Source organism: Kitasatospora sp. NPDC088548, assembly GCF_044753005.1.
Taxonomy (GTDB): domain Bacteria; phylum Actinomycetota; class Actinomycetes; order Streptomycetales; family Streptomycetaceae; genus Kitasatospora.
Genome location: NZ_JBIVMI010000029.1, coordinates 1 through 111914, shown reverse-complemented (window position 1 = coordinate 111914; position 111914 = coordinate 1). Strand labels below are relative to the sequence as shown.

Annotated in this window: 104 protein-coding genes (1 of these 104 running past the window's edge); 40 read left to right on the top strand and 64 right to left on the bottom strand. The window is 73.3% G+C overall.

Annotated elements, in window-relative coordinates:
* On the bottom strand, window positions 1–804 hold the 5' portion of the coding sequence (locus ACIP82_RS30440; RefSeq protein ID WP_363609330.1) for a class I SAM-dependent methyltransferase. The gene continues 51 nt to the left of window position 1, outside the view; the window shows 804 of its 855 coding nt (coding positions 1–804); the start codon lies at window positions 802–804; its stop codon lies beyond the left edge, outside the window.
* A 414-nt stretch (window positions 805–1218) separates the two neighbouring features.
* On the opposite strand from ACIP82_RS30440, the gene rpsA reads away from it, so the two are divergent.
* Window positions 1219–2709, top strand: a complete 1491-nt coding sequence (gene rpsA, locus ACIP82_RS30435; RefSeq protein ID WP_329487183.1) for a 30S ribosomal protein S1 — start codon at window positions 1219–1221, stop codon at window positions 2707–2709.
* A gap of 236 nt (window positions 2710–2945) precedes the next feature.
* Window positions 2946–5210, top strand: a complete 2265-nt coding sequence (locus ACIP82_RS30430) for an MMPL family transporter (protein WP_400658073.1) — start codon at window positions 2946–2948, stop codon at window positions 5208–5210.
* 37 nt (window positions 5211–5247) lie between these two features.
* On the opposite strand, the gene ACIP82_RS30425 is transcribed toward ACIP82_RS30430, so the two are convergent.
* Complete coding sequence (locus tag ACIP82_RS30425; RefSeq protein ID WP_400658070.1) at window positions 5248–5697, bottom strand: MarR family winged helix-turn-helix transcriptional regulator; 450 nt, start codon at window positions 5695–5697, stop codon at window positions 5248–5250.
* 62 nt (window positions 5698–5759) lie between these two features.
* Between ACIP82_RS30425 and ACIP82_RS30420 the strand changes: the two genes are divergently transcribed.
* Window positions 5760–6401 (top strand): MBL fold metallo-hydrolase, encoded by a 642-nt coding sequence (locus ACIP82_RS30420; RefSeq protein WP_363609324.1) that lies wholly within the window; start codon window positions 5760–5762, stop codon window positions 6399–6401.
* Window positions 6402–6473: 72 nt separating this feature from the next.
* Window positions 6474–7070 carry a dephospho-CoA kinase gene (coaE, locus tag ACIP82_RS30415; protein WP_363609322.1) on the top strand — a complete coding sequence of 199 codons (597 nt, stop codon included), beginning with the start codon at window positions 6474–6476 and terminating at the stop codon, window positions 7068–7070.
* A gap of 90 nt (window positions 7071–7160) precedes the next feature.
* Here coaE and ACIP82_RS30410 read toward each other — a convergent pair whose 3' ends face one another.
* Window positions 7161–7799 carry an HD domain-containing protein gene (locus ACIP82_RS30410; protein ID WP_400658065.1) on the bottom strand — a complete coding sequence of 213 codons (639 nt, stop codon included), beginning with the start codon at window positions 7797–7799 and terminating at the stop codon, window positions 7161–7163.
* Window positions 7800–7858: 59 nt separating this feature from the next.
* On the bottom strand, window positions 7859–8632 hold the full coding sequence (locus ACIP82_RS30405) for a hypothetical protein (protein WP_400658063.1): 774 nt from the start codon (window positions 8630–8632) through the stop codon (window positions 7859–7861).
* A gap of 76 nt (window positions 8633–8708) precedes the next feature.
* On the opposite strand from ACIP82_RS30405, the gene ACIP82_RS30400 reads away from it, so the two are divergent.
* Together ACIP82_RS30400 and ACIP82_RS30395 are read left to right on the top strand one after the other, a co-directional pair.
* The gene (locus ACIP82_RS30400; RefSeq protein ID WP_400658061.1) at window positions 8709–9599 is read left to right on the top strand and encodes a LysR family transcriptional regulator; all 891 of its coding nucleotides are present in this window, start codon (window positions 8709–8711) and stop codon (window positions 9597–9599) included.
* 234 nt (window positions 9600–9833) lie between these two features.
* Entirely contained in the window at window positions 9834–10133 is a 300-nt protein-coding gene (locus ACIP82_RS30395) for a hypothetical protein (protein WP_400658059.1), read from the top strand.
* A 195-nt stretch (window positions 10134–10328) separates the two neighbouring features.
* Here the strand turns inward: ACIP82_RS30395 and ACIP82_RS30390 are convergent, their stop codons facing one another.
* Window positions 10329–12125, bottom strand: a complete 1797-nt coding sequence (locus tag ACIP82_RS30390; protein WP_400658057.1) for a Scr1 family TA system antitoxin-like transcriptional regulator — start codon at window positions 12123–12125, stop codon at window positions 10329–10331.
* An 846-nt stretch (window positions 12126–12971) separates the two neighbouring features.
* Window positions 12972–13355, bottom strand: a complete 384-nt coding sequence (locus tag ACIP82_RS30385; protein ID WP_363609310.1) for a hypothetical protein — start codon at window positions 13353–13355, stop codon at window positions 12972–12974.
* Window positions 13356–13452: 97 nt separating this feature from the next.
* Between ACIP82_RS30385 and ACIP82_RS30380 the strand changes: the two genes are divergently transcribed.
* Together ACIP82_RS30380 and ACIP82_RS30375 are read left to right on the top strand one after the other, a co-directional pair.
* Window positions 13453–13950, top strand: a complete 498-nt coding sequence (locus ACIP82_RS30380) for a MarR family winged helix-turn-helix transcriptional regulator (RefSeq protein WP_363609308.1) — start codon at window positions 13453–13455, stop codon at window positions 13948–13950.
* A gap of 446 nt (window positions 13951–14396) precedes the next feature.
* Complete coding sequence (locus tag ACIP82_RS30375) at window positions 14397–14747, top strand: hypothetical protein (RefSeq protein WP_400658053.1); 351 nt, start codon at window positions 14397–14399, stop codon at window positions 14745–14747.
* A gap of 168 nt (window positions 14748–14915) precedes the next feature.
* Here ACIP82_RS30375 and ACIP82_RS30370 read toward each other — a convergent pair whose 3' ends face one another.
* The 3 genes from ACIP82_RS30370 to ACIP82_RS30360 form a co-directional block, all read right to left on the bottom strand.
* Complete coding sequence (locus tag ACIP82_RS30370) at window positions 14916–15125, bottom strand: DUF397 domain-containing protein (protein WP_400658051.1); 210 nt, start codon at window positions 15123–15125, stop codon at window positions 14916–14918.
* An 88-nt stretch (window positions 15126–15213) separates the two neighbouring features.
* Window positions 15214–15423, bottom strand: coding sequence for a DUF397 domain-containing protein (locus tag ACIP82_RS30365; RefSeq protein WP_400658048.1), 210 nt, complete (start codon window positions 15421–15423; stop codon window positions 15214–15216).
* Window positions 15420–16274: a helix-turn-helix domain-containing protein gene (locus ACIP82_RS30360; protein WP_400658046.1), complete on the bottom strand. Its 855-nt coding sequence runs from the start codon at window positions 16272–16274 to the stop codon at window positions 15420–15422. The genes ACIP82_RS30365 and ACIP82_RS30360 overlap by 4 nt, the downstream gene beginning before the upstream one ends.
* Window positions 16275–16534: 260 nt before the next feature.
* Between ACIP82_RS30360 and ACIP82_RS30355 the strand changes: the two genes are divergently transcribed.
* The 4 genes from ACIP82_RS30355 (at window position 16535) to fxlM (ending at window position 18976) form a co-directional block, all read left to right on the top strand.
* Entirely contained in the window at window positions 16535–17008 is a 474-nt protein-coding gene (locus tag ACIP82_RS30355; protein WP_400658043.1) for an ATP-binding protein, read from the top strand.
* The gene (locus ACIP82_RS30350) at window positions 17005–17289 is read left to right on the top strand and encodes a hypothetical protein (protein ID WP_363609296.1); all 285 of its coding nucleotides are present in this window, start codon (window positions 17005–17007) and stop codon (window positions 17287–17289) included. Before ACIP82_RS30355 ends, ACIP82_RS30350 begins: the two co-directional genes overlap by 4 nt.
* Window positions 17286–17483, top strand: coding sequence for a hypothetical protein (locus ACIP82_RS30345; RefSeq protein WP_400658041.1), 198 nt, complete (start codon window positions 17286–17288; stop codon window positions 17481–17483). The genes ACIP82_RS30350 and ACIP82_RS30345 overlap by 4 nt, the downstream gene beginning before the upstream one ends.
* Window positions 17484–17770: 287 nt before the next feature.
* Window positions 17771–18976, top strand: coding sequence for a methyltransferase, FxLD system (gene fxlM, locus ACIP82_RS30340; RefSeq protein ID WP_400658038.1), 1206 nt, complete (start codon window positions 17771–17773; stop codon window positions 18974–18976).
* A 261-nt stretch (window positions 18977–19237) separates the two neighbouring features.
* Here the strand turns inward: fxlM and ACIP82_RS30335 are convergent, their stop codons facing one another.
* The gene (locus ACIP82_RS30335) at window positions 19238–19558 is read right to left on the bottom strand and encodes a hypothetical protein (RefSeq protein WP_400658035.1); all 321 of its coding nucleotides are present in this window, start codon (window positions 19556–19558) and stop codon (window positions 19238–19240) included.
* A gap of 331 nt (window positions 19559–19889) precedes the next feature.
* On the opposite strand from ACIP82_RS30335, the gene ACIP82_RS30330 reads away from it, so the two are divergent.
* Window positions 19890–20339, top strand: coding sequence for a MarR family transcriptional regulator (locus ACIP82_RS30330; protein ID WP_363609288.1), 450 nt, complete (start codon window positions 19890–19892; stop codon window positions 20337–20339).
* On the opposite strand, the gene ACIP82_RS30325 is transcribed toward ACIP82_RS30330, so the two are convergent.
* From ACIP82_RS30325 to ACIP82_RS30305, 5 genes are all read right to left on the bottom strand, one after another.
* Window positions 20336–20962, bottom strand: a complete 627-nt coding sequence (locus ACIP82_RS30325) for a cysteine hydrolase (protein WP_363609286.1) — start codon at window positions 20960–20962, stop codon at window positions 20336–20338. The two genes, ACIP82_RS30330 and ACIP82_RS30325, sit on opposite strands and share 4 nt — an antisense overlap.
* Window positions 20963–21019: 57 nt before the next feature.
* Complete coding sequence (locus ACIP82_RS30320) at window positions 21020–22453, bottom strand: MFS transporter (protein ID WP_400658032.1); 1434 nt, start codon at window positions 22451–22453, stop codon at window positions 21020–21022.
* A gap of 162 nt (window positions 22454–22615) precedes the next feature.
* On the bottom strand, window positions 22616–23671 hold the full coding sequence (locus ACIP82_RS30315; RefSeq protein ID WP_400658030.1) for a type III polyketide synthase: 1056 nt from the start codon (window positions 23669–23671) through the stop codon (window positions 22616–22618).
* A gap of 315 nt (window positions 23672–23986) precedes the next feature.
* Complete coding sequence (locus tag ACIP82_RS30310) at window positions 23987–25192, bottom strand: cytochrome P450 (protein ID WP_363609280.1); 1206 nt, start codon at window positions 25190–25192, stop codon at window positions 23987–23989.
* Window positions 25193–25526: 334 nt separating this feature from the next.
* Window positions 25527–25682, bottom strand: coding sequence for a DUF6131 family protein (locus tag ACIP82_RS30305; RefSeq protein WP_400658026.1), 156 nt, complete (start codon window positions 25680–25682; stop codon window positions 25527–25529).
* 194 nt (window positions 25683–25876) lie between these two features.
* Between ACIP82_RS30305 and ACIP82_RS30300 the strand changes: the two genes are divergently transcribed.
* The 6 genes from ACIP82_RS30300 to ACIP82_RS30275 all read left to right on the top strand — a co-directional run bounded on the left by ACIP82_RS30300 (window position 25877) and on the right by ACIP82_RS30275 (window position 31027).
* Window positions 25877–26401, top strand: a complete 525-nt coding sequence (locus ACIP82_RS30300) for a GNAT family protein (protein ID WP_363609276.1) — start codon at window positions 25877–25879, stop codon at window positions 26399–26401.
* 136 nt (window positions 26402–26537) lie between these two features.
* Window positions 26538–27002 carry a hypothetical protein gene (locus ACIP82_RS30295; protein WP_363609274.1) on the top strand — a complete coding sequence of 155 codons (465 nt, stop codon included), beginning with the start codon at window positions 26538–26540 and terminating at the stop codon, window positions 27000–27002.
* Window positions 26989–27894 carry a class F sortase gene (locus ACIP82_RS30290; protein WP_400658023.1) on the top strand — a complete coding sequence of 302 codons (906 nt, stop codon included), beginning with the start codon at window positions 26989–26991 and terminating at the stop codon, window positions 27892–27894. The genes ACIP82_RS30295 and ACIP82_RS30290 overlap by 14 nt, the downstream gene beginning before the upstream one ends.
* Before the next feature lie 141 nt (window positions 27895–28035).
* Complete coding sequence (locus tag ACIP82_RS30285) at window positions 28036–28887, top strand: hypothetical protein (RefSeq protein ID WP_400658021.1); 852 nt, start codon at window positions 28036–28038, stop codon at window positions 28885–28887.
* The gene (locus ACIP82_RS30280) at window positions 28884–29711 is read left to right on the top strand and encodes a response regulator transcription factor (RefSeq protein ID WP_363609269.1); all 828 of its coding nucleotides are present in this window, start codon (window positions 28884–28886) and stop codon (window positions 29709–29711) included. Before ACIP82_RS30285 ends, ACIP82_RS30280 begins: the two co-directional genes overlap by 4 nt.
* Window positions 29708–31027 carry an ATP-binding protein gene (locus ACIP82_RS30275; protein WP_400658019.1) on the top strand — a complete coding sequence of 440 codons (1320 nt, stop codon included), beginning with the start codon at window positions 29708–29710 and terminating at the stop codon, window positions 31025–31027. Before ACIP82_RS30280 ends, ACIP82_RS30275 begins: the two co-directional genes overlap by 4 nt.
* A gap of 23 nt (window positions 31028–31050) precedes the next feature.
* On the opposite strand, the gene ACIP82_RS30270 is transcribed toward ACIP82_RS30275, so the two are convergent.
* The 10 genes from ACIP82_RS30270 to ACIP82_RS30225 form a co-directional block, all read right to left on the bottom strand.
* Window positions 31051–31854: a thioesterase family protein gene (locus tag ACIP82_RS30270; RefSeq protein WP_400658017.1), complete on the bottom strand. Its 804-nt coding sequence runs from the start codon at window positions 31852–31854 to the stop codon at window positions 31051–31053.
* A 150-nt stretch (window positions 31855–32004) separates the two neighbouring features.
* Window positions 32005–32916, bottom strand: coding sequence for a VOC family protein (locus ACIP82_RS30265; RefSeq protein WP_400658015.1), 912 nt, complete (start codon window positions 32914–32916; stop codon window positions 32005–32007).
* 51 nt (window positions 32917–32967) lie between these two features.
* Window positions 32968–34290, bottom strand: coding sequence for a hypothetical protein (locus ACIP82_RS30260; RefSeq protein ID WP_363609262.1), 1323 nt, complete (start codon window positions 34288–34290; stop codon window positions 32968–32970).
* Window positions 34287–35441, bottom strand: coding sequence for an NAD(P)/FAD-dependent oxidoreductase (locus ACIP82_RS30255; RefSeq protein ID WP_400658013.1), 1155 nt, complete (start codon window positions 35439–35441; stop codon window positions 34287–34289). Before ACIP82_RS30255 ends, ACIP82_RS30260 begins: the two co-directional genes overlap by 4 nt.
* Complete coding sequence (locus tag ACIP82_RS30250) at window positions 35438–36775, bottom strand: SidA/IucD/PvdA family monooxygenase (protein WP_400658011.1); 1338 nt, start codon at window positions 36773–36775, stop codon at window positions 35438–35440. The genes ACIP82_RS30255 and ACIP82_RS30250 overlap by 4 nt, the downstream gene beginning before the upstream one ends.
* 3 nt (window positions 36776–36778) lie before the next feature.
* Window positions 36779–37147, bottom strand: a complete 369-nt coding sequence (gene panD, locus ACIP82_RS30245; RefSeq protein ID WP_363609256.1) for an aspartate 1-decarboxylase — start codon at window positions 37145–37147, stop codon at window positions 36779–36781.
* 78 nt (window positions 37148–37225) lie between these two features.
* On the bottom strand, window positions 37226–38800 hold the full coding sequence (locus ACIP82_RS30240) for a class I tRNA ligase family protein (RefSeq protein ID WP_400658007.1): 1575 nt from the start codon (window positions 38798–38800) through the stop codon (window positions 37226–37228).
* On the bottom strand, window positions 38793–39152 hold the full coding sequence (locus tag ACIP82_RS30235; RefSeq protein WP_363609252.1) for a cupin domain-containing protein: 360 nt from the start codon (window positions 39150–39152) through the stop codon (window positions 38793–38795). Before ACIP82_RS30235 ends, ACIP82_RS30240 begins: the two co-directional genes overlap by 8 nt.
* Before the next feature lie 655 nt (window positions 39153–39807).
* The gene (locus tag ACIP82_RS30230; protein WP_400658005.1) at window positions 39808–40278 is read right to left on the bottom strand and encodes a GNAT family N-acetyltransferase; all 471 of its coding nucleotides are present in this window, start codon (window positions 40276–40278) and stop codon (window positions 39808–39810) included.
* Between the two features lie 206 nt (window positions 40279–40484).
* The gene (locus ACIP82_RS30225) at window positions 40485–41759 is read right to left on the bottom strand and encodes an MFS transporter (RefSeq protein WP_400658002.1); all 1275 of its coding nucleotides are present in this window, start codon (window positions 41757–41759) and stop codon (window positions 40485–40487) included.
* 71 nt (window positions 41760–41830) lie between these two features.
* Between ACIP82_RS30225 and ACIP82_RS30220 the strand changes: the two genes are divergently transcribed.
* Complete coding sequence (locus ACIP82_RS30220; RefSeq protein WP_363609246.1) at window positions 41831–42808, top strand: helix-turn-helix domain-containing protein; 978 nt, start codon at window positions 41831–41833, stop codon at window positions 42806–42808.
* A 264-nt stretch (window positions 42809–43072) separates the two neighbouring features.
* Entirely contained in the window at window positions 43073–44467 is a 1395-nt protein-coding gene (locus tag ACIP82_RS30215; RefSeq protein ID WP_400657999.1) for an amino acid permease, read from the top strand.
* 40 nt (window positions 44468–44507) lie between these two features.
* Here ACIP82_RS30215 and soxR read toward each other — a convergent pair whose 3' ends face one another.
* On the bottom strand, window positions 44508–45032 hold the full coding sequence (gene soxR, locus ACIP82_RS30210; RefSeq protein WP_363609243.1) for a redox-sensitive transcriptional activator SoxR: 525 nt from the start codon (window positions 45030–45032) through the stop codon (window positions 44508–44510).
* Between the two features lie 56 nt (window positions 45033–45088).
* Here soxR and ACIP82_RS30205 point away from each other — a divergent pair, with 56 nt between their 5' ends.
* The gene (locus ACIP82_RS30205) at window positions 45089–45802 is read left to right on the top strand and encodes a thiamine pyrophosphate-dependent enzyme (protein WP_400657996.1); all 714 of its coding nucleotides are present in this window, start codon (window positions 45089–45091) and stop codon (window positions 45800–45802) included.
* Between the two features lie 62 nt (window positions 45803–45864).
* Window positions 45865–46758 (top strand): transketolase family protein, encoded by an 894-nt coding sequence (locus ACIP82_RS30200; protein ID WP_400657994.1) that lies wholly within the window; start codon window positions 45865–45867, stop codon window positions 46756–46758.
* 44 nt (window positions 46759–46802) lie between these two features.
* Here the strand turns inward: ACIP82_RS30200 and treZ are convergent, their stop codons facing one another.
* From treZ to glgX, 3 genes are all read right to left on the bottom strand, one after another.
* Window positions 46803–48533 (bottom strand): malto-oligosyltrehalose trehalohydrolase, encoded by a 1731-nt coding sequence (gene treZ / locus ACIP82_RS30195; RefSeq protein ID WP_400657992.1) that lies wholly within the window; start codon window positions 48531–48533, stop codon window positions 46803–46805.
* Window positions 48530–51052, bottom strand: a complete 2523-nt coding sequence (gene treY / locus ACIP82_RS30190; RefSeq protein WP_400657990.1) for a malto-oligosyltrehalose synthase — start codon at window positions 51050–51052, stop codon at window positions 48530–48532. Before treY ends, treZ begins: the two co-directional genes overlap by 4 nt.
* A 69-nt stretch (window positions 51053–51121) precedes the next feature.
* Window positions 51122–53239 carry a glycogen debranching protein GlgX gene (glgX, locus tag ACIP82_RS30185; protein WP_363609233.1) on the bottom strand — a complete coding sequence of 706 codons (2118 nt, stop codon included), beginning with the start codon at window positions 53237–53239 and terminating at the stop codon, window positions 51122–51124.
* 418 nt (window positions 53240–53657) lie between these two features.
* On the opposite strand from glgX, the gene ACIP82_RS30180 reads away from it, so the two are divergent.
* The 3 genes from ACIP82_RS30180 to ACIP82_RS30170 all read left to right on the top strand — a co-directional run bounded on the left by ACIP82_RS30180 (window position 53658) and on the right by ACIP82_RS30170 (window position 56294).
* Window positions 53658–54935 (top strand): SAV2148 family HEPN domain-containing protein, encoded by a 1278-nt coding sequence (locus ACIP82_RS30180; protein WP_400657988.1) that lies wholly within the window; start codon window positions 53658–53660, stop codon window positions 54933–54935.
* A gap of 69 nt (window positions 54936–55004) precedes the next feature.
* Window positions 55005–55487 carry a GNAT family N-acetyltransferase gene (locus tag ACIP82_RS30175; RefSeq protein ID WP_400657986.1) on the top strand — a complete coding sequence of 161 codons (483 nt, stop codon included), beginning with the start codon at window positions 55005–55007 and terminating at the stop codon, window positions 55485–55487.
* A gap of 105 nt (window positions 55488–55592) precedes the next feature.
* Window positions 55593–56294 carry an exonuclease domain-containing protein gene (locus ACIP82_RS30170; protein ID WP_363609227.1) on the top strand — a complete coding sequence of 234 codons (702 nt, stop codon included), beginning with the start codon at window positions 55593–55595 and terminating at the stop codon, window positions 56292–56294.
* Between the two features lie 10 nt (window positions 56295–56304).
* Here ACIP82_RS30170 and ACIP82_RS30165 read toward each other — a convergent pair whose 3' ends face one another.
* The 4 genes from ACIP82_RS30165 to ACIP82_RS30150 all read right to left on the bottom strand — a co-directional run bounded on the left by ACIP82_RS30165 (window position 56305) and on the right by ACIP82_RS30150 (window position 61804).
* Window positions 56305–57048 carry a hypothetical protein gene (locus ACIP82_RS30165; RefSeq protein ID WP_363609225.1) on the bottom strand — a complete coding sequence of 248 codons (744 nt, stop codon included), beginning with the start codon at window positions 57046–57048 and terminating at the stop codon, window positions 56305–56307.
* A gap of 218 nt (window positions 57049–57266) precedes the next feature.
* Entirely contained in the window at window positions 57267–58355 is a 1089-nt protein-coding gene (locus ACIP82_RS30160) for a polysaccharide deacetylase family protein (protein ID WP_400657982.1), read from the bottom strand.
* Between the two features lie 115 nt (window positions 58356–58470).
* Complete coding sequence (locus ACIP82_RS30155; RefSeq protein ID WP_400657980.1) at window positions 58471–59364, bottom strand: phosphotransferase enzyme family protein; 894 nt, start codon at window positions 59362–59364, stop codon at window positions 58471–58473.
* A 133-nt stretch (window positions 59365–59497) separates the two neighbouring features.
* The gene (locus ACIP82_RS30150; RefSeq protein ID WP_400658087.1) at window positions 59498–61804 is read right to left on the bottom strand and encodes an MMPL family transporter; all 2307 of its coding nucleotides are present in this window, start codon (window positions 61802–61804) and stop codon (window positions 59498–59500) included.
* A 476-nt stretch (window positions 61805–62280) separates the two neighbouring features.
* Here ACIP82_RS30150 and ACIP82_RS30145 point away from each other — a divergent pair, with 476 nt between their 5' ends.
* From ACIP82_RS30145 to ACIP82_RS30135, 3 genes are all read left to right on the top strand, one after another.
* Window positions 62281–64461 (top strand): MMPL family transporter, encoded by a 2181-nt coding sequence (locus ACIP82_RS30145; RefSeq protein ID WP_400657978.1) that lies wholly within the window; start codon window positions 62281–62283, stop codon window positions 64459–64461.
* 298 nt (window positions 64462–64759) lie between these two features.
* Window positions 64760–64963, top strand: coding sequence for a cold-shock protein (locus tag ACIP82_RS30140; RefSeq protein WP_363609217.1), 204 nt, complete (start codon window positions 64760–64762; stop codon window positions 64961–64963).
* Window positions 64964–65120: 157 nt separating this feature from the next.
* Complete coding sequence (locus ACIP82_RS30135) at window positions 65121–66785, top strand: DEAD/DEAH box helicase (RefSeq protein WP_363609215.1); 1665 nt, start codon at window positions 65121–65123, stop codon at window positions 66783–66785.
* A gap of 71 nt (window positions 66786–66856) precedes the next feature.
* Here ACIP82_RS30135 and ACIP82_RS30130 read toward each other — a convergent pair whose 3' ends face one another.
* The 14 genes from ACIP82_RS30130 to ACIP82_RS30065 form a co-directional block, all read right to left on the bottom strand.
* Window positions 66857–67066: a DUF397 domain-containing protein gene (locus tag ACIP82_RS30130; protein ID WP_400657976.1), complete on the bottom strand. Its 210-nt coding sequence runs from the start codon at window positions 67064–67066 to the stop codon at window positions 66857–66859.
* Window positions 67048–67335 (bottom strand): helix-turn-helix domain-containing protein, encoded by a 288-nt coding sequence (locus ACIP82_RS30125; protein WP_400657975.1) that lies wholly within the window; start codon window positions 67333–67335, stop codon window positions 67048–67050. The genes ACIP82_RS30130 and ACIP82_RS30125 overlap by 19 nt, the downstream gene beginning before the upstream one ends.
* A 296-nt stretch (window positions 67336–67631) precedes the next feature.
* Window positions 67632–67853, bottom strand: coding sequence for a hypothetical protein (locus ACIP82_RS30120; RefSeq protein ID WP_400657974.1), 222 nt, complete (start codon window positions 67851–67853; stop codon window positions 67632–67634).
* 41 nt (window positions 67854–67894) lie between these two features.
* Window positions 67895–68686, bottom strand: coding sequence for a sirohydrochlorin chelatase (locus ACIP82_RS30115; protein WP_400657972.1), 792 nt, complete (start codon window positions 68684–68686; stop codon window positions 67895–67897).
* An 11-nt stretch (window positions 68687–68697) separates the two neighbouring features.
* Window positions 68698–69600, bottom strand: coding sequence for an ABC transporter permease (locus tag ACIP82_RS30110; RefSeq protein WP_363609205.1), 903 nt, complete (start codon window positions 69598–69600; stop codon window positions 68698–68700).
* Window positions 69587–70417 carry an ABC transporter ATP-binding protein gene (locus ACIP82_RS30105; protein WP_400657969.1) on the bottom strand — a complete coding sequence of 277 codons (831 nt, stop codon included), beginning with the start codon at window positions 70415–70417 and terminating at the stop codon, window positions 69587–69589. The genes ACIP82_RS30110 and ACIP82_RS30105 overlap by 14 nt, the downstream gene beginning before the upstream one ends.
* 193 nt (window positions 70418–70610) lie before the next feature.
* Window positions 70611–71672 carry an aliphatic sulfonate ABC transporter substrate-binding protein gene (locus ACIP82_RS30100; protein ID WP_400657967.1) on the bottom strand — a complete coding sequence of 354 codons (1062 nt, stop codon included), beginning with the start codon at window positions 71670–71672 and terminating at the stop codon, window positions 70611–70613.
* 383 nt (window positions 71673–72055) lie between these two features.
* A complete protein-coding gene (locus tag ACIP82_RS30095) occupies window positions 72056–73372 on the bottom strand; it encodes a sulfate adenylyltransferase subunit 1 (RefSeq protein ID WP_400657966.1) in 1317 nt (438 codons plus the stop codon).
* Between the two features lie 2 nt (window positions 73373–73374).
* The gene (gene cysD / locus ACIP82_RS30090; RefSeq protein ID WP_363609199.1) at window positions 73375–74322 is read right to left on the bottom strand and encodes a sulfate adenylyltransferase subunit CysD; all 948 of its coding nucleotides are present in this window, start codon (window positions 74320–74322) and stop codon (window positions 73375–73377) included.
* Window positions 74319–74942 (bottom strand): adenylyl-sulfate kinase, encoded by a 624-nt coding sequence (gene cysC, locus ACIP82_RS30085; protein WP_400657962.1) that lies wholly within the window; start codon window positions 74940–74942, stop codon window positions 74319–74321. Before cysC ends, cysD begins: the two co-directional genes overlap by 4 nt.
* A 32-nt stretch (window positions 74943–74974) precedes the next feature.
* Complete coding sequence (locus ACIP82_RS30080; protein WP_400657960.1) at window positions 74975–75676, bottom strand: phosphoadenylyl-sulfate reductase; 702 nt, start codon at window positions 75674–75676, stop codon at window positions 74975–74977.
* The gene (locus ACIP82_RS30075; protein WP_363609195.1) at window positions 75657–75836 is read right to left on the bottom strand and encodes a hypothetical protein; all 180 of its coding nucleotides are present in this window, start codon (window positions 75834–75836) and stop codon (window positions 75657–75659) included. Before ACIP82_RS30075 ends, ACIP82_RS30080 begins: the two co-directional genes overlap by 20 nt.
* A gap of 34 nt (window positions 75837–75870) precedes the next feature.
* Complete coding sequence (locus ACIP82_RS30070) at window positions 75871–77595, bottom strand: nitrite/sulfite reductase (RefSeq protein WP_363609193.1); 1725 nt, start codon at window positions 77593–77595, stop codon at window positions 75871–75873.
* 198 nt (window positions 77596–77793) lie between these two features.
* Complete coding sequence (locus ACIP82_RS30065) at window positions 77794–77877, bottom strand: putative leader peptide (RefSeq protein WP_310593185.1); 84 nt, start codon at window positions 77875–77877, stop codon at window positions 77794–77796.
* 189 nt (window positions 77878–78066) lie between these two features.
* On the opposite strand from ACIP82_RS30065, the gene ACIP82_RS30060 reads away from it, so the two are divergent.
* Window positions 78067–79362: a YihY/virulence factor BrkB family protein gene (locus ACIP82_RS30060; RefSeq protein ID WP_363609191.1), complete on the top strand. Its 1296-nt coding sequence runs from the start codon at window positions 78067–78069 to the stop codon at window positions 79360–79362.
* A 13-nt stretch (window positions 79363–79375) separates the two neighbouring features.
* Here ACIP82_RS30060 and ACIP82_RS30055 read toward each other — a convergent pair whose 3' ends face one another.
* A complete protein-coding gene (locus ACIP82_RS30055; RefSeq protein ID WP_400657957.1) occupies window positions 79376–80794 on the bottom strand; it encodes an FtsW/RodA/SpoVE family cell cycle protein in 1419 nt (472 codons plus the stop codon).
* 363 nt (window positions 80795–81157) lie between these two features.
* Between ACIP82_RS30055 and ACIP82_RS30050 the strand changes: the two genes are divergently transcribed.
* On the top strand, window positions 81158–82222 hold the full coding sequence (locus ACIP82_RS30050; protein WP_400657955.1) for a cytochrome c oxidase assembly protein: 1065 nt from the start codon (window positions 81158–81160) through the stop codon (window positions 82220–82222).
* 304 nt (window positions 82223–82526) lie between these two features.
* Window positions 82527–83651: a ribosome small subunit-dependent GTPase A gene (gene rsgA / locus ACIP82_RS30045; protein ID WP_400657953.1), complete on the top strand. Its 1125-nt coding sequence runs from the start codon at window positions 82527–82529 to the stop codon at window positions 83649–83651.
* A gap of 150 nt (window positions 83652–83801) precedes the next feature.
* On the opposite strand, the gene ACIP82_RS30040 is transcribed toward rsgA, so the two are convergent.
* Entirely contained in the window at window positions 83802–84257 is a 456-nt protein-coding gene (locus tag ACIP82_RS30040; RefSeq protein ID WP_400657950.1) for an ASCH domain-containing protein, read from the bottom strand.
* Window positions 84258–84547: 290 nt separating this feature from the next.
* Here ACIP82_RS30040 and ACIP82_RS30035 point away from each other — a divergent pair, with 290 nt between their 5' ends.
* Together ACIP82_RS30035 and ACIP82_RS30030 are read left to right on the top strand one after the other, a co-directional pair.
* The gene (locus ACIP82_RS30035) at window positions 84548–86068 is read left to right on the top strand and encodes a DNA-3-methyladenine glycosylase 2 family protein (protein WP_400657948.1); all 1521 of its coding nucleotides are present in this window, start codon (window positions 84548–84550) and stop codon (window positions 86066–86068) included.
* The gene (locus tag ACIP82_RS30030; RefSeq protein ID WP_363609179.1) at window positions 86065–86619 is read left to right on the top strand and encodes a methylated-DNA--[protein]-cysteine S-methyltransferase; all 555 of its coding nucleotides are present in this window, start codon (window positions 86065–86067) and stop codon (window positions 86617–86619) included. Before ACIP82_RS30035 ends, ACIP82_RS30030 begins: the two co-directional genes overlap by 4 nt.
* Before the next feature lie 125 nt (window positions 86620–86744).
* Here the strand turns inward: ACIP82_RS30030 and ACIP82_RS30025 are convergent, their stop codons facing one another.
* Window positions 86745–87338, bottom strand: coding sequence for a MarR family winged helix-turn-helix transcriptional regulator (locus tag ACIP82_RS30025; RefSeq protein ID WP_363609177.1), 594 nt, complete (start codon window positions 87336–87338; stop codon window positions 86745–86747).
* 100 nt (window positions 87339–87438) lie between these two features.
* Here ACIP82_RS30025 and ACIP82_RS30020 point away from each other — a divergent pair, with 100 nt between their 5' ends.
* Window positions 87439–88944 carry an MFS transporter gene (locus ACIP82_RS30020; protein WP_400657944.1) on the top strand — a complete coding sequence of 502 codons (1506 nt, stop codon included), beginning with the start codon at window positions 87439–87441 and terminating at the stop codon, window positions 88942–88944.
* A gap of 295 nt (window positions 88945–89239) precedes the next feature.
* On the opposite strand, the gene ACIP82_RS30015 is transcribed toward ACIP82_RS30020, so the two are convergent.
* The 3 genes from ACIP82_RS30015 to ACIP82_RS30005 form a co-directional block, all read right to left on the bottom strand.
* Window positions 89240–89938, bottom strand: a complete 699-nt coding sequence (locus ACIP82_RS30015; RefSeq protein ID WP_400657941.1) for a DUF305 domain-containing protein — start codon at window positions 89936–89938, stop codon at window positions 89240–89242.
* Window positions 89935–90600: a DUF3105 domain-containing protein gene (locus ACIP82_RS30010; protein WP_363614887.1), complete on the bottom strand. Its 666-nt coding sequence runs from the start codon at window positions 90598–90600 to the stop codon at window positions 89935–89937. The genes ACIP82_RS30015 and ACIP82_RS30010 overlap by 4 nt, the downstream gene beginning before the upstream one ends.
* A 120-nt stretch (window positions 90601–90720) precedes the next feature.
* Window positions 90721–91233: a hypothetical protein gene (locus ACIP82_RS30005; RefSeq protein ID WP_363614889.1), complete on the bottom strand. Its 513-nt coding sequence runs from the start codon at window positions 91231–91233 to the stop codon at window positions 90721–90723.
* Window positions 91234–91597: 364 nt separating this feature from the next.
* Between ACIP82_RS30005 and ACIP82_RS30000 the strand changes: the two genes are divergently transcribed.
* The gene (locus ACIP82_RS30000) at window positions 91598–93256 is read left to right on the top strand and encodes a hypothetical protein (protein WP_400657937.1); all 1659 of its coding nucleotides are present in this window, start codon (window positions 91598–91600) and stop codon (window positions 93254–93256) included.
* A gap of 13 nt (window positions 93257–93269) precedes the next feature.
* On the opposite strand, the gene ACIP82_RS29995 is transcribed toward ACIP82_RS30000, so the two are convergent.
* The 4 genes from ACIP82_RS29995 to ureA all read right to left on the bottom strand — a co-directional run bounded on the left by ACIP82_RS29995 (window position 93270) and on the right by ureA (window position 97610).
* The gene (locus tag ACIP82_RS29995) at window positions 93270–93920 is read right to left on the bottom strand and encodes a TetR family transcriptional regulator C-terminal domain-containing protein (protein WP_400657935.1); all 651 of its coding nucleotides are present in this window, start codon (window positions 93918–93920) and stop codon (window positions 93270–93272) included.
* A 115-nt stretch (window positions 93921–94035) separates the two neighbouring features.
* Complete coding sequence (locus ACIP82_RS29990) at window positions 94036–95079, bottom strand: agmatine/peptidylarginine deiminase (protein ID WP_400657933.1); 1044 nt, start codon at window positions 95077–95079, stop codon at window positions 94036–94038.
* A gap of 28 nt (window positions 95080–95107) precedes the next feature.
* Window positions 95108–96829, bottom strand: coding sequence for an urease subunit alpha (locus ACIP82_RS29985; protein ID WP_363614897.1), 1722 nt, complete (start codon window positions 96827–96829; stop codon window positions 95108–95110).
* Between the two features lie 70 nt (window positions 96830–96899).
* A complete protein-coding gene (gene ureA / locus ACIP82_RS29980) occupies window positions 96900–97610 on the bottom strand; it encodes an urease subunit gamma (RefSeq protein WP_363614899.1) in 711 nt (236 codons plus the stop codon).
* Window positions 97611–98013: 403 nt separating this feature from the next.
* On the opposite strand from ureA, the gene ACIP82_RS29975 reads away from it, so the two are divergent.
* Window positions 98014–98553, top strand: a complete 540-nt coding sequence (locus ACIP82_RS29975) for an ATP-binding protein (protein ID WP_363614900.1) — start codon at window positions 98014–98016, stop codon at window positions 98551–98553.
* Window positions 98554–98771: 218 nt separating this feature from the next.
* Here the strand turns inward: ACIP82_RS29975 and ACIP82_RS29970 are convergent, their stop codons facing one another.
* A complete protein-coding gene (locus ACIP82_RS29970) occupies window positions 98772–99107 on the bottom strand; it encodes a hypothetical protein (protein ID WP_363614902.1) in 336 nt (111 codons plus the stop codon).
* Between ACIP82_RS29970 and ACIP82_RS29965 the strand changes: the two genes are divergently transcribed.
* Window positions 99097–101136 carry a SpoIIE family protein phosphatase gene (locus tag ACIP82_RS29965; RefSeq protein WP_363614904.1) on the top strand — a complete coding sequence of 680 codons (2040 nt, stop codon included), beginning with the start codon at window positions 99097–99099 and terminating at the stop codon, window positions 101134–101136. The genes ACIP82_RS29970 and ACIP82_RS29965 overlap by 11 nt on opposite strands.
* Window positions 101137–101182: 46 nt before the next feature.
* On the opposite strand, the gene ACIP82_RS29960 is transcribed toward ACIP82_RS29965, so the two are convergent.
* From ACIP82_RS29960 to ACIP82_RS29940, 5 genes are all read right to left on the bottom strand, one after another.
* Window positions 101183–102235 (bottom strand): DUF2637 domain-containing protein, encoded by a 1053-nt coding sequence (locus tag ACIP82_RS29960; RefSeq protein WP_363614906.1) that lies wholly within the window; start codon window positions 102233–102235, stop codon window positions 101183–101185.
* 225 nt (window positions 102236–102460) lie between these two features.
* Window positions 102461–103396, bottom strand: a complete 936-nt coding sequence (locus tag ACIP82_RS29955; RefSeq protein ID WP_363614908.1) for a (2Fe-2S)-binding protein — start codon at window positions 103394–103396, stop codon at window positions 102461–102463.
* A gap of 164 nt (window positions 103397–103560) precedes the next feature.
* Complete coding sequence (locus tag ACIP82_RS29950) at window positions 103561–104403, bottom strand: hypothetical protein (RefSeq protein ID WP_400657928.1); 843 nt, start codon at window positions 104401–104403, stop codon at window positions 103561–103563.
* Between the two features lie 464 nt (window positions 104404–104867).
* A complete protein-coding gene (locus ACIP82_RS29945) occupies window positions 104868–105722 on the bottom strand; it encodes a hypothetical protein (RefSeq protein ID WP_363615142.1) in 855 nt (284 codons plus the stop codon).
* Between the two features lie 188 nt (window positions 105723–105910).
* Window positions 105911–106513 (bottom strand): nucleotidyltransferase family protein, encoded by a 603-nt coding sequence (locus tag ACIP82_RS29940; protein ID WP_363615154.1) that lies wholly within the window; start codon window positions 106511–106513, stop codon window positions 105911–105913.
* A 168-nt stretch (window positions 106514–106681) separates the two neighbouring features.
* Here ACIP82_RS29940 and ACIP82_RS29935 point away from each other — a divergent pair, with 168 nt between their 5' ends.
* Window positions 106682–107452, top strand: coding sequence for an HNH endonuclease family protein (locus tag ACIP82_RS29935; protein ID WP_400657926.1), 771 nt, complete (start codon window positions 106682–106684; stop codon window positions 107450–107452).
* A gap of 121 nt (window positions 107453–107573) precedes the next feature.
* Window positions 107574–109175: an alpha/beta hydrolase gene (locus tag ACIP82_RS29930; protein ID WP_400657924.1), complete on the top strand. Its 1602-nt coding sequence runs from the start codon at window positions 107574–107576 to the stop codon at window positions 109173–109175.
* 103 nt (window positions 109176–109278) lie between these two features.
* Here ACIP82_RS29930 and ACIP82_RS29925 read toward each other — a convergent pair whose 3' ends face one another.
* Window positions 109279–111669, bottom strand: a complete 2391-nt coding sequence (locus tag ACIP82_RS29925) for an ArnT family glycosyltransferase (protein ID WP_400657922.1) — start codon at window positions 111667–111669, stop codon at window positions 109279–109281.
* Window positions 111670–111914 lie beyond the last annotated feature (245 nt).

The window sequence follows — 111914 nt, the reverse complement described above, 5'->3', positions numbered from 1 at the left end:
CAGCGGCGACCAGCCGCCCCACTCCTGCTCGTGCCCCTGCGGCCACTCCGGCTCGACCAGGTCCAGCAGCCGGAAGCCGGCGCCGGTCAGTTCGCGCACCCGGTCCCCGAGCGTGCGGTGGTGCTCGACGTAGGTGGCCCGGCCGTGCTCGTCCTCCTCCACGTAGGGGGTGCGGTCGAAGTAGGAGGCGACGGCGGTCAGCCCCTCGACCCCGGGCTCGTCCGGGAAGGCCCAGCGGATCGGGTGGGTGACCGAGAACACCCAGCGCCCGCCCGGCCGCAGCACCCGGTGCACCTCGCGCATCAGCGCGGCGGTGTCGGCGCTGAACGGCACCGCCCCGTACGCGGAGCAGGCCAGGTCGAACGAGCCGTCCGCGAACGGCAGCACGGCGGCGTCGGCCTGCACCACCGGCACGGGGGAGACGCCGCGCGCGAGGTCGATCCGGCGGGAGTGCTGGAGCTGGCGGAAGGAGATGTCCAGGGCCACCGGGCGGGCGCCCTGTCCGGCCAGCCAGCGCGAGCACTGGGCGGCGCCGGCGCCGAGCTCCAGCACGGCCAGCCCCCGGACGTCCCCGAGCAGCCGGGCGTCGGCCTCGTCCAGGCCCTCCGGGCACCAGACGAACCGGTCGTCGCCGAGGAACTCCCCGTGCTCGTCCTGGTACTCGTCCGCGTTGCGGTCCCACCAGTGCCGGCTGGCCCGGCTGCTCTCGCCGGCCTCGGCCGCGCGCCTTACCGCGTCGTCGCCGTCGTCGTCAAGATCATGCAGGTCGGACTGGGGGGTGGTGGCCACGGTGATAATGCCCATCGCGTAGGGTGTGGTCTGCGGAAGCGCCGCTGCCGCGAACCCGGCCCGAAAGGCCCGGATCCTGGCGGTGGCATCCGGGGAAGGCTTCCTGCGGCCGCCACCCATGAGGTGCGCAATCGGAGGATATGGCCTGATCCATACCGGCCTCCACCGTCTTGGCGCCCTTGGCGTTGACCGTGCCTGGCCGTCCCCGTATGCTACAAGTTGCGCTGCGGGCCTGCGCGCCTCGGACGGAGCAGGTCGCGCTCGCATCTGTCGAAGACCCCACGGTCGCAAGACGGACACCGGTTTTCTCGCTGTGCGGGAACCTCCGGTGCGCCGTGTTCTTGGCTGTCCGGCTTTCGGTGGGAGCGATACGGGCCCTCCGCGTGGCATTACCTACGACTTCATGTCCGTACCGGAGCCCTTTTCCTAATGACGAGCCCCACCGACTCCTCCCTCAGCACCACCCCGCAGGTCGCGGTCAACGACATCGGCGACGCTGAGGCGTTCCTCGCCGCGATCGACGAGACCATCAAGTACTTCAACGATGGCGACATCGTCGAGGGCGTCATCGTGAAGGTCGACCGTGACGAGGTGCTCCTCGACATCGGTTACAAGACCGAGGGCGTCATCCCGTCCCGTGAGCTCTCGATCAAGCACGACGTTGACCCGCACGAGGTCGTCTCCGTCGGTGACAACATCGAGGCCCTGGTTCTCCAGAAGGAGGACAAGGAGGGTCGTCTCATCCTGTCCAAGAAGCGCGCTCAGTACGAGCGTGCCTGGGGCACGATCGAGAAGATCAAGGAAGAGGACGGCATCGTCACCGGTACCGTCATCGAGGTCGTCAAGGGTGGTCTCATCCTCGACATCGGCCTCCGTGGCTTCCTGCCGGCCTCGCTCGTCGAGATGCGCCGTGTCCGCGACCTCCAGCCCTACGTGGGCAAGGAGCTCGAGGCCAAGATCATCGAGCTGGACAAGAACCGCAACAACGTGGTCCTGTCCCGCCGTGCCTGGCTGGAGCAGACCCAGAGCGAGGTCCGCCAGACCTTCCTCACCACCCTGCAGAAGGGCCAGGTGCGCTCCGGCGTCGTTTCCTCGATCGTCAACTTCGGTGCGTTCGTGGACCTCGGCGGCGTCGACGGTCTGGTTCACGTCTCCGAGCTGTCCTGGAAGCACATCGACCACCCGTCCGAGGTTGTCGAGGTCGGCCAGGAGGTCACCGTCGAGGTTCTCGACGTCGACATGGACCGCGAGCGCGTCTCCCTGTCGCTGAAGGCGACCCAGGAGGACCCGTGGCAGCAGTTCGCCCGTACCCACCAGATCGGCCAGGTCGTCCCGGGTAAGGTCACCAAGCTGGTTCCGTTCGGTGCGTTCGTCCGCGTGGACGAGGGCATCGAGGGTCTGGTCCACATCTCCGAGCTGGCCGAGCGCCACGTCGAGATCCCGGAGCAGGTCGTCCAGGTCGGCGACGAGATCTTCGTCAAGGTCATCGACATCGACCTCGAGCGTCGTCGCATCAGCCTCTCGCTGAAGCAGGCCAACGAGGCCCTCGGTGCCAACCCGGCCGAGGTCGAGTTCGACCCGACCCTGTACGGCATGGCCGCTTCGTACGACGACCAGGGCAACTACATCTACCCGGAGGGCTTCGACCCCGAGGCGAACGACTGGCTGCCCGGCTTCGAGAAGCAGCGTGAGGAGTGGGAGCGCCAGTACGCCGAGGCGCAGTCCCGCTTCGAGCAGCACCAGGCCCAGGTCATCAAGAGCCGTGAGGCCGACGCCGAGGCCGCTGCCGAGGGTGGCGACGCTGTTGCCGCCGCCGCCGGTGGCTCGTACTCCTCCAGCAGCGACGAGGGCTCCGGCGCTCTCGCTTCGGACGAGGCCCTGGCCGCCCTGCGCGAGAAGCTGGCGGGTGGCCAGAGCTGAGGCTCTGACCCTGCCGGTCGCTAGCGCATAGCGACACCGCTTGAGCGATGCGCCCCACCCGGATTTCCGGGTGGGGCGCATTGTTTTTCCTCTTCACTTATTTGTCCCTTATGTGAAGGATTTTTGTGATAAGGGGCTCATCTGTTCACTATGTGCCGTTCGGGACCTAGGACCTACCTTGGGATGAGTTGCCCGATCGGGCTGCTCACCGGCCCCGCACGCTAGGCACCCTGTATATGCGCCGTAGCACCGCAGTGACCCCCCTCCCCGCCGCCGCCTCCGCCGCTGTTTCCGCCTCCGCCTCCGCCGACGGCAGGGTCGACGGGCGGCTTGCCGCCCTCGGCCGGTTCTGCTTCCGGCACCGGCGCTGGGTGCTCGGGTTCTGGGCCGTGGTCCTGGTGGTCGGGGTGCTGATCGGCGGCCGGGTCTTCGCGGGTTCGGTGGCCGGCGCCTCCTCGGCCAGCTCCGAGGCGGACCGCGGCGGGGCGGTGGTCGCCGCGGCCGATCCGGTCAGGGGCACCGTCACCGCGGTGGTGGACGGCAGGCCCGTCGACGACCAGGCGGTACGGGACGCCGTCACCCGCGCCACCGCCGAGATCGCCGCGCTGCCCGGGGTCTCCTCGGCCACCGACGCCTACGGCACCGACCCGGCCGTCGCCGCCTTGCGCTCCGCCGACGGGAACGCGAGCCTGATCTCCGTCCGGATGGCCGAGACCAGTACCGACGCCCAGACCGGCGCCGTCACCCAGCGGCTGGCGGACCTCAAGGCCGACGGCGCCCACGTCACCGTCGGCGGGGACCTGGTGCTCCAGGACGAGGTCAAGAAGCAGACCGAGCGGGACACCCGCTTCGGCGAGATCGTCACCCTGCCGCTCACCCTGATCGTCATGGTGCTGGTCTTCGGCGGACTGGCCGCCGCCAGCCTGCCCGTGATCGGCGCGGTGGCCTCGGTGGGGGGCGCACTTCTGGCCATGTTCGGCTTCAGCAAGCTCATGGACATCGACACCAGCGTGCTGCCGATCGCCACCGTCCTCGGCCTGGGCCTGTCGATCGACTACGCGCTGCTCATGGTGAATCGTTTCCGCGAGGAACGCGGCCAGGGCGCCTCCATCGACGCCGCCGTCGAACGGACCGCCGCCACCGCCGGCCGCACCGTCGCCTTCTCCGGGCTGACCGTCGCCGTCGCGCTCTCCGGCCTCTTCATCTTCACCAGCCCGGTGCTCGGGGCGGTCGCCGCCGCCGGGGTGAGCGTGGTGGTGATCGCCGTCGCCGCCGCGCTCACCCTCATCCCCGCCCTGCTCGGCTTCGCCGGCCGCCGGATCAAGGCGCCCGCCGCGCCCGTCCCCGACGAGGGCTTCTTCAGCCGCACCGTCCGGCGGGTGCGCAAGCGCGCGGTGCCCGTCGCACTCGCCTGCACCGCGCTGCTGATGGCCGCCGGGGCACCGTTCCTCCACGCCGAGATGCGCAACTCCGGCGCCGCCGTGCTGCCGGCCGCCTCGGCCGGCCGGCAGGTCGCCGACACCATCGACCAGCGCTTCCCGCAGGTCTCGCCGGCGGCGGTCACCGTGGTGGTCGAGAGCGGCGCGCCCGCCGCCCAGGCGTACGCGGACACCGTGGTCGCCAAGCTCCCCGGCGTCAGCGGGGTCCGGGCGGTGACCCCGGTCACCGACACCCTCTCCACCATCGACGTGCTGGTGCACGGCGACCCCCAGGGCGGACCGGCCAAGCAGGTGGTCGAGGAGCTGCGCGCCGACCGCGGCGGGCTCACCACCTACGTCACCGGCGGCGCCGCCTCCGTGGTCGACTTCCAGCACGAGCTGCTGACCCGCGGCCCCTGGGCGCTCGGCCTGGTCGCGGTCGGGACCCTGATCCTGCTGTTCCTGATGACCGGCTCGGTGGTGATGCCGGTCAAGGCCCTGCTGATGAACCTGCTCTCGCTCGGCGCCTCGCTGGGCGCGCTCACGCTGATCTTCCAGGACGGCTACTTCAGCGGCCTGCTCGGCTTCAGCCCCACCGGCGGGCTGGAGACCTTCATCCCGGTCCTGGTCTTCGCCTTCGCCTTCGGGCTCTCCATGGACTACGAGGTCTTCCTGCTCGCGCGGATCAAGGAGCTGCGTGACAAGGGACACAGCTGCACCCGCGCCGTCGAACTGGGCGTCCAGCGCAGCGGGAAGATCATCACCTCGGCGGCCCTGCTGATGGTGATCGTCTTCGCCGGCTTCGCCGCCGGGGACATGCTGATGGTCAAGCAGATGGGCATCGCGCTCGCCGTCGCCGTGGCCGTCGACGCCACCCTGGTCCGCTGCCTGCTCGTCCCCGCCGCGATGAGCCTCTTCGGTGAGTTCAACTGGTGGGCCCCGGCCCCGCTGCGCCGCCTCCACCGCCGCTTCGGGCTCAGCGAGCACGTCGACCTGCCCGCGATCGAGCCCGCCATCGAGCCCGCCGCGCTCCCGGCGCCGCGGCCGGAGCCGAAGAAGAAGCTGGTCGGCTCGACGCCCTGATCCTGTTGTTCTGACTCGGCTGCCCCGACCCGGCCGCTCAGCGGAGCCGGCGCAGCAGCGTGACGCTGTCGCGGAGGGTCTGCTGCTCGGCGGGGGTGAGGCGGGTCTCGATGGCGTCGGCGATCCAGGCCTCGCGGCGGGCGCGCTGGTCGTGCAGGGCGGCGCGGCCGGCGTCGGTGGCGGTGATCAGGAGCTTGCGGCCGTCGGTGGCGTGCGGCTGCTGGGTGACCAGGCCGGCCTCGATCAGCAGGGCGACCGTCCGGGCCATCGACTGGTGGCGGACCCGCTGGAGGGCGGCCAGTTCGCTGACGGTGCAGGCGCGCTCGTCACGGACCAGCAGACCGAGGACGCCGGCCTGGTTCTGCGGCAGGGTGTCGCCGGGGCGCAGCGCGCGGACCAGGTCGCCGATGGCGGCGCGGAGGTCGGCGGCGAGTTCCAGCGTGTCGGGGCGGGGGACGGGGTCGTCGGTGGGCTGGGGGCTGCTCATAGGAGAAGTCTATCGTCAGGTTGTACAGCAAAACTGCACAGCCTTGCTGTACTGTTTTCGCCATGCGAATCACCAAGTTCGGACATGCCTGCGTACGCCTGGAGCACGGCGGCACCACCGTCGTCGTCGACCCCGGGGTGTTCACCGATCCGGCCGCCCTCGCGGGGGCGGACGCCGTCCTGATCACCCATGAGCACGTGGACCACTTCGAGGAGGCCCGGCTGCGCGCCGCGCTGGAGGCCGACCCGGCGCTGCGGGTGTGGACCAACAGCGCGGTGGCCGCGCAGCTGGACGGTGCGGCGCAGCGGGTGACGGTGGTCGGCGAGGGCGACGCCTTCCAGGTCGGCGGGATCGACGTCTCGGTGCACGGCGAGTGGCACGCGGTGATCCACCCGGACATCCCGCTGGTGAAGAACATCGGCTTCCTCTTCGACGGCCGGCTCTTCCACCCCGGCGACGCGCTCACCGTGCCGCCGCACACCGTGGAGACGCTGCTGCTGCCGATCGCCGCGCCGTGGACCAAGATCTCCGAGCTGATCGACTACGTCCGGGAGGCGGGCCCGCGGCAGGCGCTCCCGATCCATGACGCGGTGCTCAGCCCGGTGGGCCTGGCGCTGCACACCCGGCTGGTGGGGCCCGGCGGCCCGGGGACGGGCGCGGAGCTGCGGACCCTGGGGGAGGGCGAGAGCCTCGATCTGGCCTGACGCCGTTGTGGGCGGGCCGACGTCGCCGTGGGCGGCCTGACGCCGCCTCGCCCGCGCCGGTAGCCTGGCGCCATGCTGAAGATCGGACTGACGGGTGGCATCGGCGCGGGCAAGAGCGAGGTGTCGCGGCTGCTCGCCGCCCATGGCGCGGTGATCGTGGACTCCGATGTGATCGCCCGCGAGGTGGTCGCCCCCGGCACGCCGGGCCTGGCGGCCGTGGTCGGCGAGTTCGGCCCGGAGATCCTGCGGCCGGACGGCTCGCTGGACCGCCCCGCGCTGGGCGCCGTGGTCTTCGCCGACCCGGAGCGGCTCAAGGCGCTGAACGCCATCGTCCACCCGCTGGTCCGGGCCCGCTCCGCCGAACTGGAGGAGGCCGCCGCGCCGGACGCGGTGGTGGTGCACGACGTCCCGCTGCTCGCCGAGAACGGTCTCGCCCCGCTGTACGACCTGGTGATCGTGGTCGACGCCGAGGACGACGTCCGGGTCGACCGGCTGGTCCGCCTGCGGGGCATGGCCGAGGAGGAGGCCCGGGCCCGGATGGCCGCCCAGGCCACCCGGGCCGGCCGGCTCGCCGTCGCGGACGTGGTGATCGACAACAGCGGCCCGCTGGACGCCCTGGCTCCCCGGGTCGCCGAGGTCTGGGACGGGCTGAAGACGCGTCGGGCCTGATCCGGCCGGACTCCTCCGCGGCGGGGACTGCGGACGGACGGTCACGGCACTTTCGCGCCACCCGCGGTGGCGCACTGTCCGCCTCCGCGATCACTCCGGCCAGTCGGAGCGCTCGATCACCTCGACGAAGTCGGTCCGTTTGAAACCGGGGCTGAACCGGGCCAGCACATCGGCCTTGACGTTGCCGAAGGTGGTCTCCGGCTTGGGCGCGATGCCCTCGTGGAAGGCGCGCAGGATGCCGCGCTTGAAGTCCGGCCGGGGGTGGGCGGCGACGACCGCGTCCCGGGCGCCGGCGTCGATGTCGTGGTAGCCGATGCCGAGCACGTCCAGCTCGACACCGGCGGTGGTGAGGGCGATCTCGGGCTCCAGGTACTCCGGGATCCCGGGCGTGGTGTGCAGGGCGATGGCCTCCCAGACGAGGCGGACCCGTCGCTCGTCCACCCCGTGCCCGCGCAGGAAGGCGGCCGCCGCCTCGGCGCCGTCGACCTCGAACCGCCGCCCGGAGGCGCGGTGTTCGGGCCCGAGGCCGAGGTCGTGGAACATCGCGGCGAGGTAGAGCAGTTCGGGGTCGAAGGTGAGGCCGCGCCGCTGCCCCTGGAGGGCGCCGAAGAGGTGGACCCGGCGCGAGTGGTGGTACAGCAGTTCGGTGGTGGCATCGCGGACGAGTTCGGTGGCCTCGGTGGCGAGCTTGCTGTCGGGGATCTTCACCCCGGCGATCTCGGTGGTCATGCGGGTCTCTCCTCGGTTCTTCGGCTCGTTTCGGGTTTCCGGTTTTCCTGCTTTTCCGGTCAGACGCCGACGCCGGTTCCGTGCTCGACGCCGGTTCCGTGCCCGACGGCGGACGCGTGCTCGACGGTGGACGCGTGCTCGACCGCGGCTGCGGCGAGCGCGCGGATCGCGGGGTGGGCGCGGGTGCCGTCCCCGGCGAGTTCGGGCTGGAACAGCGAGGCCAGGAAGAACGGGTGGCCGGGCAGTTCGAGCACCCGCACCTCGCCGGTGCCGTCCACACCGCTGAACCGCAGCCCGCGCCCGCGCAGTCGCGCCAGGTAGTCGGCGTTCAGTCCGTACGCGCAGTGGTACCGCTCCAGGGTGCGGGTGGTTCCGAAGACCCGCTCGGCGAGTGAGCCGGGAGTGATCTCCACCGCGCCCTCGTGCCCGACCAGCGAACAGGTGAGCGGCACGATCAGCAGCTCGTCCCGCTCGGGGTGCGACTCGCCGTGTGCGGCGCCGCCGATCCCGCAGACGTCGCGCGCGTACTCCAGCACCGCGTGCTGGAAGCCCGCACAGGTGCCGAGGAACGGGATGCCGCGCTCCCGGGCGGTCCGGACGGCGGCCAGCGCACCCGCCTCGCTGCGGTACGGGCTGCCGGGGAGCAGCCAGATGGCGTCGAAGCCGTCGAGCGCGGTGGGCGTTCCGGCGTCCTCGGTGGGGATCCAGTAGGCGTCCAGGACGAGCTGGTCGTGCTCGGCGAGCGCGTCGAGCAGGCCGGGGACGCGGGCGTGCGAGCGGACGGCGGGGGAGCGGTCGCCGACCAGGGCGATGCGGGGAGTCAGGTAGGCCATGCGGCTATCCTCACTCCCGGGCCGACATCAGTGCCAACGATGATTCCTTACTCTCTGATCAGAGGATCTGATAGCCGTGGATCCGCACCTGCTGCGCACCTTCGTCACCGTGACCCGTCTCGGCTCGTTCTCCGAGGCGGCCCGGGAGCTGGGCTACACCCAGTCCGCGGTCTCCCAGCAGATCGCCGTGCTGGAGGCCGACCTCGGGGTCGCCCTGCTGAACCGCCGCCCGGTCGGCCCCACCGAGGCGGGCGGGCGGCTGCTGGAGCACGCCGGTCCGCTGCTGGTGCGGCTGGACGCGGCGCGCGCCGATGTCGCACGCCTGGCGGGTGCTCCGAGCGCCCGGCTGGTGCTCGGCACCACCCCGCTCGCGATGGGCGCCGCTCTGGGGAGCGCACTCGCCGAAGTGCGCCGGGTGTACCCGCGGGTGGACCTCGTGGTCCGGGTGCTGTCCCAGGGCGCGCTGCCCGCCCAGGCGGCCACCGGCGAGGTGGACCTCGCCCTGATCGACGGCCTGGCCGCGCCCAGCGACCCCCTGCCGCTCCCGGACGTCGGCCCGCTCGCCACGGTGGCGGTCGCCGAGCAGCCGCTCGCCGTCGCGCTCCCCACCGGCCACCCGCTGGCCGGCCGCCCCGGGCTCGCCCTCGCCGACCTCTCCTCCGCCCGCTGGCTCGACGCCCCGGACCTCGCGCCCGCCGCCGCCCGCCTGCGCGCCGCCACCGGCATCGACGGCTTCCGCCCCGCCACCCGCTACCAGGGCACCGACCTGCGCGGCCTGCTCACCCTGGTCGCCGCCGGCCACGGCCTCGCCGTCCTCCCCGTCTCCGCCCTGGACGCCGCCCCCGGCATCACCGCCGTCCCGGTCCGCAGCCCCCGTCTGGTCCACCGCACGGAACTCGTCCACGGCAGCCTCCCCGAGGGCCCGGCCGCCCTGCTGGCCCGACTGCTGGACGGGGACCGGGTGTGAGCCCCCGCACTGGGTTGTGGGCAAACTGATTGACCGTCAAATATCTTGACCAGCAAAGTCGCTGATCGCTGCGTCGGTGCTCGCCGGGCGCGCGGAAGCAGCCCGGTGGCGGCGGTAGAGTGGGGGTCCTCGGGGCCCCTGTGGGATGCCCGGGTCCTTGCTCGGTCGGACGGTCGAGCCGGTCGCCAGTACCCCGGTCCTGGCGGTCGGCCCGGCCGTTCGCCGGTCGGAGTCATGTACACCGCCGACATAGCAAGGGGGACCACCGTGGCAGATCGCGCGGAACGCGAGGACCAGCAGCCCGAAGGCGAAGAGAGCCGGAAGGCGCCGGACCCCGGGGCCGGGCAGAAGCCGGGTGGACCGAAATCTGCCAGGCCCGCGTGGGTCAGGTGGGGGCGGCGAGCCCTGGGGGTCGGCATCGGCCTCTACAAGGTCCACAAGGCCTGGCGAGCCGTCGAGAGCGTGTTCGGACTCGATGATCCTTCCTCGACCGATGAGCGCTCGCCCGTCGCGGAGTTCTTCGACGAGCTCTGACCCGTCTGCGGGCTGCGGGGCGTTCGGCCGGTCTGCCAGCCGGCCCGGGCGTCGCGGCAGTTCGAAGGTCGACCAACTCCGAGATCACGTAAGCGCCTTGACCGGATGTAAGTGATCTCCCTACCGGAGTCGCCCCTCAGGAGGAGGGGCGACTCCTTTCTCTCCTGCCGTCGGGGCGAACGGCTCGGGCGGTGCTCAGGGCGGCTGGTGGGAGAACCGGTCGCGGGCCTCCGTCAGCGCGGCCAGGCTCTCCTGTCTGGTCCTGGCCTGCATGAGAAGCCGGACGTGGATCTCCCGGTAGAAGTCCGGCCGTGTCGTTCGAGCCGTGAGATCCCGATAGGGGCCCGGTGTCGGATCCGACTCCATGATGTAATCCGCCGAGTCGGGTTGTTCCAGATAGAACATCTCCGCCAGTTCGGCCTCTTGGAACACTAGGTGTGTGAGTGAGGCCAGTGAGGGAGCGACCACACTGTCGAGAGGGATGATCCGGACATTCGTACCCGGTCTGTCGAACGTGTCGATCAGCCGTTGCAGCTGCGAGGCCATCACCTCGGAATTCCCGACCCGACGGTGCAGCACGCTCTCGTCCAGCATGAACACCGACTGTGTGGTGCCTGCCGAGAATCGCCTCTGGCGTTCCATGCGCAACTCGACCAAGCGGTTGGCCCTGGTCCGGCCTGCTTCGCCGAGGCTCTGCGCCAGGACGGCCTTTGCGTAGTCCTCGGTCTGCAGCAGACCGGGCACCGCGCGCGCCTCGTAGGCCCGCAGCTCGGATGCCACGGTCTCCAGTGACATGAGCCGGGTCAGCCAGCCTGGTGTCACGTCGAGATAGTCGTGCCACCAGGCGGGCTGGTTCGCCTGCGCGGTGAGCGATTCCAGCTCCGCGGCCTCCTCGGGAGGGAGCCGGTAGAACGTGGCAAGCCTGTGGACATCGCTCAGCTGCGGGCGGCTCTGGCCGCGTTCCAAACGGCTCAGTTTGGAAGCGGACATACCGGCAGCGTCGGCGGCCGCTTTCAGATCGAGGTTCAGACGGAGTCTGCGCAGGCGTGCGCCCAGGAGCATCGCCGCCACTGTGGGATTCGTGGTCCCGGCTTCCGCTGCCGGCCCGTGAGGAAGGGGTGGAGCGGTCGCGGAGTGGTGGGTCGGCCCTGTTGCCGTGCCGAGGCCTCCCGCCGGAACAGTCGGCTTCTCCTGAAGGTGTTTCAACTCCTCTTCGGCGGTGCTTAGCTGATGCCTGAGCTCGGTTATCCGGGCCTGGAGGGCGTCCACGGTTTCATCGGCGTCGCTCTCGGGCGCGCCGATCGACTCGGCAAGGTCGGCCTCCCACAGTCGCCGAAGGGCCTTCAGGTCATCGGCGCTTGCGTCAAGTGCCCTGGCCATCGCGTCAACTACGCGCCAGGGTGGTGATCCTCTACCCCTCAGGACGCGGCTCAGGGTGGAGGTGCTGATGCCGGTGTCTGCGGCGAGCTTGCGGAGGGGGGGCTGCCCGGCGGCCTCGCGAAGCGCGAGCAGGAGCGCCGTGAGGGTCTCGTGTCGGACAGGGGCTTGCTGCTCCGAAGCGGGGTCGCCGAGTGTGGTGCCGTCCGGGCGGCGATCGCGAAGCGCGGGATCGTGGCAACCGGGGCAGCGGCTCCCCTTCCGGTCGGCGGGCCTTCGCGTGCCGAACCGGCTTCCACAGCCCTCGCAGGTGTCCGACACGGCTGCGATGAGGCCGTGCAGGCCTGATTCGATCCGGAGTTCGAGATTGAGCTCGCGACGACGCTCCGCCCATGCCCGGCGGTCACCGTTCCATGCGGTGACAAGGACTGCCAGCACTTCCCGGGACGGCGTTCTGGTCCCGCTGAGTGCGGCGTAGATCGTCGAGACGGGGATGCCGGTGGCCTGATGAGTCTCGGCCACCGTGAGGTGCGCGGCCTCTCTCAGGGCCCGCAGCTCGCTCGCGAACTCTGCGAGAGGGCCCGAGGTTTCGTTGAGTGAGTGGGGGCGGCCCATGCGCTTCTCCTTGCTCGACAGGCGGGTGCCATCGCCTCTGTTCTCGGATTGTCTCGCTTCGGTGAAACAGTCATCTATGATGTAACGGACGGTTGATGACGAACCCTCAGGCGATATGGCCGGAGGCATGCCTTGCCCCTGATCGGCCCTGGGTGTGGCCTCGGCTGTCTTCGTGGGCCGTGCGCGATGCCTGCCGTGCGGGAGGAGCTGGTGATGAGGAGAACCGAGCAGGAGACGACCTTGTGCACCCCTCCCTGCGAGTCGACTGCCGTCGACGGCGGCGGTCTTTCCCAAGCGTCCAGATGTGCGAGACGCTCAGCGGGACTGCCATCCCACTGAGCGTCACGGCAGCCCGAGAGCGTGCCAACTCGCGGGTCGTCCAAGCGCCTTGACCGGATGCGGACGAACCCACCTACCGGATTCACCCTCCGAGAGCAGAGGGCCGGCCCTCTCCCGAGGGCTTCCGGAGCGGTGATCAAGTCTTACCATCCGCCCTCCTGACCAGCGCCTTTGCGGCGGGGCGGTCAGTAGGGGACGTGATGGGGGACCATTACAACCAGGTTGTGCTTGATGATTCTAGCAAGGCCTCAACTCCCAGCACTGAAGCGGAGTCGATCTACACGGCCGCACGGGTTCGGCCTTCGCGGGTCAAGGGCGGCTGGGTGCTGTTGCAGGGGTGAACCTCCAACTGCCCTGCCCCGCCCCGTCCGTGCTGTTGGAGGGCCGTCGACGGGCCGGAGCGCCGGTGTGCTTCGGTGCTGTCGCGGATGACGTCATCCGCGGGTACCGGGTTGAGTACCCGGTGCGCGCCGGGAGCGGCTGTCAGGGGGTGGTCCTGCCGTGCGCTCAGGCCGTCTCTCCGGCCACTCCGCTGCGGCCGGCCGGGACCCCTTCGACGGTCACCATGGTCTGTGCCCGGACGCCGTCGCCCAGTACCCCGGCGACGGCGTCCGTGATGGCGGTGACCAGCCTGGTGGGCGCGTCCGGGACGTGGGTGAGGTGGTAGGCGGCCTCGCGCATGGCGAGGGTGACCAGCGGGGCGTCGTCGTTGGTGGGGGTGCCGCCGATGCCCCGACGGTGTTGCGGGACGCCGATCAGCTCTACGGCGACCAGGGGGCGGACCTCCTCGCCGTAGACGGAGGTGACGGCGGCGGTCAGGGCGCCGATGAGCTTCGGTTCGACGGTTCCGTCGAGGGTTTCCTCGCGGAGGTGCAGGCTGAGGTGCGGCATGGCGGAGCTCCGTTCGGGTCGGTTCGTACCATGGGTGCGCGTTCGCTTTGCATGTAAAACATCTTTGCTTTCAAAGGTAAGTGGACGGGAGTGCGTGATGTCAACGCCGAAGGCGCGGGAAACCGGGGGCAGTTGGCCCGGCGGCGGTGGGGCCGACGACGCGGTCAGGGCGTTGCTGCTGCTCATGCCCCGGATGGTCGGCCGGGTGAAGAGGATCCCCGTTCCCGAGGCGCTGCGGTCGTTCCCGCTGGCGCCACGACACCTGTCGCTGCTGTCGTACCTGCTGTTCGACGGGCCGATGACCGTCAACGAGCTGGCCGCCCGGCTGGAGGTCGCGCCGACGACGGTGAGCCTGATGGTCAGCGAGCTGAGCCGGATGGGCGTTCTGGAGCGGCGTGAGGACGAGGCCGACCGACGTCGTCGAATCGTCGGCATCGCCCCCGGGCATCGGCCCGCCATCGCCGGCTGGCTGGCCCCGGGGGCGGCCGCCTGGCGGAAGGCGCTGGAGCCGCTGACGCCGGAGCAGCGGCGGATGTTCGTGGAGACACTGCTCGCGTACGAGGCCGCAGTCGCCGAAGGGGGCGACCGCGACTGAGCCCGCGCGACGTTGGCCGGCGGAGCGGTGACCCGGTCGATCGAGGGCCACTTGCTCTGCAAGGGTGGAGAGCGTGGTCGGCCCGAACGTGTCGGCGAGCGCGGCCATGCGTCGGGGCCCGGCTGTTCGGGCCCTGACATTCCCCGCCGGGCAGCCGAACGTTCCTTTTCCCGTTGCAGGGCTGGGTTTTACCAGTTGTCGCGGATTCGCACAGGAGCGCGCCGAAGAGAGTGCGGAGCACTTTCCCGGCTTGCGTGGGAAACGGGTGCTTCCGCCCGTTGCCGCGAAACGGACATCCGCTCTATTTCGGTGTTGACGCCATTTGTCGGTCTCGTCACTCTCGAAGAGTGCCGAGGACGAATCCGCGGGGGGACTGCCGCGGCCGGTCGGGCCTCGTGCTGACCTACCTGTGGAGGGAACTCGTGTCCAAGAGCCGTGCTGTTCTCGTGAGGTTCGGAACCGGGGCCGTGGCCCTGGCCGCCCTGCTGGTGCCGGTCGTCGGCGCCCCCGCCGCCTCGGCGGCCACGCCCGCCGACTCCTGCACCAACAACTGGAGCATCAGCTCGGGCGAGGGCTACGCCAACGGAAAGTGGTGCAACAACAACACCAAGGTCATCGGCACCGTGCACGACACCAAGGCGGACGGCCGCTGTCCCTACGTGCAGGGCAATCTCTCGAACGGGGGCCACGCCGACAGCAACTGGGCGGGCGGCAAGGGGAAGTCCCGCGCGTTCACCCTCTACGCGCCGTCGGGCGCGCACTTCACCTCCCTCTCGATGAGGTACATCAGCTGCTGAGAGCGGGCGCGTTCAGCTCTCCTCGTCCGGACGGCGGCGACCCGGCGCGAGGTGAGGCCTCTTCCACCTCGCCCCACGCCGGGTCGGGCCGATCATCTCACCCCCGGGCGGCCTGGGCATGCAGCAGCCCCGCGCCACCGTGGCGCGGGGCTGCTGAACGGAGGCTGATCAGAGGTGGCCGGGGAAGTCCCCGGCGCGGATGCCGGCGACGAAGGCCTGCCAGCTGTGGGTGGTGAAGGGCAGCACGGGCCCGTCGGGGTCCTTGCTGTCTCGCACTGGCACGGCACCCCGAAGGCTCTCGGCAACCTCGATGCAGTTGCCGCCTTCACTGCCGCTGTAACTGCTCTTGCGCCATGTCAGGTCGGTTGCCACGTTCATGTCCTCCTGCTCCCGCTTGTACTGCCGAGGCCTGTATGGATTTCGTGGGCCCTACGCCGTGGCGCAGGGCCCACGGAGGAGGGGAAGTTCAGGAACGGGCGGCGAATTCGCCGGCGCGGACGCCAGCGACGAACGCCTGCCAGCCGTCGGTGCTGAAGGCCAGCGCGGGTCCGTTGGGGTCCTTGCTGTCTCGCACAGGGACTACTCCGGTGAAACCGTCGGCGATCTCGACGCAGTCGCCTTGGCCGTTGCTGTATGTGCTCTTGCGCCACCGGACGCCCTGGAAGCTCTGCTTCATTCCGTGTACTCCTTTGCGACTTTCCTCAACCATGAGATGGATTTCTCGGGTTGGACCGAAGATGCCATGAGGTGTAGGAACGCGTCCTCGTGGCGCTCAACCTCAGACTGCCGCTCCGTGTAGATACTGCTGGTCGTTGCTTCGGTGTAGGCCACGCTCCCCGGGATGTCGCTGAACGACAGCACGGAGAACGATGCGCCCATGGCCGCATGTGCTCCGGCCGAGAACGGGAGCACTTGGATCGTGATGTTGGGTCGTTCGTCCGCCATGGTCGCGAGATGGTTCAACTGCTCGCTCATGGCGGGAACGCCACCTACTGGTCGCCGTATGACGGCCTCGCCGATGATGGCCCAGAACTGAGGCGGGTCGGGGCGATCGAGGATGTGCTGACGCTCCATGCGGAGTGCAACTCTTCGTTCCACTCCGTCAGCTGACTCGGTCGGATTCATCGCCCTGATGACATGCCGCGCGTACTTCTCGGTCTGAAGCAGTCCCGGGACCAACTCGCATTGATACGTGGCGATCTTCGCCGCGTCCGATTCGAAGCCCACATAGGCGCGGAACCACTCCGGCAGCGCATCACCGTAGGCGTGCCACCAGCCCTGCTGCCGGCTCTGCCGGGTCAGACTGAGGAAGTGCTTCACCTCATCGGGTGAACTCACGCCGTAGTGAGTCAGCAGCTTCGCGGCATCTCGTTCTTGTAGCGGGACTTGGCCGCTCTCGATGCGGCTCAGCTTCGAAGCGGACCAGCCGAGCGCAGCGGCCACATCCTTGGCGTTCAGCTCGCGCGATGCGCGCAACTTGCCAAGCTCGCCGCCGAGCCTACGCCGCAGCACGGTCGGACTGCCCACTCGTCACACTCCCTGGCTGGTTGGTTCCTTGCATAGTCTGCCACCTCCTCCTGGGGCTCAATCCTCTTTCTAGATCAAGCAATTGCCAGATGGAAGCAGTTGCATGCAATCACTGTTCAAGGGCATGCTACACGGAGTAGCCCAACGGTTCGCCTGAGTGATCAAGCGAGCTGCCGGCCGGGCATCCCTTTGCCCCGGCCGGGCTGCTGCTTGGCCTCACCACGCCTTCAACTCCCTGTACTTCGGAAGGTGGCTCCGCCATGCCTCAAACCCCCCACAAGCTCCCCACCCCCACCCCCACCCCTGCCCCCAACCCCTCCGTGAGCAGTAGCTGCTGGCTGCCCCGCAGTCGGCGTTCGCCCGAGGGGGCCCGTCGTCACCTGGAGAAGCTGCTCGCCGGCTTCCCCGGCGGTCAGCGCTTCGCCGAGGACGGGCTGTTGCTGGTCAGCGAGTTGGTGACCAACGCCGTCCTCCACGGCACGCCCGTCGACAACAAGATCTGGCTCGCGCTCGACGTGAACGACCTCCGCCTCCGCATCGAGGTGCACGACGCCCGAGGGGAGCGCGAACCGGTGATTCGCGCTGCAACCGGCGCGGACGACGAGTCGGGGCGCGGCCTGCTGCTGGTCAAGTCCCTCTCCCAGCGCTGGGGATGCTGCCCCCGCTTCCCCATCGGGAAGATCGTCTGGTGCGAGTGCGCTCCGCCGGCCGACCGCGCGGAGGCCGTCGCGTGAGGGACAACCGCCTGGTCACGGCCGAGATCACCGGCATCATGCCGCCGACGATCTACTTCCTCCTCCCCAAGGCGCTCTCCGCGCTCTGGTTCTCCCTCCAGTTCCGCTCTCTCGGCAGGCCCCAGTGGGAGTGGTTCGAGCGCTACCTCACCGGCCCCAGCGCCGAACGCTTCGTCGTCGAGTACCTCAACCACACCGGCCCGCTGTCGCTGCCGGTGGTCCTCCCCGAGAGCGTTCACCACCTGCGCATCCGCTGGACCGCCCCGGAAGGTGACCGATGATCCGCGGCAGACCGTTCCGGCTGCGCCACGCCCCGGGCGACTGGTGGTTCCTCCACTGCTCCCGTGCCCCGGTGGCTCGCCTCCTCCGGGCCGAACGGCGCCGCCTCGAAGCCGAGTTCGCGCAGTGGCTCCCCGAAGCCTCGGCCCGCGTCCGCCAACGCGTCCTGAAAGCCATCGCCGACGACCCCCGCTGACGCGGGAGGCCGCCGAGCCCCGACCAGTTGTGGCCGGCACACTCCCGTGCCGGCCCCCGAGCGCTGACGGCGCACGGCACGGGACGAGGTTCCACCCGGATGCGACCACCCCCGACGCGAACGGGCCCCGATCCCGGGACTGCTTTTCGGCCGAACTCCGAAGGCCACCCCTTCAGGCGTCGCGTATCCGCCCGCAAGGCCTGGCGCCCTGGCTAGCGTCCTCGCTGAGCACCGCGCCGAGCCGGGCTGCCGCAAGCACCAACCTCCCGACAGAAACAGGTAATCGGATGACTGCCATTGATGACTCACCGGCCCGCGATCCCGACGTGCTACGCGCGAGCATGGTCCGTGCACTCCGTGACCAGGACGGGATCAAGTCCGAGCCCGTCGCCGCCGCCTTCGCGGCAGTGCCCCGTCACCGGTTCGCGCCGGACGCGCCCGTGGAGGTCGTCTACGACCTGCACCGCACCGTGCCGGTCAAGAGGGACGAGAACGGCCTGGAGCTCAGCGTCATGTCCGCGGCCCACCTCCAGGCCGTGATGCTGGAGCAGGCCGGCGTCGAACCCGGCATGAAGGTCCTGGAAATCGGCTCCGGCGGCGTCAACGCCGCCTATCTGCAGGAACTCGTCGGCAAGCAGGGCGAGGTCACCACCGTCGACATCGACCGCGATGTCATCGACCGGGCCCGGCGGTGCCTGGACGGCGCCGGATACCCGCAGGTGCGGACGGTCCTGGCCGACGGTGAGAGCGGTGTGCCCGACGGCGCCCCGTACGACCGGATCATGGTGACGGCGGCCGCGTGGGACATCCCCCCGTCGTGGATCCGTGGGCTGACGGCGGCCGGGCGCCTCGTCGTGCCGCTGACACTGTGCGGCACGACCCGCTCGATCGCCTTCGACCGCGACGGCGACGGCCTGGTCAGCCGTTCGTACAGCCTGGCCCGATTCGTGCCCATGCAGGGCGAAGGGGCAGCCGAGGAACGCAAGGCGATGCTGCGGGAGGGCGTGGCCTTGCAGACCGACGACGTACGGGTGCCGCTCAACGCCCAGGCGCTGAACGGCGTACTGGATACGCCCAGGCTGGAACGCTGGTCCGGAGCGGCGTACGACCTGCCCGACGAGCTGGAGCTGTACCTCACGCTCAACCTTTCCAGCCCGGCCCGCCTGCACGCTTCCAACGACGTGGTGGAGTGCGGCGTGGTGGAGGCGTCCGCGCTGTTCGGGGTGCCCGCCCTGGTGAGCGAGGACAGCATCGCCTACCGCACCCGCCGGGAGAACGAGGACACCGGCGGCTTCGAGAGCTGCGTGATCGCCCACGGGCCCGGGGCCGAAGCGCTCGTGGACGAGTACGTAGCGCTGCTGCGGCGTTGGGCCCACGACCACCGCCACCGGGGAGCCGCAACCTTCCGCTACCTGCCGGGCCCCGCGCCCACCCCCCTGCCCCAGAACGCCGTCCTGCGACGCCACGGCATCGTCACGGCGACCTGGCACTGAGACTCCCGGGCCCCGTCTCGGGGCCCGGTCACCCGCCTCCTCCGGTCCGAACGCCGCTGCCTCGAAGCCGAGTTCGCGCAGTGGCTCCCCGAAGCCTCGGCCCGCGTCCGCCAACGCGTCCTGGAGGCCGTCGCCGCCCGCGCCGCCGTCTCCCGCATCGTCGACGGCCGTGGCCACCCTCGACCCCGTCCGCCGGCGGGCCGCCGGATGGACCTACCGGGCCCTCGGGCGGCCCTGACGGCCGAAAGTGCGGGCCCGGTATCACAGGCTGAAGCGCGGGCCGGTCTTGCCGGTGAACGGGAAGAGCGGATAGCCCTCCAGGCACGCGCTGTCCGGCGGGAAGTACGGCCAGTCCATGCCGATCCGGTACACCAGGGTCAGCAGGACGGCGGCGGCGAAGGGCGCGAGCCACCTGGTGGCCCGCCCGCCCGGGAGGGGCCGCCTCCGCAGGGCGAGTTGGAGGAGAAACAGCAGCAGGGTCATGCAGAGCCAGACCGCAGGCATCGTCATCATCTGCAGCCCGATGTTGTTGCTGAAGTTGTTTCCGAGCGGGCAGCCCGCCCACGACCTGACGGTCCACACCGTGCCGACGCACACACCGACGCCCGAGAGGGCGGGAGCCAGCAGGTACCACCCACACCCCGGCGCGGAGGAAGCCGACGCGCCCCGTGCCTGTGACTCCCGCATCCCCTTGCCTCCCCGCCGACAACCACCGCGCCACCGCGCCAGAAGTCGGACCGGCCGACTTCTGGCGCTGCCACCGAGCTCACCTTCAGCCGTGTCGACCGAAGAAACGATCACTTCGGTTCCCGAGATTTCGCCACGGTCGCGTGACCGGTCGAGAGGCCGGCCGGGTGGGCACCCGGGTCGCGGCCCTGCTCAGGCGGCCTGGGCCCTGTCCTATGCTGGCCCGGTGAGTAGCGAACCGGTTCCGCCCGAGGGCACCGCCGTCGAGCTGATGCGGGCCATGACGCGGTTGCGGGCACGGCTGCGCACCGAGGCCCCGATCGACGACCTGCCGTGGAACTGGTCCCACCTGACCACCCTGCACCGGATCGTGCAGAACGGTCCGATGACCGCGAGCGAGCTCGCCCAGGCCGAGCACGTCCGGCGGCAGTCGATGGCGGAGACGCTGGCCGCGCTCCGCGACGGCGGGCTGGTCGCCACCGCCAAGGACCCGAACGACGGGCGCAAGTCCCTGGTCAGCGCGACCCGTGCCGGGCAGGAGCTGTGCGAGCGGATCCCGGCGGCGCGGGAGGCCTGGCTGTCCGGCGCGATCGGCTCCATGCTCCGGGCCGAGGAGCGCAGGACGCTCCAGCGGGCTGCGGAGATCATGAACCGGCTGGCGGACTCCGAACGCTAAACCGGCTCAGCGGCCGTGCTCAGTGCGGCGAGTTCCGCGGTGGCGACGACCTCAGCCTGGCGCGGGAAGACCTTCTCGGTGAGCACCCGGTGCACCTCCGGGTCGGGGTCGGCGGTGGCGTCGGCCAGCACGAAGAGGCGGTAGTCCTCGTCGGCCGCCTGCCGAAGGGTCGACAGCACCACGCCACTGGTGGAGAGCCCGGCGAGCACCAGGGTGTCCACACCCCGCGCGCCCAGCTCGGCGCGCAGATCGGTGTCGCCGGCGAACGCGCTGAACCGGATCTTGCGCACGGCCAGGTCCTGCTCCCGGATCTCCAGGGACGGGTGCACCGCCGTCGTGGAGGTGCCGTCAGTGAGGGATCCGGCCGCGGCGACCTGGGCGAAGGTCTTGTTGCGGGCGGGCACGGCAGCGGCGTCCTCCTCGGTGAGCGCGACGCGTACGAAGACGACCTGCACACCGTGGGTGCGGGCCCAGGCCAGCGCCTCGCCCGCGCGGGCGAGCACACCCTCCGGGTCGGGGACGGCGCCCAGCACGAGGGGCTGGAAGTCCATCAGCAACAGCGCGGTACGGGCCGGGTCCATTGCCGCGGCGGTGTTCGCGGCGGCGGTCATGTCGGTGGTCATCTCGATGAACCTGCTTTCTCTTGGCACGGCGGGATTCGGGCCCTGGTCGGTGCGGAGTCAATCCGCCTGCTGCCGGTCGGCCCGGGCCAGCCGACGGTCGCACACGGTCAGGACGAGGACGAGGACGGCGATCAGTACCAGCACCCACGCGATGTGGTGCAGCCCGCTGTCGTCCACGCCGCGGTGGAAGGCGGTGCCGGTGATCGCGGCCGAGGCGATGGATCCGACGTAGCCGAAGGTGCGGAGCAGTCCGGAGGCGGTGCCGACCGTGGCGGCGGGGGCCTCCTGGTAGAGGACGGTCTGGTTGGCGACCGACCCGGCGCCGGAGGTCAGGCCGAACACCGCGCTCGCGGCGACGACCGCGGCCATCGGGGTGCCGCCGTCCACGAAGAGCACGGCCCCCGCCCCGACGAGCAGCAGCACCGCGCAGGCGATCAGCGGCAACCGCACCCCCGCCCGCCGCGACACCACCCGGGCGGTCAGCGCGGACAGCACGCCCATCGGCAGCAGGACCAGCCCGGCCTGGTAGGCGGACAGTCCGCGGGCGGCCTCCAGCCACTGGGTGAGTCCGTACAGGATCACGTACGTGCCCAGCAGCGTCAGGCCGTTGCGCACATAGGTGCGGGTCAGGGCGCCGTTGGCGGCGAGCAGGCGGACGTCGAGGAACGGGTGGCGGGCGCGCAGCTCCCACCCGGTGAGTGCCGCGGCGAGAAGGAGGGTGGCGGCGAGCGCCGGCCAGTCCGGGCGCGGCAGGGCGGAGAGGAGGACCACCAGGGCGGTGAGCACGCCGCCGAAGCCCACCATGCCGAGCAGGTCGAGGCGGGTGGCCAGGGCGCGCACCGATCCGGTGCGCACGGGAGCGGGGTCCGGCGCGATCCCGGCCAGCGCCAGGACGAGGGCCACCGCCGCGAACGGGATGTTGATCCAGAAGGCGGTCTGCCAGCCGAACGACCCGACCAGTAACCCGCCGATGGCGGGGCCGACGGCGACGGTGGCGGATCCGGTGACCGCCAGGCCGCCGAGCACCCCGCGCGGGGGGCCGTCCTGGCCGGCGCCCTGTGCGTGGCGGCGGATCAGCAGCATCGCGGACGGGTAGCCCGCCGAGGTGCCCGCGCCGATCAGCACCCGGGCGCCGATCAGCGCCGGCAGCGAGTGGGCCAGCGACCCGACGACCCCGGCCGCGAGCACCAGCACGATGCCCGCGAGGAATACCCGGCGGGGCCCGAACACCTCGGCGAGACGCCCGGCGGCGGGCTGGGCCAGCGCACTGGTGAGGTAGAGGCAGGAGATCAGGATCGCGGTGTCCCCGACGGGGATGTGCAGGGCCGCGGCAAGCGGGACCAGCGCCGTCGCGATGATCGAGCTGTTGACCGGATTGAGCGCGGCCCCCAGGTACAGCGGTGCCACGAAGCGCCTGCCGAAGGGATCGCCCACGGCCGGACCGCCCCCGACCGCTCGCTGCGGAACACTGGTGTCACCGGCGACAGACACGACACGACTCCGTCCTCCGGGACCTCCGCGACAGGCGGGCCCACCGTGGAGATCCCGGCGAAAGTAGGCAGGCCACCTGACAAATATTAGCAGGTAGCCTGCCTACTTGTGGAGTGGTGACCCCGTGGAGGACGCCGGGGCCGTGCCTCCGGAGCGGGCGGCCTAGCTGCCGGGGGCCGACCAGGTGCCGAGGGCGATTTCGGCGGTGATGCCGGGGCCGAAGCCGGCGAGCAGGCCGCGGTGGCCTTCGAAGGCGGACTGTTCGTCGAACATGCGGGACAGGGCGTCGAGGACGACGGCGCTGGCGATGTTGCCGTACTCGGTGAGCGTGGCGCGGCTGAAGCGGAACGCCTCGCGCGGCACGTCGAGGAAGCGGCTGAGGTCGTCCAGGATCCGGGGGCCGCCCGCGTGGACGATGTAGAAGTCGAGCTTGCCGACGTTCCAGTGGTGTTCCTCCGCGAGGGCGCGCAGGGCCGGGCTGAGGTCCTCCATCGTGCCCGGTACCCGCTTGTCGAGCAGGAAGTGGAAGCCGGTGGAGCGGACGGCGTAGGAGATCCAGTCCTCGGTATTGGGGATGAGGTAGGAGCCGTTGCGTTCCAGACGGACCCCGTGGCCGCCGGTGCCCTTGACCACGGCGGCGGCGATTCCGTCCCCGAACAGGCCGTTGGACAGGAGTGAGCCCACGCCGATGTCGGTGGGCTGGTAGCACAGCGAGCAGAACTCGCAGGCCACGATCAGCACATTGTCGTCGGGGTGGGCGGTGCAGTAGTCGTGGGCGCGGTTGATCGCCGCACCGCCTGCCGCGCAGCCGAGTTGGGCGATGGGTATCTGGCGGGTCTGCGGGCGGAAGCCCATCTTGTTGATGAGCCAGGCCGTCAGGGCGGGCATCATGAAGCCCGTGCAGGACACATAAATAATCAAGTCGATCTGCGTCGGCTCGAGTTGAGCGGTCTCCAGGGCGCGGGAGACCACGGCGGGCACGCGGGCCTTGGACTGGGCTTCGTAGACGGTGCTGCGCTCGTCGAGTCCGGGGTGGCGCAGGACCGTCTCGATGGGCTGGATCAGGTGCCGCTTCTGTACACCGGTGTGCTCGATCAGGCGCAGGGCCAGGTCGAGTTGGGGGTGGCCGCGGTGGATCCTGCGGGCGAGTTCGAGGGTTTCCTCGTTGGTGATGACGTATTCGGGGACGGCGATCGCCGGTTTGCACAGAACTGCCATGAGATGTCCTCCTGGCGGACGATTGTCCCGGCGCGGCCCTGACCGCTTCCGGTGTCCACCGATGGGCGGAAGCCGCTGCGGAGGTACGCTGCGCGGCCGCGCCTGTGCGTGGTGGACCTCGCGTGAGCCGAGGGGCGGAGGGCCGGCCGTCCGGAGGGCCGCGTTCCCGTCGTACGGGCCGTCTGTGCCGCGGTGGGGCCGGTCCTGGGCACCTTAGTCAATCTACGGGAGACGGCTCGCGGACGCATGCCGGGCGGCATGCGTCCGCGAGTTCGGCGCGCACCCCCGGGCGCGGTGCGCCCGGGGGTGCGGCCGTCACCAGACGACGGGGAGGGCGAGGGGGTACCGCCAGATCGAGGTGGTGTTCCACTGCACCTCGTCGGCGGGCTTCGCCAGCGCGAGGCGGGGGAAGCGCTCCAGGAGCGTTCCGATGGCGACCTCCAGTTCGGCGGTCGCGAGCGGGGCACCGAGGCAGTGGTGGGCGCCCCAGCCGAAGGTCATGTGGGGCGGGCTGGTGCGTTCGAAGTCCAGCTCGTCGGGCCGGTCGAACTTGCGGCCGTCGCGGTTGGCGGTCAGGTAGGAGACGTGCACGATGTCGCCCGCCCGGATGGTCACCCCGCCCAGCTCGACGTCCTCCAGGGCCGTTCGGGGGATGCCGACGCCCTTGCGGAAGGGGATGAAGCGCAGCAGCTCCTGGAGGGCCTGCGGGAGCATCTCGGGCCGCTCGCGCAGCAGGGCGAGCTCGTCGGGCCGGGTGAGGAGGGCGTAGGCGAGGTTGCCGATCTCGTAGGTCGTGGTGTCCTGGCCGGTGATCAGCAGAACCATGGCCATGACGGTCAGTTCCTTGTCGTCCAGGACCATGTCGCCGTCCCGGGCCGTGGCCAGCGCGCTGATCAGGTCCTCGCCGGGGTCGCGGCGCCGCCGCGCGGTCAGTTCGGCGAAGTAGGCGCGCAGGTCGGACTTGGCCCGTACCGCGTCGGGGCGGTTCTGGGCCGTGACGTTCATCATCGTCCGGGCGTGGGCGCGCAGTTGCGGGCTGTCGGCCTCGGGGATCTCCAGGACCTCGCAGATCGTGATCAGCGGCAGCGGGTGGGCGAGGTGCTCCATGAGGTCGGCCGGGTGGCCCTGTTGAGCCATCCGGTCCAGCAGCCCGTCCACCACGTGCTGGGTGCGGGCGCGCATCCGCTCGATGCGTTCGGGCTGGAACGCCTTGGACACCAGGCTTCGCAGCCGGCTGCTGTCCGGCGGGTCCATGACGTTGATCGCCTCGGCCTGGACGATCGGCTCGGGGGTCATCCGGGGGAAGTCCTTGCCGATGACGCCGGCGCGGCTGAAACGCCGGTCGGTGGTCACGGTGCGAACGTCGTCGTAGCCGGTGACCAGCCACGCCTCCCCTTCGCCGTAGGGCAGTCGGATTCGGGAGACTGACTCCTGTGTCTGGAGCTCCCTGAGGGTCGGGTCGAACTCGAGGGCGTCGGCGAAGTCGAAGGGGCACGTGCGCGCGTTGGAGCCGGTGGTCATGCGGATCTCCAGGACATGGTTCGGAGGGCCGGATTATGTGGGGGTGGGGCTGGGGGGTGAACGGGACACGGGTACCCGACCGGCGGCCCGCGTATACCGGATGAGGCCCGCAGCGGCCGGTAATTCATCCGTGCTGATCAGTCGTGGCGGCCGGGCCCGGCGTGTCGCCCGTGTCGGGGTGTCGCGCGTGTCGCGTGGCGCAGGGGCGGGGGCACCCTGGGGCGCCCCCGCCCCGTCCGGGGAGCGGAGCCTTTTCAGAACAGCCGTGTGCCGCAGGCTGTTACTACGCTCACCGACCGTGACCGGTCGCGGTTCCGTGCCCGCGTCGGGTCACTCACCAGTAGTGGTGGCGGCCTCCGACCGCGTGCCCGACGGAACCGAGAATCCACAGGACCAGTCCGATGACGGCCAGGATGATACCGATCGTCCACAGGATGGAGATGTGGGCGACGAAGCCAATGATGAGCAGAATCACTCCGAGAATAATCACGGTGACCTCCAGAGTCGGTAAGGCCCCTCCGCTTAACTCTGCTTCCCGCTGGTCGCACTGGCAAACGAACCAGCGACGATCACTGACCGTGGTCGTGCCGGCCGCTACCCGGTGTCGACCGGGTGCCGGGGTGCCCGGCAGCCGGTGGAGATGAGGCGGGAGCCCTTCCGGCACCCGCCCGTTACAGTGCCGGGATGAGTGATGAACCGGTGATACTCCGCCCTCTCTCCGAGGCCGATCTGGTGACCGTCGAACAACTCCTGCTCGACCCGGAGGCGGTGGGGCCGCTCCAGTGGTTCGGGTGGTCGGACCCGGGCCGAAGCCGGCGGCGGTGGGCGGAGAACGGCCTGTTGGGGGAGGACATTTCAGTGCTCGCGGTGGTCGTCGCGGGGGAGCTGTGCGGCTTCGTCCAGTGGCGCCGGGCGGGGCTCGTGCCCGCGTCCTCGTACTGGGTCATCGGCATCCAGCTGCTCCCGCGGGCCCGCGGCCGGGGGATCGGCACCGAGGCCCAACGCCTCCTGGCGGACTACCTGTTCGCGCATTCGCCGGTGGTCCGGCTGGAGGCGGACACCGAGGTCGTCAACCTCGCCGAGCGGCGCGCGCTGGAGAAGTGCGGCTTCACCGAGGAGGGCGTGCTGCGCAGCCTGGTGTTCCGCGACGGGCAGTGGCGCGACATCGTCCGCTACAGCCTGCTGCGTTCGGACCGTGCCGAGCGCTGACCCCACGGTCGTTACGCAGCCGATGGGTGGCCGTGACACGACCGGCCGGGGACCGCGACACGGCCCTCCTACCGTCGCTGTCAACGCACCGGCCGCACCGGCCGGGCCGCGTCCGCGACGAAGGAAGAGACACCGTATGAGCAGGAGCCGTACCCACCGCTCGCCCGCCCGCCGGGTCCTGGCCGTCTGTGCCCTGACCGGGGCCGCGCTGATGACCGCCGTCACCGGCGGAAACGCATGGGCCGACGGAGCCCCCGCCCCGGCTGCCCCGAGCGTCGCCGGCGTCTCGGCCCCGGCTGCCCCGAGCGCGGCCCCCACCGCCGCACCGGCCGGCGGGACTCCCACCGCCACGCCCACCCGCCCGACCCCCGCCACCCCCGCCGCCGCGCCCGCCGGCGGGACCCCCACCGCCACGCCCACCGCCGGTGGCACCGGGCCCCAGGTCCGGGAGGTGCCCGCGGGTGCCGCCCAGGCCGGTGACGGATCCGGTTCGACCTCCGTCTCCGGCCCGCTGCTGGTCGGCGGCGGCACCGTCGCGGCCCTCGGCGCCGGTGCGCTGGGCTTCGCCCTGCTGCGCCGCGGCTCCGGTGCGCGCGGCTGACACCGGCCCCGGGTCCAACGGGCACCCCGGCGCCGCTCCCCCGCACCTGGCCAGGCAGGGGAGCGGCGCCGGGGTCCCGCCGGAGAGCGGGAGACCCGGCGCCGACGACACGGCCGCATCCGGCGACCGGGGCGCCCGGGCGACCGGCCGCCGCCACGCGCGCGGCAGCGGCCACCGGCGGTCCCGCACCGCCGGACCCGGCCCGAGCGCACTGCGGCGGAGCGCCTTCGGTGCCGCAGGTCTGCTCTGCCTGGTGGTCGGTGCCTCCGTGGCGCTGTCCGGCCAGCGCACCCCGGTGGTGCGCATCGAGCCCTCGGTGCACGGCGGCGCGGACACCCCGGCGAAGGCCACGGGGCCCGCGGCGAACCCGGTGTCCGGGCCCGCCCCGGCCTCCGCTGCCCCGGCCACCGCTCCGCGACCCTTCGCGGCCTCGGTGCCGACCCGCCTGCTGATCCCGGCCGCCGGGGTGGACGCCCCGGTGACCAGCCTCGGCCTGAACGCCGACGGGACGGTCGAGGTGCCGCCGGCCGACCGGGCCGGGGAGACCGGCTGGTACCGCAACGGCCCGACCCCGGGGGAGACCGGCCCCGCCGTCCTCATCGGGCACTACGACACCGTGCACGGCCCGGCGGTCTTCCACGGTCTGCCGAAACTGCGGCCGGGCGAGCTGATCCAGGTGCGGCGCGCGGACGGAAGCACGGTGGACTTCAGGGTCCGCACGCTGCTGCAGGCCGCCAAGGACCGCTTCCCGACCCAGACGGTCTACGGTGACACCCCGACGCCTACGCTCAGGCTCATCACCTGTGGCGGGCGGATCGGCTCGGACGGCCACTGGACCGACAACATCATCGTCCTGGCGGACCTGGCCGGTCCGGACGGCGCGTCCGGCTGAGCCGGCCGGGCGGGTGCCGGTGGTTCCGCCCGGCAACCCGCCCGGGCGGAACCACCGACAGCCGTCCACGCGACCTACTACCGGGGCGGGTACGGAGCGGACCCGGCGCATCGCCGCAGACCAGGAGGATGAGCACCGACCGTGGCACCGTTTACTCCCCGCCGCCGGACCGGCGCCGTGTCGGCGGCCGGACTCGCCGTCCTCATCGCCATCGCCGCCCTCGTGGCCATGGCGGTCGGCCGTGTCACCCCCGGCGGGCTGCAGGACCACGGCGCGTCCCAGCCGGTGACACCGCCGCTGAAGCCCCAGCCGCTCTGGCCCGGCCTGGATGCCTCTCCGTCGCCGGCCTCACCCGCCACCGCCACCGCTCAGCCGACGCCGCGCCCCGTCCCCGACGTGACCGTCCCCGGGAACGACATCACCGCGGTCGACGTCCGCACCGTCCTCGCCAAGGACCCCATGGTGGGCCCGGAGGAGCGGCGCGCCCTCGACTCCTGCCCCGAGTGCAAGGTCCGCAGCCCCGAGTACCGCGACCTCACCGGTGACGGGCGCTCCGAGCTGCTCGTCGCCGTCGCCACCCCCGGGGCGGTGGTACTGCACGTCTACACCCTGGCCGACGACCGGGTCCTGTCCGTCCTCCAGGTCACGGCACGGGAGGGGTTCAGCGCCGAGACCGTCGGCTGCGACCTGTGGCTGTACGAGCTGACCACCGCCTCCGCCCGGACCAGCAGCCACTACCACTGGGACGGGGTCCGGCTCGGCCTGGTGGAGCAGAAGGTCGAGGGCATCGTCCCGGTGCCCGGCGACGGCACCGGACAGACGGGCCCCTCCGCCGGCGTGACCGGACCGGCGGTCAGCCCCGGCATGGGCGTCAGCCGCACCCCCGGGGCGGCCGGCGAGGCCAGCCCCGTCCCTCCCGGACCGGCCCCCGGCACCCCCACGAGCCGTCCAACCGCCCGACCGACCCCGGCGCTCTCGGAAGCGAAGCCATGAACCCCGCAGCCGCACCCACCCACCCGCACATCCTGATCGTCGAGGACGACGAGGTGATCCGGGAGGCCACCCGGATGGCCCTGGAGCGCTACGGCTTCCCGGTCTCCACCGCCGCCGACGGGCTGGAAGGGCTGGAGGCGTTCCACGCCGTCCGCCCCGATCTGCTGCTGCTGGACGTCATGCTGCCGCTCCTCGACGGGGTCGGCCTCTGCCGCCGGATCCGCGAGGAGAGCCAGCTCCCGATCCTGATGATGTCGGCGCGCACCGATCCGGTCGACGTGGTGTCGGGCCTGGAGGCCGGTGCGGACGACTACGTGGTCAAGCCGTTCGAGAGCGCGGTGCTGGTCGCCCGGATCCGGACGGTGCTGCGCCGGGTCCGCGTGGTCCCGGCGGCCGAGACCCCGCCGCCCGCCGCGGACGCCCCGCCGGCCCTCGCGCCGGTTCCCGTGCGGGCCGTTCCGACGGGCCCGACCGCCCCGACCGCCCCGGCCGTGCAGACGGCCCCGACCGTTCCGGCCGCACCGGCGCCGCGGACCGTGCGCAGCTTCGACGGGATGGAGGTGGACACCGAGAGCATGGAGGTACGGGTGCACGGCCGGCTCGTCCCGCTGACCCCGACCGAGCTGCGGCTGCTGCTGGAGTTCACCGCCGCGCCCGGCATCGTGCTGGAGCGCTCCGTCCTGCTGGAGCGGGTCTGGGACTACGACTGGGGCGCCGACACCCGGGTGGTGGACGTCCACGTGCAGCGGCTGCGCGCCAAGATCGGCGCCGGCCGGATCGAGACCGTCCGCGGGTTCGGCTACAAGCTGCGGCGCTCGGCATGACCCTGCGCCGCCAGATCGCCACCGCCGTCGCCGCCATCTCCGTCCTGGTCGCCGTGGCCGTCGGCCTGCTGGTCCACCAGGCGATGATCCGCCAGCACGTCGACCAGGCCCGGGCCTCCGCGCTGACCGCGCTGGACTCGGCGCTGGGCGCCTACGCGCGCGACGGCAAGGTCGCCGGCCTGGACGACCCGGCGCTGCCGCCCCGGCTGCGCGCCCTCGTGGCGGACGGCCGGCGGGGATCGCTGCTGGCCGGCGGTCCGCAGGGCGAGGCGATGTGGGCGGCCGGCCCGGTCCAGGGCGGAGTGGTCTCCGTCCGGGTCGACTTCGAGCCGGACCGGGCGGCGATCGCCGACCTGGACCGGATCATCCTGATCACCGTCGTCGCGTCGGTCTTCACGACGGTGCTGGTCGGGGTGCTGGTCGCGGACCGGATCAGCCGCCGGCTGCGCACCGCGGCGACGGCCGCCCGGGGGATCGCCGCCGGGCGCACGGACACCCGGATCGGAGAGCTGGTCGACGGGCGGGACGAGGTGGCCGACCTCGCGGCGGCCGTCGACCTGATGTCGCGGGCGCTGCACCGCCGACTGGAGGACGAGCAGCAGTTCACCGCGGACGTCGCCCACGAGCTGCGGACCCCGCTGACCGGGCTGGTCACCGCGGCCGAGCTGCTGCCGCCGGGCCGGCCCACCCAGCTCGTCCAGAACCGGGTGCAGGTGCTGCGTTCGCTGGTCGAGGACCTGCTGGAGGTGTCCCGGCTGGACGCGAACGTCGAGACGCCGTACCTGTCGGCCGTGCCGCTGGACCGGGCGGTGCGCCGTACCGTCACGCTCACCGGCCTGGACGTGGAGATCGAGGTGGCGCCGGGCGCCGCCGACACGTCGGTCCGCACCGATCTGCGCCGGCTGGACCGCATCCTGGGCAATCTGCTCGTCAACGCCGACCGGCACGGCGGCGGTCCGGTCCGGCTGGGCGTGGACGGACTGCGGATCACCGTCCGCGACCACGGGCCCGGTTTCCCGGACGACCTGCTGCGGCACGGGCCCAAGCGCTTCCGGACGAGCGTGCGCGAGCGCGGGCGCGGCCACGGCCTGGGCCTGACGATAGCCACCGGCCACGCGCGGGTGATCGGCGCGGCCCTGACGTTCGCCAACCACCCGGACGGCGGCGCGGTGGCCACCCTGGTGCTGCCGCCCACGGTGACACCCGACCGGGCCGACGACCGGGCCGAAGGACCGGCAGGCGACTCGACCGGCGGCCCGGTGCACGGCCCGGGCCAGGACGCCGGGGAGAAGCGGGGCGAGCGGCCGGCCCCCTGACGAGGGCGGCCCGGGCTCCCGCGTCAGCGGTCGGCGACGAGCAGGGTCTGGAGGATCCGGCCGCAGTCGCCGGCCGCGTCGTCGAGGCGGCCGGAGGCCAGCCCGGAGCCGTCCGGGCTGGCGGCCGTGGCGGCGGTCAGATGGAGCCAGGAGCCGACCGGGTCGCGGTGGAGGGCCAGCGTGACATCGGTGTTGATGACGAGCCGGCCCACGTGGTCGAGTTCGAAGGCGACCGCCCAGTTGCTGTCGGCGAGGGTGAGGGCGCGGGTCAGCGGGGTGTCCGGCTCGCCGTCGACGAGGGGGATCCGCTGCCGGGCCCACACCGTGCCGGGGCCGGGGGTGTCGAAGCCGCCGCCGGGCGGGAAGCGCCACTCCATCGCCGAGACGTACCCGCCGAGGTGCGCGCCGGCCATGACGGGCGGCGGCTGCGGGCCCGGAAGCGGCGGTGGGGCCGCCTCCGGGCGGAGCGGCGGGGTCTCCCGAGGGCTCGCCGCGATGCGCCACGCCCGGGCCAGCAGGACGGGCCGACCGCCGGAGGTGAGCTCACCCTCCAGGAGTTCGGCGCGGCCGCCGGAGCGGATGGCGCGGACCTCGACCTGGAGATCGCCGACGGGCACCGGGCGGGGGATCTCCAGCGTGATGCGGGCGATCCGGAAGCCCTCCCGCGCCCCGTGCCGTTCCAGGGCGCGGCCGAGCAGGGCGGACGGGGGGCCCGCGTGCTGCGCCTTCGGACTCCACGGCCCCGCCGTGGCGGCTGTGCTCTCGTAGCGCCCCTGACCCGCCGCCCGGTAGAAGGACCCGGGCAACTCCGCCGAATCCGGCGTCATCCGCCGACTCCCCTCATCGAGATCCACGAGAAGGTATACCGGTCGTCCGGGCCCGGCCGGGAGTGGCCCGGCCGCCATTCTCCCGCGCGGTTTCGGACGGAGGGCGGGTCAGGACCAGGCGGTGCCCCAGCTGTTCCGGGCCGGAGCCGGTCATGCCCGGTACGCGGCGGGCGGACCGGCCCAGATCTCGGCCGACTCCCCGCCGGGGAGCGGCACGACGGGACGGCCGTCCACCCCGGAGCCCGGGCGGATGGCGGCGCCCGCCCGGGCGGCCGCCGCCTCGACCGACGGCGCCAGCAGGGCGAACGGGACCGGCGACGCGTCCTCGTGGGCGGCCTCGTCCGAGCCGACCAGCAGCAGGTTGCCCACGATCGCGAATCCGGTGCCGCCCGCCCGGCCCGGGGCGGGCGGCACGGCACCGGTCGCGGCCGCCGTCCCCGGAGCCGCCGACAGCGTCTCCGGGGCCGTCGCCGACGCCGTCTCCAGCGCCGTCTCGTAGAACCGGACGGCCCCGCCGAGCGAAGCGGCCGGCACGGCCCGCCGGACCAGGAGGCGCACGCCCCCGTCCCCGGGCCCGACTTGGCGAGGTGCGGGCCGTTCCCCGGGCCGGGGCCGGTGCTCGACCAGCTCGGCGAGCGAGCCGTCCGGGTAGCGCACCCGGGCCCGCGCGCCGGGCACGATCGCCTCGCGGGGCTCCAGCACGGTCGTGCCGGTGCGGCCCAGCAGATCGAGCTGGCCGGCCAGCGAGGGCACGATCAGCGAGTACGCCGTCCGCCGCTGGACGGGGGTGAACGGCCGCTCGCTCGCGATCAGCAGAACGGTGCCCACGGCGGCCAGTTCGAGGCCGCCGAAGTCGGGGATCGGCATCCGCAGATCCGCGCGCACCCCGAGCAGCCGCTCGTAGAACGCGATCCGGTCGTCGAGGTCGGCCAGGTCGATCAGCGACCGGGCGAGCAGGCGTGGCCGGTCCAGGACGGACGAGTCGGGGGTGGTCCGGAACCAGCGCTCCGAGAGCCCGGGCGGGCCGGAGAGACCGGACGGTGATGCGGTGCTTCCTGTCATGGTGCTGTGCTCCCTCTTCCGACTGGGCTGTGATTCCCGTTCACCCGGCGGCTACCACCGCTGCGCCCGCAGCCCCCACGCGGCGAACTCGTCGGTGACGAGCCGGCGCAGGGACTCGGTGCCGCCGAAGTGGTCGGGCATCCCGGTGACGGTCACGGTCACCCGCTCGCCCGACCGCACCATGCACAGTGAGGCGCGCAGGGCGGCCTTCTCCGGCACCAGGCCCGGTACGTTCATCGTGCGCAGGGCGACGCTGTCCGCCTGTTCGCCGGCGAAGCGCGCCGCGGCCTCCGGTACGACGCCGAAGTTGGACGCGACGACGTCGGTCTGCTGCGCCCCGGGCGCCTTGAGACGGTCGGCGTACCGGCGGGGCAGCAGGTGCCACAGCGGCTCCGGCACGAGTGTGCCGCTGTGCTCGCCGGACTCCCGCAGGGTGGCCTTGGTGCTCCGGCGGGTCTGCCGCAGGTCCTCGTGCTGGGGTGCGCCCGCCGGGACCTCCAGCGGGACGACGACGAGGGCGTTGGCGCGGGCGTCGCCGTCCGGCCGACGCAGGTTCATCGGGATGCCGACCCTGACCGACGCGCGGTCGGCCAGCGGCACCCTGGCGCGGACCAGGTTGGCGGCGATCTCCACGAACAGGCTGTTCGCGGTGCCGCCGTACGCCGTCGCCCGTTCCTCCCACGACGCGGCGTCGAGGGTGAAGAGCGCGGTGGTGAAGAACCTGGGCTCCGAAGTCGCCTCGCTCCGGGGGGACTTCGCCGGGCCGGCCAGTGCCGACCTGATCCGGTCGAACTCCTGACGATTCGTCAGGACGCGTTCCGCCAGGGCGACCGAACCGGCGACGGCGAGTGCGCCCTGCTCCAGCAGCTCGCCGAGGTCCTCGCCGATCGGGCCGCCCGCCGGGGTGCCCCGGCGGGCGGCCGGGGAATCCCGCCGGTCGAGCGCGGTGAACACCCCGAGCCCGTCGGAGCGGAAGTGCGGCACGGTCAGTGACAGCAGCGTGCCGTTCCCGTACCGGGCGGCCGCGAGGCGCCACAGCGCGGTCGAGTCGGCCGGGAGCGGGGCGCGGACCTGCTCGTCGAGCCAGTCCGTCACCGTGTCGTCGGTCAGCCGCCCCGGGTACTCCCGCAGGGGTTCCCCGTTGTGCGCGCCGACCCACTTCCGCCGGGCCCCGGGCACCAGGGCCGGTACCGGCCGGCGGCTGAGCCTGCCGCGGTCCAGCCGCTCCCACTCCTCGCGCAGCGCGGCCGGGGACAGCTCGACCGGGAACCGCCAGAGGACCTGGACGATCCGGGAGGACCCGAGCTCCCGTTCGGCGCTGTAGAGCATCTCGTCGGTGGAGTTGAGGCGTGCGGTGGCCTCCCGGTGCGTCATGCGATCACCTCGCGGATCCGGGCCGCCGTGTGCCGTCCGACGGCCGGGGCCAGTTTGAAGCCGCCGCCGTTCCACCCGGTGGCGGTGACCAGCCCGTACGGCTCCGGCCAGACGGTCACGGCGCCCTTCCCGCCGGGCCCGAGGACGTCGTAGGCGGTGACCCCGCCGGTGGCGTCCGCGTCGGCCAGCGGCGGCCGGCGGTGCCGGACGACCTCGCGGATGCGCCGCTGTTCGGCGATCGGCACCCCCGCGGTCACGGTCGGCGGGACGTCGCACGCCGACGACGACACACCGGCCAGCACGCCGGTGCCGGAGTTCCAGCGGCGCAGCCAGGCACCCGTCGTCGAGTCGACGACGGTCGGCAGCCCGTACGGCCCGCCGGGGCCTGCGCCGTGGACTGCGCCGGGGCCTGTGCCCGGACCCGCGCCGGGGCGGCCGCGCGGGGTGAAGACGCAGTAGCTCACCGCCCGTGTGCGCAAAGGCAGTTCCACGCCCGCCGTCTGTGCGAGCCCGGTGCTGTGGACCCCGGCGGCGAGCAGGACCGCGCGCGCCGACACGAGCCCGGCCGTGGTGCGGACGCCGGTCACCCGCCCGCGCGAGGTCACCACCTCGGTGGCCCGTGCCGAGCCGAGGAAGGTGACGCCGTCGGCGTCCCCGAGCATCGCCTCGGCGACCTCCCGCGCCGGCAGCCAGCCGGCGCGCGGCTCGTACACCCCGACGAAGTCCTCGGGCACGGTCAGACCGGGGAACGCGGCGGTGATCTCCGGTGCGGAGAGGACCAGCGCGGTGTGCCCGGCGGCCAGGACCTGGTCCGCGCCCGCCAGCGCGCGTTCGGTGCCGTCGGCGTCGAACAGCACCAGGCTGCCGTCCTCGCGCACCGCGGGCCAGCGGCCGCTCGGGCCCCGCCGCAGGTAGCAGGAGAGTCCCTCGGCGGCCCAGGGGTGGCCGTCGGTGCCGGCGGCGGGGTCGAACGCGCGGATCAGCCCGCCGGAGGCGCCGGTCGCCCCGCCCGCGACCCCGTGTTCGTCGATCACGACCACGGACAGCCGGTGCGCGGCGAGGCGTTCGGCGGTTGCCAGGCCGATGATGCCGCCGCCGACGATGACGACGTCGGCGGCGGCATCAACGGTGGTACGGGTGCCCGTGGTCACCGAACGGCCTCGACGGGGAGGCGTTCCGGGCCGGTGGGCTCACCCGGCTTGCCCAGGATGGACTCGGCGATGTCGGTCGACCGGGCGGACAGCACCGCCAGGGCTCCCGCGTCGCCCATGCCGTGGCTCGCCTCGCACAGGCCGTTGAGGTACAGCCGGAGCGGACGCGGCTGGTACGTCTGCCCGGTGACGGGCACCGAGTAGTCGCGTGCCACGTCCAGCAGCCCGTGCTCGTTGACGGCGAGCCGGTCGGCCACCTCTTCCAGCAGGGGGTGGCGCCGTTCGTCGTCCGGGCCCTCGCCGAAGTCGCGGAAGCCCGTCGCCAGGACGACGAGGTCGGCGTCGTAGGCGCTCTCCGTCCCGTAGTTGACGTCCCGCACCGTGAGCCGGTTCGCCGTGCCCTGGGCGTGCGGGGTGACCTGGACCACCTCGGAGTACGGCATGAGCCGGAACCGGTCCGAGCCGGTGATCTCGTACTCGTGCTGCACGCCCGCGAGCCGGTCGATCACGTCCTGGTCGCAGGCCGCGTAGTTGATCGACCTGAGCTCCCGCCGGATGCGGTTCTTGGCCTCGTTCGGAAGCGGGTAGAAGTAGTCGATGAAGTCGGGCAGGAAGACCCGCCGGCTGTACGGGCTGGTGTCCTTCAGCCGGAACCCGATGCCCCGCTGGAGCGACACCACCTGGTGGACCTCGGGCCGGTCGAGGAGGTCGAGCACGATCTCGATCGCGCTCTGGCTCGCACCGACCACCACCACCCGCAGCCCCTTGCCGGTCTGGCGCCGCAGGGAGCTGAGGTACCTGGTGGAGTGGAACACGGTGGGCCCCAGGCTCCGTTGGAACGGGGCCGGGATCCGGGGCGAGCGGCCCGTACCCACGGCGACGGTCTCGCCGAAGTACTGCCGTCCGCCGGCCGTCTCCACCCGGAACACCTCCCGGCCGCCGAGGTCCACCAGGGAGAGCCGGGTCGCCGACTGCCCGTAGTCGACCGACCCGCGGAACGAGTCGGCGACCCACCGGAGGTAGCCGGCGTACTCCCGCCGCAGCGGGAACTTGCTGTTGAGATGCAGGTAGTCGGTCAGCCGGCCCTGGCCGGCGAGGTAGTTGACGAAGGTGTACGGACTGCCCGTGTTGCGCGGCATCACCAGGTCACGGAAGGGGTTGTTCTGGATGTCGGCCCCGGGCAGCAGTTGCTCGCTCTGCCACTGGAAGCCGTCGGCCCGCTCGATGAACCGGGTCGTGCCGCTGTAGCCGAACTCCTCCAGGGTCACCGCCAGCGCGAGGTTGGCGGGCCCGAAGCCGATCCCGAGGACTGAGTGGATCTGCTGGCCTGCCATGGGTCACGCGCCGGCCGGGGCCGTTTCGAGCACCCGGTTCTGGTCGTCCACGTGGACGACGCGGGGCTCGTGCTTCTCCACCTCGTCATCGCTGAGCTGCCCGTACGCGATGATGATGACCTTGTCGCCGGTCGCCACGAGCCGCGCGGCGGCGCCGTTCACGATCACCTCGTTGGCGCCGGGGGCGCCGAGGATGGTGTAGGTCTCGAACCGCGCGCCGTTGTTGATGTTGACGACGTGCACCAGCTCGTGGATGCCGATGTCGGCGGTGTCCAGCAGCTCCGGCGAGATCGTGATCGACCCGATGTAGTTCAGGTTGCTGTCGGTGACGGTGGCACGGTGGATCTTCGAACGCATGAAGGTACGCAGCATGTCGGTATCCCTGTCTGGATTCATTCGGTGGACGGTTCTCACCGGCTCCGGCGGGTGGCTCTCACCGGGCCGGGTGGATCAGCCCGAGAGGCCCCGGAAGTGCCCGGCGGGCGGGGTGCGGACGTCCCGCAGCAGCGGGGCGTCGCCGGGGGCGGCCTCGGCGCCGAACGCCAGGGCCACCTGCCGTGCGAGGTCCGGGGTGACGGGCCACGCGAGCGTGCGCAGGGTCCACAGGAAGAGCAGCGCGCCGGACACGTCGCCCGCGTCGTCGGTCCGGAGGTGCCCGCCGCGCAGGGCCAGCACCTCCAGGTGCAGCGCGAGCGCCTCGGCCGCCTTGCGGATGGAGAACGTCTCCAGGGCGTAGGCGGCCTCGAAGCGCCGCACGGACGCCTCGATGGCGGTCGTCCACCACAGGGAGGGCGGGGCGTCGACGGACCGGCCGGCCAGCTGCTCGCCGAACCTCGCCGTGATCGTGGCGAGCGGTGCGTCGAAGCGGGACTCCAGGGTGGCGGCGGCCACCTGCTCGGTGAACTCGGACTGCTGGAGCTCCGGGCTGGTGAGCGCGAGGACGAACCGCGCCCGGTCCCGGCCGGCCTTCTCCAGGAAGTCCCGCGCCCAGACCACGTCCCCCTTGCTGGTGGAGAACTTCCGGCCCTCCAGGAGGAAGTACTGGTTGGTGAGCGTGCGGGTCACCGGCAGTTCGACCGGCAGCCCGTGCCTGACCGCGAGGAGCTTGAGGGCCGGATAGACGAACGCGTTGTAGAACCCGTTGTCGATCCCGATGAACTGCACGAACTCGTCGCAGCCGGCCTGCCGTCCGGCCCGGACCCGCTGCGGCCAGTACAGGTGGCCGACGTAGATCTCCGGCCAGGCGTTGATGGCCTGCGGCTGCGCGCCCGGGCCGTCCCAGTCCACCGGGATGCCCCAGGTGCTCGGGTAGGTGACCGGGATGTAGGGCAGCCGGCCGGCGAGCGTCCGGGTGACGACGTTCTGCAGATCGGGCCTCAGCGGCACGTCGGAGGTCCGGTACCAGTTGCTGATCAGCGACCGGTAGCGCTCCAGGTCGAGGACCCAGATGGAGACCGGCTTCCTCGGCAGCGCCGTGGCCGTGTCGCCCGGCAGCAGCGAGCCGGGCAGGTTGTACAGGCCGCACGCCTCGCAGACGCCCGCCCTGGCGTGCGCCAGGCAGACCGGGCAACGGCCCGTCACGAACGCCTCGGCCAGGTACTGCCCGGTTTCGGCGTCGTACGGCAGCTCGACCTCGCGCCGGTCGAACGCGCCGTGCCGCCACAGGTGGGTGAAGAAGTCCCGGACGAAGCGGTTGTAGTCCTCGTCGGGCCGTTCGAAGAGGTCGACGTCGACCCCGGCGAGGTCCAGCGACACCCGGACGCTGTCGAGCGCCTCCTGGATCAGCGCCTCGGGGGTCACCCCGAGCCGCTGCGCGGTCGTGACCACGTAGGTCTGGTTGTCGTCGGTGCTGCACGCGTACACCACGTCGTTGCCCAGGATCTTCTGCGACCGCGCGCACACGTCGCTGCCCAGCACGGGGCCCGCCAGGTGGCCCAGGTGCAGGTCGCCGTTGGGGGTCGGCGGCGAGAACGAGACGTTGACCTGGCGCGGGGCGCGTACGGCCGCGCTGTCCGGCTCAGGCATGCGCCGACTCCTCGGCCGGGGCCGGCTGGAGCCAGTAGATGCTGACGAAGGTCAGCGGGTCGCGGTCGCTGGTGTTGGTGACGATGTGCTGGTTGTCGTGCGGGATGTAGATGACATCGCCCTCGGCGACCACCCGCTCCTCGTCACCGACCCGCACGACACCCTCGCCGCCGGTGAAGATGAACGTCTCGTCGGTGGCGTGGGCGTGCTGCTGGCTCGATTCCTGCGGCCGGATGGACACCAGGGAGCTGTTCCACGGCGGAACGACGACACCCTGCCAGGGGTAGATGCGCCGCAGGTCGCAGTTGTTCTCCCGGGTCTGGCCGTCCTTGACCGCACTGCGTACGTACATTCTGATTCCTTTCATGGTGGGACCGGCGGGGCGGGCTCCGCCGACGACAGGCCTCTGCTGCGTCGGCGGGCAGGCCGCAGGAAATCGCCGCAGGGTGCCAGGAATGGCGCCCGGGTGAATGCCGCCAAAATTCCAGGGAATTGCCTGGGTGGTGGCCGGATCGACCGCGCCGGATTGTTCGGCGGGATCGAGGAGAAGCTGGACATGGCTGTCACCCGTGTCCGGAGTATGGTCCTCCGGCCCGGGTGGGCTGCCGATCGGTGCGCTTGGCGGCTGGTCAGCCAGCGTCAACGGGCCTGACAGTTGGCCAATTTATATACCCCCTGGTGTCACAGCTCAGGAGCTGGTAAATGACATCTGGTGGCGCCGGATCGCTGTTGCCGTACCGGATGCACCGGTCCGCCGATGTTCTGCCCCGGGAGTGCCCGGGGACATAGACGATCCTCCATGAAAGATTGGTATGGGTCAACCCTGGATTTGCGCGGGCGGGCATTACGGGGTCTACCAGCGAAGATATCGGTGATCTTCCAAAATGTGTTTCGGAGGGGGGCATTCCGAATTCTGTGTACGCTCGAAAAGCGGCGACCGCGCCGGCTCCGGCCCTGGGCGGGCCGGGTCCGGCGCGGTCGGTCCGCGCGCGCGGCGGGGCGTGCCGCTACGCCTGGCCGGCCGGCGGCATGTCGTACGTCACCCACATGGTGCGCTTCGCCACCCGGTCGTACTTGGAGCGCGCCCGGTGGTTGTCGTCGGCCGTGATCCAGCGGACCACGCTCCAGCCGCGCTCGGCCGCGATCCGGCCCAGCCGGTCGAACAGCGCGTCCGCGGCGCCGCCGCCCCGGGCCGCGGGCGCGACGAACAGGTCGTCCAGGTAGCCGCCCACCGTCCCGGAGAGCGGCCGGGCGAAGGGCCGGTAGTGGGCCAGGCCGACCGGCGTGCCGTCCGCGTCGCGGGCCAGCAGGCCGTTCAGCTCGTGCGCCGGGTCGTGGAGCCACGACCAGACCGTCTTGAGCCGCTCCTCGGGCATGTCGACCCGGTAGAACTCGGCGTAGCCCAGGTAGAGCTCGCGCCAGGAGGCGAAGTCGGCCTCGGCGGGTGGGGTGACGGTCCAGGAGGCGGGGGTGGTCATCGGGTGGCTCCTTCGGTGGTCGGTGCGCGTCGGGGCGTGCTCTCGGACGCTACGGGGCGTCAGGCCGGGCGCGCGCTCACCGTCCCGTAGCCCGGGGCGAATTGACTGCTCCACCGTGTCCGGTTGACAGCGCTGACGGGTCATCAGGAGGGAGTCGTGCGGTCGTCGCGTGGTCCTCGTGCGGTCGCGGGCCGGCCATCGTGCGGTCACGGGGCGGTCGGGGCGCCGGAGTCGGAGTCGGCCCGGCGGCCGCGCGTGGCCCCGGCCGCCGTCCACGCCAGCGTCAGGACGGCGAGCGCGGCCACGGCGAGCAGCAGCACGCTCGGCGACACCGAGTGCTGGAGCGCGGACAGCACGAACGGGACGGCGAAGCCCAGGTAGGAGAGCGCCTGGTAGACGGCGGTGAGCCGGGCCAGGTCCTCGGTACGGGCCAGGCGCTGCACCTCCAGCAGCCCGCACACCTGGCAGCAGCCGTAGCCCGCGCCGAGCACCAGGGTCGCCACGACGACGAGCGCCGGCTGGGTCGTCTGCGCGGCCGCCGAGGAGATCAGCAGACCGGCCACGACGATCGCCATCGCCATGACGAGCAGGCGGGGCCTGCGGGCGTCGTCCATCCTGCGGGCCAGCGGCTGGACCAGGATGCCGGCCAGCCCGGTCAGCATGGTGACCACGGCGCCGAACACCAGCGCGTTGCCGCCCATGCGCTCCCTGACCAGCGCGGGCAGATAGGCCAGCGCGATCGAGGCGGAGCCGAACACCCAGGGCGCCAGGGGCGCCACCACGGTACGGAACCGGCGTTCGCGCACCGCCGGCACCCGCAGCCGGCGCAACAGGCTGCCCCCCTGCTGCCCGGTCACCGTCTCCGGGGCGCCCAGGACCAGCGGGACGGCGACGGCCGTCAGGACGAGGTGCGGCAGATACGCCACCACGGTGGGGGACGGCGCCCACTGGGCCAGCAGCCCGGCGACCAGGGGGCCCGCGGCGAAGCCCGTGGTCATCGCCACGGTCGCCCGCCGGGGGCCGGGGTTGGCCTCGCGGGGGGAGCCGCCCAGCGAGAGTTCCTTGATCCAGGCGGTACCGGAACTGAAGGCCGCGCCGCTGGCGATGCCGGAGATCACCCGCCCGGCGAACAGCCAGCCGAGCCCCGTTCCGCCGGCGATCAGTGCCACGGTGGCGAGCAGGGAGGTGATCAGCGCCGGAAGCATCAGCCTGCGGCGGCCGTACCGGTCCGAGACCGGGCCGCCGAGCAGCAGGCCGGGGATCAGCCCGATGGCGTACATGCCGAAGGTGGCCTGGACCGTGGCGGCCGAGAGGCCCAGTTTGGCCTGATAGAGCAGGAGTAACGGCGCGAACTGATTGGCCCCCCAGCCCACCGCCGCCACGGCCACCCCGGCCCGCAGCCACGCCCGGTCGTCGCCGACGGCCGGGCGGTCGAGCGGACGCGCCGAGGTGTCGGCGGACGTCATCACGTGCTTGGTCATGTCCTCCATGCTGGCGACCGGTTCCGCCGAGCACGAGCGTCCGGAACGCCATCATGCGTACAGTTAAGGACATGGCTTCTGTTGCGCTGGCCGTCATCGACGGAATGCCGCTGTTCGAGCTCGCGGCTCCCTGCACGATCTTCGGCATCGACCGCCCCGACCTCGTCGACCCCTGGTACGAGTTCACCGTCTGTGCCCCGCCCGGCGTGCGGGTCGGGGGCTGGCTCCAGGCCGTCACGCCGCACGGGCTCGACGAGCTCGTCGCGGCGGACACGGTCATCGTCCCGGCCTGCTCCGACGTCACCGAGCCGCCGCCCGCCGACCTGGTCGAGGCCGTGCGCGCCGCGCACGAGGCCGGGGCCAGGGTCGCCTCCATCTGCACCGGGGCGTTCGTCCTGGCCGCCGCCGGCCTGCTCGACGGCCGCCGGGCCACCACCCACTGGATGCACACCGGGCTGCTGGCCGAGCGCTACCCCCGCGTCCAGGTCGACCCCGGGGTCCTCTACGTCGACGAGGGGAGCGTCCTGACCTCGGCCGGGAAGGCCGCCGGGATAGACCTGTGCCTGCACCTGGTCCGCACCGACCACGGCAGCGCCGTCGCCAACGCGCTGGCCCGCCGGCTCGTCGTGCCGCCGCACCGGTCGGGCGGCCAGGCCCAGTTCATCGCCGCGCCGGTGCCGGCCGACGACGGCCCCGCCCTCGCGGACCTGCTGGCCTGGGCGCTGGAGCATCTGGACCAGCCGCTGACCGTCACCGACCTCGCCCGCCGCGTCCACATGAGCACGCGCAACCTCGGCCGGCACTTCACCGCCGCCACCGGGACGACGCCGCTGCAGTGGCTGCTGACCCAGCGGATGCACCGCGCCCAGGAGCTGCTGGAGAGCACCGACGAGAGCGTCGACCAGGTGGCCGCCCGGGTCGGGATGGGCAGCGCGGCCACCCTGCGCCGCCACTTCAACCGCGTGGTCGGTGTCCCGCCGGACACCTACCGCCGCACCTTCCGCCCGGCCTCGGCTCCGGCTCCGGTCAGGCCGGCCGGACGGCGGTGACCGGACGGCGGTGATCGCACGCCGGTGATCGCACGCCGGTGATCGGGGGGCGTTTCGCCCGATTCCGCCCGGTTCCGGACGTGGTGGCCGCTGACGGGGTCGCAGGACGAGTGCCGGTGCGGAGCCGGTACGGCCGCCGTTTTTGCGGTGGGGTGCCGGGCGGACGGGAGCAAATCGTTCCGTTTGGGTACGAAGTGCCGCCTGGGCGACCATGGCACCTGCTCCACAGAGCGCGAGCAGGACCACGAAAGGCGCACCACCCTGATGCAAGCCAGCCCGGCCGCCCTCCGGCGGACACCCGATTCGAGTGCGCCGGTCACGACCGGGGCGGGCGGGGGCGCGGTGCCCACCCCGTCCCCGCGCCGGGGCGGGCGCTTCGGCCTGGTGGCCGCCACCGCGCTGGTCATGGGGAACATCATCGGGGGCGGCATCTTCATGCTCCCCGCCGCCGTCGCGCCCTACGGGACGGTCAGCCTGGTCGCCCTGGGGGTGGTGACGGCGGGGGCCGTCGCGCTGGCGCTGGTCTTCGGGCGGCTCGCCCGGCGCGATCCGCGGACCGGTGGCCCGTACGTCTACGCCCGCGCCGCCTTCGGGGACTTCGCCGGGTTCCTCGCGGCGTGGTCGTACTGGATCACCACCGTGGTCAGCAACGCGGCGCTCGCCGTGGCCGCCGTCGGCTACCTCGACGTGCTGCTGCCCATCCAGCACTCCACCGGGCTGACGCTCGCCGCCGCGCTGGCCGTCCAGTGGCTGCCCGCGCTCGCCAACCTGGCGGGCACCCGCTACGTGGGTGTCGTCCAGGTGGTCTCCACCGTGCTGAAGCTCGTCCCGCTGGCGCTGGTCGCGATCGGTGGGCTGGGCTTCTTCGAGCCGGCCAACCTCGGCCCCTTCGACGCCTCCGGCAAGGGCGTGGTCGGCGGGGTGACGGCCGCTGCGGCGATCCTGCTCTTCAGCTACCTGGGCGTGGAGTCCGCCGCGATGAGCGCCGGCGAGGTCCGCGACCCGGAGCGCAACGTCGGCCGGGCCAGCGTGCTCGGGACACTGGGCGCGGCGGTGGTCTACCTGCTCGGGACGCTCGCGGTCTTCGGCACGGTCGCGCACGACCGGCTCGTCCACTCCACCGCGCCCTTCTCCGACGCCGTCGACGTCATGTTCGGCGGCTCGTGGGGCGGCACGGTCATCGCGGTCGCCGCGCTGGTGTCGATGGTCGGCGCGCTCAACGGCTGGACCCTGCTGTCGGCCCAGGCACCGTACGCGGCCGCGCGGGACGGGCTCTTCCCGGCCGCCTTCGCCACGAAGCGCCGCGGCGTCCCGGTCTTCGGCGTCCTGATCAGCGTCACCCTGGCCTCGCTGCTGACCGTCCTCAACTTCACCGCCGGATCCCGGGGTGCGTTCAACACCCTGGTGCTGATCACCACCTTCACCGCCGCCGTGCCGTACCTGCTGTCCGCCGCCGCGCAGTTGTACTGGCTGGTGGCCGGCGAGCGGGACCGGGTGACCCCTGGCCGGCTGGCCAGGGACGCGGCCCTCGGTCTCGGCGCCTTCGCCTTCTCCCTGTGGCTGGTCGCCGGCGCCGGCTACACGGCGGTCTACCAGGGCGTGCTCTTCCTCTTCGCCGGGATCCTGGTCTACGCCTGGATGGCGGCCCGCAAGGCCTGACGACGGCGCGGCCCGTGGGGGCCTCCGCGGGGGTGGGGGCTCAGGGCGCGTCCGGGGCGCCGCAGGAGTGGGCCTCGGCCGGGGCGGGTTCGGGGCCGGTGTCCGGGTCGCGGGTGAGGAGGTAGCGGGCGCCGGGGCCGGTGGCGGCGGCGCGGTCGGCGGCGTTGTAGAGGGTGCAGCGGGAGAGCGAGAGGCAGCCGCAGCCGATGCAGCCGGTGAGCTTGGCCTTGAGGCGCTGGAGTTCGGCGATCTGGTCGTCGATGCGGCTCTGCCAGGACCGGGCGACGCCGTCCCACTCGGCGGGGGTGGGCGCGCGGAGTTCGGGGAGCCGGTCGAGGGCGACCTTGGCCTCGTCGAGGGAGAGGCCGACGCGCTGGGCGGCCCGGACGAAGGCGACCCGGCGCAGCGTGGCGCGGGTGTAGCGGCGCTGGCCGCCGGTGGTGCGGGTGGCGTGGATCAGGCCGAGCTTCTCGTAGTAGCGCAGGGCGGAGGCGGCGAGGCCGCTGCGCTCGGCGAGCCGGCCGATGGTGAGCAGGTCGTGCCGGCTCGGTCCGGTGGCGGTCATGGCGCCCACTGTAACCGCTTGACTTCAAGCTGGCTTTAAGTTGCAGCATCGTGCGCATGAGCGCTGAAACGGCTGAAGCCGCCTTCGAAGACCTCCCGGGCCTGATGGCCCTGATGACCGGCGACGAGAAGCACGGCCCCGCCGCCACCTCCACCCTGGACGCCCTCTGGGTGCTCTACGACCGCGTGCTGCGGGTCACCCCCGCCACCGCCGAGGTGCAGGACCGTGACCGCTTCCTGCTCTCCAAGGGTCATGGCCCGATGGCCTACTACGCCGTGCTGGCCGCCAAGGGCTTCATCGAGCCGCGTCTGCTGTCCGGCTTCGGCGCCTACGACTCGCCGCTCGGCCACCACCCGGACCGCACGCTGATCCCGGGCGTCGAGATCGGCTCCGGCTCGCTCGGGCACGGGCTGCCGCTGGCCGTCGGCACCGCCCTCGGTCTGCGTGCCCAGGGGCTCACCGACCCGGCCGTCTGGGTGCTGGTCGGGGACGCCGAGTTCGACGAGGGCTCCAACCACGAGGCGGTGGCCTTCGCCGGCGCGTACGGGCTGGACCGGCTGCACACCGTGGTGATCGACAACTCCTCGGCCACGCACGGCTGGCAGGGCGGCATCGCGGCCCGGTTCGCCGCCGAGGGCTGGTCGGCCGAGACCGTGGACGGCCGCGACCACGAGGCGCTGTACGCGGCGTTCACCGCCGGGCACCCGGGACGGCCGCGGGTCGTGGTGGCCCGCGTCGAGCCCAAGGAGGACGGCTCCACGCGGGGGTAGCGGCCCCGCCCACCCCTGAACGCCCAGCCCGGCCCGACCCGCCCAGTGAGAGGGAACCTCCCGTGGACACCATGCGCGAACGCTTCTTCGACGTCACCACCCGCCTGCTCGACGACGACCCCCGGCTGGCCGTCGTGCTCGCCGACATCAGCGCCGCCGGCTTCGCCACGGCCGCCGGGCGCCACCCCGACCGGGTGATCAACGTGGGCATCCGCGAGCAGCTGCTGATCGGCGCCGCCGGCGGCCTGGCGCTCGCCGGGATGCGGCCGATCGCCCACACCTTCGCCGGCTTCCTGGTCGAACGCCCCTTTGAGCAGGTCAAGTTGGACCTCGTGCACCAGGGCGTCGGCGCGGTGCTGGTGAGCGCCGCCGGCTCGTACGACTGGCCGGCCGGTGGCCGCACCCACATGTCGCCCGGCGACGTCGCCCTGCTGGACACCCTGCCGGACTGGACCGTCCATGTGCCCGGACACCCCGACGAGGCCGAGCGGTTGCTGCGCCACGCCGTCGCCGACGGCGACCGCAATGTGTACGTCCGGCTCTCCGCGCACCAGAACGCGGCGGCGGTCCCGGTCGGGGCGGGCCGCTTCAGCACCGTCCGCCGGGGCTCGGCGGGCGTGGTGGTCGCGGTCGGGCCGATGCTGGACGCCGCGCTGGCGGCCACCGAGGGCCTGGACGTCACGGTGCTGTACGCGGCGACGGTGCGGCCGTTCGACGCGGCCGGGCTGCGCGCGGCCGCCGCCGGGCGGGCGGACGTGGTGCTGGTCGAGCCCTACCTGGCCGGGACCTCCGCCAACGAGGCGCACGCCGCGCTGAACGACCGGCCGCACCGGGTGCTGGGCCTCGGGGTGCCGCGCGAGGAGCACCGGCACTACGGCTCGATCCCCGAGCACCTGGCCGCCTACGGCCTGGACGCCGCCTCCCTGCGGGAGCGGATCGGCACCTTCCTCTGGTGAGCCGGTTTCCCCGGTGAGCCGGTTCCTTCGGTCGGCCGGACGGCTCAGGTCCGGACGACCGCGACCGACCCGGCGGCCAGCCGTGCCACCGTGCCGTCGAGCCCGCACCCGCCGAACGACGCCACCGTCTCCCGCCCGGCGGCGCCCAGCGGCACCTCGGCGGCCCCGGGGCCCAGGTTGACCGCCACCCGGTACGGCCCCCGGTGCACCACCAGCCAGCGGGCGGCCTCGTCGTACTCCACCCGGACGGCGGCGAGGTCCGGGTCGGACAGCTCCGGCCGGGCGCGCCGCAGCCGGATCAGCGTGCGGTACCAGGCGAGCAGCCCGGCGTGCGGGGCGCGCCGGGGTTCGGTCCAGTCGAGGACGGAGCGCAGTACGGTGGCCGGCTCCTGCGGGTCCGGCACCTCCCCGGCCTGCCAGCCGTGCTCGGTGAACTCCCGCCGCCGGCCCTGCCGGACGGCCTCCGCGAGGTCCGGGTCGGTGTGGTCGGTGAAGTACTGCCAGGGGGTGGTCGCGCCCCACTCCTCGCCCATGAACAGCATCGGGGTGAACGGCGAGGTGAGCACCAGCGCGGCCCCGGCGGCGAGCGGTCCGGGGCCGAGGCCGGCCGAGATCCGGTCGCCGAGCGCCCGGTTGCCGACCTGGTCGTGGGTCTGCAGGTAGCCGAGCAGCCGGTGTCCGCCGGCCGACGGGAACGGGCGGCCGTGGCCGCGGCCGCGGAACGAGGACCGGCCGCCGTCGTGGAAGAAGCCGCGGGTGAGCGTTTTGGCGACGGCGGCCAGCGGCGCGCGCGCGAAGTCGCCGTAGTAGCCCTGGGATTCACCGGTGAGCGCGGTGTGCAGGGCGTGGTGGAAGTCGTCGCTCCACTGGGCGGTGAGGCCCTGGCCGCCGGCCTCGCGCGGGGCCGTGGTGCGGGGGGAGTTGAGGTCGGACTCGGCGACGAGGAACAGCGGGCGGTTGGTGGCGACGGCCAACCGGTCGACCGCGCCGGAGAGTTGTTCCAGGAAGTGGACGGCGCGGTCGTCGGCGAGGGCGTGCACCGCGTCCAGCCGCAGGCCGTCGATCCGGTAGTCGCGCAGCCAGGCCAGCGCGCTGCCGATCAGATAGTCGCGCACCTCGTCCGAGCCGGGGGCGTCCAGGTTGACCGCCGAGCCCCACGGGGTGTGGTGCCGGTCGGTGAAGTACGGGCCGAAGCGGGGAAGGTGGTTGCCGGACGGGCCGAGGTGGTTGTGCACCACGTCCAGGACGACGCCGAGGCCCTTGCGGTGGGCGGCGTCCACGAAGCGCTTCAGCCCCTCCGGGCCGCCGTAGGGCTCGTGCACGGCCCAGAGCGAGACCCCGTCGTAGCCCCAGCCGTGCCGGCCGGGGAACGGGCAGACCGGCATCAGTTCGACGAAGTCGACGCCCAACTCGACCAGGTGGTCCAGGCGTTCGGCGGCGGCCTGGAAGGTGCCGGCGGCGGTGAAGGTACCGATGTGCAGCTCGTACAGGACGGCGCCGGGCAGCGGACGGCCGCGCCAGCCGGTCCGCGACCAGCTGAACGCGGCGTGGTCCACCGGGCGGCTGGGCCCGTCCGGCCCGTACGGCTGCCGGGGCGAGCGCGGGTCGGGCAGCGGCGGGCCGCCGTCCAGGCGGAACGCGTAGTCCCCGGTGGGTGCCCCGCCGTGCCACCAGCCGGGCCGGGCGCCGTCCCGGGCCAGCGCGTGCCGCTCGCCGCCGACCTCCACCTCGACCCGTTCGGCGGCCGCCGGGGCCCACACCTCGTACGTCCTCACCCGCGGCCCCTCCGGGTCAGCAGCGCCACCGGGCAGGCGGCCAGCAGCTCGGCCACCGGCACCGCGCCCCCTGGGTAAGCCCGCCCGGTCAGCTCGTCCGTCCACACCGCGTCCGCCCCCGGTCCGCCGCTCCCGGTCCGGCCCGGCGGCAGCTCCAGCGCCGTGTCCCGCCAGCCGCCCGCCCGTTCGAGGCCGTACGGCAGCCGGGTGACCGCCGTGACCACGTCGTCCCCGCGCGCGAAGGCGAGCAGATGGCCGGCGGCGCGGCCGGTGGCGGTCAGCGGCCGGTAGGCGCCGAGCGGCCGCTCGCGCCGCAGGTGGAGCGCGGCCGCGGTGAGGTGCAGTTTCTCCCGCGCGAGGTCCCCGGTCCTGGCCGTGGCGGAGTCGGTGAGCCGGACGGCGAGCGCGCCGAGGTCCACCACGCCCCGGTTGTCCGGGTCCACCAGCGTGTACAGCGGCTCCTCGCCGCCCTGGTAGAGGTCCGGCACCCCGGGCACGGTCAGGTGCAGCAGCGCGGCGGAGAGGGTGTTGGCCCGGGCGTACGGCGCGAGCGTGTGCCCGTACCCCTCGATCCGGGGGAGCAGCCCGGGGTTGCCGTAGACGGCGCGGGCGCGGTCGGCGAGGGCCCGCTCGAAGCGGGCGTCGGGGGCCGTCCAGGAGGTGCGCAGCTTGGCCTCGCGGGCGGCCTTGAGCAGGGCGGTGACCAGCCGGTCCCGGTCGATCGGCCAGGCGGCGACCAGGGTCTGCCAGAGCGTCCAGTCGCTGTCCGGGTCACCGCCGGGGCCCGCGGCCGCGGACCAGGCGGCGGCCTCGGCGGCCCAGCGGTCCGGCTGCTCGGCGAGGACGGCGAGCCGGGCCCGGGCGTCGGCGCTGCGTTTGGTGTCGTGGGTGGAGAGCGCCGTCATGGTGTGCGGCCAGTGCGCCTCGATGTACCGGCACCAGTCGTGGAAGGCGCCGGGCGGGAGCCCGGGCCGGGCCGGTTCGCCGCCGACCTCGTTGAGGCTCAGCAGGGCGTTCCACCGGTAGAAGGCGGTGTCCTCGACGCCCTTGGCGGCGACGGCGGCGGCGGTCTGCCCGAAGCGGGCGCAGAACTCCTCCTTGGCCGGCCCGCCGCCGAGCCGCCCCAGCGCCAGGTCCGCGACCAGGGCGTCCGTGGCGTCCCCGGCCCCGTCCGCCGCCCCGGCCCCGTCCAGCGCGGCCCGCAACTGCCTGGCGGAGGCCTCCGGCACCGGCTCGCCGGGCCGCGCGTACGGGCGGTACGCGGGGTAGCCGGTGAGCACCCGCCGGAGCGCGGCCCGCAGCCGCCAGGGCGCGTGGTCGGCGTACGCGGGCTCGTCGGCGCCGATCCGGAGGGCGATCCGGACCAGCCGCTCAAGCTCGGCCGCCAGCTCGCCGTTCGGGCCGGTCATGTCGGACCGGCCGCGCCGGGCGGCGGCGACGGCCGGGTGCGGGTCGGCGCACGGCTCGCCGCCGCCGGGCACACCGCTGACGAAGGCCTCGTACGCCCCCGCCAGCCGGCAGGCGCCCGCGTGGTCGGTGAGCACGCCGTCGATCCGGCGCAGCGCGTCGTACCCGGTGGTGCCGGCGCACGGCCAGTCCGCGGGGAGCCGTTCGTCGCCGGTGAGGATCTTCTCGACCACGGTGTACGCCCCGCCGGTGGCCTCGGCGAAGCGGTTCAGATAGCCGCGCGGGTCGGCGAGGCCGTCCGGGTGGTCGATCCGGAAGCCGTCCAGGACGCCGTCGGCGTGCAGCCGCAGCAGCAGGCCGTGCGTCGCCTCGAACACCTCGGGCACCTCGACCCGGACGGCGATCAGCTCGTTGACGGTGAAGAACCGCCGGTAGTTCAGCTCGGTGCGGGCGAGGCGCCACCAGGCGAGCCGGTACCACTGCCGGGCGAGCAGCTGGTCGAGCGGGAGGCCGGCGGTGCCGGGCCGGAGCGGGAAGGCGTGGTCGTGGTAGCGCAGCACCTCGCCGTCGACGGTGAACTCGTCGAGGACGGTGCCGAGCCGGCCGCCGAGCAGCGGCAGCAGGACCCGGCCGCGGCCGGGGTCGTCGGCCGGCCCCGGCTGGGCCGCCCAGTCGATGTCGAACCAGCGGGCGTACGGCGAGTCGGGGCCGTCCCGCAGGACGTGCCAGAGCGGCTGGTTGAGCCGTTCGGGGACGGGGACGGCCATGTGGTTGGGCACCACGTCGGCGATCAGCCGCAGGCCGTGCCGGTGGGCCTCGGCGGCCAGCGCGCGCAGGGCGGCCTCGCCGCCGAGCTGCTCGCTGATCCGGCCGTGGTCGACGGTGTCGTAGCCGTGGGTGGAGCCGGGGGCGGCCGTCAGCAGGGGGGAGAGGTGCAGGTGCGAGACGCCGAGGGCGGCGAGGTAGGGCACGGCGGCGGTGGCGTCCCGGAGGGTGAAGCCGGGCTGGAGCTGGAGCCGGTAGCTGGCGGTGGGGGCGGCGGGCCCCGGGGCGGCCGCGGTGGACGGTACGGCGGCCGGGCGTGGCTGCGCGGGCTCGGCGGCGTAGGTCATGTGTCCATGACTACCCGGGCGAGCCCGCCGTCAAGACCCGTTGCTGATCCGAACAGGTGAACCACCTGCTCAGGCGGGCCGTTGCAGCACCATCAGCGAGCGGTCGGTGAGCCAGAGCACGTCCCCGGCCTTGACCCGGGCACCGGCGCCGGGGGCGGGCAGCCGGGGCTGGGCGGTGTCGACCACGACCTGCCACTCCTGCCCGTGGTCGGCCGGGACGGTGAACTCCAGCGGCTCGAAATGGGCGTTGAACATCAGCAGGAAGGAGTCGTCCACGATCCGCCCGCCGCGCCGGTCCGGCTCGGAGATGGCGTAGCCGTTGAGGAAGACGGTGAGCGACTTGGCGTAGTTGGCGCCCCAGTTGCGCTTGGTCATCTCCTCCCCGCTGGGGGTGAACCAGGCGATGTCGGTGAGGTCGTCGTGCGTTCCGGAGACCGGGCGGCCGTGGAAGAAGCGGCGGCGGCGGAAGACGGGGTGGTCGCGGCGGAGCCAGATCATGCCCTGGGTGAACTCCAGCAGCCGGGCCTCCGGGCCGTCGCCCTGTGGCCAGTGCATCCAGGACAGCTCGTTGTCCTGGCAGTAGGCGTTGTTGTTGCCCTGCTGGGTGCGGCCGAGTTCGTCGCCGTGCGAGAGCATCGGCACGCCCTGGGAGAGCATCAGGGTGGCGATCAGGTTCCGCTGCTGGCGGGCGCGCAGCTCCTCGACGGCGGGGTCGGTGCAGGGGCCCTCGGCGCCGCAGTTCCAGGAGCGGTTGAAGGATTCGCCGTCCCGGTTGTCCTCGCCGTTGGCCTCGTTGTGCTTCTCGTTGTAGGAGACCAGGTCGCGCAGGGTGAAGCCGTCGTGGCAGGTGACGAAGTTGATGGAGGCGATCGGGCGGCGGCCGTCGTCCTGGTAGAGGTCGGAGGAGCCGGTGAGCCGGGAGCCGAACTCGGCGAGCGTGGCGTTCTCGCCGCGCCACAGGTCGCGGACGGTGTCCCGGTACATGCCGTTCCACTCCGTCCACAGCGGGGGGAAGTTGCCGACCTGGTAGCCGCCCTCGCCGAGGTCCCAGGGCTCGGCGATCAGCTTGGCCTGGGAGACCACCGGGTCCTGCTGGACCAGGTCGAAGAAGGAGGAGAGCCGGTCCACCTCGTGGAACTGCCGGGCCAGGGTGGCGGCGAGGTCGAAGCGGAAGCCGTCCACGTGCATCTCGGTGACCCAGTAGCGCAGCGAGTCCATGATCAGCTGGAGCACGTGCGGGCTGCGCATCAGCAGGCTGTTGCCGGTGCCGGTGGTGTCCTCGTAGAACCGCTGGTCCCGGGCGAGCCGGTAGTAGGAGACGTTGTCCAGGCCGCGCAGCGAGAGGGTGGGGCCGAGGTGGTTGCCCTCGGCGGTGTGGTTGTAGACGACGTCCAGGATCACCTCGATGCCGGCCGCGTGCAGGGCCTTCACCATCGACTTGAACTCCTGCACCTGCTGGCCGCGGTCCCCGGTGGAGGAGTAGGAGGAGTGCGGGGCGAAGAAGCCGATGGTGTTGTACCCCCAGTAGTTGGCCAGGCCCAGGTCGCGCAGCCGGTGGTCGCGGACGAACTGGTGCACCGGCATCAGCTCGATCGCGGTGACGCCGAGCTTGGCCAGGTGCTCGATCACGGCCGGGTGGGCCAGGCCCGCGTACGTCCCCCGGATCTCCTCGGGGATGCCCGGGTGGAGCTTGGTCAGCCCCTTCACATGGGCCTCGTAGACCACCGTGCGGTGGTAGTCGGTGCGCGGCGGGCGGTCGGTGCCCCAGTCGAAGTACGGGTTGATCACCACGGAGTGCATGGTGTGCGGGGCGGAGTCCAGGTCGTTGCGGCGCTCCGGCGCGCCGAAGTGGTAGCCGTAGACGGCCTCGTCCCAGCCGATGTGCCCGCTCATGGCCTTGGCGTACGGGTCCAGCAGCAGCTTGGCGCTGTTGTGCCGCTGGCCGAGGCCCGGGTTGTGCGGGCCGTGGACGCGGAATCCGTAGCGCTGGCCGGGCTGGACGCCCGGGAGGTAGGCGTGCCGGACGAAGGCGTCGGTCTCCCGCAGCTCCACGGCCGTCTCCGAGCCGTTCGCGTCGAGCAGGCAGAGCTCGATCCGGTCGGCGCTCTCCGAGAACACCGCGAAGTTGGTGCCGGCCCCGTCGAAGGTGGCACCGAGGGGGTAGGGCGCCCCTGGCCAGACCTGCATGAGTCCTCAACTCCCCTGTAGTCAACGGAAACTGACGTGCAGTCCGATCGTGCTCCGGGCTCGGTTGCTCTCTTCCCGGCCGGGCGGCCGGGCATGTGCGGCGGTCGCGTGCCGCGCTGGACGGCACAGTCCGCATACTCCCCGACGCTTCGCCCGGCGGCGGGACCATTTGCCCTGTGTTCGCCCGAACGGGTGTCCGGCGGGTGATCGGCGGGTGCCCCCGGGGCCGCCGGGGCGCGGCTGGGCGTGGCGGGGCGGGCCCGTCGGTCAACCGGCTGCGGGCCGCTCGCGGCGGGCAGTACTCTTGATCGTCCGGCCGCTTCGTGTCCGTGGCGATCCATCAGAAGAAACGATCAGCAGAGCCTTCCGGCAGAACCGGCGGAAGCGGGGCTCCAGCAGGAACCAGGTGAGGTGGCGCATGGTGTTCCCCGCCGGCGGCCGTGGCGGTGGGCCCGGTGGCCCCGACCGTGGCAGCACCCGCAGCGAGGCGCCGACCGTCGTCATGCGCCCCGCCCTGACCGGCCGCGCCGTCGTCCCGGCCCAGGGCGGCCCGGTCGAGATCCCCGCCCTGGCCTGGTCCGGCGCCGAGTGGGAGGACGCCTACCAGCGGGTCCGGCTCGCCGGGCGCGCGTACGTCTGGCTCAACCTGGTCGAACAGCGGCTGCGCTCGCTCGTCGACGAGGTGCTCCACCCCATCTACGCCCCCGCCCACGGCGAGGACTGGGTGACGGCCGCGGCCGGACCGGCCGGCGAGGAGTGGGCCCACCGGGCCGGCGCGGTCCGCGAGGTCAGCCGCCGCAAGGGCTATCTGCTCGACCCGGCCGACGACGACCCGCTGGTCTTCCTCACCCTGCCCCAGCTGCGCGAACTGATGGTCCAGCACTGGCCCTGCTTCGAGCCGTACCTCGCCGACCGGCGGGAGATCGAGCTGGCCCTGGACGAACTGGAGGTCGCCCGGCACGTGGTCTCCCGCAACCGCGTCCTCACCCAGACCGTCCTCGCCCAGACCGAACGCGCCGCCGCCCGGCTGCTCGCGGTGCTCGACGGCGGCGCCGGCGGCGTCCCGGCCGACGTGGTCGAGTCCCTGGTGGCCGGCCGCTACGCGGACGTGGTCGCGGTGCACGCCGACCGGGTCCGGCTCCAGCGCGACCTGCCGGTGGAGGACCTGCTGGACGGCGCCCGGCGGCTGGACGCGCTCGGCATCGGCCTCGGCATGCTCTGCCAGAACTACACCGGCAAGCGCCTGGTGCGCCTGGCCACCGACGGCTGCCGGGTCCGGCTGCTCTTCCTCAACCCGGCCAGCAGCGCGGTCCGCCGCCGCGAGCGCGAGCTGGGCCTCGGCCGCGGCGAGCTGGCCCGCTCGATCGAGATGAACATCATGCACGTCCGCCGGGTCCGGGCCCGGCTGCGCGACCAGGGCGGCTTCGAGATCCGGGTCTTCGACGAGACCCCGCGGTTCACCGCCTACCTGGTCGAGGGTCCGCGCCCGGCCGGCCAGAGCGGCGGCGGCCGCCGCCAGACCCGCGACCTCGGCGTCGTCCAGCCCTACCTGCGGCGGGCCCGGGGCATGGAGTCGCCCGCCCTGGTGCTGCGCGGCGGCGCCGGCCAGCAGCCGGGCGGCACCGAGGCCGGGCTGCTGGAGGTCTACCGCGAGGAGTTCGAGGGCGTCTGGGCGGACTCCCGGCCGGTGTCCTGACACCCGTTCGCCGGGGCGGCCGGACGGCTGGGGTGCTACGGCCATGAGGCGGGCTGGGAGACTACGGCCATGAACAGCCCCGCCGACGCCCCCGCCTGGACCCTGCGCACCGCCGAGGCCGCCGACGTCGAACCCGTCGCCGAACTCCGCGCCGTGGTGATGCGCCCCGACCTCGAACGGCTCGGCCGCTACGACGAGGACCGGGTCCGCCGGCGCCTGCGGGACTCCTTCTCCACCCGCTACACCTCGATCGTCCTGGTGGACGGCGAGTTCGCGGGCTGCGTCACCGTCCGCCCCGCCGAGCAGGGCGGCCGGCTGCTGGAGCACTTCTACCTCGCCCCGCACCACCAGGGCCGCGGCCTCGGCTCCGCCGTCCTGCGCACCGTCCTGGCCGCCGCCGACGCCGCGGGCGAGCCCGTCCGGCTCGACGTGCTCCGGGGCAGCGCCGCCCGCCGCCTCTACGAACGCCACGGCTTCGCCCTGGAGTCCGAGGACCCGGTCGACGTCCGCCTGGTCCGCCCGGCCGGGTCGCGCGAGGCGGCCGCCGCGTAGCAGGGGGCCGCTGGGCCGGGCCCGCCCGCCCCAGCGGCGGCATTGTCGGTGGGGCGGGCGATGATAGGGGCTGCTTCGACCAACCGGACGGAAGGACACACCCCTATGAGCTGGTGGCAGCAGCCACTGGTCGGCTTCGACCTGGAGACCACGGGTACGGACCCGGCCGCGTCCCGCATCGTCACGGCCGCCCTCGTGGACACCGTCGGAGCCCGCCGGCTGAGCGCCACCGGCTGGCTGCTCGACCCCGGTGTCCCGATCCCCGCCGAGGCCGAGGCGATCCACGGCATCGGCGACGACCTGGCCCGGAGCAAGGGCCGCCCGGCCAAGGAAGCGGTGGACGAGATAGCCGCGGCGCTGTGCGAACGGCTCGCCGCCGGCCGCCCGGTGGTCGCCTTCAACGCGCCCTTCGACCTCTCGCTGCTCGACGCCGAACTGCGTCGCCACGGCCTGGCGCCGCTCGCCGAGCGGCTCGGCGGCCCGGTCGCGCCGGTGCTGGACGCGCTGGTCATCGACCGGGCCGTGGACAAGTACCGCAAGGGCTCCCGCACCCTCCAGCGGGTCTGCGAGGTGTACGGCGTGGAGCTGACCGACGCGCACGAGGCCGGCAGCGACGCGCTGGCCGCCGTCCGGGTCGCCGTCGCCCTCGCCGAGCGCTACCCCGGCCAGGTCGGCGACGTCCCGCTGGCCGAGCTGCACGACCTCCAGATCGGCTGGCACCACGACTGGGCGGAGGGCCTCCAGGCCTGGCTGCGCCGCGCCAAGGACCCGCAGGCCGTCATCGACCCCCGCTGGCCGCTGCGCTGAGCCCCTCGGCTCAGCTGTACGCGATCTTCTCCACCTCGTACAGCTGGGCGGCGCCGATCCGGTCCTCGCCCAGGGAGAGCAGCCAGGGCAGCAACTCGGCCGTGGCGTCCAGCTCGTCGTAGAAGCCGAGCCGGAGCCCGGAGAGCTGCCCGTAGGACAGCCAGCCGGCCATGGCGTCGGAGAGGTGGCGCTCCGCCGCCTCGGTGCGGGTCGCGGCCCAGATGCCGAGCCACGGTGCCAGGGAGCCGGTACTGACGGCGATCGTCTCCAGCACGCCGGTGACGGGGGCGACGCCGGGGTGCCGGTGCAGGGTCGCCCGCCACCAGGCCGACCAGACCGCGTCCAGCGCCTCCCGCTCGGGGCCCGGCCAGTCGCGCCAGCCGGCTTCGAGCAGCCGGGAGGCGATCAGGCCGTGGTCGACGTGCAGCCGGCCGGTGGCCAGCGCCCGGACGATTCGGGGCGTCATTTTTCGGTACAGGCCCGGACCGTCGTCCCAGTGGCCGATCGATTTGGCGGAGACGGACGGGATCAGCTCCTCGGGCACCAGCCGGGCGGGCCCGGCGAGCGCCGCGAGCCCGGCGTCGGGGTAGCAGTAGGCGCAGCCGCCCACGTCGAACGGCTGGTCGGAGAACGGTGCGAAGGCGGCGTCCAGCGCGTCGAGCGCGGTGCGGAGCCGCTGGTCGGGGTCGGTCACGATCACCTGCGGGGGGACCTCGTCCGGCGTGCCGGAGAAGAGATCGACGCTATCACGCACGCTCAGCCGGGTCGTGCCCGAGGGCCCGGGCCTTGGAGAGGGTGAACTCGGCGGCGTCCAGGGCGCCTTCGCGGTGCGGGGCGGACAGCCGCTCCAGCTCGTCGACCAGCCGCGGGTCGCCATCGCGGTCGGGGGCGGCGTCGGCGGGGCCGGGCGTGGGGAAGGTGACCCGGGCGGTGCCCGGGTGCAGCGGGTCCAGGTGTCGGAGATAGGGGAGTTCAGCTCGCCGGGAAGTCGAAGCGGTAGCCCTGGGCGATCAGCCAGGGGATCAACTGCCGCAGCGCGGCCACGGTTTGGCTGCGGTCGCCGCCGCCGTCGTGCAGCAGGATCACGCCGCCGGGCTTCAGCTGGCTCCGCACGGTGGAGACGATCGAGGCGACGCCAGGGCGGGACCAGTCGCGCGGGTCCACGGACCAGCCGAGCGGCCGCATGCCCAGGTCGGCGGAGATGCGCTCGTTGTCGGCGTTGAACCCGCCGCCGGGGGCGCGGAACCAGCCGACCCCGGTGCCCGGCCCGCCGGCCCGGACGATCATGTCCTTGGCGGCGGAGATCTCGTACACGGCCTTGTCGTGCGGGAGCGCGGCGAACGGCTGCGGGTGGTGCACGGTGTGGTCGCAGAGCCGGTGGCCGGCCGCCAGGACGCGCCTGACCATCGCGGGGTCGGCCGCGGCCTGCCGGCCGATCTGGCAGAACGTCGCCTTGACGCCGTACTGCGCGAGCAGGTCCAGGACCTGGCCGGTGGCGGGGCCCGGGCCGTCGTCGAAGGTGAGCGCCACGGTCCGTCCGCCGGAGGCGGTGGAGCGGACGACCGCGGCGGATCCACCGCTCGCGGGCGGAGCGGGCTGCGCGGGCGGGGTCTGGGCCCCGGTGGCCGGCGGGGCGGCCGGCGTTGTCGGGGGCTGCGAGGGCGTCCGGACCGGCGGCTTCGACGCGGTCGGCGGTGTGGCGGCGCCCGTCGCGGGCCTGGGCGCGGACGGCTTCGGGGTGCCGGTCGGCCGGCCGGGCGGGGTGGGGGCGGAGTCCGGGGAGACCGGCACGCCGTCCGAGCCCGGCGCCGGGACGACGGACGGACCGCCGGGCGGCCCACCGGACGGTGCGCCGGGCACCGACGGCGCGCCGGTGCCCGGCTGCGGCTGGAGCGCCCCGTTGGCCGTGCCGCAGGCCGCCAGGGCCAGCGAGGCGGCCACCGCGAGGCAGCCCGTGATCAGCGGGCGACGGCGCCGGACCGACGGACACGACGGACGCGGCGGCCTCGGCGGGACGGAGGGGCTCGACGACGGTCGTGGCGGGGTGGCGTGCTCAGGCATGGCGGCGGCTCCTGAGATGGTGAGGCGGCGCGATCCCTCGGTCAGGGCAGGGCGACTCTCCGGTGGGACGCCGGTGCCAGGCCTCCCGGTTGCGTCCCCGTCCGTCCCCGTCCGGTCAGAACGGGTACCAGCGCACGTCCGTCGCCCCCTCGCGCAGCGAGTCCACCCGGCGGCGGAACTCGGCGAGCGCGGCCGGATTGCCCGGCGCCTGCTGCGCCACCCAGGAGGCGCTGGCCGTCTCGCGGGCCCCGCGCAGCACCGCGAAGCCGGGCCACTCGCGGACGTCCCAGCCGTACCCCTCGGTGAACGCCCGGTAGTCCTCACCCGGTACGCCGTACCGGTCGTGGCTGAGCGCGAGCACCACCAGGTCGTGCTCGCGCAGGTCGCGCGAGACGTTCTCCAGGTCGAGCAGGACCGGGCCGTCCGGGCCGACGTGGACGTTGCGCGGCAGTGCGTCGCCGTGGATCAGCCCCGGCGTCAGATGCGGGGTCAGGTCCGGCAGGGCGGCGGTGAAGGCGTCCCGGCGGTGGCGCAGGAAGGCGACGTCGACGGGGTCGACGTGCCCCTCGGCCGAGGCCAGCCAGCGTTCGACCGGGGCCAGCAGGTCGCGCCGGGCCAGCGGGAAGGGCGGCAGCGGCAGCCGGTGCAGGGCGCGCAGCAGCGGGGCGAGGTCGGCGGGGCGGGCGGGCCGCTCGGCGGGCGCGAGCCGGTGCCAGAAGGTGACGGGGTGCCCGTGGGCGAGCTGCGGCTCGGGCTCGACGGCGTCGTACGGGCGGACCACCGGGATGCCCTGCCCGGCCAGCCAGTCGGCGACGGCCAGCTCGTGGTGGGCCCGGTCGTAGAGCTCGGGGCCGCGGCCGACCTTGGCGACCACGGCCGGGTCGCCGAGGTCGAAGACGGCGTTCTCGCCGAGCGCCAGCAGCCGGGCGTTGCCCGGGCCGGGCAGGCCGGCGGACTCGCAGGCGTGGGCGAGCAGCAGCCGGGCGCGGCCCTCGTCGAAGGGGATCATGGACGCGGCTCCGTTCCTCGGGGTGGCCGAGCGGCTCGGCCGGGGGTGGGGGACGGTGATCATCATGACGCACGAGGGCCGGGCCCCGCGTGACGCGGGGCCCGGCCGTGGAGCGGAGGAGCCGGTGGTGGTGTCAGACCTCGATCCGGCGGTGCCGCGCCCCCTCCGCCGGGGCGCCGGCGGGGGCGGGGACGGTGCCCTGCGAAACCTGGCCGGCATCGACCGGCGGGAAGCTCTCGCCGTGCGAGAGCTCGGGCAGCCAGCGCAGCCAGGACGGCAGGTACCAGTTGCGCTCGCCGAGCAGGGTCATCACCGAGGGCAGCAGCACCGCGCGGATCACGGTCGCGTCGATCAGCACCGCGACCGCCAGGCCGACGCCCATCTGCTTCATCGCCTGCATGGAGAGGGTGCCGAAGACCCCGAACACCGCCACCATGATCACCGCGGCGCTGGTGACCACCCCGGCCGTGGAACGGATGCCGTGCGCGATGGCCGTCCGGGTCGGCAGGCCGCGGTCGCGGCCCTCCTTGATCCGGGAGACCACGAAGACGTGGTAGTCCATCGAGAGGCCGAAGAGGATCACGAAGAGGAAGAGCGGCACCCAGGACTCGACCGCGCCGACCCCGGCGGTGCCCAGCAGCGAGGCGCCCACCCCGTGCTGGAAGACCAGCGTCAGCACCCCGTACGCGGCGCCGACCGAGAGCAGGTTGAGCACCACGGCGGTGGCGGCGACGGCCAGCGAGCGGAACGAGGTCAGCATCAGCAGGAAGGCGAAGAGCACCACGAAGCCGAAGACCAGCGGCATCGAGCCGGTCATCTTCGCGTTGAAGTCGTAGGAGCCGGCGGTGCGGCCGGTGACCGGGGCCTCGGTGCCGGGCACCTTGAGCACGGTGGCGGGCACGATCTCGCCGCGCAACGTCTTCAGCGCGTCGTTGCTGGCGGTGTCGTTGCCGCTGCCCTGCAGCGGGATGTCGACGGTGGCGATGTTCTTCTCGGGGTGCACGGCGACCTCGATCGGGCCGTGCATCCGGCCGCTGGCCAGGGCCCTGGTCCTGAGGTCGGCGATCGCGGCGGTCATCGCCGGGGAGGTGATGTCGGTGGCCTTGATCACCACGGTGGCGGGGGCGGGGCTGCCGGGGAAGGCGGCCTCGATCTTCTCCGAGGTGGTGACCAGTTCGTTGCCCTTGGGCAGCTGCTGCTGGAAGGTGAGGTTGGCGGTGTGCATGGTCAGCATCGGCGCGGCGAGGCCGACCAGGAGCGCCCCGGCGAGCACGGTGGCGGCCAGCGGGTGGCGCAGCACGGGGGTGAGGACGGCGTTCCAGACCCGGCCGCCGGTCGCGGCGGCGTCCGGGCGGCGCAGCCGGGCCAGCAGCGGGACGCGGCCCTTCTCGACCTTGTCGCCGAGCATCGACAGCAGCGCGGGCAGGACGGTCAGCGAGCCCAGCACGGCGGTGATCACGACCACGATGGTGGCGTAGGACATGGCCTGGAACTCGGCGATGCCGGTGAGGAACATGCCGGCCATGGCGACCACGACGGTGACACCGGAGACCAGGACGGCCCGGCCGCTGGTGGCGGCGGCGATCTTCAGCGCGGTCTCCAGGTCGCGCCCGGCGGCCCGCTCCTCGCGCTCGCGGCGCAGGTAGAAGAGGCAGTAGTCGACGCCGACCGCGAGGCCGACCAGCAGCATCACCGAGCTGGCGTTGTCGCTGGTGTGCAGGAAGCCGCTGCTCAGCGCGACCAGCCCGCCGGCCGCGACGAAGGCGGTGATGGCCAGCACCACCGGCAGCACGGCGGCGACCAGCGCGCCGAAGGCGATCAGCAGGATGCCGAGCGCGAGCGGCACGGCGGTCCACTCGGCGCGGGCGAAGTCGTCGGAGAACTGGTCCTGGATCCACTTGTTGGAGCTGGCGTCGCCCAGCTCGACCACGGTCAGGTCCGGGTGCTGCTTCTGCACCTGGGCGACGGCGTCCATGATGGCCGGGACGTTCTCGACGGCCTCCTTGCGCTCGCCCTTGACGGTGAACTGGACGAGCGCCGAGTGCCCGTCCGCGGAGACCGCCTTGGTGTCGTACGGGGATTGGACACCTTCGGCCTTGCCGGTGCCGTTGACGGCGCTCACCACCTGGTCGACGGCGGTTCGGAAGGTCGGGGCGTCGGCGGTCAGCGCGGTGCTCTGGACGAGGACGGTCTCACTGGCGGGGGGCTTGAGGCCTGCCTCGTCGAGGATCTTGGCGGCGCGGGCGACCTGGCCCGGCATCGACTCGGAGTCGGCGACCTTCTCGCTGCCGTGCAGGCCGCCGAGGAAGGTGGCGAGGACGACGAAGAGCAGCCAGCCGAAGACGGCTGTCTTTCTGTTCCGGGCGCTCCAGGCGCCCATCGAGGCAGCCATGCCGAGCTTGGTCTTCACGGGATTTCCCCCAGGGAGAGCGGCGGTCATCGCCGGGTGAGCGGCGGTGGCCACCCCGGCGGGATCAGGTCGCGGGCGGTGCGCCCGGCGTCGCAATCGACAGTAGGGAAAAGGCCGTTGACCAGGTATCCGGCTGGCGGGGGAGTTCTTCCTGGGGGTTTCCTCGGGGGAGGGGTGGGGTTATCCCTACCCCCCTACCCTGATGTCTCCTCCCTCGGGGTGGGGGAGGGAAGTCCACCCTGAGGGGGAGCGGTCTCCACCCCGAGTACGAGGTACGGGGGCCGTCCGGCGGGTGAAGATGGTCGGGGCTCGCCGTTCGGCGACCCTGAGGGGGTCGGCCACGGGGGCTGCTTGCCGGGCGGCAAGCAAGTTCTCGTAGGATGATGTCCTCTGAACACTTACCTGCCGACCGGCAAGGGGGCTCCGCGTTCCCCGCCGGTCCTGCCGTCGCCCGACGTCCCGTCCCTCAGGGCTGCGGTGAGTCATGCCCAGGAGGCATCACGAGCATGTTCCACCGAATAGGACAATTCGTCGTCCGCTACGCCTGGTGGGTGATCGCGGCGTGGATGGTCGCGGCCATCGCGATCATCGGGACGGCGCCCAAGCTGACCGCCAACACGGACGAGTCGGCGTTCCTGCCCAAGCACTACGAGTCCATCCAGGCCATGCAGGTCCAGGAGAAGGCCTTCCCGTCCGCCGTCTCGCCGTCCGCGCTGCTGCTCTTCGAGCGTACCGACGGCGGCAAGCTGGACGAAGCGGACAAGGCCACCATGGCCAAGGTCGTGCAGGGCCTGACCGACAAGAACATCCCGCTGGTCCAGAAGGTCCTCCCGGTCAGTGACGAGTCCGTCTCCAAGGACGGCAAGTACGCCATGTCGATGGTCGCCATCGACAAGTCGAAGATGCAGACCGACGAGTACAGCGACGCCGCCAAGAAGCTGCGCGAGGAGGGGACTTCGCTCGCTTCCGGCAGCGCCCTGAAGTTCCAGGTCGGCGGCCCGGCCGCGAGCGCCCTGGACCAGAAGGACTCCGGCAAGACGGCGGAGATGCTGATCGGCGTCGGCACCATCGTGATCATCCTGCTCACGCTGGGGATCATCTTCCGCAGCCCGATCATCGCGCTGCTGCCGGTCATCTCGGTGGCCATCTACTCGATGGTCGCCAACGGGCTGATCGCCGACGCCAGCAAGCTGTTCGGCCTCAAGGCCGACAACTCGATGTCCGCGATCCTGATCGTGGTGCTGTACGGCGTCGGTACCGACTATTTCCTGTTCCTGATGTTCCGCTACCGCGAACGGCTGCGGGCCGGGGACACCCGCAAGGAGGCCGTGGCCAACGCCGTCGGCCGGGTCGGCGAGGCGATCGCCTCCGCGGCCGGCGCCGTCGTGGTCGCCTTCGCGGTGCTCGTCCTCTCCAGCCTCGGCATGTTCAAGGCGCTCGGCCCCTCGCTGGCCATCGCCGTGGCGGTCACCGCGGTCGCCTCGGTCACCCTGGTGCCGGCGATCCTCTGCCTGATCCCGGAGCGGGTGCTGTTCTGGCCGTCCAAGGCCTGGCAGCGCGAGCCCTCCAGCGCCCGCTTCGCCGCGATCGGCCGCGGCGTCAGCCGCCGCCCGGCCATGGCCGCCCTGGTCTCCGGTCTGGTGATGGTCGGCCTGGCGCTCGCCGCCCTCGGCTACAAGGGCACCTTCGACCTGGCCGGCAGCTCCATGCCGAAGACCAAGGAGTCGATGGTCGTCCAGGACACGATGATCAAGGCGTACTCGGCCGGCGCCGCCGACCCCGCCCACGTCTACGTCTCCAGCCAGAACGGCACCAAGCTCGACGCCGCCGGCCTCCAGGGCTACGTGGCGGAGCTCGGCAAGGTCGACGGCGTCAGCGGCGCCGTCCTGGCCGACCCGGCGCGCAACATCAGCGCGGACGGCCTCACCGCCGACATCACCGTGGTGCTGAAGGACGAGTCGGCCAGCAACGCGGCCATCGACACCATCGGCGCGGTCCGTGATGTCGCTCACGACAAGGCCCCGGCCGGCACCAAGGCGTACGTCGCCGGCACCAGCTCCGTGTACAAGGACATCAACACGGCGATGGTGCACGACTACACGCTGGTCTTCCCGGTCGCCGCCCTGCTGATCATGATCATCCTCGGCCTGCTGCTGCGCAGCGTGGTCGCCCCCTGGTACCTGATGGCCTCGGTCGGCCTCGGCTTCGGCGCCACCCTCGGCGCCACCAAGCTGGTCTTCCAGGACATGAAGGGCGAGGCGGGACTGATGTTCATGCTGCCGATCTTCATCTACCTGTTCGTGGTGGCGATCGGCACCGACTACAACATCCTGATGATCGCCCGCCTGCGGGAGGAGGCCCGGGAGGGCCGCAGCCCGCGCGAGGCGGCCGGTCAGGCGATCCGCCACGGTGGTCCGACGGTGGCCGCGGCCGGGTTCATCCTGGCGGCGACCTTCGCCACCATGCTGCTCGCGGGCAACACCATGCTCAGCGAGATGGGCTTCTCGATCGCCATCGGCATCATCGTCTCGGCCTTCGTGATGTCGATGTTCTTCACCCCGGCGCTCACCGCGCTGCTCGGCCACCGCGCCTGGTGGCCCGGCCACGGCGACACCGTCGGCCACGGTTCCGGCCCGGCGCCGCTCGCCGGCGCGCACGACGTACCGGAACCGGCCGGACGGCACTGACCGTTCGTAGTCGGCCAGGGGCGGGCGGTACTCTCTTCGGGGGGTGCCGCCTGCCCCCTTTCCCCGGCCGGCAAACGTGACGTGCTGGGCAAAAAAGCCCCGGTCACTCGGGGTGTCGTCGTGCTACAGTCGAACCAGTTGCAGTTTTGGTTCCCATGAACGTGTGTGTGCGCCTGCTGGTTCCAACCAACAGGCGCATTTGTTTTGTCCGGTGTTTCAGTCTCCGGATGGGGATCGCGGCTACTTTGGGGCCCGCGAGGTGCGGGTTCCGATGCCCCAGTTTTTAGAGGAGACGGTTATGGCTACCGGCACCGTGAAGTGGTTCAACAGCGAAAAGGGCTTCGGCTTCATCGAGCAGGACGGTGGCGGCGCCGACGTGTTCGCCCACTACTCGAACATCGAGGCGCAGGGCTTCCGTGAGCTCGTCGAGGGCCAGAAGGTCGAGTTCGACGTCACGCAGGGCCAGAAGGGCCCGCAGGCCGAGCACATCCGCGTCATCTGAGTCCAGCCACAGAGCTGACTCGCGATCTCGCGCAGCGAGGGCCCGTACCGCACGGTGCGGGCCCTCGCCCATGCCGCCGAACGGCCGGGGCGGCACCTGACTCCCGACGGCCGAACCGCCCCGATCCCGGGGTGCCAGACGACCGGACGGAGACTCCGTGACCACCCCTGCCCGCTCGCCCCGCGAGGGCGACCGCAACCGTAAGCCCCGCAGCCGCAACACCGGCGCGGGCGCACCGCGCAGCGCCGGCACCCGTGGTGGCGCCCCCCGCAACGGCGCACCCCGCAAGAGTGCCCCGCGCGCCGCCGAGCCCGCCGACTTCACCGTGGTCGAGGGCACCCCGCCCCGCCCGCCGGTGGCGAGCTTCGCCGAGCTGGAGCTGCCCAAGGGCATCCTGAGCGCGCTCACCCGTGAGGGTGTCATCGAGCCGTTCCCGATCCAGGCCGCCACCCTGCCGGACTCCATGGCCGGCCGCGACGTGCTCGGCCGCGGCCGCACCGGCTCCGGCAAGACCCTCGCCTTCGGCCTGCCGCTGCTCGCCCGCACGGCCGGCCGTCGCGCCGACGCCCGGTACCCGCTGGCGCTCGTCCTGGTACCCACCCGCGAGCTGGCCCAGCAGGTGACCGACGCGCTCACCCCCTACGCCACCGCGGTCAACCTGCGGATCGCCACCGTCGTCGGCGGCATGTCGATCACCCGGCAGGCCAACGCCGTGCGCCGCGGCGCCGAGGTCCTGGTCGCCACCCCGGGCCGGCTGGACGACCTGATCAACCGCGGCGACGTCCGGCTGGACCACGTCGCCATCACGGTCCTCGACGAGGCCGACCAGATGGCCGACATGGGCTTCCTGCCGCAGGTCACCAAGCTGCTGGAGCAGGTCGCCGAGGGCGGGCAGCGGATGCTGTTCTCCGCCACCCTGGACCGCAACGTGGACCGCCTGGTGCGGCGCTTCCTGACCGACCCGGTGACCCACTCGGTCGACCCGTCGGCCGGCGCGGTGACCACCATGGACCACCACGTGCTCCAGCTGGACGCGTCCGACAAGGCGTCCGCCACCGCGCACATCGCCTCCCGCGAGGGGCGCCTGATCATGTTCGTGCACACCAAGCACGGCGCCGACCGCCTCGCCAAGCAGCTGCTGGCCAACGGCGTGAAGGCGGCCGCCCTGCACGGCGGCAAGTCCCAGCCGCAGCGAAACCGGGTGCTCGACCAGTTCCGCGACGGCCACGTCACCGCGCTGATCGCCACCAACGTCGCCGCCCGCGGCATCCACATCGACGGCCTCGACCTGGTCGTCAACGTCGATCCGCCGATCGACCACAAGGACTACCTGCACCGCGGCGGCCGCACCGCCCGGGCCGGCGAGTCCGGCACGGTCGTCACCCTGGTCCTGCCCGAGCAGCGCCGCGAGGTCAGCCGGCTGATGACGGTGGCCGGCATCCGCCCGACCACCACCAAGATCCGCCCCGGCGACGCCGAGCTCAGCCGCATCACCGGCGCCCGCACCCCCAGCGGCGTGCCGGTCACGGTGGCCGTCCCGGTCGTCACCCAGCCGGCCGCCGCCGCGGACGGGAAGGCCGGCGCCCCGCGCCGGCGCCCCGCCAAGCGCTCCGGCCTGCCGACCGACGTCGACATGAACGGCAACCCCCGCCGCCCCCGCCCCAAGCAGCGCATGGGCGCGGCCGGCGGCGGCCAGGGCGGCGGCGGCTCCCGCCAGGCGGCCGGCTTCATCGGCCGCTCCTCCGGCCGCGCCAAGCCCGGCTCCGGCACCAAGTCCGGCTCCAACTACGGCACCGGCCGCCAGCGCCGCAAGTCGGACTGACGCCACCTGACCAACGGCCCGGCACCCCTGACGAGGGGTGCCGGGCCGTTCTGCACTCCTGTGGGCAACGGTCAGACCGTGCCGAACTCGCGATCCTGGACGGCCGCCACGAAGGACTGCCAGGCGTCGGCCGGGAAGATCAGAGCGGGGCCGGCCGGGTCCTTGGAGTCGCGGACGGGCATGAGGCCGGCGAACCCCGGCGCGACCTCGACGCATGCGCCGCCGTTGCTGCTGTAGCTGGACTTGATCCAGTGTGCGCGGGTCAGGTCAGTGCTGGACATGGGGATGGTTCCTCCCGGACGGCGCGGATCATGGCAAGGGAATCGGCCCTCGACAGTGCTAGCAGGGCCGTGTGCTTGTGCTGGAACCACATCAGCACCGGCGTGCCGCCTGTGTTCAGTACTTCGTCGACCTTGCGCGCGAACTGCTCGCTGGGCGCCTCGCGGGATGCAAGTTCGGTGTAGGAGACGTACGAGGGGTCGTAACCGACCTTCCTGGCCAACTCTGCCTGCGTCAGCCCCGCAGCCTCGCGTGACCTGCGAAGTTGCACGCCGAAAGGCGCCCAGTGGCTTGATGACGGATCAAGTTGTTCGATTCACCATGGTTCACCAACCTGGGAAGGCGTCAGTCTCCTGTCAGGAGATGAGGCCGATCGTACGCCAGCAAGGTCCGTCGTGGGTACGGATTGTGAGAGTTCATGAGCACAGAGCTACCTGTGGCGGTTGGAACATGGTGATGGATCGCAGGATTCCCAAGATGGGGTCGTTGTCTCCAGCCGGAAGATCAGCCTCCGGGGCCTCGGGTCTCGGCCGGTTCGGCCGTTCGCGCGAGGGTGTCGCTCGTGGTCTAGGCCCCGCGCAGTTCCGTCCGGATGATCCGCTTGGCCTCGGCGGCGAGGTTGAGGTTGGCGCTGACGCCTGTCCCGGTGAAGCTCAGCCGGGGGCGTGGCGGGGTCTCGCCCTCACCCGTCGGGCGGAGTGTGTGACGGCGGATCTCCTCGGCCTGCCCGGCATTCAGTCGCCCGATGAGGTCGGGGAGTTCGGGTTGGCGGTCGTGGGCGACACTCATGTCACGAGGCTACCGACCCCGTACCCGTCGCTGCGGGTGGCTCAGGCGGTGCGGGCCGGGGCGGCGAGGGTGGCCGGGCGGGCGGCGTCGTAGCGGGTCAGGAGGAGGCGGGCGACCTCGGGGGCGGGGCCCAGGACGCCGGCCAGGAGGTCGGCGCCGGCGTCCTCGGCGGCGGTCGCGATGCGGTCCGGGAGGAGGCCGGGGGCGAGCAGGTACGGCGCGACGGCGACCTGCCGGGCGCCCGCGGCGCGCAGGGCGGCGACGGCGTCGGGGACGCGGGGCCCGGCGGCGGAGGCGTAGGCGACCTCGGCGGCGGCCCAGCCGCGGGTGCGGCGCCACTCGGCGGCCACCGCCCGGGTGGCGGCGTCGGCGGCCGGGTCGGAGGAGCCCGCGGCGGCGAGGACGACACCGGTGCGGGCCCGGACGGCGGCGGAGGAGACGTCCAGCCCAGCCTCGGCGAGGCGGCGGTCCAGGGCGGCGAGCAGCAGCGGCGAGGGGCCGAGCACGTCCGCCACGGGCAGGGCGGCGCCGGCCGCGCGCAGGGCGGCGGGGATGTCGTGCTTGGCGTGGAAGGCGCGGTTGAGCAGCAGCGGCACGGCCACGGCGGCGGTGAGGCGGGCGACCACCTGCGGGATGCGCGGCGCGCAGTGGTCCAGGTAGGCGGTGGCCACCTCCAGACCGGGCCGCAGGGCGCGGACCTGCCCGACCAGCGCGGCCACCGTCGCGGCGTGCCGGGGGTCGCGGCTGCCGTGGGCGATCAGCAGCAGGGCGGGGCCGCCCGCCGCCACCGGTGCGGTGGCGGCGGACAGCCGGCCTTCGTTCCTGCGGAGCATGCGGAGCGGCCTTACTTGACGGCGGCCAGCAGGCCGCGGTTGCGCAGCACCCGGCGCTCGATCGGGGTGAACACCAGCAGCTCGATGGCGATCCCGACGAACAGGATGAGGATGATACCGAGCAGCACCCCGGCCATGTCGGAGAACTCCCGCTGGTTCTCCAGGTACCGGCCCAGGCCCAGGCCCAGGTCGGGGGAGGAGGCGACGAGTTCGGCCGCCATCAGGGAGCGCCAGGAGAACGCCCAGCCCTGCTTGAGGCCGGCCAGGTAGCCGGGCAGCGCGGCCGGCAGCAGGATGTGCCTGGCCCCGGCCAGGCCGGTGGCGCCGATGGTCCGTCCGGCCCGCAGGAACAGCGGCGGCACCTGGTCGATGCCGGACACCAGCCCGTTGGCGATGGACGGGACGGCGCCGAGCAGGATCACCGCGTACATCATCGAGTCGTTGATGCCGAGCCAGATGACGGCGGCCGGCACCCAGGCGACCGACGGCAGCGACTGCAGACCGGAGAGCACCGGCCCGAGGGCGGCCCGCACCGGCTTGACCCGGGCGACCACCAGGCCGATCGGGGTGCCGATGACGACGGCGACCACGAAGCCGGACAGGCCGCGCCAGACGCTGGTCCAGATGATCGAGAACAGCGTGCCTTCCGTCCAGAGGTCCCCTGCGGCCCCCAGGACGTCGGCCGGGCTGGGCAGCTTGTACGAGGGGGTGAGGTGCAGGCTGTAGGCGCCCTGCCAGAGGGCGAGCACCAGCACCACGCCGAGCAGCGGCGGCAGCGCCTTCTGCCGGAGCACCTCGCCGAGCGAACTGCGCTGCGCGGTGACGGAGTCCAGCGCGTCCAGGCCGGCCCCGACGTCGGCCGAGTCGGTGGGCGCGGCCTTGTCCAGGACCGGGGTGGTGTCAGTGCTGGCCATGGCGACGGATCTCCCCACGCAGTTCTTCGGTGATCTCGATGGACAGGTCGGCGACGCCGGCGGACTCGATCCGGCGCGGCTGTGGCAGGTCGATCCGCCACTCACGGGCGACCCGGCCGGGACGGGAGGAGAGCAGCACCACGCGCTGGGCGAGCCGGACGGCCTCCCGCACGTTGTGGGTGACGAACAGGACGGAGAGCTGCCGCTCGGCCCAGATCCGGGTGATCTCGTCGTGCAGGACGTCCCGGGTGATGGCGTCGAGCGCGGCGAACGGTTCGTCCATCAGCAGCACCGAGCCGCCCTGGGCGAGCGCGCGGGCCATCGCCACGCGCTGGCGCATGCCGCCGGAGAGCTCGTGCACGCGCTTGCCGTACGAGCCGCCGAGGCGGACGAGTTCGAGCAGCCGCTCGGCCTCGGCCTTGCGCTCGTGGCGGGCCACGCCGTTGAGCCGCAGGGCCAGTTCGATGTTCTTGCCGGCCGTGAGCCAGGGGAACAGCGCGTGCTCCTGGAACATCAGCGCGGGGCGACCCCCGGCCACCTCGATCGAGCCCGCGGTGGGCTTGTCGAGTCCGGCGACCAGGTTGAGCAGGGTGGACTTGCCGCAGCCCGAGGCTCCGAGCAGCGTGACGAACTCTCCCGGCGCGACATCGAGCGTGATGTCGTCCAGGACGGGGGTCTCCGAGCCTGCGCGGCCGAAGGACTTGTGCACGTGCGAGATCCGGACGGCGGGCGAGCCGCCGCGGGCGTCGACGCCGGTGGCGTCTTCCGAGGTGGTCAGTGCCGGGGACATCCGGGCACCTCCTGCATGAGTGGTCATGGGCCCCTCCTGCCGTTGGCGGGCAGGGAGGGAGAGGCTGGCGACGCGGGGCCGGGGTCCGGCCCCGCCCGTCCCGTGCTTGCGGGCATCGATTGGGCATCGACCGGGCGGGCGGGGTCCGGACCGCGGAGCTTGGAGCGCGGCGGCGCGCCACGGGTGTGACGCGGCCGGGCCGCGGGTGGGGCGGGCCGCGCTACTTGGTGCCGAGTCCGGCGTCCGCCACGGCGCTCTGGCCCTGGGCCGCGAGCACCTTGTTGAGCAGGGTGAGGTCGTAGATGCCGTTCAGGTTCGGCTTCTTGAGCAGGCCCGCGGTGACGGCGTGGTCGGCCTCGGCCTGGAGGGTGTTGGCCAGCGGGTCGTCCAGGAAGTCGATGTCCTGCCAGGCCGGGTCGAGGATGGCCGCGTCCAGCGCGCTGCCGGCCTCCTTCTTGATGGCCTCGTTGGCGTCGGCCTTGGCCTTGTCCGGGTTGGCCTTGATGAAGGCGTTGGTGTTCACCGAGCCGCGCAGCACGGCCTCGACCACGTCCGGGTGCTCCTTGAGGAACTTCTGCGAGACGATGATGTTGGTGATCACGAACTTCTTGTCCGGCCAGATGTCCTTCTCGTTGAGCAGGACCTTCGCGCCGAGGGTGACCAGCTTGGACGCGGTGGGCTCGGGCGCCCAGGCGCCGTCGATCGAGCCCTGCTTGTAGGCGTCCGGGGTGACCTTGTTGTCCGAGCGGACCACCGAGACGTCACCGGCGCCGGTCTTGGCGTCCACCTTGTAGCCCTTGCCGGCCAGGTAGTTGAGCAGCGCCACGTCCTGGGTGTTGCCCGCCTGCGGGGTGGCGATCTTCTTGCCCTTGAGGTCGTCCAGGGAGGAGATCTTGTCGGGGTTGACCACCAGCTTGACGCCGCCGGAGGCCGAACCGCCGATGATCTTCAGCGACTCGCCGTTGGACTGGGTGTAGCCGTTGATCGCGGGGGAGGGGCCGATCCAGCCGATGTCGATGGAGCCGGCGTTGAGCGCCTCGATCTCGGACGGGCCGGCGTTGAAGACCTGGGTCTTGATCTGGGTGGCGCCCAGCTCCTTCTGGAAGATGCCCTCCTGGAGCCCGACCAGCGGGGTGCCGTGGGTCAGGTTGGCGAAGTAGCCGATCTTGACCGTGTCGGCGGAGAGCTTCGCACCGGAGGCGGAACCGGCGGCGGGGGCCGCGGAGCCGGACTTCTTGTCCTCGCTCTTCGAACCGTAGCCGCAGGCCGAGAGCAGGGCCACGGCGGTGAGGCCGGCTATGGCGGCCGCGGCGGAGCGTCTGATCCGACCGGCGGCCGGGCGTGCGGGCCTATGGGGAAGGGGGCTGTGCGGGAGTGCCTGGTTCGGTGCCATGGGCGGAGTCCTGTTCACGGACGGACCGTCAGGAGGCGGTCTCGGGGCGGAAATCGGGCAGTGGTGCTTGCGGCATCGGGATGCCGGGCAAGCCGGGCCCTCGTCGCTGTACCGGCTGTGGGGCGGGACAGCGGCGGCGGGGCCCGGTGACAGGGCTGCCAGTCAGCCCTGTCGGCCCGCACATCGCGTCAGGCCGCCCTGGCCACTGCCGAGGACGCCGCTGCCGATGCGGCCGCCTTCCTTGTCCATGCCCGAGAACGCCTCGCTGGGCATCAGACCCAGTCCTCCTCGTTGGATGCGTCGGGTGCGTCGGTGCGTACGGTGTCGAACGCCTCGCCCGCCATGCCGGCGGTGAGGGTGGTGCCGTCGGCCGGGTCGATCAGCAGGAACGAGCCGGTCCGGCGGTTGTCGGAGTAGGCGTCGAGGGCCAGCGGCTCGGCGGTGCGGAGCACCACGTGGCCGAGGTCGTTGACGTTCAGCCCCTCGGCGCCGGAGCGCCGTTCGAGCGTGTCGATGTCGATGCGGTAGGTGATGTCCTTGACCAGCGCCCGGACGGTGCGGGTGGTGTGCTTGAGCAGCACCTTGTCGCCGGCGCGCAGCGGGCGCTCGCTGAGGTGGCTGACGGTGGCCTCGATGTCCTTGGTGGGCACCGGGGCCGGGCCGGCCGCGATCAGGTCGCCGCGCGAGATGTCGATGTCGTCGGCGAGCCGGACGGTGACCGACTGGGGGGCCCAGGCGACGTCGGTCTCGGTGCCGAGCGCGTCGATGCCCGCGACGGTGGTGGTGTGGCCCGAGGGCAGCACCGTCACCGCGTCGCCGACCCGCAGCACACCGGAGGCCAACTGCCCGGCGTAGCCGCGGTAGTCGGGGTGCTCCTCGGTCTGCGGGCGGATCACGTACTGGACCGGGAATCGGACCGGTTCGGCGCTCGGGTCGCTGCCGACGGGCACCGTCTCCAGGTGCTCCAGCAGGGTCGGGCCGCCGTACCAGTCCATGTGGGCGGACGGCTCGACCACGTTGTCCCCGGTGAGCGCGGAGATCGGGACGGCGACCACGTCCTTGACGCCCAGCGAGGCGGCGTAGACGGTGAACTCCTCGGCGATGCGGGCGAAGACGGGCTCCGCGTAGTCGACGAGGTCCATCTTGTTGACGGCCAGCACGACGTGCGGCACCCGCAGCAGCGCCGCGACGGCGGCGTGCCGGCGGGTCTGCTCGACCACGCCGTTGCGGGCGTCGACCAGCACGACCGCGAGTTCGGCGGTGGAGGCTCCGGTCACCATGTTCCGGGTGTACTGCACGTGCCCGGGGGTGTCGGCGAGGATGAACCGCCGCCGGGGGGTGGCGAAGTAGCGGTAGGCGACGTCGATGGTGATGCCCTGCTCGCGCTCGGCGCGCAGGCCGTCGGTGAGCAGCGCGAGGTCGGGCGCGTCCTGGCCGCGGCTCAGGGAGGCGCGCTCGACGGCCTCCAGCTGGTCGGCCAGCACGGACTTGGAGTCGTGCAGCAGTCGGCCGACCAGGGTGGACTTGCCGTCGTCGACCGATCCCGCGGTGGCGAAGCGCAGCAGGGCGGTGGCGGTTGCGGTGGTCATGGTTAGAAGTACCCCTCGCGCTTGCGGTCTTCCATCGCTGCCTCGGAGAGCTTGTCGTCGGCGCGGGTGGCGCCGCGTTCGGTGAGGCGGCTGGCGGCAATCTCGGCGATGACGTCGGCGATGGTGACGGCGTCGGAGTCGACGGCTCCGGTGCAGGACATGTCGCCGACGGTGCGGTAGCGGATCAGGCGCCGCTCGACGGGTTCGTGGTCCTTGGGGCCGCCCCAGTCGCCGGCGGTGAGCCACATGCCGGAACGGGAGAAGACGTCGCGCTCGTGGGCGTAGTAGATCTCGGGGAGTTCGATGTTCTCGCGCTCGATGTACTGCCAGACGTCCAGCTCGGTCCAGTTGGAGAGCGGGAAGACGCGGACGTGCTCGCCGGGCGCGTGGCGGCCGTTGTAGAGCGACCAGAGCTCGGGGCGCTGGCGGCGCGGGTCCCAGGCGCCGAACTCGTCGCGCAGGGAGAAGACGCGCTCCTTGGCGCGGGCCTTCTCCTCGTCGCGGCGGCCGCCGCCGAAGACGGCGTCGAACTTGTGGGACTCGATGGCGTCGAGCAGCGGGACGGTCTGGAGCGGGTTGCGGGTGCCGTCGGGGCGCTCGCGCAGACGGCCGTCGTCGATGAAGTCCTGGACGTGGGCGACGTGCAGGCGCAGGGAGTGCCGGGCCGCGACGCGGTCGCGGTAGGCGATCACCTCGGGGAAGTTGTGGCCGGTGTCGACGTGCAGCAGCGAGAACGGGATCGCGGCCGGCCGGAACGCCTTCAGCGCCAGGTGCAGCATGACGATGGAGTCCTTGCCGCCCGAGAAGAGGATCACCGGGCGCTCGAACTCCCCCGCGACCTCGCGGAAGATGTGCACCGACTCCGCTTCCAGCGCGTCCAGGTGGGACAGCGCGAAGGGGTTCTTCGAACCGTCGTCGGTGTGGACCGGGCTGTCGGTCGCGGTGGTCATGCGAGGCCCCTCTCGGTCAGGAAGGCGTGCAGCTCGGCGGCGGAGTCGGCCACCTCGCGGCCCTGGGTCTGGAGGCGCAACTCCGGGTTCTCCGGGGCCTCGTACGGGTCGTCGACACCGGTCAGGCCGGAGATCTCGCCGGCCGCCTGCTTCGCGTACAGCCCCTTGACATCGCGCTCGGCGCAGAGTTCCACCGGGGTGGCGACGTGGATCTCCAGGAACTCGGTGCCGGCCGCGGCGTGCCGCTCGCGGACGGCGGTGCGGGAGTCCGCGTACGGGGCGATGACCGGGGCGAGCACCTTGACGCCGTGGGCGGCGAGCTTCTCGGCCACGAAGCCGATCCGGGTGACGTTGGTGTGGCGGTCCTCGCGGGTGAAACCGAGGCCCTTGGAGAGGAACTCGCGGATCTCGTCGCCGTCCAGGACCTCGACCCGGTGGCCCTCGGCGCGCAGCCGCTCGGCCAGGGCGAAGGCGAGCGTGGTCTTGCCGGCGCTCGGCAGCCCGGTCAGCCACACGGTGGCGCCGCGCTCGCGGGGGGCGGCCGCGCGGGCCGTCCCTGCGGCTCCGTCGGCGGCCGGGCCCGCGGCGGAGCCGCTGATGGACACAGGGGCTGTCGTCACGGTGAAGTCTCCATAGGGGTGTTGACGGTGGATCAGAGGTGAATGCCGCACTCGGTCTTGCCGGATCCCGACCAGCGGCCGGCCCGGGCGTCCTCGCCCTCGGCGGGCTTGCGGGTGCAGGACAGCGGCGCGCAGCCGACGGACGTGTAGCCCTCCCACAGCAGCGGGTTGAGCAGGACGCCGTTGGCGTTGACGTAGGCGTCCACGTCCTCCTGCGTCCAGCGGGCGATCGGGGCGAGCTTGACCTTGCGGCGCTTGGCGTCCCAGGCGACCACGGGGGTGTTCGCCCGGCTGGGCGACTCGTCGCGGCGCAGCCCGGTGGCCCAGGCGTCGTAGCCGCCGAGGCCGCGGTTGAGCGGCTCGACCTTCCGCAGCGCGCAGCACAGGTCGGGGTCGCGGTCGTGCAGGGCGGGCCCGTACCGGGCGTCCTGCTCGGCCACGGTCTGCAGCGGCTTGAGGGTGATGACGTTGACCGGCATCACCGCCGCCACCGCGTCCCGGGTGCCGATGGTCTCCGGGAAGTGGTAGCCGGTGTCGAGGAACACCACGTCCACGCCGGGGAGGACCGAGGAGGCGAGGTGGGCCACGACCGCGTCCTCCATGGAGGAGGTGACGCAGAACCGCTTGCCGAAGGTGTCGGCGGCCCAGGCCAGGATCTCCTGCGGGGTCGCCTCCTCCAGCTCGCGGGCGGCCCGGACGGTGAGCGCCTCGTGGTCAGGCGTCGTGCCGGTCATGCGGCCCACCCCCGTTGGTCGTCGACAGCAGGCCGAGGAACTTCAGCTGGAAGGCCCGGCGGCAGGCGTGGCACTCCCAGGCGCCGTGCCCGGCCTCGGAGGGCCGCAGGTCCTCGTCGCCGCAGTACGGGCAGAAGAACGGTGCCGCTCGCTCACTCATGCGCCCACCTCGCCGGCTCGTCCGCTTCGCTCGTTCACGAGAGCTGCTCCTCGCCGGCCCGGGCCGCCCACTGGGCGAAGCGCTCGCCCTCGGCGCGGTCGGCCTGGTAGCGGGTCAGAACGCGCTCGACGTAGTCGGGCAGGCCGTCCTTGGTGACCTTGAGCCCGCGGACCTTGCGGCCGAAGCCGGCCTCCAGGCCCAGCGCGCCGCCCAGGTGCACCTGGTAGCCCTCGACCTGCTCGCCGTTCTCGTCGGTGACCAGCTGGCCCTTGAGGCCGATGTCGGCGACCTGGATGCGGGCGCAGGCGTTGGGGCAGCCGTTGATGTTGATGGTCAGCGGCTCCTCGAAGTCCGGCAGGCGCTTCTCCAGCTCGTCGATGAGCGTGCGGCCGCGCTCCTTGGTCTCGACGATGGCGAGCTTGCAGTACTCGATGCCGGTGCAGGCCATGGTGCCGCGGCGGAACGGCGACGGGGTGACCCGCAGGTCCAGCGCCTCCAGACCGGCCACCAGCGACTCGACCCGGTCCTCGGCGATGTCGAGGACGATCATCTTCTGCTCGGCGGTGGTGCGCAGCCGGTCGCTGCCGTGCTCGGCGGCGAGGTCGGCGATCCGGCCGAGCAGTCGGCCGTCGACCCGGCCGACGCGCGGCGCGAAGCCGACGTAGTAGCGGCCGTCCTGCTGCCGGTGCACGCCGACGTGGTCGCGCCAGCGGCCGCTGGGTTCGCTCGGCGCCGGGCCGTCGACGAGCCGGTACTTGAGGTACTCGTCCTCCAGGACCTGGCGGAACTTCTCCACGCCCCAGTCGGCGACCAGGAACTTCAGCCGGGCGCGGTTGCGCAGCCGGCGGTAGCCGTAGTCGCGGAAGATGCCGATGACGCCGCCGTAGACGTCCGCGACCTCGTCCAGCGGGACCCAGGCGCCCAGGCGTACGCCGAGCTTGGGGTTGGTGGAGAGCCCGCCGCCGACCCAGAGGTCGAAGCCGGGGCCGTGCTCGGGGTGGACGACGCCGACGAAGGCGACGTCGTTGATCTCGTGCGCGACGTCCAGCAGCGGGGAGCCGGAGACGGCGGACTTGAACTTGCGCGGCAGGTTGGAGAAGTCCGGGTTGCCGATGAAACGGCGCTGGATCTCCTCGATGGCGGAGGTGCCGTCGATGATCTCGTTCTCGGCGATGCCGGCCACCGGGGAGCCGAGGATGACGCGCGGGGTGTCGCCGCAGGCCTCGGTGGTGGAGAGGCCGACGGCCTCCAGCTTCTGCCAGATCGCGGGGACGTCCTCGATCCTGATCCAGTGGTACTGGATGTTCTGCCGGTCGGTCAGGTCGGCGGTGTTGCGGCCGTACTGCTCGGAGACCTCGGCGATCGCCTTCAGCTGGGCGACGGTGAGCCGGCCGCCGTCGATGCGGACGCGGAGCATGAAGTACTCGGCGTCGAGCTCGTGCGGGTCCAGGATCGCGGTCTTGCCGCCGTCGATGCCCTCCTTGCGCTGGGTGTAGAGACCCCACCAGCGCATCCGGCCGCGCAGATCGGCGGGGTCGATCGAGTCGAAGCCGCGCTTCGCGTAGATCGTCTCAATACGTGTCCGTACGTTGAGACCGTCGTCGTCCTTTTTGAACTGTTCGTTGGCGTTCAGCGGCGTGAAGTGGCCCATGCCCCACTGGCCCTCGCCGCGGTGGCGGGTCACCTTGCGAGCCGCCGCGGGGCGGCGCGCGCCGGCGCTGTCGGCCGTGGGCTCGGCGGTCTCGGGAGTGGTGGCCATGGTGAAGTCCTTCGGAGGCAGGTGGCTCTGACGCCGGGTGGGTCGCTGGGCGTGCTCGGCCGTGCGCTGCTGCTGTGACCTGCGGGTTTCTCAGGACCGGGGGAGCAGTGGCCGTGGCCGGGCGGGCGCCTGCGCATCCGCTTCGGCGGGGATGGCGAGAGGTGGCGCCGGGGGCGGTGGGTGGCGGCGGGGTAAGGCTCAGGTCACCGGACAGATGGCGCTGGACACGCGAAGGAGATCGACGTGGAGTCGACCAACTAGGGTGGTTCCGGCGCTAGGCATGGACAAGAGATTCGCACGGAGCACGACTCGCGGTCCACTAACGTCCGTATAATGGACGTAAAGGTTTCGTATGCCGAGATGCCGGAGCGTTCCCGCCGCTCGTCGGATTCCGCCCCCGGCACGGGCCCTCGCGCCGGTACCGCGACACGGAGATCAACGGACCGGTTCCGGCCCGATACCGTTAGCCCTGTGCAACCAGCAGGCGAAACGACGAGACCGAACCCCGAGCGGCCCTCCCGTCGTCGGGGCAAGGGCTCCCGGCGAGGGGTCAGGAAGCAGGCCACCTGGCGCAGTACGGCCTGGGGGCTGGTCAAGGACACCACCAACACCTGTGTCGAGTACCGGGTCACCGGCCTGGCGGCCGAGGCGGCGTTCTTCACCCTGCTCTCGATCCCGCCCCTGCTGCTCTGCCTCGCCGGCACCCTCGGCTACCTGGACGAGTTCCTCGGCGCGGGCACCATCGACAGGCTGAAGCAGGACATCGTCAAGGCGGCCGGGACGGTCCTGTCGGACTCGTCGATCAAGCAGGTCGTGGTCCCCCTGCTGAACGACGTCTTCGACCACACCAGGCCAGACCTGATCTCGATCGGCTTCCTGCTCTCGCTCTGGTCCGGCTCCCGGGCGCTGTACATCTTCATCGACACCATCACCGTGATGTACGGGCTCGACGGCAAGCGCGGCATCGTCAAGACCCGGCTGATGTCGCTCGGCCTCTATCTCGGCGCCCTGGTCATAGGCTCCCTGGTGCTGCCGCTGCTGCTGGCCGGCCCGGGGCTGGTGCTGAACGCCGTCCCCGACATCGCGACACTGGTCAACGCCGCCTACTGGCCGTTCGCCATCCTGCTGCTGATCGTCTTCCTCACCACGCTCTACCACCTCGCCGTGCCGGTCTCCACGCCCTGGCGGGAGGACATCCCTGGTGCGCTGGTGGCCCTGGTCGTCCTGGTGTTCTGCAGCGTGGCCCTGCGCCTCTACCTGGTCAGCTCGGTCGAGGGCCCGTCGGTGTACGGCTCGCTGGCCGCGCCGGTGGCCGTGCTGCTGTGGATCTTCGTGGTCGCGCTCGCGGTGCTCATCGGCGCCGCCATGAACGCCGCCATAGACCGGCGCTGGCCCACCCTGGAGACCGCCGACGCCCGCGCCGAGAACGAGCGCGCCAACGAGGAGGCCGCCGCCGCGGTGGTCCGCGAGGTCGCCGCCCGCCGCGCCGTCGAGCGGGCCCGCCGGGCCCGTGAACTCGGCCTCGCCGAGGGCGCCGAGGAGGAGTACTACGAGGACGAGGGCGACGACGTCGACGTGCCCTCCGAGTACCCCGAGCGCTGGGCCGACGTGCTGGCCGCCGACAACGTCCGCGGCCGGATCACCGCGCGCGGCGGACCGCACCACCGGCCCACCCCGCCCCCGCCGGACAGCGACCGGCCCACCGCGCCGCCGCCCGACCGCACCCTGCCCAGCTATCCGCCCCGGCCGCCGTGGGAGCAGCGGTAGCGCGGTCGGGCCGTTAGACCGCCGGCACCGCCGCCGTCACCAGGTTCGACACCGGTGGCGGCTCCAGGGCGGTCCGGCCGGCCGAGTCGCTCAGCTTGACCAGCAGGGCGATCATCAGCCAGTTCGCCACCATCGACGAGCCGCCGGCCGCCAGGAACGGCAGCGCCTTGCCGGTCAGCGGGATCAGCCCGCTGACCCCGCCCACCACCACGAACACCTGGAGCGCCAGCGCCGCGGACAGCCCGGTCGCCAGCAGCTTGCCGAACGGGTCGGAGAGCCCGACCGCCGTCCGCAGCCCGCGCTGCACCAGCAGCCCGTAGACCAGCAGCACCGCCGTCACCCCGGTCAGGCCCAGCTCCTCGCCGATGGTGGTGAAGATGAAGTCGCTGCGTCCGGCGAAGCCGATCAGCCAGGGCCGGCCCTCGCCGAGCCCCGTCCCGGTCAGATGTCCGGTGGCCAGGCTGAACAGCGCCTCGGCGGGCTGGTCGGAGACCAGCGCCTTGTCGTGGACCGGCAGGTAGATGTCCAGCGGGTGCAGCCAGGCCTCCACCCGGCCGTGCACATGCGGCTCCAGGGTGCCGACCACGGCCGCGCCCCCGACGGCCATCAGCAGGCCGAGCACCATCCAGCTGGTGCGCTCGGTCGCCACGTACAGCATCACCACGAAGACACCGAAGAAGATCAGCGAGGTGCCGAGGTCGCGCTCGAAGACCAGCACCAGCAGGCTGGCCACCCAGATCGCCAGCACCGGCCCGGCGTGCCGGCCGCGCGGCAGGGTCAGTCCCCAGACCTTGCGGCCGGCCAGCGCCAGCGCGTCCCGGGAGGCCATCAGATAGCCGGCGAAGAAGACGGTGATGGCGACCTTGACGAACTCGTCCGGCTCGAACGAGAGCCCGGCCACCCGGATCCAGCGCTTGGCCCCGAAGCTGTCGCCCGGGAAGAACGCGGGAGCGGCCAGCAGGACCAGCGCGCCCGCCATGATCAGGTAGACGTAGCGCTGGAAGAACCGGTGGTGCCGGATCGTCACGATCAGCGCGACGGCCGCCACCACCGCGATCACCACCCAGGTCAGCTGGGACGGCGCGGTCGGCAGCTTCTGGTAGTCGCCCTTGGCCGCGTGCACGGCCGCGTACGACTTGTCGAGCCGGTCGAGCAGCAGCAGCCCGAGCCCGTTCAGCAGCACCGCGAGCGGCAGGATCAGCGGGTCCGCGTACGGGGCGAACCGGCGGACCGCCAGATGGGCGGCCAGGACCAGCAGACCCAGGCCGCCGCCGTGCACCAGCAGGCCGGGCGGCAGCTTCCCGGTCATCGCCAGGTCGGCGTCGACGTGTCCGGCGAGACAGACCACCACCGCGAGGGCCAGCAGGCCGAGCTCGATGTTGCGGTGGCGCGCGGCCAGCCGGCGGCCCTCGCCGCGTGCACTGCTTCGCACCCTGTTGTCCCCTTGTCCACCCCCGTGGCCGGAATGCCGCGGTGCATCCTCCCAGACGAAGGCGGTGGCCGGGCGGTTGCGGTTTTCGGGGCCGGCCCCGGTGGGCCGGTCCTGCGGGCCCGGTTCCGGGCCGTAGCCCTGGGTCATCGGTTGGGAGCCGGGTGGCCGTGGGTGGCCGTGGGCCTGCGCCGGGATTCGCCCGTCCGGGGGACCCTGGCGGTGGTGATCCACTCGGGATCGGCCATCATGGCCGGGCGCCGTCGCCCGCCCGGGTGACGGCCGCGGGTTGACGGCCGCGGGTTGACGGCCGTGCGCTGACGGCGGGCGGTGACGGCGGCGCGGTCGCGGTGGAGCGAGGACGGGGTGAACGGACGGATGGACGGCTCGGTACAGGCGATCGGCTACCACGGACCGCCGCCCTGGCAGTGGGCCGACCTGGTGACCTCGTGGACGGCCGAGCCGCTGGTGCTCACCCTCGCGGTGCTGCTCGGCGGCTGGTACCTGTACGCGGTGCGGACCGTCACGCGTGCGGGTGCGGGTGCGGGTGCGGGTGCGGGTGCCGGCGCCGGTACGGGCGCGGTGTCGGGTGAGGGCTGGCAGCCGACCCGGGCCGCGGCCTTCCTCGGCGGGCTGCTGCTCTGGGTCTGGGCCACCTGTTCCGGCCTCGGGGTGTACGAGCGGGTGCTGTTCACCGACCGGGCCGTGCAGGTGGTGCTGCTGCTGATGCTGGTCCCGCTGCTGCTGGCGCTGGGGGCACCGGTCTCGCTGCTGGTGCGCTCCTCGCCCCCGGCCCGCCGGGAGCGGATCCTGCGGGCGCTGCGCGGCCGCCCGTCCAAGGTGCTGATGTTCCCGGCCGTGTCGACCGCGCTGCTGATGGCCCCGCCGTGGCTGCTCTACTTCACCCCCTGGTACCAGGAGTCGCTGGCCAGCGGGCTGGGAAACGCCGCCCTGCACCTCGTGCTGGTCGCGCTCGGCCTGGCGTACTTCTGGCCGCGACTGCAGATCGACCCGGTCGGGCACGAGTACCCGCACCTGGTCGGGCTGTTCATCACCTTCGCCGAGGTGATCTTCGACGCGGCGCTCGGCCTGGTGCTGATCTACGGCGGCCATCTGGTCGCCGGGCACTACTACGAGGCGCTCGGCCGGCCGTGGGGGCCGAGCCCGGCACAGGACCAGACCTGGGGCGGCAACGTGCTCTGGGTGCTCGGGGACCTGGTCGGGCTGCCGTTCCTGGTCGCGCTGGTCCGCCGCATGATCGTGCAGGGGCGGGAGGAGAACGCCGCGGTGGACGCGGCGCTGGACGCCCGCTTCGAGGCGGCGGCCGCCGAGGCGAAGGCGGCGGGCGGGCCGGCCGAGGAGGAGCAGGGCATGCGGCCCTGGTGGCTGGACGACCCCGGCCTGCGGCACCGTTTCGGCGGTCCGTCGTAGGGCTTGTCCGGGCGGCCGCGCCGGTGCGGCGGCCGTCGAAAACCGCAGGTCAAAAATCGGTTGGCGGCCTCGGAGGCGTTGGCTACGGTGTGACCAGTCCGATTCGGGGCCGTTGTCGCGGCCCAAGGAGAGAAACAGGAGGTGAGCCTCGTGGCTGTCACTGCCGTCACGGCTGCCCTGGGCAGCGCTCGCATAGACCACCTCCCCCTCCCGGCCGCCGGCTGACGCACCCGAGACGCCCGACTCCTCGTCTCACGCAGCCGCAGCCCGCCGGGATCACGTTCCTCCCGAAGGGCCCACTGCGTTGTTCAACGCTGCCTCCGAATCCGTCACCTTCTCCGACTTCTCCGACTCCTCCGGCACCCCGCTGTCCGGCTACGGCTGGACGTCCGCGCTCGACGAGCTCTTCGCGCCGCTCGCCGAGGCCGGGCTGACCCCTGCCCGGATCGTCCGGGTCGACCGCGGCCAGTGCGACGCCGTGCTGACCGATCCCGGGACGGGTGAGCTGCGCACCGTCCGGGCCGACACCCGGCCGGTCGGCGACGCCGACATGATCAACTGCCCCTGCACCGGCGACTGGGCGGCGGTGGACCTGGCGGCCGCGCCGATGCCCACCGTCGCCGCGCTGCTGCCGCGCTCCACCGCGATCATCCGCAAGGTCGCCGGCAAGCGGTCCGACGGCCAGGTGCTGGCCGCCAACGTGGACACCGTCCTGATCGCCGCCTCGCTCGCCGCCGAACCGGACCTCGGCCGGATCGAGCGCTTCCTCGCCCTGGCCTGGGAGTCCGGCGCCGAGCCGCTGGTCGTGCTCACCAAGGCCGACCTGGTCGACGACGCCGATTTCATCCGCGCCGACGTCGAGGGCATCGCGCCCGGTGTGACGGTGCTGACCGTCAGCGCCGGGACCGGCGAGGGGGTGGACGTGCTGCGCGCCTGCACGCCCGGCACCACCGCGCTGATCGGCCAGTCCGGCGTGGGCAAGTCCACCTTGACCAATGTGCTGGCCGGCGCCGAGGTGATGGCCGTCCAGCAGGCCCGCGCGGCCGACCAGAAGGGCCGTCACACCACGACCACCCGCGAGCTGATCCCGCTGCCCGGCGGCGGGGTACTGATCGACACGCCCGGCCTGCGTGAGGTCGGCCTCTATGGCGGCGAGGGGGTGGCGATGGCCTTCGCCGACATCGCGGAGCTGGCCGAGGAGTGCCGCTTCCACGACTGCGGCCACCACACCGAGCCCGGCTGCGCGGTGCGGGCCGCGCTGGAGGACGGCACCCTGCCGCAGCGCCGGATGGACAGCTATCTCAAGCTCCAGCGCGAGAACGAGTGGATCGCCTCCCGCTCGGACGCCCGGCTGGCCTCCGCCCGGCTGAAGAAGTGGAAGGCCATCTCCAAGTCGGTGCGGGCCGCGGGAGGTCCCGTGAAGAGGTGAGGCCGGCCGGGCAGCCGTTCGCGATCACCCGGCCCCCTGCGGCGGGGTGCCGGGCGGCCAGGCGCCACCAGCAGGGGCGGGTCGGCCCGTCGGCGGCCTGCCCGGCCCCCTGCGGCGCAGGCCCACCCGGGCCTGCGCCTGCGGCACGGGTCAGCGCAGGTCGGCCACCACGCGGAAGCGCTCCAGCACGACGGGCGTGGTGTCGTCCACGGCGAAGTCCGGGTCGTCCAGGGCGGCCCGCAGTTCGGGGCTGTGCCAGAAGCGCTCGTGGCCGGCCCGCCAGTCGGCGACCGTGGTGTAGCCCTCGCCCTCGTCCACGGCGTGCCGCAGACCGACCCCGGCCAGCGCGACGACCCGGACGTCGGTGAGCTCGATCACGGCCACCGGCCGCCCGTCCGAATCGATCACCGCCCCGTGCGCGCCCGCCTGCCGCAGCGGCTCGCCCTCGTGCTCGTACTCGGCGAGCAGCCCGGTGGTGCTGGTCTTGGCGCCGCTCAGGATCGCCGCGACCAACCGGTCGCGCAGCGGCCCGGGGAAGGCGAACTTCTCCACGTCCAGGGCGGCCACCCTGGGTTCGTCCGGACCGGTGTACGGCTGCGCGTTCATGGGGGCTCCTGTCGGGCGTCGGCCATCGGCCATCGGGCACTGGGCACTGGGGCCGGGCACCGTTCGGGCCGGGCGGGGCCTGGCCGGGCCGGGGTTGAAGGGCCCCGTCAGGGTAGTCGCGGGCCGGCCCGCACGGCTCGTGGTTTTCCGCCCCGCCCGTACCCTGCCCGCGGCCCGTCCGTACCCTGCCCGCGGCCCGTCTGCAGCCGGTCCGCAGCCGGTCCGGGTCCGCGACGCCCATGTCCGATTCCCGCCAGTCGAGGGGCCTCCGGTGCCGCAGACTGGAGAGCGTGATCGACGACGACATCCGGTACCGAGCCGTGGACAGCCGGGACGCCCGCTTCGACGGCGTCTTCTTCACGGCCGTCACCTCGACCGGCATCTACTGCCGACCGAGCTGCCCCGCCGTGACCCCCAAACGCGCCAACTGCACCTTCTACCCCAGCGCCGCCGCCGCCCAGGGCGCCGGCTTCCGCGCCTGCCGCCGCTGCCGCCCCGACTCGGTGCCCGGCTCGCCGGAGTGGAACCACCGGGCCGACCTGGTCGGCCGCGCGATGCGGCTGATCGGCGACGGCATCGTGGACCGGGAAGGCGTCGCCGGCCTCGCCCAGCGCCTCGGCTACAGCTCCCGCCAGCTCCAGCGCCAGCTCAGCGCCGAACTCGGCGCCGGGCCGATCGCCCTGGCCCGCGCCCGCCGGGCCCAGACCGCCCGGCTGCTGCTCCAGACCACCGAGCTGCCCGTCACCGAGATCGCCTTCGCGGCCGGCTTCGCCTCGGTGCGGCAGTTCAACGACACCGTCCGCGAGGTCTACGACCGCACGCCCAGCGGGCTGCGCGCCGAGGTGACCGCCGGGCGGCGCACCGCGACCCCGGCCGGCGGCCTGACCCTGCGCCTCGCCTACCGCGGGGCGATCGACAGCGACCACCTGATCGACTTCCTCGCCCTGCGTGCCGTCCCCGGCGTGGAGGAGGTCGTCCCCGGCGCCCGGCCCGGCGTCCGCACCTATCGCCGCACTCTCGCGCTCCCGTACGGCCACGGCATCGCCGAGGTGGACGGCCTCGCGGCCGACCACCCGCGCACCCGCGGCTGGCTGGACTGCCGGCTCTTCCTCGCCGACCTCCGTGACCTGCCGACCGCCGTGCAGCGCCTGCGGATCCTGTTCGACCTGGACGCCGACCCGGACGCGGTGGACGAGCAGCTCGGCACCGACCCGGTGCTCGGCGCGCTGGTCCGGGCCCGCCCCGGCCTGCGCTCGCCCGGCCATGTGGACCCGCACGAGCTGGCCGTCCGCGCCGTGCTCGGCCAGCAGATCACCGTCGGCGCGGCCCGCACCCTGGCCGGCCGGCTCGCCGGGAAGTACGGCACCGAGCTGCCCGAACCCGACGGCGGACTGCGGCTGCTCTTCCCGACCGCCGGCGCCCTGGCGGTGGCCGACCCCGAGGACTTCGCGATGCCCGCCGCCCGCCGCCGGGCGCTCACCGGCCTCTGCGCGGCCCTCGCCGAGGGCGCCGTCCGGCTCGACGGCGGCGTGGACCGCGCGGAGGCGGCGGCCCAGCTGCTCGCCCTGCCCGGCATCGGCCCGTGGACCGTCGGCTATCTGCGGATGCGGGCCCTCGCCGACCCCGACGTCTTCCTGCCGAGTGACGTCGGCATCCGCCACGGCCTCACCCGGCTCGGCGCCCCCGGCGACCCGAAGTCCGCCGCCCGCGCCGCCGAGGCCTGGGCACCCTGGCGCTCGTACGCCGTGCACCGGCTCTGGGCGGGCGCCGCGAGCGACATCAGCACTGGAACGGAGAACACCCGCGCATGAGCACCACCGTCTTCACCACCATGGACAGCCCGTTCGGGCCCCTGCTGCTGAGCGGGGTCCGGCCGGAGGACGGCGGACCGGCCGCGTTGGCCACCGTCACCGCCCCCGGGCAGAAGTACGCGCTCGCCGAACCCGCCGACGACTGGGTCCACGACCCGGACGCCCTCGCCCGGGCCGTCGAACAGCTCACCGCCTACTTCGCCGGCGAGCGCACCACCTTCGACCTGCCGCTCGCCCCCGTCGGCACCGAGTTCCGCCGCCGGATCTGGGACGCCCTCGACGACATCCCCTACGGCGAGACGGTCACCTACGGCCAGCTCGCCGAGGCGGCGGGCCTCTCACCCCGGGCCGTGCGCGCCGTCGGCGGCGCGGTCGGCGCCAACCCGCTGCTCGTCGTCCGCCCCTGCCACCGCGTCATCGGCGCCAACGGCACCCTCACCGGCTTCGCCGCCGGGGTGGAGAACAAGCGCTGGCTGCTCCAGCTGGAGAGCGGCGCGCCGGGCAACGGTCAGCCCGGCAACGGTGAGCCGGAGCACGGGGTGCTGTTCTGACGGTACGACCGGGCCGCCGACGTGCCGCCTCGTCTCCGGGGTGTTGACCCGGTGCGGCAGCCGCAGGATCGCCGTCCGTCCAGGGCTCGATCCGTAGCCGTGGTGCGGCGCCGGGCGACAGCGGATTATTCGGGCGGGGCGCCGGCGCCGGGCTCGGCGAGGGCGCGGGCGAGGTGTTCGAGCGCCGGGAGTGCCTGCATGACGGCCTCCCGGTCGGCGGGGGAGAGGGTGCCGAGGGCGGTGGCGATGCGGCGTTCGTGGGCGCGCTGCCAGTCGTCCAGCTGTCGCTGACCGGCCTCGGTGAGGGCGATCCGGGCGGTGCGGCGGTCGCCGGGATCGGCCTGGCGGTCCACGAACCCGGCCTCCAGCAGCTTGCCGACCAGGCCGCTGACGGTGTTCGGGGCGAGCCGCTGGCGGGCGGCCAGTTCGCCGACCCGCAGGGGTGCGGCGGCGAGCGTCTGGAGGAGTTCGACCTGCGCCATCGGCAGGGACTCCCACGGGTAGTCGGTCCGGATGCTGCTGCGCAGTGCGCGGCGCAGCCGGGTGACCACGTCGGTGAGCCGCCGGGCGCGCTCGTTCGCCGGGCCGCCGCCGGGGTCCGTGGGGTCTGCCGGGTCTGTGGGGCCGCCGGGGTCCGCCGGGTCCAGGACGTCCGGACAGGTCCCGCCCTCGGTCCGGGGTCCGGCGGCGGGATCGGGAACGGGCGGTGACGACGGCATGGCGGACAGCGTAGCGCCTGGTGGCGGCCTTCCCGGCGTTCTGATCGCATACCGAACAGCTCGTAGAAAGAACATATCTGTATCCGATATATTTCGCTGTATGAACGCCACCGCCCTTGCGAGCCGGCTGCTCACCGAGCGGCCCCGGCCGCGTGGTGTCGCCGGCTGGCGGCACGCCCACTGGCTGGCCGTCGCCACCGTCTGCCTGGGCGCGTTCCTGGGACAGCTGACCGCCAGCGTCACCGCGCTGGTCTTTCCGGAGCTCGGACGGCACTTCGGAGCCGGCTTCGCCGCCGTCGAGTGGGTCGCGCTGGCCTATCTGCTGGTGCTGGTGGCCCTGTTGGCGCCGATCGGCTGGCTCTCCGACCTGGTCGGCCGCAAGACCGTGTACCTCGGCGGCTTCGGTGTCTTCGCCCTGGCCTCGCTCGGTGCCGGGTTCGCCGGCGGTCTCTGGATCCTGGTGGCCTGCCGGGCCGTCCAGGCGGTCGGCGGCGCGATGATGCAGGCCAACAGCGTCGCCCTGGTGGCACGCGGTGTCCCCGAGCGGGCGATGCGGCGTGCGCTGGGCATCCAGGCCGCCGCCCAGGGGCTCGGCCTGGCGCTCGGCCCGAGCCTCGGCGGGCTGCTGGTGGAGCACGCCTCCTGGCGGTGGGTGTTCTGGATCAACGTGCCGATCGGCCTGCTCGGCATCCTGGCCGGCTGGTACCTGCTGCCGCGCACCCACCCCGACCGCGCCGCTCCGGTCGGTACCGCGCGGATCGGCACCGCTTGGCCCGGCGGCGCCGCGGGCGTGACCTCGGGCGGCCCGTTCGACCTGCCCGGGCTGCTGCTGCTCACCGGCGCGTCCACCGCGCTGCTGCTCGCCCTCTCCGCCGCCTCCGGCCTGCCGCTGCCCGGCTGGGCGGTGGCCGTGCTGCTGCTCGCCGCCGTGCTGCTCGCCCTCGGGCTGGTCCGGCAGGAGCGGCGGGCCGCCCGGCCGATCCTCGCACCCGGGCTGGTCAACACCCCGGGTGTGCGGTCCGGCCTGCTGGTCGCGCTGATCGGGTACCTGCTGCTGTTCTGTCCGCTGGTGCTGGGCCCGGTACTGCTCACCGGGTCGGGTGTGCCGGTGGGCCGGGCGGGCCTGGTGATCACCCTGCTGCCGGCCGCGTTCGTGGTGGCCGCGACCGTCGGCGGCGGTCTGCTGCCCCGGGGCTGGTCGGACGTCACCCGCTGCCGCTTCGGCGCGTCCGCCGCGGGTGCCGGGCTGCTGCTGTTCGCGCTGGTTCCGGCCACCGGCACGGCGGCGGCCGCGCCGCTGCTGGTCACCGGGTACGGGCTGGGCCTGCTGCTGCCCGCCAACAACGCCCTGGTGATGCGGGCGATACCGGCGGGGTGCTCGGCGGTCGGCGGCGGCATGGTCAACATGGCGCGCAGCCTGGGTACGGCGCTCGGCACCGCCCTGCCCGTGCTCGGTGTCCACCTGGCGGGCACGGCGTCCGGCGGTCGGACGGTGCTGATCGGGCTCGCCGTCGTCGCGGCCCTCGCGGTCGCCCTGACCCGCCCGGCCCGGCGCCCCGCCCCGGCCGGTCGCCCGGTCGCCCGCTCCCGGTCGGACACCTTGTAGCCCTCCGCCCCATCGGCGCCACGCGCGGAACCGCAGGATCCACCGGCTGCCCGTTCCGCCGCCGCACGCTGCCCGGACGCACCTGGCCGTGGGGTTCAGGGGCCAACGCCGTCGTCCACCACAACGGGATGACGCGTTCCACCGATCTGGGCGGCCTGCCACTCGAACCGCGCCACCAGCCCCCGCACTGCCTGGTCACCGTCCGCCGGGCCTGACCCGCGCGCTGCGGCGAACGGCCGGGGTGCGGTGGACGGGGAGACCGTCCGCCGCACCCCGGCCGGGTGGGGCGAGCCGTTCAGGAGGCCGGGACGCCGGGGGCGGCGTCGCGCTCCTTGAGCATGTCGGTGATCAGCTGGATCTCCGAGGTCTGCCCGACCACCATGGACTGGGCGAGCCGCTTCTCGGTGTCGTTCTTCGCCAGGTCCACATAGCCCTGGGCCATCTCGACCCCGCCCTTGTGGTGTTCCAGCATCAGCTGCAGGTAGAACACCTCGGCGTCGCGCCCGCTGAGCGTGCGCAGCTTCGCCAGCTGGGTGTTGGTGGCCATGCCCGGCATCAGCGAGCCGTCGTGCGCCTGGTAGCCGTGGTCCATCGCCATCCACACCATCGGCTTGGCCGGTGAGTGCTGGGAGAGCCCCCACTGGTCGAGCCAGCCCATCATCATCCCGCGCTGGTTGGCCTGGGTGTTGATGATGTCGAAGGCCAGGGTGCGGACGGGCTCGTCGGCCGTCCGGTCCCGGACGATGAACGACAGGTCCACGGCCTGCTGGTGGTGGGTCGCCATGTCGCGGGCGAACCCGGCCTCGGGCGAGTCGGTCGCCGGCGCGGTCAGGGAGGACGAGCCGGAGGCCGACGTCCCGCTCGCCACCAGGGCGGGCACGCCGAGTGCCAGCGCCAGGGCGGCGGCCAGCGCGGCCGGCCACCAGAGCCTCCGGCGGCTCGCCGCCGGGGCCCCGTCGTCCTCGGCCGGGGCCTCGGACGCCTCGGCGGTCACATCGCCCCCATGGTGCAGGAGGCGCCGGGCTCCTGGGTCTGCTGGCCCTGGACGTACTTGGTGAAGAACTCGTTCACCCGGGGGTCGCTGGCGCTCTCCACGATCAGCTGGGTGCTCCAGGCGCTGAGGGTGATGGTGCCCTTCTCGTCCGGGTACGGGCTCATCAGCGAGTACGGGGTGGTCTTCACCTTGTCGGAGAGCGTCTTGAGGTCCTCCGGCGTGGCCTTGCCGTTGTACGTCACCCAGACCGCGCCGTGCTCCAGCGAGTGGACGGCGCGCTCGTTCTCGACCGGCTGGTCGTAGACGTGGCCCATGCAGTCCAGCCAGATCGCGTTGTGGTCGCCGCCGACCGGCGGGGTCTGCGGGTAGGTGACCTTGTCCTTGACGTGGTTGCGGCTGAGGTCGCCGAAGGTCTGCACGCCGTCGATCGGCGCGGCGGCGGCGGCCTGCTTGGCCTTCTTGTCCTGGTTGGCGTCCACCACGACCCAGGTGCCGGTGGCGATCGCGCCGACCACCAGGACACCGGCGACCACCGACGCGACGATCTTGTTCCTGCGGTCGCGGCGCTCCTCGACGGCGCGCAGCTCGGCGATCCGGGCGCGGCGGTCGAGGCCGGCCTGCTTGCCGGTCGGCTTGTTGGACTGCTTGGAGGCGGAACCCATGGGTTGTCCTTGTCCCCGCCGCGCGCTGTGGGCACGGCGGTCTGAAGAGAGAGCGGAAGGGCGGACCCGCCGGTCACCGCCCTCGGCGAAAGCCGCGGGGGACCAGGCGGTGGGCTCCGCTCAGGACCGGTGTACCTGGAGTTCGTGCAGGTCGGGCGCCGGGTGCGGGCCGACCAGAAGCCCGGCGCGGGGCAGCCGGGGCAGCGTCTCGGCCGCCTCCGTCCGGGGCGCCACCGCGGGCTGCGGCTGCGGCGGCGGGTTGGGCAGCTGGGCTTCCTGGGCGCAGTACGGGTGGCTGGAGCAGCCGTTGTTGCGCTGCGGCAGCTCGCCGTCGGCCGAGCACCAGGTCCAGTGGCGGTGGCCCCCGGCGTCCGGACGGTCGGCGGTCCGGTGGGCGGGGCCGGTGTGCGGGGCGGCGGACTGCCGGTCGGGCCCGCCCGCGCGGGCCTGGCGTACGCCGGGCGCCCCCGTCGCCCCGGCGGCCGGACCGACGAGGGTGGTGGTCAGGGCGGTCGTGGCCGCGGCGGCCACCTGCGAAGAGGCGTGGCGGTGGCCCGTGACCGCCTGGGCCTGCCCCGCGCACGGCAGTGAGGTGAGCAGCCCGACCAGCAGCAGGATCCACAGCGCACCCACCGGGTGGCCCGTGAGTGCGGCCCTCCCCGGTCGGGGTGATCTGGGGGCCGACGCGGTCATGCGCACATTTAATCAGCCGAACGGGTGAACCGATGCCCCTGCTCCGGGGCCATTTTCGGCGGCCGACGGACCGGAACGTCCCGGAAACGCCCTGCTCGGGACGGTTCCGGTAAGCACGAATGGAACGGCGGCGGAACCGGGGGCGAACCCGGGGACCGACCCGGTGGCCGGGATCATCCGATCAGTGCGTGTCCGTGTCCGGTTGTCGCCGAAACCCGGACAGCGTCGTTGCACTTGGGGAGAATGACGTCGAGTCCGGCCCCGCCGGGGGCGGCGCGACCACGGACCGACCAGGAGCCGCCAGATGAGCAATCAGGGTGCACCCGCGAAGCAGCAGCAGCGGTCGGAGGACGGCTGGTGGGATGCGGTCTACCAAGGCCCGGCGGGCACCCTTCCCGACACCCCGGACGCCGTGTCGGGGGAGGGCAGTGTCGACGACTGGTTCGAGACGGCGGCCGGGTTGATCGGCCGGCAGCGGACGGGCGAGCCGGCGGTTCCGGCGGCGGACGCCGCGGTGGCGGAGGTGCCGGCAGCGCCGGAGCCGGCCGAGCCCCCGGCGGCCGAGGAGCCGGCCGAGGAGCCGGCCGAAGCGGCGCCGCTGTCGGAGGTGGCGCCGACGGGGGACGAGGGGCCGGCGCGGGACAGCATCGACGACTGGTTCGACACCGCGGCCGGGGTGATCGGCCAGCAGCCCGCTGCGGAGGAGACCCACAGGTTCCCGGCCCCGTCCTGGGCGGCCGACGCGCGGGCCGAGGAGCCGGCGGACGCTCCGGTACCGGCGGCGGAGCCCGAGGCCGTACCCGAGCCCGAGCCTGTTCTCCAGAAGCCGGAGCCGGTGCCGGTTGCCCAGAAGCCGGAGCCCGAGCCCGCGTCGGAGCCCGCCCCGGTCCTGACGAAGCCCGAACCCGAACCCGCCCCGGCCGTCCGGCCACCCGCCCCCGAGGCGGCTGCCCCCGCTCCCGCGCTCTCCGCGCCCCGCCCCACCCCCCGCTCGCCGCGCCCCGGCGCCGGGCCCGTCGTGCCGCACGTCGGTGAGCGCCCGCCCACGTACGGGCCGGAGCCGACCGCCGTCCCGGAGACGGCCCCCGGCACGCTGGCCGCCGTCGTGCCGGACACCGCGCTGGAGGGCGCCCAGTACGCCTCCGCCACGCTGCGCGCCGTCTCCGTCCGGGGCGACTCCGCCCGCCACCGGGGCGAGCCGCGCCGCGACACCCTGCTGGTCACCAGGTTCGGCGACGGCCCCGACGGACTGCTGCTCGCGGCCGTCGGCAGCTTCGACCGCTCCGCCACCGAGTCCGCGACCGCCCCGGGCGCCGAGCCCGGGACCGGCACCGCCACCGACGCCGCCCCGGAGGCCGTCGCCACGGCTACCGCCGAGGCCTGCCGCCAGCTCGCCGCCGCGATCGGCCGCAGCCGGTCCGGGCTTGCCGCCGACCTCCGGGACGGCGCCCGCGACCGGCTCCGGTACGGACTCCAGCGGCTGGCCACCAGCGCCGCCGCCCCGCTGCGCGCGCTCGCGCCCCGGGCGGAGGGCGACGACGCGCCGTCCCCCGCCTCGCTGCACTGTCTGCTGCTCTCGCTCGACCCGGCGGCCACCTACCGGGCGGCGTTCGGGGTCGGTCCCGGCGGGCTGTTCCTGCTGCGCTCGGGCCACTGGATCGACGCCTACGCGGCCCGTCTGCTGCACCACCCGGACGGCCAGCCGCCGCTGCCCGACGCCCCGGTGCCGGAGCCGCGCCCGTTCCGCTTCCGGATGGTCCCGGCCACCCCGGGTGACATCCTGCTGCTCTGCAGCCCGGGCCTGGCGCGTCCGATCGCCGACGAACCGGCCGTCGCCCACTTCCTCGCCGCCCACTGGGCCCACCCCCACCCGCCGGGCACCGTGGACTTCCTCCGCCAGGTGCAGGTCCGCGCCAAGGGGTACGCCGACGACCGCACGGCGGCCGCGATCTGGACGGAGTGAGCGGGGCGAGCGGTCAGTTGGCCGCCCCCAGCAGGGCCCGGCAGGCCGAATCCGCCAGGTGCAGCGCCTTGGTGCGGCGCGCGCCGGGCAGCCCGAGGGCGAGCGGGACGGCGAGACCGTCCAGCAGGGCGCGGATCTGGAAGGCGCGCTCAACGGCCGGGCCGGGCCCGAAGTGGCCTGCGGCGGTGCCGTTCTCGATCAGGACGACCAGGTCCGCCTGCCACGGGGCCTCGATCTCCAGCTGCCCCTGCCGGAGTTCCTCGCTGGCGGGGGAGCGGCCCCACACCTCCACCCAGAGGATCCAGCGCGGGTCGCCCGGCCCCTCGGGCAGGTAGAGCCGGACGTACTCGCCGAGCCGCGCCCAGACGTCCGGTCCGGCGCCGGGCCGGATGCCGTCGGTCAGGGCGCCGTCGGTCGGGACGCCGTCGGTCAGGGCGGCGTGGCGGCGGGTGCCGAGCTGCTCCTCGCTCCAGCGCAGGGTCTCCAGCAGCAGCTGGTCCTTGCTGCCGAAGTAGTAGAGGAGGTGTCCGGCGCTCATCTGGAGCTGTCTGCCCAGGCCCGCCATGGTGAGTCTGGCGAGCCCGTGCTCGGCGATCGCCGCCCGCGCGGTGGCGAAGACCTCCTCGCGGGGGCGCGCCGGCCGGCGCGGGCGGGGCTCCGTCATCTGCTCGTCTCCTCTGTGCCGTGCCGTGCCTGCGTCGTGCCTGTGTTGTGGGGGCATGCCGTGCGGGCCCTGTCCGGCAGGATCGGCCGGACAGGGCCCAGTCGGGGCAGTCGGGTCAGACGGCCTTCGGCTGCTGCTGCGTGATGCAGTGGATGCCGCCGCCGTTGGCGAAGATCTCGCGGGCGTCGACCAGTTCGACCGTGCGGCCGGGATAGGCCCGGCCCAGGACGGCGGCGGCCTCCTGGTCACGGGGGTCGTCGAAGCCGCAGAGGATCACGGCGCCGTTGGCCACGTAGTGGTTGATGTAGGAGTAGTCGACCGGCTCGCCCTCCTCGTCCAGCAGGACGGTGGGGGCGGGCAGTTCGACGACCTCCAGCGGCCGGCCCTGGGCGTCGGTGGCGGCGCGCAGGACCGCCACCAGCTCCTGGCAGACCTCGTGGTCGGGGTGGGACGGGTCCGGCTGGACGTGCGCGACCACGACGCCGGGGCGGACGAAGGAAGCGACGATGTCGATGTGGCCCCGGGTGCCGAACTCGTCGTAGTCGCGGGTGAGTCCGCGCGGCAGCCAGATCGCCTTGGTGGTGCCGAGGAAGGCGTGCAGCTCGGCCTCGACCTCCTCCTTGGTCCAGTCGGCGTTGCGGCCCTCGCCGAGCTGGACGGTCTCGGTGACGAGCACGGTGCCCTCGCCGTCGACGTGGATGCCGCCGCCCTCGTTGATCAGCCGGGAGGCGAACCGCTGAACACCCGTCAGTTCGCCGATGTGCTCGGCGATGTGCTGGTCGTTGTCCCAGCGGGCCCAGGACTGCGCGCCCCAGCCGTTGAAGATCCAGTCGGTGGCGGCGACCGAGCCCCTGTCGTCGATCAGGAAGGACGGGCCGATGTCGCGCATCCAGGCGTCGTCCAGCGGGCGCTCGACGATCTCGACCTCGGGGGCGACGTACTTGCGCGCCTCCTCGGTCTCACCGGTGTTGACGACCAGGGTCACCGGCTCGTACCGGACGATGGTGTTGGCCACCCGGGCCCAGGCCTCGCGGCCGGCGTGCAGGTGCTCCGGGCTGTCGAAGGTCGGGTTGGCGGTCGGGAACGCCATCCAGGTGCGGTCGTGCGGGTGCCACTCGGCGGGCATCCGGTAGCCGAGCGAGGCGGGGGTCGGGGTCATCGTCAAGTCCTAAGGCGGGTGAGGGCGTTCAGAGGAAGTACAGGCGGCTGAGCGAGACGCTGTCGGCGGGCTCGGAGCGCAGCGGGGAGCCGTCGAGGGAGACCAGCCCGGTCTCGGTGACCTGGACGTCGCCGATCCGGGCGTTGCGCACCATGTCGCGCGGGCCGATGCCACGGGTGTTCCGGACGCCGACCCGGCGCCGCCGGGTGGGCATGCCGTCGGCCGGGCGGTCCAGGTACGCGCCGTCGGCGGCGGCCTGGGCGACGAAGGCGACGGAGAGGTCGGCGGCGGTCGCGCCGTGGGCGCCGAACTGGGGGCCGAGGACGAGGGGTTCGCAGCGGTCGGTGGAGGCGTTGGGGTCGCCGACCACGCCGTAGGCGGGGAAGCCGGCCTTCAGGACGAGCTGCGGCTTGGCACCGAAGTGGTCGGGGCGCCAGAGCACGATGTCGGCGAGCTTGCCGATCTCGATGGAGCCGACCTCGTGGGCCAGGCCGTGGGCGATCGCCGGGTTGATGGTGAGCTTCGCGATGTAGCGGAGCACGCGCTCGTTGTCGTCGCCGCCGTCGGTGGTGCCGTAGGAGCCGGTGCCGTCGAGCGGGCCGAGCTCGGCCTTCATCTTGCCGGCCATGGCGAAGGTGCGGCGGACGGTCTCGCCGGCGCGGCCCATGCCCTGGGCGTCGGAGGAGGTGATGCCGATGACGCCGAGGTCGTGGAGGACGTCCTCGGCGCCCATCGTGCCGGCGCGGATCCGGTCGCGGGCCATCGCGGCGTCACCGGGGAGGTCGACCTTGAGGTCGTGGGCGGAGACGATCATGCCGAAGTGCTCGCCGAGGGCGTCACGGCCGAACGGCAGGGTGGGGTTGGTGGAGGAGCCGATGACGTTCTCCACACCGGCCATCTTCAGCACGTTGGGGACGTGTCCGCCGCCGCAGCCCTCGATGTGGAAGGCGTGGATGGTCCGGCCCTCCAGCACCTTCAGCGTGTCCTCGACGGAGAGGCACTCGTTGAGGCCGTCGGTGTGCAGGGCGACCTGGACGTCGTACTCCTCGGCGACCCGCAGCGCGGTGTCCAGCGCGCGGGTGTGGGCGCCCATGTCCTCGTGGACCTTGAAGCCGGAGGCACCGCCCTCGGCCAGCGCCTCGACCAGCGGCGCCGCGTCGGAGGACGAGCCCCGGCCCAGGAAGCCGATGTTGACCGGCCAGGCGTCGAAGGCGTTGAACGCGTGCCGCAGCGCCCAGGGCGAGTTGACGCCGACGCCCCAGACCGGGCCGAACTCCTGGCCGATGATCGTGGTCACGCCGGAGGCCAGCGAGGCCTCCATGATCCGCGGCGAGAGCAGGTGGACATGGGTGTCGACGGCGCCGGCGGTGGCGATCAGGCCCTCGCCGGAGACGATCGTGGTCCCGGTGCCGACGACGACGTCGACGCCGTCCAGGGTGTCGGGGTTGCCGGCCCGGCCGATGGAGGCGATCCGGCCGTCGATCAGGCCGATGGAGGTCTTGCGGATGCCCTGGACGGCGTCGATGACCAGGACGTTGCTGATCACGACGTCGCAGGTGTCGCGGACGGCGGCGGCCTTGAGGTGCAGGCCGTCGCGGGCGGTCTTGCCGAAGCCGGCCAGGAACTCCTCACCCGGCGCCTGCGAGTCCGACTCCACCCGGACGATCAGTCCGGAGTCCCCGAGCCGGACCCGGTCCCCGGCCCGCGGGCCGTGCACCGAGATGTAGTCGTGGGGGGTGATGGCACTCATGCTCCGGCCTCGCTTCGCTCGTCGGCCCGCGTCCCCGCGGCGGCCGTGTCCATCTGTCGGCTCCGTCCGCTCACGACTGCACCTCGGCGTCGTCGAAGCCGGTCAGGTAGCCGGTGGCGCGCGCCTTCGCCAGGGCGGCCTCCTTCGCGCCGGGCGCGTCCAGCGGGCCGTCGACCAGGCCGGCGAAGCCGATCGCGACCCGCTCGCCGGCGATCGGGACGAGGCCGACCTCCACGGTGGCACCCGGGTCGAAGCGGACCGAGGAGCCGGCCGGTACCGCCAGATGGGTGCCGTAGGCGGCGGCGCGGTCGAAGGCCAGGCGCGGGTTGGACTCGAAGAAGTGGAAGTGCGAGGTGACCGAGATCGGCACCGCGGAGGTGTTGTGGACGGGCAGCAGCACCGTCTCCTCGACCGGGTCGTAGCCCGCGCCGTCACCGAGCAGCGTGCCGCCGGGGGCCTCGTGGTCGAGCGATCCCGCGCCCTTGAACGGGTCGTTGACCACGGCCAGCCGGGTGCCGTCCTCGAAGACCGCCTCGACCTGGACCACGGTGACCACGTCCGCCACACCGGGCAGCACGTCCTCGGCGCCGAGCACGGAGCGCCCGGCCTCGATCGCCTCGGCGAGGCGCCGGCCGTCCCGGGCGGCCTCGCAGACGGTGTCCGCGATCAGGGCGTGCGCCTCCGGGATGTTGAGGCGTACGCCCCGGGCGCGGCGGGCGCGGGCCAGCTCGGCTGCTGTGAAGATCAGCAGCCGGTCCCGCTCGGTGGGGGTCAGTCGCACGGTTCCTCGCTCGCGGTCGCCGGGGGAATGACGTTAGAACGGCGTTCAAACATCTCGGGTCATTGAACCCGGACCCGGCCGCCCTGTCCAGCGTTGCCCGTCCCCGGACGTTCGGCTCGCCGGGCACCGCCATCGGGTCCGCGGCGGGCCGGGGGCGGCGTACGCGGGCGCGGCGGGCCGCGGCCCGGCTTCGAAAATGGCTTGTACGCATCGCAAACCTGTCCGGCCCGGGCAGTTGGATCACGCCGGCCACCCCGTGCCCCTTTCACCCCAGGTGATCGGACGCACACTGTTGAAAGCGCCGCAGGCTGGGCATGAGGATGAGTGGTCAGAACGAGGGGGCCACCCGGTCGGCAGGGGATCCGGCAGCGGGAGCCCGGATTGAGGGCGGGGGCATGTGTTGATGGACGGTCAGTCGCGATTCCCGCGGCAGCGGACGAGTTCGGGGGACGCATTTCGGCCGAGGCCCCAGGGGGGCGGGCCCGGGGCGTCCGGCCTGCCGGGCACCACCGGGCGGGCGGGCCCGGCACTGCCGAGTGCTCCGGCACCCGGCTGCGCGCTGCACCGCCGGCTGCATCTGACGCTGGAGGCGGCCGACCTGGTCGCGGTCGGGGCGGTGCGCAGCCGGCTGAGGTCCGCGCTGCGGATCTGGGGGGTGCCCGAGCTGGCCGACACGGCCGAGCTGCTCTCCTCCGAGCTGGTCACCAACGCGCTCCTGCACACCGGCCAGGGCGCGGCGTTCGACGCGGCGCTCGGCGCCGACCTGCGGCTGCGGATCGAGGTCCAGGACGGCACCACCCGGCTGCCCCGCCGCCGCGACCCGGAGGGCGAGTACGCCACCTCGGGGCGCGGGCTGCTGCTGGTCGAGGCGCTGGCCGACTCCTGGGGGGTGCAGCTGCGCGGGGACGGCAAGGTCACCTGGTTCGAGCTGGCCTCGCCCTGACCGAGGCGGGCCCGGACGGGCGGGCGCCCCGGCGGCCGTGCCCGGCCCGGACCGGTGGGCCGGGGCCGGCCTTGGAAGATCAGGTCGTTCGCCGCCGAACGGCGCCCGTGACGGAAGGCCGGGCGGAAGATTTCCGGCCCGTTGCCATTGCCGCTCGGCCGAACATTGGACAGGATGGTGGGAATGTGTGCCCGCGTGCGGGAAGCAGCGGGGAGCCATCACCTCGACTGACCACCGTCCGTCGGCACCGTCCGATCCAGCACCACCCACCACACCGCCATGCGGCCCGCCCGGACGGTCGGCGCGGTCCACCACGGCAGCGGCAGGAGCAGCATGCCCACTGAGCCCGAGTCACCGGGGCCGGCGCTTCCTCCCGGCTCGTCCACGGCCGGGTCGGGGCGGGCGAGACCACCCGCCCAGGCGGCGCGCAGGCACGCGCTGCGGACGGCACCGGGGCTGGCGGCCGGGCGGCTGGCGCCGATGCTCTCCGGCGGCCTGCCGATCTCCTCCGGGGACTCCACGCCGGACTGGCTGGAGCCCGCGATGGCCGCCAACGGCATCGGCTCCTTCGACTGGGACATCCGCCGCGACGTCCTGGAGGGCGACCAGCGGGCCTGCGCCATCATCGGCCTGGACGCCGCGGACAAGAGCCGCTTCGACCGCACCTCCGCCTCCTTCCTGGCCCTGCTGCACCCCGAGGACGCCCCCGTGGTGCGCCGCCGGGTCGAGCGCGCGGTGGCCGAGCTGGGCCAGTGCGGCGCCTACTACCGCACGGTCGGGCCGAGCGGGGCGATGAAGGCGGTGCGCTTCCGCGGCCGGGTGCTCGCGGACGCCTTCGGCCGCGCCTCACGGATGGTCGGCTTCGTCTGGGACGCCACCGTCGAGCTGCACAAGCGCGACCGCGCCGACCGGCTGGCCCTGCTGCGCGAGGAGCGCTCACGGTTCATCAAGGAGGCCGCCCGCGCGCTCTCCGAGGCCGTCACCGTCCGCGACGTCGCCCGGGTCTTCACCGAGCTGCCGCTGCCCGGCCTGCCGCCGGACGGCCTGGTGCTGGCCGCCTTCGAGGCGGGCCGGGTCCGGGTGCTCGGCGCCTCCGGCTACCGGCCGGGGGAGATCTCCGGTTACGACCGCTCGGTGCTGCCCGTCGCCCACCCGGCGGCCGAGGCGCTGCGCAACCGCGCGCCGGTCTTCGTCACCGGCCGCGAGGAGTACCGCGAGCGCTACCCGGAGGTGTGGGAGTCGACCAGCCGGAGCGGCCGCGGCTCCTGGGCGTTCCTGCCGCTGGTGGCCAGCGGCCGGGCGATCGGCGTCTGCCTGGTCAGCTTCGACGACGACCGCCAGCTGGACGCCGACGAGCGCACCCTGCTCTCCACCCTGGGCGGCCTGGTCGCCCAGTCGCTGGCCCGGGCCCGGCTGCACGACGCCGAGCACGAGCTGGCGGCCGGCCTGCAACGGGTGATGCTGCCGCGCAGCGTGCCGTCGGTGCCCGGCGTCACCACCGCCGTCCGCTATCTGGCCGCCGGTTCGGGGCTCCAGATCGGCGGCGACTGGTACGACGTGGTCCCGCTGCCCGGCGGGCACGTCGGCCTGGTGATCGGCGACGTCCAGGGGCACGACGTGCACGCCGCCGGGATCATGGGCCAGCTGCGGATCGCCCTGCGGGCGTACGCCGCGGAGGGCCACCCGCCGGCCGCCGTGATGGCCCGCGCCTCGCGCTTCCTCGCCGACCTGGACACCGACCACTTCGCCACCTGCACCTACGCCGAGGTGAACGTCGACTACGGCGTGGTCTACGCCGTCCGGGCCGGCCACCTCGACCCGGTGGTCCGCCGGGCCGACGGCACCGCCGCCGTCCAGCCGGTCGCGGGCGGTCTGCCGCTGGGCATCGCCTCGGACGAGGAGTACCGCGTCACCCGGTTCAGCCTGGACCCGGGCGAGACGGTGTTGCTCTGCACCGACGGCCTGGTCGAGGCGCGCGGCATGGATCTCGACGACGGCATCGCCCGGCTCACCCGGGCGCTCGCCGGCCCGGTCGCGGCCGGGGAGGAGAGCGCCCGTGACCCGTTGGAGGACCTCGCGGACCGGATCGCCTCCCAGGCCGCCGACTCCAGCGAGCGCGAGGACGACATAGCGCTGCTGCTCCTGCGCTGGGACGGCCCGGCGGGCGGCCTGGCCGCCCAGCAGCTCCGCCGCCGGATCGGGCAGGCCGACCTCGCCCGGATCTCCGAGGTGCGGGCCGAACTGTGCGACGCGCTGCGCCGCTGGGGTGTGGCCGAGCTGGTCGACACGGCCGAGCTGCTGGCGTCCGAGCTGGTCACCAACGCCATCCGGCACACCGACCGGGATGCGATGTTCACCGCCCGGCTCTACCGCGAGCCGACGGCCGACGGCGGCCGGGCCCGGCTCCGGGTCGAGGTGGAGGACGAGTCGGACCTCTGGCCGACCCGCCGGACACCGGGGGAGCAGGCGTCCTCCGGCCGCGGGCTGATGCTGGTCGAGGCGCTGGCGGACGGCTGGGGCGTGGAGCCGCGGGGCACCGGCAAGCGGATGTGGTTCGAGCTCACCGCGACGCCCGCGGCCTGAGGCCGGGGCCGGAGCCGGGGCCTGTCGGACAGGCCCCGGGCCGACCTCAGCCGAACTGCTGCTCCAGGTCCTTCAGCTTGCGCTCCAGCGAGTCCAGCCGGGGCAGTGCCACGGTGTCCTCCTCCACGGTGAGGTCGATGGTGCGCCGGTCAGGTCGGGCCGGCAGGCCCGGCTTGACCACGGTGCCCTCGGCGGCGGGCGCCGCGGCCGGCCCCGGTGGCTCGACGGCGGTCCGGTCGGTCGAGGGGCCGGCGGCTATGGCGGACTCCGAGCCGGACTCCAGCTGCCGGGCCGGTCCGCCGCGCTGGCGCCAGACGCTGTTGGTGCGGTTGATGGCCCTGATCTCGGCCCGCTCGCGGCGGCCGGCCAGCTTGCGGCGCTCGCGCTCGGCGCTCTTCTCCCGTTTGTCCTCGCGGACCTCGTCGACCGCCTCGTCCAGGCTCCGGACGCCCTCCAGCAGCATCAGCGACCAGGCAGCGTAGGTCTCGCGCGGGGCGCGCAGCCAGCGGACGATGCGGATCTGCGGCAGCGGGCGCGGGACGAGACCCTGCTCGCGCAGGGCGGCCCGGCGGGTCTGCTTGAGCGCGCGGTCGAACAGGACGGCCGCCGAGAGCGACATCCCCGCGAAGAACTGCGGGGCGCCGGCGTGGCCGAAGCCGCGCGGGGCGTGCACCCAGTTGAACCAGGCGGAGGCGCCGGCGAACAGCCAGACCAGCAGGCGCGAGCCGAGCGCGGCGTCACCGTGGCTGGCCTCGCGGACGGCGAGCACCGAGCAGAACATCGCCGCGCCGTCCAGGCCGAACGGCACCAGGTACTCCCAGCCCCCGGAGAGGTTGAGGTTCTGGATCCCGAAGCCGACCAGTCCGTGGAAGGAGAGCGCGGCGGCGACGGCGGCGCAGCAGAACAGCAGGGTGTACGAGGCGGCGCCGTAGAGCGATTCCTTGCGCCGGCGCCGTTCCTCGGACCGCTCCCAGGAATCCGGGCCGCTGGAGGTGGTGGGGCCGCCCCGGTTCCGGGCCAGGGCCACCAGGAGGGCGGTGACCAGCAGCACCGCGACGGCGGTGATGGCCCAACCGAGCGGTATGTCGGACATTTTCATCGCCTGGACCAGCCTCGCTTTCCTGCGTCGCTTTCCGCCGCCGTGACGGTGGGGACCATCATGACGGATAAGCGGCCGGAGAATGACTGACTCGCCCTCAATGCGCTGGTGAGGGGGATTTCTGGGGCAAATTCAATATCATTGTCGCATTAATTTGGGGTGGTTATTTCCCGGAATTCCGGGCTTGGCGCACTCTGCCCCGATGCGTATTCGGTCATCCTTGCGTCAACCCCGTGCCACCCGGGGGCAGCCGCCGCACATGGCCTCGGGCCGGACGGTGTAGACGAGGCAGCAGCTCGCCCGGGTCCGGTCGGCGGTCCGGGCGTCCTGGGTGTCCTGGGCATTCGGGGCGTCAGGGCCGGGGCGCGCTCCGGAGGTGAAGCCCGCGCCGGGCGTGAAGGGCGCGGGGGCGCCGGTACCCGAGCGTCCCGCGCCCGGTGCGCACGCCGGGAGCTCCGGCGTGAGCAGCGCGGAGAGTTCGGCGCGGGCCCGCTCCTCCTCGCCGAGCAGCCGGCCGACGTACCAGAGGCCCTCCACCACCGCGTCCGTCGCCATCGCCCAGAGCGTGCGCGGGCCGCGCCGTACCTGCGGGCGGAAGGCGGCGAGCACCGGCGTCAGGAGGTCGGCCAGGGCCGCCCGGAGCCCGGCGGCCAGCGCGGGCCCGTCGGGTACCGTCCGGGCGCCGCGCAGGCCGGCGGCGGGGTCGTCGGGCAGGCAGAGGAAGGCCTCCGGGCGGACCGTCAGCTCGCCGGTGCCACGGCGCACCGAGACGTCCCCGGGGGTGAGCAGCGGCACCCGGCGCTCCAGGAACCACGGCAGGGTGGCGAGCACCGAAACCGGCCAGACGAAGCGGTGCAGACCGAAGCCGGCCGCCACGTCCGGGCGCAGCGGGCGGCCGTACCGGGCCAGGCCCTGCCGGGCGTCATGGGCGATCAGCTCGCGCAGCGCCTCCGGGCGGGCGAGCAGATCGGCGCCGGAGACCCAGCCGTCGCCGCTGCGCGGCGGGGCGCAGTACACCCGCAGGGCGGGGAGCAGTCCGGTGAGCCGGCCGTAGCTCGCGGCGCAGGGGGCGGGGGCGCCCGGGATGAGGGTGACGGCGTGCGCGGGGGTGGTGCGGGGGGCGTGCGGCGCGGGGCCGGGCCGGGTGCTGCTCGCGGTCATGGGGCGGGCCCTATCGGGTCGACCGGAGACCGCCCGGGACCGCCCGGCCCGCCCCGGACGGTGCGGACTCCGGCCGGGCCCGGCCGGGCGGGGCCTGGCGGAGCCCGGGAACGGCGAGGCGAGCCGGCCGGGGCACTGCTCACCCCGGCCAGGTTAGGCTCACCTTAGCTGATGGTTCCCCGGGCCTCCCGCCCGACGCGTCCGTCCGGGGGCGTGACCAGTGGGCGCACCGCGCTCAGCTGGCGCGCGAGCCACACCGGTACGCCCCCGAGCGCCTGGACCAGCCGGGCCGCCTCGGCCCGCAGCCGGACGGCCTCGTCCGGCTCGACGACCTCGGCCAGCGCGGCCAGCGCGGGCGCGACACCCACCGTGAAGCCGAGCTGTTCGCGCAGCCGCAGTGAGGCGTCGAACCCCTCCCGGGCCCGGTCGTGGTCCCCGGTGGCCAGCGCCAGCGCGGCCAGGTGCCGCCAGGTGTAGGAGCGCAGCAGCTCGTCCCCCCGCTCGCCCGCGCCCTCGTGCGCCCGGCGGTAGGCGATCCAGGCCGCCGTCGGGTCGCGCAGCAGGTTCTCGGCGACCAGCCCCCGGCGGAAGTCCAGCAGCGGCCGCCCGGGGGCGTCCGGCGGCAGCAGCGCGGAGGTGCGGCCGAGCGCCGCCTGCGCCTCGTCCAGCCGGTCCCGCGGGCCGAGCACGCTGGCCACGTACGCCAGGAAGCCGCGGGCGCAGGAGGCCGCCGCGCGCTGTTCGGTGGTGGCCACCACGGCCTCGGCCAGCCGCAGTGCCTGCTCCGCCTGGGGCCAGTGGGCCGCGGTGAACAGGCATTGTTCGATGAGGAGTTCGGCCCGGCCGAGCGCTGCCCCGGGGTCGCGCTCGGCGGCCGGGCGTAACAGCTCCGCGGCCTCCTGCCAGCACGCCCGGGACCGCAGCCGCCACACGGTGTCCCCCGGCTCCTGGGGCGCTGTCGGCCCCCGTCCGTCCTGGCCGCTCGGGCCCGATCCGTGCTCCGACAACGCCACCTCCTTGTGCGCGCCATCCAGCAGGACACAGGCCTCCCCCCGAGGCCCGCGTTGTGGCGGCAATTCAACACGGGGGTGAGCTTGTGCACCAGATCACGAGCGCAGGTTGTTGCGGTCGGCTTGTTGTGGCCGGTTCGTCGGGGCCGACGGCGGTGGGGCCCGGGCCCGCCCCGGGGCCCCCCCCCGGGGGGGGCCCGCGGGGGGGGCGGGGGGGGGGGGGGGGCGCCGGGGGGGGGGGGGGGGCGGCCGGGGGGGGGCGCCGGGGGGGCGGGGGGGCGGGGGGGGGGTGGTGGGGGGGGGGGGGGGGGGGGGGGCGGGGGGGGGGGGGCGGGCCCCCCCGCCCCCCCCCCCGGCCGGTGGGTCACCGGCGGGGCGGACGGTCCGGCCGGTGGGCCGCCGGTGTGGCAGGGCGTCCGGCCGGTGAGTTCACCGGTGCGGCAGGGCGTCCGGCCGCCGGGTCAGGAGGTCCAGCCGGTCTCCATCAGGGCCTCGGCGGCGCCGTTGGCGGGCTGCGGCACCCCGGCCAGGTCCAGGCTGAACAGGGCGACCAGCAGCTGTTCGCCGCGGACGGTGGCCTGGTGGGAGTAGCCGGCCAGGGTGAACATCGCGGCGGCCATCTCCTCGGCGTGCAGGGTCTGCAGCCAGAGGCACTCCACCGACTTCACGTCGGCCGGCTCGGTCCAGGTGTCCACCTGGGCGACCATCCGGCTGCCGAGCAGGGTGACCCCGTCGCGCTCCTGGGCTTCCGTCAGCTCCAGGTCGTCGAAGCCCAGCCACTCCAGATAGCGGGCGGCGGTGAACACCGCGTCCTGCGAGGTGCGCACCGGGTGCGGGCGGAACGGCGCGCGCCGCCGCCAGGGCGTGGCCGCGGTGCCGGACCCGGCCGGCGGGGTCGGGACCGGGGCGCCCAGCGGGTGGGCCGGCTGCGGGCGGGTGCCCTGCGGGCCGGTGCTGCCGAGCGGCCCCGCGGTCGCACTGCCGCCCAGCCGGGTGGTGCGGTCCACCGGCAGCCGGACGGTGGCGCCGCAGTTGCAGGTGAACTCGGGCTGGGGCCACTGGTCGGAGCGGCCGCAGTGCGGGCAGCGCATGTTCAGCCAGGAGTCCTCCCAGGAGCGGAACCGCACCTGGACCGGCACGCCGCCGCGCAGCAGCGGCACCTTCAGCGAGGCGCCGCAGGGGCAGGGCAGCGACGGCGGCTCGTACAGGTGCTCGCGGCGGCAGGCGGGGCAGCGGATCGCCCGGGCGCCACCGCCCGCCCCCGGCCCGTGCTGCGCGGGGTCGCGCCCGGTGAAGTCGTCGGGCAGTCCGGACATCGAGGGCACCGTCCGTTCGAGTCGGGAGGAAGGACGTGTCCCATGCTCCCCGAAACGCGGGGGCCGTGGCGCGGAATGGGGCAATCCTCAGGGACAGATCAGGGGTGTGCGGCCGATCTCTCCCCGGTGAGGAGGAGCCGCTCTCACCTCGGCGGGGGAGCGGGCGCCCCGGCCCAGGCCGGAGGCGGTCACCCGGCGGCCCAGCGGGCGAGGTCGGCCCGGGTGTCGAGGTCGTCCGGGACGGCGATATCGGCGCATTCGACCAGCGCGACTTCGTCGGCGTGCGCCCCCAGTAGTGCGCGTGCTCCGGTGTCGCCGGTCGCGCCCGCCGCCGCCTCGGCGAAGTACCGGGCGCCGATCAGCACCGGGTGCCCGCGCCGCCCGCCGTACGCCGCCGCGGCCAGGTCCGCGCCCGCCCGGTGGGCCGTCAGCAGCCGGGCCACCGCGGCCGGGGTGACCCCGGGGGTGTCCACCAGCATCACCAGCGCGGCCGAGGCCTCCGGTGCCAGCGCGGCCAGCCCGGCGCGCAGTGACGAACCCATGCCGTCCGCCCAGTCCGGGTTGTCCGCCAGTCGGCAGCCCGGCAGATGGGCGGTGGCCCGCACCCGCTCCCGGGCCGCGCCCAGCACCACCGCCACCTCCGTGCAGCCGCCGGCCCGGACCACCGCCACCGCGTGCTCCACCAGCGGCCGGCCCCGGTACCGGACCAGGGCCTTGGGCCGACCGCCCAGCCGCCGTCCGCCCCCCGCGGCCAGGACCAGTGCGGCCACGGGTCGTTCACTGTTCCGCATGTGCCCAGCCTGCCCGTCCGCGGCGCCGCCGCGCAGCCGGTCCCCGGCCCGGTACCGGAATGTGAGCTTCGACATGCTCGAACGCTTCGCGTTGCGCCGCCTTGACGGGGTGTCGGGCGGCTGGTCTGCTGGGTCGCCGTCAGCCGCCCACCACCTCGGGAGTCATCCGTGCCCGCCCGCCGTACCGCCCTCTCCGCCACCGCCGTGTTCCTGATATCCACCCTGGCGCTGGCCGGCTGCTCCGGCGCCAAGAAGTCGTCCACCGACGGTGCCGCGTCCTCCGGGGCGCCGGCCGCCGCCGGGGACCTGGGCACCAGCCCGCTGCAGAACCCCGACGGCACCAAGCCCGGCCTGGCGCCGCTGACCTCGCCCGAGGACCAGAAGGCCGGCCGGGACATCATCGGCAAGGTCGCCACCGCCGCCAACGGCTCCAAGGACGGCTACGACCGCAACGAGTTCGGCCCCGCCTGGACGGACAACGTGGACGGCGTCCCGTTCGGCCACAACAGCTGCGACACCCGCAACGACCTGCTCGCCCGCGACGGCAAGTCGCTGGAGCGCAAGGACGGTTCGAACTGCGTGGTCACCGCGATGACCATCTACGACCCGTACACCGGCAAGACCGTCCAGTGGACCAAGCAGCAGGCCACGAAGATCCAGATCGACCACGTGATGCCGCTCTCCTACGACTGGCAGATGGGCGCGTCCAAGTGGGACAAGGCCAAGCGCGTGCAGATCGCCAACGACCCGCTCAACCTCATCCCGGCCGACGGCTCGCAGAACGCCTCCAAGGGTGACTCCGGTCCGGCCTCCTGGCTGCCGGCCAACACCGCGATCCGCTGCTCCTACGCGGTGCGCTTCGCCCAGGTCTCGCTGAAGTACCAACTCCCGGTCACCGAGGCGGACAAGAAGGCCATGCTGCAGCAGTGCGGCGGTTGACGAAACGTTTCATCAGCCTTTGTCCTTATGTGCGGAGGCTTTGATGGGGGCGTGGTGGCGGCGCGGCGATAACGATATGACTCATGTGATGACCGGGTGATATTCGTGTGCGGTGCACTCGATGATCATCCGGTTCTCCCGGCGCGCGCTGCCCGCCGCCGTCGCCGCCGCCCTCCTGGCCGGCTGCACCGGCTCCGGCGGGACGGACACGGCCTCCACCGCGTCCGCCACCGCACCGAGCCCCGCCACGACGCCCACCCCGACCGCGACGCCCACCCCGACGCCCACGCCCACCGGCGCGGCGGACCCGGCGCTCAAGGCGTTCTACGGCCAGCAGCTCAACTGGGCGCCCTGCGCCGACGATCCGGCGACCAAGAAGGTCGACGAGTCGGCGGTGCAGTGCGCGACCCTCAAGGTCCCGCTCGACTACGCCCACCCGGCGGGCGACGCGATCGACGTCGCGCTCTCCCGGATTCCCTCCGCCAGGCCGGACCAGCGGGTCGGCTCCCTGCTGGTCAACCCCGGCGGGCCCGGCGGCTCCGGCGTCCGCATGGTCCAGACCGGGCAGACGGACTACGACGGGCCGCTGCACGACCACTTCGACGTGGTCGGCTTCGACCCGCGCGGCGTCGGACGCACCAGCCCCGTCAACTGCCTGGACGACAAGGCCCGCGACGGGTGGCTCACCACCGACGAACCCGGCGACGCCCACGGCAAGACCCTCGCCGACGCCTGCCAGGCCAAGTACGGCAAGGCGCTGCCCTTCCTCGGCACCCGCGACACCGTCCGGGACATGGACGTCCTGCGCGGGGCCCTCGGTGACGAGAAGCTCAACTACCTCGGCCTCTCCTACGGCACCTACCTCGGCAGCATCTACGCCGAGGAGTTCCCGGACCGTACCGGCCGACTGGTCCTGGACGGTGCCACGGACCGGTCCGTGCCGCTGATCCAGCACAACATCGACCAACAGGCCGGGTTCGAGCGGGCGTTCCAGGAATTCGCCGCCGACTGCGTCAAGCAGAAGGGCTGCCCCCTCGGCAAGGACCCGGACAAGGCCGCGCAGAAGCTCGCCGGCTTCCTCGACGGGCTCAAGGACCACCCGCTCACCGCCACCAACGGGCGCACCGTCACCGCCAACGCCGCCTGGACCGGTGTGATCGACAACCTCTACGGGGGCGAGAAGGCCCGCGCCGACCTGCGCGCCATCCTGACCCTGGCCATGGAGCACGACAAGGGCGACTACCTGCTCACCCTTGCCGACGACTACAACAAGCGCGACGAACAGGGCCACTACGGCGTCTCCGCCGACGCCTACACCGCCATCCACTGCGCGGACGCCGCCATGGCGCCCACGGACGCGGAGCTCCAGGCGGCCCTCGCCGAGCTCGCCGCCAAGGCCCCGCTGATCAGCAAGCACAACCCGCTGTCGGCCCTGTTCGACCCGGACTGCCGCACCTGGCCGTTCCGTTCGGCCGAGAAGCCGCACACCGTCAAGGCCGATGGCAGCGCGCCGATCCTGGTGGTCGGCTCCACCGGCGACCCGACCACGCCGTACGCGTGGTCGGAGAAGCTGGCCGCCGGGCTCGCCCACGGCGTGCTGCTCACCCGCGAGGGCGACGGGCACACCGCGTACGGGAGGAGCGCGTGCATCCGCACCGCGGTCCACACCTTCCTGGTGGACGGCACCGTGCCGGCCGCCGGGACGCGCTGCCCGACGGACTGATGCGCCGGGCTGATGTGAGGGACTGACGTGCCGGGCCCGTCGGCCCCGCACGAGAAGGGGGCGCACCGCTGCCGCGCGGTGCGCCCCCTTCGTCATGGGGTGGTCAGGACGTCGGCGCCGTCAGGTCGTAGAGCGTGGAGCCGCCCACGGTCTTCGCGGTGAAGTGGCTCTCCACCCAGCTCTCGATCTGCGCGGTCTGCGTCTCCCGCGCCTCGCCGCCGGCGCCGCCGGGCGTCCGGCGCGAGCCTCCGCCGCCGATGAACCAGTGCACCTTGCCCTCCTGCACGTACTGCTGGAAGGCGCTCAGACTGAGCGACGGGTCGGTGCTGTTGAAACCGCCGAGGGCCATCACCGGGACGCCGGAGGCGAGTTGGTAGCTGGCGGCGTTCTGCGAGCCGCTGGTCGCGGCGGCCCAGGTGTAGCGGTCGGCGTCCTGCCTGAGCGCTTCGGCGGCCTCGCTGCCGACCTTGGCGCCGTTGAGCAGCCCGCCCATGCCGCCCGGGCCGCCCTGGCCGGTGGTGCCGTTGCCCCGGCCGCCGGCGGTACCGCGCTCGTTCCGGCCGTCGGTGCCGTCGCCGGTGCCCGCGCCCGGCCAGGCGCCGCCGAAGCCGCCGCCCGGAGCGCCCTGGCCGCCCTGCGGGGGCGTGAACGTCCCGCCGTTGGCCACGAAGGCAGGCCCGCCGGGCCCGCCGTGCCTGCCGCCACCCGGTCCGAAGGAGCCCTTCACCGACGGGCCCGCCGTCACGATCGAGCCGGTGTGCGGGGTGCCGACGGTGTCCACCGCGTACGCGGCCGGCCCGCCGAACGCCGCCGCCAGGCCCACCAGTCCCGCCACCGTGGCAAGTCGCCCGCCGAGTCGTCCGCCGACCCCCGAAGCGCCGGGCACACCCGCCGACCGTGCCGCCAGGCGTGCCGCCGGCGGACCGGCCAGTAGCAGCCCCACCGCCGCGACCAGCCCGCCGACCAGCACCGCCCAGCGCAGCCACGGAAGGAACTCCGCGCTTCGCCCGAGCAGGACGTACGCCCAGACCGCCGTCACCGCCAGGGTGCCGGCCAGCACCGCCGCGTACGGCAGCCGGTGCCGGGCCCGCCAGAGCCCGTCCGCGCCCATGCCGACCAGGGCGGCCACCGCGGGCGCGAGCGCCACCGTGTAGTACTGGTGGAAGATGCCGGACATGAAGCTGAAGGTCAGCGCGGTGCAGAGGAGCCAGCCGCCCCAGACCAGGAAGGCCGCGCGGGCGGTGTCGGTACGGGCGTAGCGGCGGGTCGCCCAGAGCCCGAGGAGCAGCAGGATCAGCGCGGCCGGCAGCAGCCAGGCGATCTGCCCGCCGACGTCGCCGTCGAACAGCCGGGTGATGCCGGTCTCGCCCCAGCCACCGCCACGCGTGCTGCCGGCCACCGCGCCGGGCATTCCGCCGGGCATCGCGCCGGGGACCTCTGTCATCCCGGTCGGGAACCGGCCGCCGCCCACGCTGCCGGTCTCGTTGCCGTTGAGGCGGCCGAAGCCGTTGTAGCCGAAGGTGAGGGAGAGGAAGCTGTCGTCCTGCGAGCCGCCGATGTACGGCCGGGCCGAGGCCGGCACCAGTTCGACCACCGCGACCCACCAGCCGCCCGCGACCACCATCGCCAGCCCGGCGGCCAGCAGTTGGCGCGCCCGTCGCCAGAGCCCGGTCGGCGCCACCACCAGGTAGACCACCGCGAAGGCGGGGAGCACCAGGAAGGCCTGGAGGGTCTTGGTGAGGAAGCCCAGCCCGAACATCACCCCGGTGAACACCAGCCACCGGGTGCCCGCCGTCTCGGTGGCCCGCACCAGCCCGTACGCGGCCAGCGTGAGCAGCAGGACCAGCAGCGCGTCCGGGTTGTTGAAGCGGAACATCAGCGCCGCCACCGGGGTCAGCGCCAGCGCGGCGCCGGCCAGCAGGCCGCCGAGCGGGGAGAAGCGGCGGCGCACCGCCGCGTAGAGGGTGCCCACGGTGGCGACCGCCATCAGCGCCTGCGGGGCGAGGACGGACCAGGAGGAGAGCCCGAAGACCCGGGCGGACAGCGCCATCGGCCAGAGCGACAGCGGGGGCTTGTCGACGGTGATGAAGTTGCCGGCGTCCGAGGAACCGTAGAAGAAGGCCTTCCAGCTCTGGCTGCCGGCCTGGACGGCGGCCGAGTAGAAGGCGTTGGCCCAACCGGAGGCGCTCAGCCCCCAGAGGTAGAGGACCGCGGTCGCGGCCAGCAGCGCCAGCAGGGCGGGCCGCACCCAGCGCGGGTCGTCCGCCCGCCCGCGCCAGGCGCGGGCGGGGAGGGTGCGCAGCCGGCCGCTCCAGGACGCCGGGCCCCTGAGGCCGGTGGGCGGCAGCGGGAACTCCGGGAAGAGCGGGCCGGCCGCGGGGGTCCGGGCGGGCCCGGCGGCGTCCGGTGCCGGCTGCGGCACCTCCGGCGGCGGGTGGCTCGCGGCCTCGGGCCACGGTTCGCCGGCCGGAGGGGAGAAGCTGGTCGTGGTCATGGACGATACGGTCGGCCGCGCGGCTGAGAGAACCGTGAGACGACGCTATGAGCCGTCTGTGATCCTGCCTTCCGGCCGCCGGATCCCGGCACCGTGCGGCCGTCCCGGTGGCGGGCTCCGGTGGCCGCCAGGAGGCCGCCGCCCTAGGCGCAATGCCGGTGACTTAATTCGTGTCTCGCTTGGTGATCGTGACGGTGGCTGGTTGGGGTGGTGGCCAGTTGCGGTGTTGGGCGCGTTTGAGGGGC

What these genes read in the sequence shown, in the direction of transcription:
- ACIP82_RS30380 (WP_363609308.1), top strand. Translation starts at nt 13,453, where the DNA reads ATGTCAACGCCGAAGGCGCGGGAAACCGGGGGCAGTTGGCCCGGCGGC.
- ACIP82_RS29930 (WP_400657924.1), top strand. Translation starts at nt 107,574, where the DNA reads ATGATCATCCGGTTCTCCCGGCGCGCGCTGCCCGCCGCCGTCGCCGCC.
- soxR (WP_363609243.1), bottom strand. Translation starts at nt 45,032, where the DNA reads ATGACCGCCACCGGACCGAGCCGGCACGACCTGCTCACCATCGGCCGG.
- ACIP82_RS30420 (WP_363609324.1), top strand. Translation starts at nt 5,760, where the DNA reads ATGCGAATCACCAAGTTCGGACATGCCTGCGTACGCCTGGAGCACGGC.
- ACIP82_RS29995 (WP_400657935.1), bottom strand. Translation starts at nt 93,920, where the DNA reads ATGACGGAGCCCCGCCCGCGCCGGCCGGCGCGCCCCCGCGAGGAGGTC.
- ACIP82_RS30020 (WP_400657944.1), top strand. Translation starts at nt 87,439, where the DNA reads ATGAACGCCACCGCCCTTGCGAGCCGGCTGCTCACCGAGCGGCCCCGG.
- ACIP82_RS30180 (WP_400657988.1), top strand. Translation starts at nt 53,658, where the DNA reads ATGGTGTTCCCCGCCGGCGGCCGTGGCGGTGGGCCCGGTGGCCCCGAC.
- ACIP82_RS30425 (WP_400658070.1), bottom strand. Translation starts at nt 5,697, where the DNA reads ATGAGCAGCCCCCAGCCCACCGACGACCCCGTCCCCCGCCCCGACACG.
- ACIP82_RS30345 (WP_400658041.1), top strand. Translation starts at nt 17,286, where the DNA reads ATGATCCGCGGCAGACCGTTCCGGCTGCGCCACGCCCCGGGCGACTGG.
- ACIP82_RS30310 (WP_363609280.1), bottom strand. Translation starts at nt 25,192, where the DNA reads ATGACCACCGGCTCCAACGCGCGCACGTGCCCCTTCGACTTCGCCGAC.
- ACIP82_RS30205 (WP_400657996.1), top strand. Translation starts at nt 45,089, where the DNA reads ATGAGCGCTGAAACGGCTGAAGCCGCCTTCGAAGACCTCCCGGGCCTG.
- ACIP82_RS30220 (WP_363609246.1), top strand. Translation starts at nt 41,831, where the DNA reads ATGGCTTCTGTTGCGCTGGCCGTCATCGACGGAATGCCGCTGTTCGAG.
- ACIP82_RS30170 (WP_363609227.1), top strand. Translation starts at nt 55,593, where the DNA reads ATGAGCTGGTGGCAGCAGCCACTGGTCGGCTTCGACCTGGAGACCACG.
- ACIP82_RS30390 (WP_400658057.1), bottom strand. Translation starts at nt 12,125, where the DNA reads ATGGGCCGCCCCCACTCACTCAACGAAACCTCGGGCCCTCTCGCAGAG.
- ACIP82_RS30040 (WP_400657950.1), bottom strand. Translation starts at nt 84,257, where the DNA reads ATGAACGCGCAGCCGTACACCGGTCCGGACGAACCCAGGGTGGCCGCC.
- ACIP82_RS30270 (WP_400658017.1), bottom strand. Translation starts at nt 31,854, where the DNA reads ATGACGCCGGATTCGGCGGAGTTGCCCGGGTCCTTCTACCGGGCGGCG.
- ACIP82_RS30095 (WP_400657966.1), bottom strand. Translation starts at nt 73,372, where the DNA reads ATGACCACCGCAACCGCCACCGCCCTGCTGCGCTTCGCCACCGCGGGA.
- ACIP82_RS30080 (WP_400657960.1), bottom strand. Translation starts at nt 75,676, where the DNA reads ATGACCGGCACGACGCCTGACCACGAGGCGCTCACCGTCCGGGCCGCC.
- ACIP82_RS30025 (WP_363609177.1), bottom strand. Translation starts at nt 87,338, where the DNA reads ATGCCGTCGTCACCGCCCGTTCCCGATCCCGCCGCCGGACCCCGGACC.
- ACIP82_RS30265 (WP_400658015.1), bottom strand. Translation starts at nt 32,916, where the DNA reads ATGACAGGAAGCACCGCATCACCGTCCGGTCTCTCCGGCCCGCCCGGG.
- treY (WP_400657990.1), bottom strand. Translation starts at nt 51,052, where the DNA reads ATGACCTACGCCGCCGAGCCCGCGCAGCCACGCCCGGCCGCCGTACCG.
- ACIP82_RS30430 (WP_400658073.1), top strand. Translation starts at nt 2,946, where the DNA reads ATGCGCCGTAGCACCGCAGTGACCCCCCTCCCCGCCGCCGCCTCCGCC.
- ACIP82_RS29965 (WP_363614904.1), top strand. Translation starts at nt 99,097, where the DNA reads ATGGCCGCCAACGGCATCGGCTCCTTCGACTGGGACATCCGCCGCGAC.
- ACIP82_RS30030 (WP_363609179.1), top strand. Translation starts at nt 86,065, where the DNA reads ATGAGCACCACCGTCTTCACCACCATGGACAGCCCGTTCGGGCCCCTG.
- fxlM (WP_400658038.1), top strand. Translation starts at nt 17,771, where the DNA reads ATGACTGCCATTGATGACTCACCGGCCCGCGATCCCGACGTGCTACGC.
- ACIP82_RS29990 (WP_400657933.1), bottom strand. Translation starts at nt 95,079, where the DNA reads ATGACCCCGACCCCCGCCTCGCTCGGCTACCGGATGCCCGCCGAGTGG.
- ACIP82_RS30225 (WP_400658002.1), bottom strand. Translation starts at nt 41,759, where the DNA reads ATGACCAAGCACGTGATGACGTCCGCCGACACCTCGGCGCGTCCGCTC.
- ACIP82_RS30110 (WP_363609205.1), bottom strand. Translation starts at nt 69,600, where the DNA reads ATGGCCAGCACTGACACCACCCCGGTCCTGGACAAGGCCGCGCCCACC.
- ACIP82_RS30120 (WP_400657974.1), bottom strand. Translation starts at nt 67,853, where the DNA reads ATGAGTGTCGCCCACGACCGCCAACCCGAACTCCCCGACCTCATCGGG.
- cysD (WP_363609199.1), bottom strand. Translation starts at nt 74,322, where the DNA reads ATGACCACCGCGACCGACAGCCCGGTCCACACCGACGACGGTTCGAAG.
- ACIP82_RS29940 (WP_363615154.1), bottom strand. Translation starts at nt 106,513, where the DNA reads ATGCGGAACAGTGAACGACCCGTGGCCGCACTGGTCCTGGCCGCGGGG.
- ACIP82_RS30325 (WP_363609286.1), bottom strand. Translation starts at nt 20,962, where the DNA reads ATGACCACCGACATGACCGCCGCCGCGAACACCGCCGCGGCAATGGAC.
- ACIP82_RS30145 (WP_400657978.1), top strand. Translation starts at nt 62,281, where the DNA reads ATGTTCCACCGAATAGGACAATTCGTCGTCCGCTACGCCTGGTGGGTG.
- ACIP82_RS30280 (WP_363609269.1), top strand. Translation starts at nt 28,884, where the DNA reads ATGAACCCCGCAGCCGCACCCACCCACCCGCACATCCTGATCGTCGAG.
- ACIP82_RS30010 (WP_363614887.1), bottom strand. Translation starts at nt 90,600, where the DNA reads ATGGGTTCCGCCTCCAAGCAGTCCAACAAGCCGACCGGCAAGCAGGCC.
- ACIP82_RS30155 (WP_400657980.1), bottom strand. Translation starts at nt 59,364, where the DNA reads ATGATCCCCTTCGACGAGGGCCGCGCCCGGCTGCTGCTCGCCCACGCC.
- ACIP82_RS30160 (WP_400657982.1), bottom strand. Translation starts at nt 58,355, where the DNA reads ATGCCTGAGCACGCCACCCCGCCACGACCGTCGTCGAGCCCCTCCGTC.
- ACIP82_RS30105 (WP_400657969.1), bottom strand. Translation starts at nt 70,417, where the DNA reads ATGACCACTCATGCAGGAGGTGCCCGGATGTCCCCGGCACTGACCACC.
- ACIP82_RS30075 (WP_363609195.1), bottom strand. Translation starts at nt 75,836, where the DNA reads ATGAGTGAGCGAGCGGCACCGTTCTTCTGCCCGTACTGCGGCGACGAG.
- ACIP82_RS30260 (WP_363609262.1), bottom strand. Translation starts at nt 34,290, where the DNA reads ATGACGCACCGGGAGGCCACCGCACGCCTCAACTCCACCGACGAGATG.
- glgX (WP_363609233.1), bottom strand. Translation starts at nt 53,239, where the DNA reads ATGCAGGTCTGGCCAGGGGCGCCCTACCCCCTCGGTGCCACCTTCGAC.
- ACIP82_RS30370 (WP_400658051.1), bottom strand. Translation starts at nt 15,125, where the DNA reads ATGAACGTGGCAACCGACCTGACATGGCGCAAGAGCAGTTACAGCGGC.
- coaE (WP_363609322.1), top strand. Translation starts at nt 6,474, where the DNA reads ATGCTGAAGATCGGACTGACGGGTGGCATCGGCGCGGGCAAGAGCGAG.
- ACIP82_RS30355 (WP_400658043.1), top strand. Translation starts at nt 16,535, where the DNA reads ATGCCTCAAACCCCCCACAAGCTCCCCACCCCCACCCCCACCCCTGCC.
- ACIP82_RS30150 (WP_400658087.1), bottom strand. Translation starts at nt 61,804, where the DNA reads ATGACCGCCGCTCTCCCTGGGGGAAATCCCGTGAAGACCAAGCTCGGC.
- ACIP82_RS30405 (WP_400658063.1), bottom strand. Translation starts at nt 8,632, where the DNA reads ATGGCCTACCTGACTCCCCGCATCGCCCTGGTCGGCGACCGCTCCCCC.
- ACIP82_RS29945 (WP_363615142.1), bottom strand. Translation starts at nt 105,722, where the DNA reads ATGTCCGGACTGCCCGACGACTTCACCGGGCGCGACCCCGCGCAGCAC.
- ACIP82_RS29955 (WP_363614908.1), bottom strand. Translation starts at nt 103,396, where the DNA reads ATGACCGCGAGCAGCACCCGGCCCGGCCCCGCGCCGCACGCCCCCCGC.
- rpsA (WP_329487183.1), top strand. Translation starts at nt 1,219, where the DNA reads ATGACGAGCCCCACCGACTCCTCCCTCAGCACCACCCCGCAGGTCGCG.
- ACIP82_RS30215 (WP_400657999.1), top strand. Translation starts at nt 43,073, where the DNA reads ATGCAAGCCAGCCCGGCCGCCCTCCGGCGGACACCCGATTCGAGTGCG.
- ACIP82_RS30115 (WP_400657972.1), bottom strand. Translation starts at nt 68,686, where the DNA reads ATGCTCCGCAGGAACGAAGGCCGGCTGTCCGCCGCCACCGCACCGGTG.
- ACIP82_RS29960 (WP_363614906.1), bottom strand. Translation starts at nt 102,235, where the DNA reads ATGAAAATGTCCGACATACCGCTCGGTTGGGCCATCACCGCCGTCGCG.
- ACIP82_RS30065 (WP_310593185.1), bottom strand. Translation starts at nt 77,877, where the DNA reads ATGCCTAGCGCCGGAACCACCCTAGTTGGTCGACTCCACGTCGATCTC.
- ACIP82_RS30300 (WP_363609276.1), top strand. Translation starts at nt 25,877, where the DNA reads ATGAGTGATGAACCGGTGATACTCCGCCCTCTCTCCGAGGCCGATCTG.
- ACIP82_RS30000 (WP_400657937.1), top strand. Translation starts at nt 91,598, where the DNA reads ATGAGCAATCAGGGTGCACCCGCGAAGCAGCAGCAGCGGTCGGAGGAC.
- ACIP82_RS29975 (WP_363614900.1), top strand. Translation starts at nt 98,014, where the DNA reads ATGGACGGTCAGTCGCGATTCCCGCGGCAGCGGACGAGTTCGGGGGAC.
- ACIP82_RS30250 (WP_400658011.1), bottom strand. Translation starts at nt 36,775, where the DNA reads ATGGCAGGCCAGCAGATCCACTCAGTCCTCGGGATCGGCTTCGGGCCC.
- ACIP82_RS29985 (WP_363614897.1), bottom strand. Translation starts at nt 96,829, where the DNA reads ATGAGTGCCATCACCCCCCACGACTACATCTCGGTGCACGGCCCGCGG.
- ACIP82_RS30235 (WP_363609252.1), bottom strand. Translation starts at nt 39,152, where the DNA reads ATGTACGTACGCAGTGCGGTCAAGGACGGCCAGACCCGGGAGAACAAC.
- ACIP82_RS30365 (WP_400658048.1), bottom strand. Translation starts at nt 15,423, where the DNA reads ATGAAGCAGAGCTTCCAGGGCGTCCGGTGGCGCAAGAGCACATACAGC.
- ACIP82_RS30395 (WP_400658059.1), top strand. Translation starts at nt 9,834, where the DNA reads ATGTACACCGCCGACATAGCAAGGGGGACCACCGTGGCAGATCGCGCG.
- ACIP82_RS30130 (WP_400657976.1), bottom strand. Translation starts at nt 67,066, where the DNA reads ATGTCCAGCACTGACCTGACCCGCGCACACTGGATCAAGTCCAGCTAC.
- ACIP82_RS30230 (WP_400658005.1), bottom strand. Translation starts at nt 40,278, where the DNA reads ATGACCACCCCCGCCTCCTGGACCGTCACCCCACCCGCCGAGGCCGAC.
- panD (WP_363609256.1), bottom strand. Translation starts at nt 37,147, where the DNA reads ATGCTGCGTACCTTCATGCGTTCGAAGATCCACCGTGCCACCGTCACC.
- ACIP82_RS30140 (WP_363609217.1), top strand. Translation starts at nt 64,760, where the DNA reads ATGGCTACCGGCACCGTGAAGTGGTTCAACAGCGAAAAGGGCTTCGGC.
- ACIP82_RS30240 (WP_400658007.1), bottom strand. Translation starts at nt 38,800, where the DNA reads ATGCCTGAGCCGGACAGCGCGGCCGTACGCGCCCCGCGCCAGGTCAAC.
- ACIP82_RS30295 (WP_363609274.1), top strand. Translation starts at nt 26,538, where the DNA reads ATGAGCAGGAGCCGTACCCACCGCTCGCCCGCCCGCCGGGTCCTGGCC.
- ACIP82_RS30175 (WP_400657986.1), top strand. Translation starts at nt 55,005, where the DNA reads ATGAACAGCCCCGCCGACGCCCCCGCCTGGACCCTGCGCACCGCCGAG.
- ACIP82_RS30385 (WP_363609310.1), bottom strand. Translation starts at nt 13,355, where the DNA reads ATGCCGCACCTCAGCCTGCACCTCCGCGAGGAAACCCTCGACGGAACC.
- ACIP82_RS30275 (WP_400658019.1), top strand. Translation starts at nt 29,708, where the DNA reads ATGACCCTGCGCCGCCAGATCGCCACCGCCGTCGCCGCCATCTCCGTC.
- ACIP82_RS30315 (WP_400658030.1), bottom strand. Translation starts at nt 23,671, where the DNA reads ATGGCAGTTCTGTGCAAACCGGCGATCGCCGTCCCCGAATACGTCATC.
- ACIP82_RS29925 (WP_400657922.1), bottom strand. Translation starts at nt 111,669, where the DNA reads ATGACCACGACCAGCTTCTCCCCTCCGGCCGGCGAACCGTGGCCCGAG.
- ACIP82_RS30410 (WP_400658065.1), bottom strand. Translation starts at nt 7,799, where the DNA reads ATGACCACCGAGATCGCCGGGGTGAAGATCCCCGACAGCAAGCTCGCC.
- ACIP82_RS30070 (WP_363609193.1), bottom strand. Translation starts at nt 77,595, where the DNA reads ATGGCCACCACTCCCGAGACCGCCGAGCCCACGGCCGACAGCGCCGGC.